We start from the raw sequence: 115343 nt of genomic DNA on the forward strand, positions 1-115343 counted from the left end.
GCCCATTTGTTCGGCCAGTTTCAGGCGATACGGGTTTACATCGGTGATCACCACATGACGTGCGCCAACGTGGCGGGCGACCGCGGCAGCCATAATGCCAATCGGGCCGGCGCCGGTGATCAACACATCCTCACCCACCAGATCAAACGAAAGCGCGGTGTGTACAGCGTTACCAAAGGGGTCGAAGATAGAGGCCAGGTCGTCACTGATATTATCCGGGATCTTAAAGGCGTTAAACGCGGGGATCACCAGGTATTCGGCAAAGGCGCCAGCGCGATTTACGCCCACGCCTTCGGTATTGCGGCACAGGTGGCGGCGGCCCGCACGGCAGTTCCGGCAGTGGCCGCAGGTGATATGGCCTTCGCCAGATACCCTGTCGCCCACTTTGAAGCCCTGCACTTCCTGCCCCATGTCGACCACTTCGCCAACATATTCGTGGCCCACTACCATGGGTACCGGAATGGTTTTCTGCGCCCAGTCGTCCCACTGATAAATATGCATGTCGGTGCCGCAAATGGCGGTTTTACGAATTTTAATCAGCAGGTCGTTATGGCCCATTACCGGTTTATCGGTATCAAGCATCCAGATACCGCGGGTTGGCTGCTGTTTTACCAACGACTTCATGCAATCACTCCCAGTTCACGACCCACTTCAATAAACGCATCCACTGCTTTATCTACGTGCTCCAGTGTATGGGCAGCCGACATCTGAGTACGAATACGCGCCTGGCCTTTAGGTACCACAGGGTAAGAGAAGCCAATCACATAAATGCCTTTCTCCAGCAGTTTCTCTGCCATCTGGTTGGCCAGTTTGGCGTCGCCGAGCATCACCGGAATGATGGCGTGGTCTTTTCCTGCCAGGGTAAAGCCGGCTTCAGTCATGCTGTGGCGGAAATGTTCGGCGTTGCGCCACAGCTGGGCACGTAAATCGTGGCCATCGGCCATCATGTCGAACACTTTCAGTGACGCTGCCACAATGGGCGGGGCCACAGAGTTTGAAAACAGGTACGGACGAGAACGCTGGCGCAGCCATTCAATGGCGGCTTTGCTACCAGACGTATAACCGCCGGATGCGCCGCCTAAAGCCTTGCCCAGGGTGCCGGTAATTAAGTCAATCCGTCCCAGCACGTCACAGTATTCGTGGCTGCCGCGGCCGTTTTCACCCAGAAAACCGGTGGCATGGCAGTCGTCTACCATCACCATAGCATCGTATTTATCGGCCAGGTCGCATACGCCTTTCAGGTTGGCAATGATACCGTCCATCGAAAACACGCCGTCGGTAGCGATTAAGATAAACCGTGCGCCGTCCTCACGTGCCTGCTTTAACTGTTCCTCCAGCGCTTGCATGTCATTGTTAGCATAGCGGTAACGCTTAGCTTTACTGAGGCGTACGCCGTCGATAATACTGGCGTGATTCAGTGCATCAGACACAATGGCATCTTCCGGCCCGAGTAACGTTTCAAACAAGCCGCCATTGGCATCGAAACAGGACGGATACAAAATGGTGTCTTCGGTACCCAGGAAGTCGCTGATTTTGGCTTCCAGGGCTTTATGAATATCCTGGGTGCCACAAATAAAGCGTACCGAGGCCATGCCGAACCCGTGGGAGTCCAATCCGTCCTTAGCCGCTTCAATCAGTGCCGGGTGATTGGCCAGGCCCAGATAATTGTTGGCACAAAAGTTAATAACGTGGTCACCGCTCTGGGTGGCGATGTCGGCTTGTTGCTGGGTGGTGATCACCCGCTCTACCTTGTACAACCCATCCTCACGGGTGGCGTTAAGCTGTTGTTCGAGATGAGAAATAAAAGATGCTGACATGCAAGCACTCCTGGCCGAAGGGGTTGGATAAAAGAGGCGTATTGTACCGAAGAGCCGGTGAGACTGCCTATGCCAGGGCGCATGGCTGCGGGTTTCTGTACGCCTAAAGTGTAAACTTTTAAGGACGCTCTGCAACGCCTCCCGGAAGTTCGCAGGTTAGAGTTGCCAGCGCCCCATATATACCTTGGTTTGTAGCACGTCCCACAAGCGATGTTCGTCGATAGGTTTACTGATGTAATACCCCTGCCCGTACTGGCAGTTCATAGTTGCCAGTTGAAATAACTGCTCGGGCTGTTCAATGCCTTCGGCGATGATCTGCTGCCCCATGCTGCGCACCATGCTTATGGTGGAGCTGACAATATTACGATCGCTTTCGGTTTCGAGCATACCGGCTATAAAAGAACGGTCAATCTTAATAATGTCGCTGGGGATCATTTTCAGATAGCTTAATGATGAGTAGCCGGTCCCAAAATCGTCTACGGCAAGTTTGCAGCCCAGGGCGCGGATCTGCTGAATAACGTCTACCGCCCGCTCTATGTCGGCCACCAGCACGGTTTCGGTGAGTTCCAGCTCGATGTTACGCGCGTCCACCTTGTGCAGCTCAATAAGCTCCATCAGGTAAGGTAGCAACGCGCTGTTAGCAAACTGCGCCGCCGACAGGTTAATAGCCATTTTTACATTACGATAGCCGTTGGTTTCCAGTCTGGACAAGAGCTCAATGGCTTTTTCCATTACCCAAAAATCAAGCTCAGACATCATTGCCGTATTTTCGAGCATAGGCAGAAAATCCCCCGGAGGCACCAGGCCTCGTTGCGGATGATTCCAGCGCAGCAGTGCTTCGAATCCGGTGAGTCGCTTGCTGGCCAATTCAATTTGCGGTTGCAGGGCAAGGAAGAATTGTTGTTCTTTTAAAGCAATACGGGCTTCATTCTCAAGCTCCACCTGCTTAACGATTTTCTGGTTCATCGACGAATTAAAGAAGCGGAAACTGGAGCCTCGTTCCAGCTTGGCTTCGTACATGGCGGTGTCGGCCTGACGCATCAGCTCCAGTGCCCGTGTTTTTGAGTTGGAAGTGTAGGCCACGCCAATACTGATGCTGATATAGAAAGTTTGTTCGCTGATGCGCATGGGCTCAACAAACTCTTCGATCAGCTTGTCGGCAACAATATTCACCTGCTCGACCTTATCGAGCCCGGTTACCAGGATCACAAACTCATCGCCACCAAACCGGGCGATCAGGTCATTTTCTCTGATCACCCTGGAAAGCCTTTCGCCGGCGAGTTTCACCACTTCGTCGCCAAAGTGATGACCGTGGCTGTCGTTAACCTTTTTAAAGTTATCCAGGTCAATAAACAATAAAGCCATACCCGCCTGCCGACGCTGCAGTGCTGCCAGCTGTTTGTTGATCTGAAAGGTCATCATATTACGATTGGGCAAGCCGGTGAGGCTGTCGAACATGGCCATCTTTTCCAGCTTGGCCGTGTTCACCGTCATTTGCTGATCCAGCGACTCCAGTTTATCGGACAGTTCTACGGCAGCCTCACCCAGGGTGTCGAGCTCATCCAGCAGCCATTTTTCACGGGTAAAGCTGCGTTTTTGCTGTATTTTGAATTCTTCAAAGCGCTTTTGAGCCAGTAACGGCAGCATGTTTGCCAACGCAGTAAGTTTTTGCGCATAGCGCCGCAACAGTACAAACATACATAACACAAAGGTCAATACCAACCCCACTCCACCGAAGAAAATAACCCGGTTCTGGCTTTTATAAGCACGTTTACGCTCATCAATGTCATGGGTAAACATCAGATAATGACCGTTAGACTTGTGCTGATAGAGTGGCAATAGCGTTATAAGGTAGGCGCGCCCGTTTACGTTAACTTCGTAGCCGCTGGTGATCAGCTTGGTTTTGCTGGCGGAAGGCGGAATGGCGGCCAGAATATCGCGCATAAAGCGCTCCTGCTTATCGCTGACCATACTGTTAATGAAGTATCGGTCGGATTGAGAGTTGGCCCCCCTGGCATGCTTCACCAGCACCAGATCTGACTGACTGGCGCCATCGGCTGCCTCACTCAGTAAGGCCAGTAATTCCTGTAATGATGTGCTCATTACTACTACATTAGCAGTCTGCCGGTTGATCATCACTGGGATGCTGACAACCTGTTCGCACATTACATGACAATGCACGCCGGCAACAGGCCTAGCCTCGGTAAGGGTTTGTTCAACCATTTCAAGCACATCGTCTGGCAACATCTCCCCCTGCTGGTATACCAGTTGTTGCTGGTTGTCGAGTATCCATATGTTATTAACATCCCACTGAAGCAACAGGAAATCTTCGGCGCGCCTGAAGGTATCTACCAGTTCGGTAGTATTACCCGGTGGGATATCGTTAATGTATTTGAGTCCTTCGACCCAAACTGATAGACGTTCATTGAGTAAAGTTGAGAACTGATGATAGCGGGTAACGTCACGCGATAATATCGTCTGATTAAGCTGTTGCTCCTGATTAGCCGCCTGATACAGTAATAGACCCACCACCAGCGAGCAAACAAACATGATCACTACCAACATGATGGTCAGGACTTTGTAACTGAGCGAGACGTTTTTTTTCATCGACTCAGAACCAGTACATCAGTTGCACAGACCATGCATTCCAGTACGGCTTTGCATAAACCAGCGCATCAGGAAATACCACGGCAGTAAGGCGACCGGCACCGTGGGTACGGGAAAACTCGCCGCTGAGCCTCAGGTTTGATCGGATATCCCAGCTCATGCCTACGGTCAGTGTGTCCATATAACCATAGTGTTCAGGAATAGCGCCAAATGGATTGAACGCCAGTTGATCGCCGTGGCGGTCCTTGCGATCCACATCGTAGGTATCAAATCGCACCAGTCCGGTTAGGTTGTTTTGCAAAAAATAGCGCCATTGGAGATAGCCGCCCTCGCCGGTTTTATCAACATCCAGCGTGATGCCCTGGGTAAAGTCTCCCTCGTACATCAGGCGGTCGCGCAGCAGCTCCATAGTGAGTTCCCAGTTCTCGCTGTCATATCGGGCGGCCAGGGTAAGGCGGTCAAGAGCAGACTGGCCATTGAGCAGAATGTCCAGTGCGGTCGGCTCATAGGTAAACTCAGACTGCAGCAAACTAAAGCCAACCTGCCAGTGCATGGACTCTGGTTGCCAGTAGGTGCTGAACTGATGCGTAAAATCCTGTTTTACCCTCCCTTGTGCCTGCGGGCTTAACAGCTTTTCGGTATCTTCTCTGGCCAGCGGTGAGCGTCCATAGCTCCAACGTACTTCCCAGGTGCCAGTGCTGCCTGTTTTAGTGCTCTGTAGGGCAATACCGTCGCTGCTGAGAGCGAGATCGCGGTTACCATCGTAGTAGATAGACTGAGGCAACGAAATGGAAGGGCGAGTATGCGGCACATCCTGGGTAGCCGAATACCACCAGTGGCGGTTTTTATAGCGCCCCAGGTGCACGTTCACCTGCCAGTCAAACAAGCGGGTTAAGCGCCAGTCTAAAAATAAATAATCAAGGCGGGCTCCCTGGCGAAAACGGTTGCCGCCGTTCAGGTAGACTAACTGGCCGGACACGCTCAAAGACGGGTTAATCACATACGAGCCATTGATTCCTATTTCGGTGAGTTCGGCAGTGATCTCATTGCCGGTGGTAATGTAATTGCTATCGGTAGAGCTGGTGATGCCCTGGGCGACAAAGCCATGCCAGGAAAAGTTGTCCTGACTAGCCTGAATATGAGTAGTAAAGAGCAGCAGTGTTAATCCTACGCTGTACACAAAATGCTTCATAACGGCTCTCCCACGGTGATCGTCCTGGTATTTTTACTCATCGACTCAGGCGCTGGCAGATAGCCAATAGCCCCGGGCGTTTGGCCAATAATGTCTTGCAGGGCCTGCGTGGTACTAATGATTTCTGGCGCTTCACCTTGCCCAGAATACACTACACGCTGCCAGATACGTTCAAGTTGGTAGGGATAAATATTGAGTAAATCACGGCAAAAACGCTGATGAACATCACTTTGAGATGACAGCACGAAGACACTGATCCGACTGCCGTCGGGCCAGAACTGGGTTCGCCCGGCAAAGATCATCCGAAGTTGTGCGGGTGTTAGCGTAGTAATATCAACGGATTGATTAACCACCACCGCGATAGGCTGTGCTGGTGTCTCGGCCCGAGCAGTTGCTGTCCAGAGTGTTCCTATCCATAACAATAGGGCACCGAAGCAGAACGCTTTTAAAATCCAAATTTTCAAAGGTACGCCTTAACTAATATGGTAGTCATTTGCGTAGGTCCCTTCCTGCCGCTTAGTGCCTTCCCTGAGTTGAAAAAGCCCAACTATAAGTTTAGAAAAGAATTGAATTTTTTAAAGTGTTTATTGCTTTAATTTTAGTGCAATAAGCGCAGATCTTTAAACGCCTTCAAGCCGGTTGAGTACAGTATCGATAGCAGTATTAACCTTTTCAACACATATCATTGCCATCAGGTCTTCGCCTTTGGCCCGTTTGCCCCAGGGCAACGCTTGCCAGGGTTTGCCCGCCTGCTGTTCAATGCACTGGTCGTAAACCGAAACCACATCGGCCAGGTTGTTATAGGGGCCGGTACGACGCGGATTGGAATGCGCGTAAAGGCCGATGACCGGCGTATTCATTGCCGTAGCCATATGAGCAGGGCCGGTGTCGGGAGCGATAACCAAACAGGCCTCAGCGAGCACACCGGCCAGTTCTTTGAGTGTGGTTTTACCAATCAGGTTATCTTTGATGGGGGCGCCGGCTGCCAGGATAGCATCGCCGATGGTTCTGTCGAGGGGCCCCGGTCCACCGCAAAGGAATACCGGAACGTTTTTATTCGCAAGATGCTTAGCGGCTGCGGCATAGCCCTCCGCAGTCCAGTTACGTTCTGCCTTAGAGGCAGCCGGGCAGATAACGGCATAGCGGCCATATTGCTGCTTTAAGGTAATCCCCTTAGCCAGATCAGACTCGCTCAAAGGCAACTGCCAGGCAAGCTTCTCAACAGGCGCAATGCCCATGGCATCGGCAAACGCCATAAAGCCCTCCAGCACATGGGGATGCTGTTGCTTTGCAATGCGTTTATTAATAAACAGGCTATGGCCTTCTTTACTGCGGGACTTATCGAAGCCTAAACGTACTTTAGCCCGGATAGCACGGGACAGCAGATTGGCGCGCAGTGCTATTTGCATTACACAGAGCACATCGAAGCGTTGTGCTTTAAATTGCTGGCGAATGGCCTGCATCCCCTGACGGCCAGTTTTCTTGTCATAGATAACAAACTCCACGCCGTCCATGCCATTAAGCAACTGGTACTCTATCTTACCGATAATCCAGGTGATCCGGATGTCAGGCCTGGCACTCCTGATACGATTAACCATGGCTGCGGCATGACACACATCGCCAATGGCTGATAATCTAAGAATACATATTCTTGCATTTTGAGGGAGTTTTAATACACCTGACAAAGAATCTTCCAACTAGCACTGATAAACCCCGCTAATTTGATTACAATCAGCATGATTTAACAAGTCTTAATACTGAGAATTATCGTTGCAAGCCATACAAACCTATACATCAGGCCGTGATACGCTGTTACTTTGCGCCGACCAGTGCGAAGCATTCGGTATTCCTGTTCCTCCTCCTGAATGGTTACAGCAGTCACACTGGAAGCAGTCTGCCACCGCCAACAGCGGGCGCGGTCAGGCGATACTGATTGATAAGCCGGCGCAAATGGTACTGAGGGATTATTGCCGTGGCGGTCTGGTCAGGCATGTGTCTGAGAGACGGTTTATTTTCGGCGGGCTAACCACTACCCGCCCTTATCGTGAGCTCAACCTGCTTAATAAAATGCACCAGGCAGGTTTACCGGTGCCCAGAGGGCTGGCCGGGCGCGTCAGCCGCTATGGTGTCTGCTACGAAGCCAGTATCTTAATGGAACGTGTTCCGCACAGTTGTGAAGTGCATGAGCACCTGCTTGCAAAGCCACTTGCCGGCCAACACTGGCAACAAATAGGATGCTTAATAAAGCAGTTACATGATAATCAGGTTTATCATCACGACCTTAACATTCACAATATTATGATCGATCGGGACGATAAGTTCTGGCTGATTGATTTTGATAAATGTGCCGAGAAGGCCGGTGACCAGTGGAAAGCCGGTAATCTGAGCCGTTTAAACCGTTCCTTAAACAAGGAACAGGGCAAGTATCCAGGTTATCATTTTACGCCGGAAAACTGGGATAGCCTGCTAAGTGGTTATAATCAGCCTGGCTAGCCGGATGGCGATTGCATCCGCCGTAAAATCTGGTTACTGTTTTCTTAACTCAAACAATACTTATCTATTATGCATACACGAGCTATTTATCCGGGGACCTTTGATCCCATCACCAATGGTCATGCCGATTTAATCGAGCGGGCTTCACGCATGTTTGATGAGGTGATTATGGGGATTGCCGCCAATCCCAGTAAAAAGCCATTATTCACTCTGGAAGAGCGCGTGTCGTTGATTTCTGCGGTCACCAGTGAACTGGACAACGTTACCGTGATTGGTTTTTCCGGTTTGCTGGCGGAGTTTGCCCGTACCGAGAACGCCACCATTCTGATCCGTGGCCTGCGTGCGGTGGCAGATTTTGAATATGAGTTTCAGTTGGCCAATATGAACCGCCGGTTAAATCCGGACCTGGAAAGTGTTTTCCTTACCCCTTCGGAGGAAAACTCGTTTATTTCCTCAACGCTGGTGAAAGAAGTAGCCCTGCATCATGGCGATGTGGGTCAGTTTTGTCATCCGGCAGTTAAAGTGGCGCTGGAAAAGCGCTTACACGGCTAATCCGCAGCGCTTAGCGCTGGCACTGCGGACAGTAAAAGGTATTACGCTGACCAATGGTCAGGCTTTTAATGGGCGTTTCACAGGTTAAGCATGGCTCACCAGAGCGCCCGTAAACGTTGAGAGACTGTTTAAAGTAGCCCGGGTTACCATCGGTCTGGGTAAAATCTTTAAGTGTGGTACCGCCCTGCTGAATGGCTTTTGCCAGTACTTCTTTAATGGCGATGGTAAGCAGTGCATAGCGTTTTGCGCTGACCTTGCCCGCTTTACGACGTGGATCGATACCGGCCATAAACAACGCTTCGTTAGCGTAGATATTACCTACTCCCACCACAACCGCGTTATCCATAATAAAGTTCTTAACGGCCACCTGTTTGTTGCGTGATAACGTCACCAGACGCTCAGCATCAAAATCGATTGTCAGCGGCTCCGGACCAAGGTGAGCCAGTTGCTGCGGAGCCGGTTCGCCGGGGGCTTGCCAGAGGCAGGCGCCAAAGCGTCTGGGATCGTTAAGCCGCAGGCACTTGCCGCTATCCAGCACAATGTCGATATGGTCATGTTTGACCGGAGCTACGCTCGCCTCGAGAACCCGTAGTTTGCCAGACATGCCCAGGTGCAGAATTATCCGCCCGCCACCCGCCAATTCAATAAGCAGGTATTTGGCCCGGCGGTTAACGGCCGTAACCTGTTGACCAATCGCATCAGCGAGTGATTCTGGCACCGGCCAGCGCAAACGGCGATCGCGAACAATAATATTGCGGATTACCTGCCCTTCAAGAAAAGGGGCAACGCCAAGGCGACTGACTTCTACTTCTGGTAACTCAGGCATTACATTTCCTGCTCATCGGCCCGCCAGGGTAGCAGTTGTGACAAACGCACCTCATCGAGGGTATACCACTGCTGATCAAACTGTACCCAGAGGTTCTGATCCTTAGCCACAAAGGCATAAACCAGCCCCTGCGAGGCACCGGCTACCCAGACAACAGCTATCAGTGGTTCGGTTTGAGTGATTTCCCGCGGCGGCTTGGCGGGTTGCATTACGGCGTTACGCCACTGGCTGATTTGCGCTTCAGGCGTGCTGCTGAGGGTTTTATTGACGCCGTTCCAGCGCCACAGCTGACCAACCCGTTCGAGTTTAAAGCCGCTTTGCTCAATTTTGAGCACATGGGCGTTTTCCGGCAACAGCGGTAAGCTGACAGGCTGCTTACTTTCCGGCACAAAACGGTCCAGATTAAACAGGAAAATCATGCCTAACATGGCGAATATCACCACATTATTGAATCCTCGTTTGGACAGTCTTGACATAGTTTAGTTACCTGTTGAGATATACTGCTGACATTCACGCAAAAAACCCGGCAACGGCCGGGTTTTCGTGGAGACAAAAGCAAGTTTTATTACTTGATTTTGGCCTCTTTAAACATAACGTGCTTACGAACAACGGGATCATACTTTTTGATCTCCATTTTGCCCGGCATGTTACGCTTGTTTTTGTCAGTGGTGTAGAAGAAACCAGTACCAGCTGAAGAAACTAATTTAATTTTATCACGCATGATTTGGCTTCCTTAGATCTTTTCGCCACGGGCACGGATGTCTGTTAATACAGCATCAATACCTTTTTTATCGATAATACGCATGCCTTTAGCAGACAGACGCAGTTTAACGAAGCGGTTTTCGCTCTCAACCCAAAAACGGTGAGATTGAAGGTTTGGTAAAAAGCGACGGCGAGTCGCGTTTCTAGCGTGAGAGCGGTTGTTACCTACCGCAGGACGCTTACCTGTTACTTGACATACTCTTGACATTATTTGTCTCCAGAACAACGAATTTTGTCTCGCCAATCGGTCCCACCAGCAATTTGGGTGTCGGGTCTGATGACGTCTTAACCTTTAAATAAGAGGGCGCATTTTATACAGCAAATCTGCGCCGAATTCAACACTAATGCAGAAAAACCTGCGATCCTGAGCAAAAAACCGCCAACCGGATCCTTCAGATCGGCATTTATACCCTGTTTCAGCGCCTAATCCAAGAATGGCGATCGCATTTCTGTTACACCGATCAGCTGCACCGGACGGTTCAGCATCTGGCCGCCATCCCGGGCAATAGGTACCCATGGGAACTGGCCGCGCCCCGTAGCCGGCTGCAGAATAAACAGATCCAGCGGCACCGATACATAAAAGCCTTTAGTAAAGCTGCCTTCACCGTATTCTTCTGAGGAGACATTGGTAAATGAGGCAAATGCGCCTACCACAATGCCACTGTCGAAGCGTTTGGCGAAGTCGATATTGATACCGCGATCCTTAGCAAGGAACTGCCCTACGCTGGCTCTGATACGCGTATCCGGCAGAAAATCAGGCTGATAATAAGCCGAGGCAAAACCGGTGACCGCCGAATAATCCATAAAGGCCGTTGTGCTATCCGGGTCGCGCTGTTTCACGTAGTTGATATCCACACCGAAGGCAAAGTTACTGTCGATGGGGCGATACATAATTTCGCCGCCTACACCGCCGAACATGGTTTCCAGATAGCCGCCATAGCCCTGGTAATACCAATTATCCGCCAGTCTGTCGGACCACTGCATAAACACCGTATCAAGGGTTATCATTGGCCCGGTAACATACTCACGAACCCGGGTTCTTACCCGCGGCAAAAAGGCTTCTTCGGCATCTACGGTAAAGTTAAATTTATCGAAGTTATCCAGCAACGTGGTACGGATCCCACCATAGATCCCCAGATGCTCATTAAACTTATAGCCCACACTGCTCAGCAGCCCGATTTGGTATAAATAAAAATCTTCCGGGTTACCGAAGGTCTGCGTCCAGAAAAACTTGGTAGAGAAAAAAGCACCCGTAGCGCGATGTGGCTCGTAGGCATCAACCTGTTGCTGGGTGGGTGAAACACGCCGATAGGTATCTTCTACACTACTCTCTGGTACGCTATACGTTGCATGTTCACGGAACGTATCCGCATCAATAACGGTATCCACCATCGGGACATTATTGCTTTGTTCAACCAGGTGATATTGCTGAATAGATTCTGGCAGCTCTGAGGCCAGAATACGGCCAACCCGCTCAACGCCCTCATTGCGGTCGCGATATCTCGTTTGCAGGCCATAAAAAGTGGCCTGCTCATCGTCGATTTCCAGGTCGGTGATCACATAACCCCCGTGACGGCGCAGATCGTTATAGAGCTTCTGGCGATTCACTGCGGCAGCGTTTTCTGGCGGTTTAATGCCTTGAATTTCACGCGGTGGATTATCAATTTTGACCTGACTAACAGTATGCATATTCAGCTTATAGCTCACGCCAAAGCCGATAGTATTGCCGCGCTGATAATTAAGTGAAAAATCAAAGTTATTCCAGCGGTAGACAGCACCAAAGTTCCAGCGGGAGTCCTGCTCCAGGGCACCGGCGCGGTCCTGCTGGTAATTATTCCCTTCAAACTCTGCTTTGAAACTCAGGCCTTCCAGCGGAGTCTGATACTCTACCCCGCCAAATACCGCCATAGGCCCTTTAAAGAAGTTCTGGTAATCAACCTTACCGCCGCGGCCAGAAAAGCCGTCCGGGCGCTCGCAGAAGCTGTCTCTGAGCTCACAAAAAGGGTTAGTGATATCGTTCTGATAACCTAAGTGCCCCCAGCCTAAACCAAGGTGAAAATCGAATGGCCCTACCGCTTTACTGGCATTAACAAACTCGCTTTCAAAAAAGCCGGTGCCGCCGAAATCTCTGAAACCCACCGAGATATCCGGTAAATAATAGCTTTCTTCCCACAGGCGGAATTTTACGTCGAGGCCTTTATCTTTCAGGGTTTGGTCACCACTAAAGTCGTCGACATTGCTGTATAGCCGGGTACGCACGTCGGTGTACCGGGCGGTAGCTTCCATCCAGGGGAACAACTGCAGACTGACCGACATAAAGCGGTATTCCTGGTTGTCGGTGTAACTCATCGACAGGGCGCCTTCCGGCATCATCCGGGCGGTTGGCGTTTGCCAGAGTCCTACACCACCCTGCACCATCTGACTGGGGGTTACTGAGTAAGTCGTTGGCTGATCGGATTCGTCAGCCCGGGTCTGCGGCACGGCTGTCATGCAGGCCAGCGCCAGAGTCGACAAAGAGAAAGAAAAACGCGGAGCAGCCAAGGTTACATCCTATGCATCATAAGTTGGGCGATTTTGTCATTGAGCGGACCAATACGGTCGAAAAACAGCTCATCCTGAAGCGGTATAAATATTTCACTGCCGGGCATCGGTTTAACAAACTGGCGATTCCAGTAGGCGATACCAAGCTTTTTCACGTCACCATCGGGTTCGAGCAAATAGGCAATATCCCGATGGGCATTGGCCGCCAAATCGACGCTGTCGATATAATCTGTAACTGTTAGCCCGGTTTTAAACGGTAACGCCGTGGCCTGTTGCACCATGCCAGTGAGCCGAACCATCTGTGAGCGTTGCTTAAAACGAATATAGTACTCACCGGTATTGAACTGCGGGTTAAGGGCAGGATTAAGCCGTGCCTGATCATAATCAACAATCACGTTGAGACGGCGCATCAACTGCCAGCTGCCTATTTCCTGGTATAACGCAGAGAGCTGTCGATATTCAGAACTGCCCTTAGACTGCTCACGGATCAGCGCTGCCAGTTGTTGCAGAATATCTGCCCGTTGCTGCTCTATTTCAGGTGCATTTAACTGGTAAACCGCCGCATTAGCCCAGTACTGAGTAGGCTTTTGTTCAACGATAGACAATACCGTGGCCAGGCGCACCGGGCGGTCGAAGGTATAAATCTGGCCGGCCACATTGAAAGTCACTGCGATGTCTGCAGTGGCTGAATAAGAAAGCAAACCGAGCATCATACAAAGTACACGTAACATCAATTTGCCTCCCTGGCGTTAATCAGGCGGGCGATACGGCTCACAAATGTCATTTTCATCAGATCGGAATTCGGCGTGGCTTTCTGTTCGCTGTAAATAATCTGCCCGCTGGTCTGTTCCAGCCAGTAGACGTTTTGCCAGGAGGTCTCATGAGTCCAGTAGGGTTTATCAATATCGATGGAAACCGTTTCGGTGACCGGAATTACGGTGAATGCTTTATCGTAAAACGTGACCTGTTGTGGGGCGCCGCGCTGCCACTGAGAATCCACTGGCAGGCCATAGTGGTGTTCTTCCACATCGATATGATACTGCCAGTTAGCCTGCGATAACTTATCTGCGGCTCTAAGCGGATTGTTTTCGACATTGTCCGTATACTGCAGGTCAACATCCAGACCGGCGATACGAATGATTTTATCCCGATCCATGGCTACCACAACGTGGTCTGCAGACACCCATTTATCCTGCCCGTCTTCAATATAGGCCAGGGCCATGTATACGGGTAAACGCTCGCCGTGCAGGACTTTAAGGAAATCAACTTTACTTTCCCTGACCTGCTCAAATGATAATGAAGGCCCATCTTCAAAAAATGCCAGACGGAGGGTTTCCAGGTACAACCTGTTAACATTAGAACAACCAACCAGCAAGACGCTGACGGCTACCATGATGAAAAATCGAAGAAATGTTGCAACAGACATGAAAGACTCGGTTCAGCCTAATGTAATTCCATAACCAATAAAAAAGCCGCCCAACAGGCGGCTTTCTAAAACTGTTTTCGCTTACTGAGGTACAGTAGGCAAATAAGTAGTAGTTACCGGAACGGTGATAGTAGTAGTTACGCCGTTGGTATTGGTAGTAGTTAAGGTATTTGTTACGTTGTAACAAATGCCGTCTACCAGGTCGTCACCAGCAGAACACTCTGGGTCAGGGTTTTCACCGCCGCCACCAGTACCAGTGTCAGTATTAGTGTCGTTACTCGCGATAACAGAGCCAACTACTGCCGCGGCGATTACACCACCAGCAATACCAGCAGCACCTAAGCCACCTAAAGCGCCACCGACACCACCAGCGCCGCCAGCACCAGCACCCGCACCAGCTTCACCGGTTTGTTGTGCATTCGCAGACATTGCCATAGCGGCAGTGATCAGCGTAATAAGCAATGATTTTTTCATGTTTAGTCCTTTCTATGGGATATCCGCCAAGTGATCATACTAAAGCATTTTTACCGGCAGATCACTAGGGTTGGCGTAAAAAAGTACAACTTAAGATAAAATATACCGGTATAAAAAAACAAACTAAAGTATAAATTTTCAAACCTTTATACCCCTTCGGTAACTCAGATGATCACATTAAGCCCTGCTGGGCCAGAGAACACACCTGATTATCGGCCACAATAAAATGGTCGAGCACCTCAACATCCACCAGCGCCATGGCATGTTTTATATCCCGGGTTAAGCGGATATCTGCTTCGCTGGGAGTGGGATTGCCCGAGGGATGATTATGCACCAGAATAATCGCTGCCGCGTGGTCGGCAATCACCTGCCTGACGATTTCCCGGGGGTAAACAGCAGCGGCATTTATAGTACCGGAAAACAGCTTTCTGAACATAATTAACTGATGCTGGCTATCGAGCATTAATACGCCAAACACTTCCTGTTTTAAGTCGCGCAGCTCAGCCCGCAGGTAAAATTTAGCATCTTCGGCGCAATGAAATACCGAGCGTTTATATAATGGCTCAGCCAGTTGGCGGCGGCAGATTTCCATGGCCGCCTGGAGCTCGCAATAGCGGGCTTTACCAATGCCAGGCAGCGCACAGAGTTCGTGACTGGAGGCGGAGATAACTCCGCGTAAACTACTAAAATGGGCCAGTAACGTTCCCGCCAACTCCAGTACGGTAAGACCCCGGGTGCCGCTACGCAGAATAATCGCCAGCAGTTCGGTATCAGATAATTGCTGAGGCCCATATTTTAGCAGTCTCTCGCGGGGCCGCTCCTGTAGCGGCCAGTGATGAAGTGTCAGCGTCATAACATCTCTCGGTAATGTAACGTTGATAACCTCAACAGACTAAGTGAAAAGTTGCCGGCCAACTACTGCACCTGAGCCGGGTTTTCGCTACACACCAGGTGCCGTGCATGCTAATCTTTGACTGTTTAGCTGGTCGGACATAGACACATGACGTTACAAGGTAAAAAAATAGTACTGGGGATTAGCGGCGGCATAGCGGCCTATAAAACCCCTGATTTAGTGCGTAAATTGGTCGCTCAGGGTGCGCAGGTTCGCGTGATCCTCAACCAGTCCGGCGGGCATTTTGTCAGCGAACTGTCGCTGCAGGCCGTGTCGGGTTTTCCGGTTAGCACGGATTTACTGGACCCCAGCGCAGAAGCCGCCATGGGCCATATTGAGCTGGCTAAATGGGCCGATATTCTGCTGATAGCGCCAGCCACTGCCAACACCATGGCTAAACTTGCTCACGGCATTGCCGACGACTTACTGACCACGGTATATCTGGCAACTTCGGCAACGGTGTGTATTGCCCCGGCCATGAACCAACAAATGTGGAAAGCTAAACCAACTCAACACAACCTGCGATTATTACGGAGCTATGAAACGCACATTCTCGGCCCTGCTGACGGCGCCCAGGCCTGTGGCGATATCGGCCCAGGCCGGATGCTGGAACCAGAAAAAATCGTTGAATGTTTAAGCTCAATACTCAATAAGCCGCAGCCATTGCGGGGTAAACGCCTGTTGATCACCGCTGGCCCCACCCGGGAAAGCCTCGACCCGGTGCGTTTTTTGTCTAATCACAGCTCGGGCAAGATGGGTTTTGCCATTGCAGAACAGGCCCGAAGCCTTGGTGCCGAGGTAACCCTGATAGCCGGCCCGGTTGCTTTGCCCACGCCAGCTGGGGTAACGCGAATAAATGTAGAAAGCGCCGGACAGATGCTCGAAACTGTTATGGCCAAGGTAAACAGTCAGGATATTTTTATCGCAACCGCTGCCGTCGCCGATTACCGGGCAGAAAATGTAGCGGACAATAAAATCAAAAAAAATGCCGATGAGTTAACACTTACTTTTGTAAAAAACCCTGATATCCTAAAAACAGTAGCAGGTTTGCCTAAGCCACCATTTTGCGTTGGTTTTGCTGCAGAGAGCCAGGATGTTGAAGCTTATGCAAAACGGAAACTGGCCGATAAGAAACTCGATATGATTGCGGCGAATGATATTACGGTTGCCGGATTAGGGTTTAACAGTGACGCCAATGCGTTACAGGTGTTCTGGCCGGAGGGGCACTGTGATTTACCCGCCCAGCCTAAAACTGAGCTCGCACTGGCGCTGTTGAACGTAGTCATTGAACGATATCAAGAAAAAAACGACACACTGTCATTATAATTCACAATAAAGTGGAAACTGTTGTCACTCAATAATATGGTGGAGGAAGCACTTTTATTATGCCTGCTGCAAAACGAACTAACCGTAGAGCGCAAATTCTACAGGCGCTCGCCGGAATGCTGGAAACCAGCCCCGGTCAGCGTATAACCACGGCGAAGCTTGCTGAAAAAGTAGGCGTATCGGAAGCCGCGCTGTATCGTCACTTTCCCAGCAAAGCCCGGATGTTTGAAGGCTTAATTGAGTTTATTGAGGAAACCCTGTTTTCGCGCATCAATAAAATTATCAATGAAGAGAAAGACACGGCAGCCCGTTGTCAGCTCATCCTGCACCTCATTCTTGGCTTTGCCGAAAAGAATCCCGGCATTACCCGCATTTTGAACGGTGATGCGCTGATGGGCGAGCAGGAACGATTGCGTCTTCGCATTGCCAAACTGTTCGAACGTCTGGAGACTCAGTTGAAGCAAGTGTTACGGGAGCGCCGTTTGCGCGAAGGCAAAGAGCTTGCCGCCGATGAAGGACTGATTGCTAACACGCTTATCTGTTTTACAGATGGCCGGATCAACCAGTTTATCCGCAGTGGTTTTCAGCGTAAACCTACCGAGCATTTCAATGAACACTGGGCCTGCTTTAAGCAGTCCTTTTTCATCTAACAGACGCTGACGATTGCAGACTGAGACCAACCGTTTATTTGCATTCCATGCGAGGCAAACTACAGTTAACTTAGATTAAACCACTGACTTTATTATGCCTCGCACCTCGCTTTACAACCTGGATGATATTCTCTGCGAAGCGGAAGATATCTTTATTGAACACAGTTACAACGGCGCCGTAATGGATGAAATTATCGCCCGTACTGAGTTTAATCGCCGGGGGTTTTATCTTGAGTTTGGCAGCAAACTAAAGTTTCTTTACGCCGCCCTCGAGTATTACGATACCCACAAGCTATCGCCCATTCTTGCGCACCTTGAGGATCATCAGGGCCTGGCGTCTATTGAACGCTTCTTTGCTGCTTACATTGAACATATTTATGGCCGCGGCTGCCTGCTGATTAACATGGTAACGGAGTTAGGCAGCGAAGATGATCATATCCGCTCTTTGGGCCGCCACTACCTCGACAAACTGCAGTTGGCGTTTATCGGCTGCCTGGAACAGGCGCAGCGCCAACAAACCGTGCAACCCCATATCAACGTTGAGGCGGTAGCCTTACAGCTCACCAGTTTCGTGCAGGGATTTGCTATCAACAGTATTCTGGCGGAAAGCGAAGAAGAGTTACATATCGCTACCCGCGCTCTGCTACAGCCCATTTCGCAGTAACAATTGTGCTTTCTCCTCTTGGAGAGGCTACCCTTCTCCCCTTATAATCTTCGCACTTGATATACCTTTTCAGCAGTAATAAAGAGAACATAAATGGCCGACAATAAAATGCTCTACCGGGTACAGTTTGTGAGTAATGGTGAACATTATGAGCTATATGTGCGAGAAGTCTCCCAGGGCGGATTATTCGGGTTTGTAGAAATTGGCGATTTTGTCTGGGATAACCACAGCCACATTGTGGTGGATCCCTCCCATGAAAAACTCAAAACCGAGTTTGCCGATGTCACCAGCACTTTTATTCCTATGCATAATGTGCTTAGAATCGACCAGGTAAAAAAACAAGGTAGTGCCAAAATCACCGAGTTATCGGATAAGGTAACGGCGTTCCCCGGTCCTATTTATACCCCAAAGAAAGATTAACCCTGCGGGCCTGTACTGACACAAGGATTATTCTGACATGCTGATATTTGCAAGCTTTGCTGCGCTGATTCTGTTGTTGATTTTTTTTGGTCTGAAAGTTCAGAACTTACAAAAGCAACTGCAGCTTTGCCAGAACAGCCTGAAAGCCACGTCAAGACGTATTAGCGATGCTAACGGCAGTATGGTGGTGCTCTCGCAACAAATACAGAGCTTTCTGGCTGAACGTCTCGACGCCTCACACAAACGGGGTTTAGTGAACGCTAAGCACTATGAAACACTGCAACCGATGTTTGAAAAAATCAGCGCCGTGGCAGTGTATTGCATGGAAAAAGGCATGTCGGTTGAAGAAGCCCTTAATGCCGCTTTACAGGATGGGGAAGTGACCCTGGAGCAACTTCGTGAAGTGATTAAGGTTCAGCCCAGTGATATCCGCATGGCCTGGAGTAAAAACACCCTCGATGGTTTTATTATCGCCTGCCGCGGCCTTAGCTTTCCGCCTACCAAAACCGAAAACAGTAAAGCAGAATAATTAAACAAATCCCACGCGCCTCTTGCAGAGGCGTTTTTTTTGACTAAAATACTGTATAAATAAACAGTATTTTATTATGTCAGCATCTATCAGTTCGCTTATTAAACATCCCCTGGTTTTTCGGGGCCGGGACCATCGTCACACTGCCGATGGCGAAGAAGCACGGCTGCCGTTCGGCCAGGCTAATCTGGATAAAGCCTGCGCCGGCGGTGTGCCAGCCGCTGGCGCAATGAGTATCAGAGCGCTTGCCGGGCAAGGTGAGCTGCAACTGCTGAATAACGTGCTGTTGCAAAAAGCCGCTACGCAAAAGCGCATTATCTGGTTGCCTAACCGGATGCACTTAAACCCAAACTGGATGTCGCAAACGCCATATCAACAACAATCCTGGGTAGTCAACACCACTAACGAAGCGGATGCCCTGTGGGCCTGCGAACAGGCAATCCGTAGCCAGGCCTGTTGTTGTGTAGTGATGTACCTGGCTCAGATAGAACCGAAGGCTGCCCGACGCCTGCAGGTACTGGCGAGGCAATACGACTGCCTGGTGGTACTGGTTCATCCCGGTCACAGGAGTCCGGGTGCGTTGCCGGTGAACATTGATATGGAGCTGATGTTCAATTCGCGGCAATGGTTTGTTCATTTACACCGGGTAAGCGGTGCCTGGCCGCAACAGCATATTGCCATTGAACACCCCCTTCCGGCCTCTAACAGTGCCATTGTTAACGCGTTCAGGCAGTACAGTAACAGCGCTGCAACGGCTATACACGAAGTCAGTTAATCTGATGCACTGGCTCTATCTGCATTTTCCACGGTTGCAGCTCGATCAATTTGAGCAGCTTCATCCTGAGCAAACCGCGCCAACGGTAGTGATTGACGGAACCGACAATACGGTTTGTCAGTTATCAGCAGCGGCCATCACTGTTGGCATTAAACCGGGTATGGGCTTAGCAGAAGTAACCGCTATGCATGCGCAAACCTGGATTATTGAATATTCCGCCAATAGCGAAAGCAGCCAGCTAGAGCAACTGGCTACTACCCTTTATGCAATTGCCTCCGATATTGTCTGTGTTGCCAGCAATGGTATTGCCATTAATCTGAGTCCGCTGGTGCGTTATTATCAGGGGCTGGATAATTTTATGGCGCTATGTGAGCGAACGTTAACCGCCCAGCGAGTGCACTTTCATTTTGGCTCTGGCACCACGATCGAAATTGCCCGGGTGCTGGCTCGCAGTCGCGTTAACCGGGTAGAGACGGAACCTGAACTGGCCGATTATCACCTTAAAAACTGTTCTTTGCAGGCCACTGAACTCCCCGCCAGAGAAATGGAACAGCTAAACCGAATTGGTATTCGCAAGCTCGGGCAGCTTATTGCGTTACCGCTGGAGGAAATTGGTAAACGCTTTAGTAACCGGATCATTACTTACCTGTTGGCTATAAAGGGCGTCAAGCAGCCGCCTTACAGCTTATTTCACCCGCGAAAGCTATTCAGCCAGTACCTGGAACTGCCTTATGCGGTGGAGTCTGCACCTGGATTAAGCCGCTATATTGCTGTAGTGCTTGGCAATAATTGTACCTATCTGCAAAAGCGCAACCTGGCCACAGACACCCTGCAATTTGAACTTCAGCAACGGGAGCACGATAACCTGGTGTTTGTGGTTAACGCCGGTACCGCCCATCATCATTTAAGTGAATGGCAAATGCTGGTCGACCTTAAGCTTGAGCAACTTACGCTCGACTCACCGGTAACCTCGCTAACCCTAACCTGTGATCAACTGGTTGAGTTTGATCCGGAAAACCTGTCGTTACTGCAAAGCACCTACTCAAGACACGCAGAAAACATGCTGTTGGGTAAACTGCTGGCCAGGCTCGGCAACGATAGCGTGAAAACAGTTCAACAGATTAATGAGCACCGCCAGGATTATACTTTACAACAAACTAGTCCACTCCATAATTCACCGGCCAGTTCAGAAGCTAACGGCCAGCAACCGGCATGGCTGATGGTTCAGCCTCAGCCGCTAACCGAGCAGACTCAAATTCTCTATGGTCCGGAGCGGATTCACACTGGCTGGTGGGATGAAAACCCGGTAAAGCGGGATTATTTTTTAGCCGTTACAGGCAAAGGCCAGCGCCTCTGGGTGTATCGGGATGAGCAACAACACTGGTATGTACACGGGTACTTTGGCTGATGATGTTTGCAGAACTGTTGTGCCAGAGTAACTTCTCATTTTTAGAAGGGGCCTCTCATCCCGAAGAGCTGGTTAATACTGCCGCCTTTCTGGGCTATGAAGCCATTACCATTAGCGATGAATGTTCGGTAGCCGGGGTTGTAAGAGCCCACGCAGAAATCAAGGCAAATGGCTTACCTATTAAGCTGATTGTTGGCAGTGTGTTTCGGCTGGCGCCGGATTTGAAAGTGTGTTTACTGTGCCCCGACAAAACCGCTTATGCTGAGCTCTGCCGTATTATTACCAATGCACGGCGGCGCAGTGAAAAAGGCCATTACGCCTTATCAGAATGGGATCTAAAATCGGTAAAGTCGTGCCTGGCTATCTGGTTACCGGCCTATAACGATAACGACAGGCAATGGGCAGAGTTTTTCACTAAGTTTTTCAGTGAGCGCTGCTGGATTGGCGTATCCCGTTTATTAAATGGCAGTGATAATGCTCACTTCGCTGCGGCGATGTCGCTGAGTGAAAAGTATTGTTTCCCTTTGGTGGCCACCAACCAGGCGCTGTTTCATCACCCCGACCGTCAGCCTACCCAACATGTTCTGCACGCCATCCGCACACGCAGTACGGTGGCCGATTTAGGCCGTAATGGCTTACCCAACCAGGAACGCAGCCTCAAAACACTGACCAAACTCGCCCGCCTGTATCCTAAGGCATGGTTAAGCGAAAGTGTGAGTATTGCCAGTCTTTGTCAGTTTAGTCTGGATGAACTTAAGTATCAGTACCCCAGCGAGTTGGTGCCCAACGGCTATACAGCAACCAGCTATCTTCGCCACTGCGTTGAAGCAGGGATTAAAAAACGATTTAAACAAGGTGTGCCTCAATCTATCAGAGAGACCATCGAAAAGGAACTGGCGCTGATCCATTCAGAGCAATTTGAATACTTTTTCCTAACCATTTACGACATTGTGCAATTTGCCAAAAGCCGCGGCATTCTGTATCAGGGCCGGGGCTCGGCGGCGAATTCCATTGTATGTTATTGCCTTGAAATAACCGCCGTGGATCCGCGCCAGATAAACGTGTTGTTTGAACGCTTTATTTCTAAGGAGCGTAACGAGCCGCCGGATATTGATGTGGACTTTGAGCATGAACGCCGGGAAGAGGTTATCCAGTATATTTATGCCAAGTATGGTCGGGAGCGGACTGCACTGGCGGCGAGTGTAACTACTTTCCGCTTTAAAAGTGCGTTTCGGGAAGTCGGTAAGGCATTAGGGTTACCCGAGTCGCTTCTGAGTTACTGGCTGAAACAATTTAACCTTCGCGATCGAACCCTTGGCTGGCAAAGCCAGTTGCAGGAGCTGGGCATTGATCAGGATGGCCGTACCGTTAAGCAGTTAATTAGCTTAACGGAGGAGCTCATTGGCTTTCCCCGGCATTTATCTCAGCATGTAGGAGGCTTTGTGATTTCTGCGGGCCCGCTATACGAGCTGGTGCCGGTTGAAAATGCTGCCATGGCAGAACGCAGTGTAATTCAGTGGGATAAAGACGATCTGGAGTCTTTGGGGCTGCTAAAAGTGGATGTGTTGGCGTTGGGTATGCTCACCGCAATACGTAAAGCCTTTTCATTGATCAAACAGCGTTACCAACAGGATTTATCTATTCCCTTTATCTCAGCTCATGGCAGTGATAAGCAGGTATTTAAGGCCATTTGCAAGGCCGATACCGTGGGAGTTTTTCAGATTGAATCGCGTGCGCAGATGACCATGCTGCCTCGATTAAAACCCGTTTCTTACTATGATCTGGTAGTCCAGATAGCGATTGTCAGGCCCGGTCCGATCCAGGGTGACATGGTACATCCTTATTTACTAAGAAGACACGGTAAGGCGCCGGTCAGCTACCCTTCTGATGAAGTGAAGTCGGTACTGAGCCGAACGATGGGTGTGCCTATTTTTCAGGAGCAGGTGATCCAGTTAGCCATGGTTGCGGCAGGTTTCACCGGCGGCGAAGCCGATCAGCTCAGAAGAGCCATGGCTAGCTGGAAGAAAAACGGTAAGCTACGCCAGTTCAGAAACAAATTGATCGACGGCATGACACAGAGAGGCTATAAGCCGCAATTTGCCGAGCAGCTGTTTGAACAAATCTGTGGCTTTGGCGAATACGGTTTTCCGGAGTCTCACTCTGCTTCATTTGCCGTACTGGCTTATGCCTCAGCCTGGCTTAAGTATTATTATCCGGTGGAGTTTTATGTTGGCTTGCTTAACAGCTGGCCGATGGGCTTTTACTCACCGGCGCAACTTATTCAGGATGCTGCCCGACATCAGGTTTATGCGTTGCCGGTTGATATTAATGAAAGCAGTATTGATCATACCGTTATTGATAACCACCACTTCAGACTCGGCCTGAGACAAGTGAACGGCTTATCAGACAAAGCTATGAATACACTGATATCACAACGCCCTGATAAAGGTTTTGCCAGCCTGACTGAGATTAAATCCCTTGGCCTTAGTCGAAGTGAACTGTCTGCACTGGCCAGTGCAAACGCTTTAAAAACGCTGGCTAAAGACCGCTTTAATACCCGCTGGCAGCTGATGGACTCGCAGTTGACACTGCCTTTATTAAAAGACCAGAGTGAAAGCACGTCACAGATGTTGGCGCCAACGGCGGTTGAAGACCTGATTGAAGATTACGCGTCGCTTAATCTTTCTTTGTCGCAGCATCCGGTAAAGCTACTCTTAGAACAACATCCCCTTCCCCACCTGACACTGGCCAATGAGGTCCTAAACAGAGCCCATAAGTCTCCCATACGAGTAGTAGGCTGCGTAGTGGGCCGACAAGCGCCTGGCACCGCGGGCGGCGTAACTTTTATGACGCTTGAGGATTATACCGGTAATCTGAATGTGGTGGTTTGGCAGAGTACCGCAAGGTTACAGAAAAAGGCCTTCATCAGCAGTAAGATCCTTGAAGTCAGGGGAATACTAGAACGATCAGAAGAAGGCGTAACCCATATCATTGCCGGTAAACTTATCGATCACAGTGACAAATTGGAACAGTTGCTGATGCATTCCAGGGACTTTCATTAGTGATAGTTTGCAATTCACATAAGAAAATACGTATATATCGACAAAAACGTATATAAAATACACAAACTTTACCGTAATCTAGTGTTATTGATGTTTGGAAGTAAACTTTGTTATGAACAGCTTTAAGGGTATCGCTTCTATTGTAAGCCGCCTGGCAATAGTATTTTTTATCGTCGCAGGAAGCTATAGCCGCGCCGACACAGTGGTTATCGGTACGCAGAATTTTCATTATTATCCTCATTACGATTTCACCTCAGATAATGATAAGGGCCTTGCCTGGGCGATTTTCGAAGCGTTTAGAGCTACTACCGACATTCCGCATCAAATTCAGGAATAAATCTCTTGGTATAATGTGCCAAGTACATCAATGATCACCTGCTGGCGCTCCTGTTTGTCTGTGATTACGGGGGGAGAGTCACCAATGCTGACTTCGTGGATCCCACTAAAACACAGAAATACCCATCGTGCCGTTGGCTTCTGGGACGGTTTCTTTTTCATGTCAGGGAAGTATTGTTGTCTTTCTTTTAATGACGTTCGGATCCGGTGTTCAAGGGCGGCGTATATCATCAGACTGCACGTCATCACCATGAGCAGCGCTTCAATCCTTTCCGGTTTCTTTAGAAACAGTGAGGATGTCAAAAATTCCGGACTTTTGAGAAAACGAAATCCCCGCTCAACATGTTGCTGGGATTTGTAGGTATCTAACACTGTCTGCATACTGAGTTCCCCGCTACAATCATTGGTTGCGAGGATAAACATCCCGGTTTGCGCCTGAGCTATTCCAACTTTATCCAAACAGGTGGCTATCAGCCCATCGAGTTGGTATTCATAGTATGCTGGCTGTTGTCCTTTTTTGGGGCGACCTTTACCTAAGAACACGGGGTGGGCTATACAGTCAAACTCACTGATGCGGGTTGTTTTTAACGTCTTGCTAAAGACTTTCATTGCCGTCTCGGCATCGGTCTGGCAGGCAAAGCGTTGCTTACACAATTTAATAAATTGCTTGTGCTCTTTTTCACTGCTTTTAAGTAAATTGCGGGCCAGTGTCTGCTGCTCCCGTTTAGTCGCCTGCTCACTGCGCAGAATCAACCATTTCTGTTTCACTCCGGCATAGTCTGCATCCACCCAACAACCGTGGTAACCGTTACCCATGGCAGTGAGACTGGCTTCCGTCACGTTGCTTACGTGCTGCCTGGCGTCTTTGATGGTCATGGGGACTCGTGAGATAAACAATTGGTTCTGTGTTGCCAGGGCAGTGATAGATTCTTCGGTATAAAGCGCCGCATCGGCAACAAAATATCGGCATTGTTGTGCGGCCTTTAAACACTGAATATGGTGACGGGTGACTTCTGCAAAAGCTTTCTGGTCATTCGTATTGCCACTTAAAGCCTGCATATAGACAGGGATACCGGCTTGATTTTCACAAATCAGCTCCAGTATCACCTGGTTTAATTCTGGCCGGTGGTCCCGGCTGTAACCTTTAACCAGCTCAATGCGTTTAGTCTCGCTATCTTGTTCATCAACAGCGTATTCACCATCGACATGAAAACTGGTGATATCCAGGTGCACAGCGTTACTGGCTAACCCCAGCGTGTCGACCACTCGCTCAGCCATGACTTGATATAGCGACGACACGTCTGCTTCATAGAGGGCATCAAGACACCGACCAAGTACATCATCATTCAGGTGCTTGGCCTGTACACCCGGACCAATCAGGCGTTCAGTGGGTTTGTCAGCGAAAAAATCTGCAAACATGTGTAGGGTGCGACTGTGAAAACCCAAACCATTGAGAAGCATGGCGACAAAGGCTTCTCCATGAGTCACCTTATGCTCATTGCTTTTTGGGATAACCGCATCAATCATCTTAGCGATACCAAGCTCCCGACACATACCGGATACTAAACCAAGATGGTCCATGCGTTTGATAGTTAACCCTGATAGGGAGGTAGTAGAAATAGCCATTTTGCTGCACCCAAAGATGAGTAATAGATCAAAATGGGGGATCGGTGTCAAGAAAAATAAATCAGTTAATTAGGTGCGGAATGACGGCTACTACCAACCATGAGTTTGTTTATATTTCTATGCCAGTTCTGCGACTCCAAAAAGAGCTGGCTAAAGGAAGTGTAGATTTTATCTACCCGGATAACCCCAAGTGGTATAACCCGATTATCAGTAATACCCTGAAAACCTTTAGTCGGCCAGTAACAAAGGCGCTGGGAGGGACGATTCTACGCCCCGAGAAAGTGGGTGCCGGAATTAACGAAATTCGCCGACTGGCAATGCCGTTGGGCTTTACACCGGTTAACTGGCAGGAAAGAGTGGATAACCAGCTTACTCATCTGATCCGGGTTAACGATACCCTCAATGCGTTGGAACTGATCGCTAAGAACAAGGCCGATGCAGCTAACCTCGAATACCATGTCACCCAGCATATCGCTTCTCAACAACCCACTCTTGGCAAGTTTACACTGGACCCAAAGTTACCTCACGATGGTGTGGCTTTTATGTTAGCAACAATCAACCATACCGAGTTGCTGGCAGAATTTAACACCTTCCTTGTTTCACACCAGGCATTAATTAAACGACTTCATCAGCAGTACCAAATTAAATCACCGGAGATTATTCTTAATAACTTGAGTGACCAATACTACTGATTTTGATGTGTAATTTTTTCCTTAGCAGTTAAAAACTTAACATTACTGCCTTTTCCTCCCCGCAAACAAACTATACATATCAGTAGGTTATGATTGGCTAACTATTTGCTTCGTTGATTTCAAAGGAGTGAATATCATGCTTAAACCTTATTTTCTTTGTATTTTTCTGTTTTCTTTTTCCAGTTTTTCTTTTGCTAATGATCAGGCCGTTTCTGTTGGTTACCTTAATGGGTTTGATGATATCCAGGGCGTTAGGGTCGCCTGGCGACCAACAACTCTGGATATTGATACTACCTGGCTGGGCGATGTAGACGTCTACCTGGAAGGTAGTGTCAACTTTTGGCGTTACTCGCAAAACGGTAACAGTGAAACGGATACCAACTTTACCGTAGCACTTACACCGGTAATTATTAAGCGCCTTGGTACAATCAGCGACCAGTATCCCGTTTACCTTGAGGCCGGCATCGGGTTAAGTGTGGTTAGCGATCAGCACTTTGCCGGTAAAGATATCGGCTCCCATTATCAGTTTGAGGATAAGCTTGGCCTTATTATCGACTTGGATGAAAGTGAAAAGCTCACTCAACAAGTCGCTGTGAGGTTTATTCATTATTCAAATGGTGGGCTGAATAATGATAATCCCGGTCTGGATTTTCTTAACCTGGCCTATATCGCTCATTTTTAATAGCTTTGGCGACGCTCTGCTGTTGCCTGACGGCAGAGTGTACTGCAGTTATATATAGGCACCGCAACAAAGACGAATTTGATTGTTTGACGGCTCCTACGCCTTAATTGGAAATGTCTTTGGTATGTGTGTTTGTCTATGTACTATAGTTAATCTATTACTCATGGTATTAAGTAATGATGATGCACTCTCTTTTCCGCAAATATACAGGTTCCTTCTCTTTGCTGCTTTCCTCTGCTCTGGCATTTAGCTCTGCATGCGCCGAAACCTATGTAGTAGCATCACAAAATATCGCCTATTACCCGCATTATGAATTCTCGGCTGTAAAAGACAGAGGGTACGCCTGGGCTTTGCTTGAAGCCTTTGCAGCTGACCAGGGTATTAAATTTGAATATGTAAGCATGCCTGTACTGCGACTGCAGATTGAGCTTGAGAAAGGTAACGTGGACTTTGTTTACCCTGATCATCCAACCTGGACGAATCCTGTAAATGATAACGCTACCAAGCACTTTAGCGCCCCTTTAACAGAAAGTCTGGTAGGTACCTTTGTAAAACCAGAACGCTTTGGACAGGGTATTTCATCTATCAGAAAAGTGTCTATCGTATTGGGTTTTTCCCCTTTGTACTGGCAGGACCGTATCGATAGCGGGCAAACCAAGCTTATTTCGGTGGCAGACAATAAGTCTGCTATCTATATGGCGCAGTGGGACAGAGCTGACGCCTTTGACATGGATTATTATGTTGCTCAGTATCTGATGCAGAAACTTGATGATGTGGACGATTTTAAACTCGATCCTGACCTGCCGGTTACTGTAGTCGAATTCTGTTTATCAACGGTTAAAAACCCACTGCTATTATTAGAGCTTAATGAATTTATAGCCAGCAACCCAGGCTTGGTCGCCATGCTTAAAGCCCGGTATAACATCGGTAACGCCCGTTACCGGCTTGAGTCTATTCAGGCAGGCCTACAGTAGTTTTTTTGTTGGTGTTTATTATACCAATTGCATTAATTAATTGACCAAATTTGTCCACTCTCTCCAACAGAGATTTTTGACTCGCTCAACATCCGCAATGAATGTATTCCAGGCACGAGAGACCTGTTCTACTATTTCTTCGTAACCTCGAAATACCCGGTTTGATAAGCAACGCTGCCGTAGCCATTGCCATACCTGTTCCATCGGGTTCAGCTCCGGAGAATAGGCTGGGAGTTTTACGAGACTGACGTTGGTAAATGGGCTGGCCGTGTCGAATGTATGCCAGCCAGCGCCATCCATCACAACAACGGCATGACGCCCAGTCTCTGTCGCTTCGCTGATCAATTTCAGATGCTGCTTCATCACCTCTTTATTGACAAGAGGGCTGATAAGCGCCTGGGTATTGCCATTGCTCGGACACACCGCACCAAAGATATAGCCATAATCGAATTGCTGTTGCTTTACCACTCTTGGTCTGCTGCCCTTCGCAGCCCATATTCTGGACGTCTGATTTTGCTGACCGAATCGTGCTTCGTCTTGGAACCAGACGTCAACGCGATCCAGAGGGAGATGACCTGGAGTGTGAAGGATCGTTTCCAACTGGAAGTTTTTTAAAAGTATCTTGGGTTTGCTGTGATTGTTTAGGGTGTTTAGAGCGGCTGGTTATCCAACTGAAACCGACCGTATCCATGATGCGGTATACGTTTCGCAACTGATAGTCGATTTGGAAGGTGTCGCTAATGTATTGTCGTACATCCTGTGCAATCAAACGACCTCCCTCCTTTTTAACCGCGTTTTCTTCAATAAAATGTGCGACCTGTTCTCGCTGAGAGACGGAGAGCTGGCAGGGTCTACCCGGACTAGGTTTGGATTGCAGGCCTTCAAGTCCGTGAGCCAGATAGTTGGATACCCATGTATTAACACTGCCTCTGGCAACCCCAAGGTAAGCGGCTATCTGAGTACGTGTTTCTCCTTTCTTGAAATGATACAAAGCTAAATAGCGGGTCCGTAATTGGCCGTTGGATGTCTGCTTTGCTAATTGTTTAAAGTCGTCGGCGGTATGCATATGAAAATCACTCGAATATGAATACTGCCATTAGATCAAACTTTTAAGGCAATTGGTATAAGCACTGCGTGCTTTCCGATGTATGGACTCCTCCCTCCGAGGGAGGTAAGTTATTTCTTGCACAAATAAACAGGAGTCCATACATGTATCAAGATAACGTAATTGCCCTGGATTTAGCAAAGAATGTTATTCAGGTTTGTATTTTAGATAAGCAAAACCAGATTAAATCGAATCGAGAGTTACGCCGTCAGCAGGTGCTTGGCTGGTTAGCCAAACAATCCCCTTCTGTTGTTGCCATGGAGGCCTGCGGCAGTGCTCATTACTGGGCGAAGCAGGCGCGGGCATTGGGCCATCAGCCTGTGTTGTTATCAGCCCGCTTCGTGAAGAAGTTCGTAGAAGGCCATAAAACAGATAAAAATGATGCGATAGCGATTGGCATTGCGGTACGACAACCTAGCGTAAAACCGGTGGCCATAAAAAGTAATGACCAGTTGGCCCTGCAAGCACTCGAGAAGATGCGTCAGCACTATCAGGATGTGGCGATTGCCACCAGTAACATGGTTCGTGCCATCGTGTATGAGTTTGGCATGGTGATACCACAAGGAGAGAAAGCCTTCCGGGAACGTATCCCCGATATTCTGGAAGATGCTGAGAATGGTTTACCGATGATGCTTCGAGTGCCGCTTCATCAACAATATCAGTTCTGGATAAGTTTAAAGCAACAAGTCAGGGAGGCTGAAAAGCAGCTCCGCGCTCAACTAAAAACACATGAGCAATGTAACGAATTACAGAAGCTCGATGGCGTGGGGCCGGTCAATGCCCTGAACCTGTACCTCGCACTCGGGACGCGCGGTGAAGCCTTCAAGAACGGCCGTGAGGCAGCCGCCTGTATTGGCCTGACACCCAAACAACATAGTAGCGGAGGAAAAGTCGTGATGCTGGGTATCAGTCAGCGCATTGCCAAAAAGCAACTCAGGGCCAACCTTATTCAGGGCGCCCTGGCCAAAATAAAAGTCGTCGCCAAACGAGCGCCACGAAATACCCGCGAAGTCTGGATGAAGCAATTAATTGAACGGCGAGGAATACGGCGAGCCGCCGTGGCATTAGCCAATAAAACCGTCAGGATGGCCTGGGCCATGGTGCACTACCAACAGCCCTATCAAGCCCCTGAGTCTGTAGCAAGTTAACCAGGTTCTGCAATACCAGTAATGCGACGTTAATCAGGTCAGACCGTCCCCCAAGCGCCTGTTCATCCCGGCGGTTGGTAAAACCTTGATTCCGTAAAAGGCATGGGGGAGCGAGCACATCAATGGACAAGGCTAGCTACCTGATAAGAGTCCGAATATACGCACGCATCTCACACCTGACAGCATCGCAAAATAGGTATTGCATGACAAGAGGAGTCCATATACGGGATGACGGTGATGTGGTGTTCCGATGACGATTCTTTCTTTTATCTGCGTTATATCGGTGTGCAGAAACGAAAAAAGCCCACTCAAATGAGTGGGCTTTTTTCTTAATTGGGAGCCCCGTAGCCGGCGCGGGCGGTGTTCTACTCTCACATGGGGGCGGAGAACGGTTTCAAGCAAGCAAACCGTTTTGCTTGCTCCGTTCGGAGCGGCTTCGCCTCTGGCGAAGACTGGGGGCCCCCTTCGGGAACGGACGACCGCGAAGTAGAACTTTCAGTTTTACTTAAACGAAAAAAGGCCGACCTTCATGGTCGACCTTTTTCGTTTCAATTAGGAGCCTGGCGGTGTTCTACTCTCACATGGGGAGACCCCACACTACCATCGACGCTAACGTGTTTCACTTCTGAGTTCGGAATGGATTCAGGTGGGACCACGTCGCTATTGCCGCCAGGCAAAGTCGTGCAAAATTGAGTGCTTTTCTCGACTTTTGCGCAAGGAGGACAAACAGTACTCTCAGGTGCCTGTTCATCAGCCTTATTTAAACTTTTAATTGTTTTAACAATTCTGGAAATACTGATATGTATTCAATCTATCGAGTAACTACTACTCTCTCTGACTTAATTAGTCAGCCATTCCATCAACATCTAAATGTAAAGCCATTTAGGCGTTGTATGGTTAAGCCTCTCGGGCAATTAGTACAGGTTAGCTTAACGCCTTGCAACGCTTCCACACCCTGCCTATCAACGTCGTAGTCTACAACAACCCTTCCAGAACTTAAGTTCAGGGATGACTCATCTTGGGGCTCGCTTCCCGCTTAGATGCTTTCAGCGGTTATCGATTCCGAACTTGGCTACCGGGCAATGCCTTTGGCAAAACAACCCGAACACCAGCGGTTCGTCCACTCCGGTCCTCTCGTACTAGGAGCAGCTCCCCTCAATCATCCAACGCCCACACCAGATAGGGACCGAACTGTCTCACGACGTTCTAAACCCAGCTCGCGTACCACTTTAAATGGCGAACAGCCATACCCTTGGGACCGACTTCAGCCCCAGGATGTGATGAGCCGACATCGAGGTGCCAAACACCGCCGTCGATATGAACTCTTGGGCGGTATCAGCCTGTTATCCCCGGAGTACCTTTTATCCGTTGAGCGATGGCCCTTCCATACAGAACCACCGGATCACTATGACCTACTTTCGTACCTGCTCGACGTGTCTGTCTCGCAGTTAAGCTAGCTTATGCCATTGCACTAACCTCACGATGTCCGACCGTGATTAGCTAACCTTCGTGCTCCTCCGTTACTATTTGGGAGGAGACCGCCCCAGTCAAACTACCCACCAGACACTGTCCGCAATCCCGATAAGGGACCTACGTTAGAACATCAAACATACCAGGGTGGTATTTCAAGGACGGCTCCACAGAAACTAGCGTCTCTGCTTCGAAGCCTCCCACCTATCCTACACAAGTAGGTTCAATGTTCAGTGCCAAGCTGTAGTAAAGGTTCACGGGGTCTTTCCGTCTAGGTGCGGGTACACAGCATCTTCACTGCGATTTCAATTTCACTGAGTCTCGGGTGGAGACAGCGTGGCCATGGTTACACCATTCGTGCAGGTCGGAACTTACCCGACAAGGAATTTCGCTACCTTAGGACCGTTATAGTTACGGCCGCCGTTTACCGGGGCTTCGATCAAGAGCTTCGCTTACGCTAACCCCATCAATTAACCTTCCGGCACCGGGCAGGTGTCACACCCTATACGTCCTCTTTCGAGTTTGCAGAGTGCTGTGTTTTTAATAAACAGTCCCAGCCACCTGGTCACTGCGACCCCCGACTGCTTAAGGAGCAAGTCCTATCACAATCAGGGGCGTACCTTCTCCCGAAGTTACGGTACAATTTTGCCGAGTTCCTTCACCCGAGTTCTCTCAAGCGCCTTAGTATTCTCTACCTGACCACCTGTGTCGGTTTGGGGTACGGTTTACATAATCATAAGTTTAGAAGCTTTTCCTGGAAGCAGGGCATCAACAACTTCACCACCTTGGTGGCTCGTCTCACGTCTCAGCCTTAAGAAACCGGATTTACCTAATTTCTCAGCCTACTCGCTTTCACTTGGACAACCAACGCCAAGCTTGCTTAGCCTTCTCCGTCCCTCCATCACTGATTATATAAGTACGGGAATATTAACCCGTTTCCCATCGACTACGCATTTCTGCCTCGCCTTAGGGGCCGACTTACCCTGCCCTGATTAGCATGGGACAGGAAACCTTGGTCTTCCGGCGTGCGGGTTTTTCACCCGCATTATCGTTACTCATGTCAGCATTCGCACTTCTGATACCTCCAGCAAACTTCACAGTTCACCTTCAGCGGCTTACAGAACGCTCCCCTACCCAGAGGACATCCTTAACCCCACTCCACTGTGATGAAACGCTTTAACAGCAGGTCGCTTCGCGACGTTGCTGTTAGCTTACATCGAAGTAGTGTTAAGTGATGTCCTCTGCCGCAGCTTCGGTATATTGCTTAGCCCCGTTACATCTTCCGCGCAGGCCGACTCGACTAGTGAGCTATTACGCTTTCTTTAAAGGGTGGCTGCTTCTAAGCCAACCTCCTAGCTGTCTGGGCCTTCCCACATCGTTTCCCACTTAGCAATATTTTGGGACCTTAGCTGGCGGTCTGGGTTGTTTCCCTCTTCACGACGGACGTTAGCACCCGCCGTGTGTCTCCCGGATAGTTCTCTTTGGTATTCGGAGTTTGCAAAGGGTTGGTAAGTCGGGATGACCCCCTAGCCTTAACAGTGCTCTACCCCCAAAGGAATTCGTCCGAGGCTCTACCTAAATAGATTTCGGGGAGAACCAGCTATCTCCCGGTTTGATTGGCCTTTCACCCCCAGCCACAAGTCATCCCCTAACTTTTCAACGTTAGTGGGTTCGGTCCTCCAGTTGATGTTACTCAACCTTCAACCTGCCCATGGCTAGATCACCGGGTTTCGGGTCTATACCTAGCAACTAGACGCGCAGTTAACACTCGCTTTCGCTACGGCTCCCCTAAACGGTTAACCTTGCTACTAAATATAAGTCGCTGACCCATTATACAAAAGGTACGCAGTCACCCCTAAAGGCTCCCACTGCTTGTACGTATACGGTTTCAGGTTCTATTTCACTCCCCTCACAGGGGTTCTTTTCGCCTTTCCCTCACGGTACTGGTTCACTATCGGTCAAATAGGAGTATTTAGCCTTGGAGGATGGTCCCCCCATCTTCAGTCAAGATAACACGTGTCCCGACCTACTTAATATGTAAACAAAGCAGCTTCATGTACGGGGCTATCACCCTGTTTCGCCCAACTTTCCAGAAGGTTCCACTACTACTTTGCTTATCGGCTGCTCCCCGTTCGCTCGCCGCTACTAAGGGAATCTCGGTTGATTTCTTTTCCTAAGGGTACTTAGATGTTTCAGTTCCCCTCGTTCGCCTCTACACCCTATGAATTCAGGTGCAGATACACATAAATGTGTGGGTTTCCCCATTCGGACATCTGTGGCTCAAATGCATTTTGTCAGCTCACCACAGCTTTTCGCAGACTTACACGTCCTTCATCGCCTCTATTTGCCAAGGCATCCACCGTATACGCTTAGTCACTTAACCATACAACCCTAAATAGCTTCCCAGGTTACCCTGTTCGTCGTAGCCACTGCTTATTCACATGAGTGAGGAATAAGGTGAACTACCGTACAACACTATCCAAAGGATGCGACATCCTAAAAGGATGGATAACGTTGTGCCTTACCTCCGCCTTTTTATCCGGAGTCAGGTGTGCATCTAAGCACCGTTGTATGCATGACTGTCTAATCAAATTACATTGCTGTTTTCACAGCGCCGTATGTCAAGTAGAGAGTAGTCTTGAAAGAACATCTTTCGATATTCTCAGTTACTCAATATTGATTGATTACTAATATCAGCTTTCCAAATTGTTAAAGAACGGTTTGCCAAAAAACATTGCGAAGCAATTTCTTTTGGTATTCGTTACTCCCCTTCATACATCGTATGATGGCGAAATAACAAAACAATCTGTGTAGGCACTGCATCAAGTCGTCCAACGACTTTACGTAAGGAGGTGATCCAACCCCAGGTTCCCCTAGGGTTACCTTGTTACGACTTCACCCCAGTCATGAAACACAAAGTGGTAATCGTCCTCCCGAAGGTTAGACTAACTACTTCTTTTGCATCCCACTCCCATGGTGTGACGGGCGGTGTGTACAAGGCCCGGGAACGTATTCACCGCAGTATGCTGACCTGCGATTACTAGCGATTCCGACTTCATGGAGTCGAGTTGCAGACTCCAATCCGGACTACGACAAGCTTTAAGGGGTCCGCTCCACATCACTGTCTCGCTTCCCTCTGTACTTGCCATTGTAGCACGTGTGTAGCCCTACACGTAAGGGCCATGATGACTTGACGTCGTCCCCACCTTCCTCCGGTTTGTCACCGGCAGTCTCCTTAGAGTGCCCAACTAAATGCTGGCAACTAAGGACAAGGGTTGCGCTCGTTGCGGGACTTAACCCAACATCTCACGACACGAGCTGACGACAGCCATGCAGCACCTGTGTCTGAGTTCCCGAAGGCACGAAACTATCTCTAGTAACTTCTCAGCATGTCAAGTGTAGGTAAGGTTCTTCGCGTTGCATCGAATTAAACCACATGCTCCACCGCTTGTGCGGGCCCCCGTCAATTCATTTGAGTTTTAACCTTGCGGCCGTACTCCCCAGGCGGTCTACTTAGCGCGTTAGCTTCGCTACTCACGAATTAAATTCACAAACAGCTAGTAGACAGCGTTTACGGTGTGGACTACCAGGGTATCTAATCCTGTTCGCTACCCACACTTTCGCACATGAGCGTCAGTCTTTGGCCAGGGGGCCGCCTTCGCCACTGATGTTCCTCCAGATATCTACGCATTTCACCGCTACACCTGGAATTCCACCCCCCTCTCCAAGACTCTAGTCTGCCAGTTCTAAATGACCATCCCAGGTTGAGCCCGGGGCTTTCACATCTAGCTTAACAAACCGCCTGCGTGCGCTTTACGCCCAGTAATTCCGATTAACGCTCGCACCCTCCGTATTACCGCGGCTGCTGGCACGGAGTTAGCCGGTGCTTCTTCTGTTGTTAACGTCACAGCTGGCAGGTATTAACTACCAACCTTTCCTCACAACTGAAAGTGCTTTACAACCCGAAGGCCTTCTTCACACACGCGGCATGGCTGCATCAGGGTTTCCCCCATTGTGCAATATTCCCCACTGCTGCCTCCCGTAGGAGTCTGGGCCGTGTCTCAGTCCCAGTGTGGCTGATCTTCCTCTCAGAACAGCTAGAGATCGTTGCCTTGGTAAGCCTTTACCTTACCAACTAGCTAATCTCACTTGGGCCTCTCTTCAGGTGCGAGCTAAAAGCCCGCTTTGGTCCGTAGACGTTATGCGGTATTAGCAGTCGTTTCCAACTGTTATCCCCCTCCCGAAGGCAAGTTCCCAAGCATTACTCACCCGTCCGCCACTCGTCATCTTCTAGCAAGCTAGAAATGTTACCGTTCGACTTGCATGTGTTAGGCCTGCCGCCAGCGTTCAATCTGAGCCATGATCAAACTCTTCAATTAAATATCGAAATTTTGAATTGTCGTTGTTGACACTCTTAATGAGTGCCCACACAGATTGTCTTGTTATAAATTGTTAAAGAACAGTGCGAAACCCTTGACATCTTTACGATAATTTTAGCTTTCGCTGCTTCAGGCTTTAATGTTTAGCCCCGAAGCGGGATGCGTATATTACGCTCTTTATTTTCAGTGTCAACAACTTTTTGAAATTTAATTTCGAAGGCTGTCACTCAAAACCACTTCAACTTTGTTTACTCAACCTCGCTGAAGTGAGGCGCGCATTCTACGCTGATGGCTTTCTGTGTCAATGCTTTTTTTGAACTTTTTCAAACATCGCATTTGGCTGAAAGCCGCTTCCAATAAGGCCTTAGGCGTTATTGCCGGGTTAGCGTTTTAGCGCGTTCCCCGTCGAAGTGGGGCGCATTATAGAGAGTTGAGGTTACACGTCAACGGTTATTTTCAAAAAACTGTAATATTTGTTTTAATAGGTTATTTATGCAGCAAAATGGGGTTATTTCCAGTACCCGTGCTTCTTTCTTAACTGAAATTTGCGCCATATTCCGGGCTTATGGGGCTTAAGCTTTCCTTTATAATGCAGAATGAAGTCATCAATAGCGTCTAAAACCCGTTCACAGTTATGCCCGTCCCGGTATCTTTCATGATGATCAACATATTTATTGATAGCTGCCATTAATTCCGGCGGTCTTTTTAATGCGGTATCAACACCCTGCTCTATTTGGTCGGTATTGTTCACATCAATCAAATGAGGCCCCGGATTAGTGTTACGGTAGGTGACAACCGGTTTGTCCTGCATCATAAATTCGAGAATGATAGATGAGCTGTCACATAACAATACACTCGCTTCATTGACACTTTCCAAATCAACATTATGCAGGTATCTGACGTTCTCTAACGAATTCGCTAATTGCTTATAACGTTTAACGATTTCAGAACCATGTAATTTAGGATGAAACGTGAGTACCCAGTTCCACTCCCGTTCTTTGGCTAATCTCTCGATAGTTAAATACACAGCCTCAGCAGAGCTAATACCTTTAGTAAACGTTGTGCCATATAAAATAGTAGGCGGGTTGGTGGCCGGCGCCTGCTTACCATTAATATAGGTATCCACTTTACACCAGCCGGTTTCATAAGCCTTAAAGCTTCCATGTTGTTGTTCCAGAAGCTTATACGGTTTTGTACTGCTCGGTCCCTGCGTACAAATAACATCAAGGCTATGTTCTGCTAAATTGTTGCTATACTGTATATGGATACAGTTATTGAGGGTTAATCATGATCCCAGCACAATTTAGAAAGCTTATAGCCGAGTTAGAACACTTAACAGATAGCCAAACCCGTTATGTTGAGAAGCTGCTGAAAGGCACTGATAGCGTCTCACAGTTGATAACAGAGCTTGAGGAGCGGATGGTTGAAAACCCTGAGTGCCCGCACTGTCATAGCTCACTGATCAATCGGCACGGCAAGGTAAACAAGATGCAGCGTTATCGCTGCAAGAACTGCGGCAAAACCTTTGTAGCGACAACGGCGACACCGCTAGCTCGACTAAGATACAAAGAGCTGTGGTTAGAATATATTCGCTGTATGCTGGACAGTAAGCCATTGCGTAAATGTGCCGAAGAATGTGGTCTCCACCTTGAAACATCGTTCAGGTGGCGGCATCGATTCTTGGCGCTACCATCAGCACTGAAGGCGAGCAAACTAGAAGGTATTATCGAGGCTGACGAAACACTTTTTCCCTACTCAGAGAAAGGCTCAAAACGGATGACTCGTCAGCCCCGCAAAAGAGGGATGAAAGCGAAAAAACGAGGGCGTTCAAAAGATGACTGGGTGCCCGTTTTAACGGTCAGAGACAGAGCCAAGAATACGTATGAGGCCGTAGTGCCAAGTGTTACATCGGCAACTCTGCATCAGGAGCTAGCAGGAAAATTAGAGAAAGACAGTGTGTTATGTAGTGATGGATATAAGCCCTACATAGCTCTTTCTGAGAAAAATGATTTAATACACAAGCGCTTAGACGTGGCGGGAGGTGTTAAGGTGATAGATAAAGTCTTTCATATTCAGAATGTTAACGCCTATCACAGTCGTCTGAAAGCGTGGATAAAACGGTTTCACGGAGTCGCCACAAAATACCTAGAACATTACCTTGGTTGGTTCAGGTTTATGGATAACCCAGAAAACCTTAACGGAAACAGGCTCTTTTCGATTCAACAACAGTTAATCCGAACATAGCCATCATCAAACCAGCCCCTGATCCGAAAGTGTGAGTCTTCCTGGTAGGTTTTCTCCCCACGTTTACCAATAAAGTAACCATGAAATACGCCTACTTTAATCCCTGGGATAAAATGATAGATGTAATTACCAGGAGTAAGCGTGGCATCGGGATTATAGGCAACAAGCTCCTCAACCGTTGCCAGTCTTTTTTCATCGGGACGTAATAGATCTTCACATTCCGGTTCTAAATACCATGCAACTTCGCCACCGCGCTCTTTAATCTCAGACTGGATTGGTCGTAATATAGAATAAGCGTAAGGTAATGCGGCAAACAGAACATAGCGCTTTGACATGGACTCTCCGTAGTAATAACTAAGACTTAATACGATATTGTATCAGTATTCATTTTTTATCGAGTTTCAATCTGACCACACATCGATAAGAATGTTCTTTATAAACGTTGTGATTCGAATATTTGCGCAGTAAATGCTTATAATGGATCTCTTCCCCTACAACACATCATCTCAAAGAGAATTAAATGCAACAAACAATTAGCAGCTTTAGAGGAATGACACCTGATATTGGTCAGGGAGTGTATATTGCAGACTCAGCACGCTTAGTGGGTGAGATAACTATTGGTGAAGACAGTAGCGTCTGGCATATGGTCGCCGCAAGGGGCGATGTTAACTATATAAAAATAGGCGTACGTAGCAATATACAGGACGGCACTATTCTTCATGTTACCCGTAAATCAGCCGGCAATCCTGAGGGTAATCCTCTTATTATTGGTGATGATGTTACGGTAGGACATAAATGTATGTTGCATGGCTGTATATTAGGAAATCGTATTCTGGTAGGAATGGGCGCTATTATAATGGACGGTGCCGTTGTAGAGGATGATGTGTTTATCGGCGCTGGTACACTGGTTCCGCCGAATAAACGCCTGGAAAGTGGTTATTTGTATGTTGGTAATCCTATGGTACAAAAGAGGCCGTTAAAAGAGGCAGAAATAGCCTTCTTAAAACAATCTGCCATTAACTATGTTGAGCTAAAAGACGACTACCTTGCTGAAGGTGCGTAGCCCCCTAGCGGTTACGCAGGTGTTCAATAACACTGCCCGTTGACGGCTGTTTGCCAGTCCAGATATAAAACGCCGCGGCAGCTTGCTCGACAAGCATACCCAGACCATCCAGTTGCTTTGCGGCACCCAGTTGCTCAGCATGGGCCATAAATACCGTCGAAACATTATCCTTTGAGTACACCATATCGTAAGCGAGCTTGCAGTTAGCCAGCACTTCATCAGGTACGCTGGGTAGCGTTCCGGATAAACTGGCAGAGGTAGAGTTAATCACCACATCGTAATTTGCCAACAGTTGTTTAGGGTTAACTGCTGTTACCTTTGGGTTATTGGCATCTTCAGCAATGGCCTGAGCTTTTTCTAAAGTTCGATTAAGAATGTGCAGGTTTTCAACGCCGGCATTTAGCAGCGGATGGACAACACCACGGGCAGCGCCACCGGCGCCTAACAGCAACACTTTGGTACCTTGCAGATTTAAGCCGTTATTGGTGAGGTCTGCCACCAGACCAATACCATCTGTATTGAAAGCACATAACTCGCCCTCTGCGTTACGCATCAGCGTATTCGCGGACCTGGCCATTACTACCGCATCATCTTTATGCTTCGCCATGGCGCAGGCTCTTTCTTTAAAAGGGACGGTAACGTTGCAACCTGCCGCTTGTGGTATAGCGAAAAAATTGCCGATGGAGGCTTCAAAGCCCTCTAATGGGGCCTCTATTTTCTCGTAGCTGATATCCTCAGCACAGGATTTAGCAAACATTTGATGAATGGTTGGTGATAAACTCTGAGCAATTGGATTTCCAAATACGGCAAACTTTTTCATGGGACTATTATCGAAACTGGGTATGGGAAAGAAAACTTCGGACAACAATACTGGTGTTACTACCCCCTATCAAGCAATAGGTGGAGAAAATACCGTCATGCAACTGGCGAATCGGTTTTATGACATTATGGAAACTGACCCTATGGCGGCGGAACTTTTAGCCATTCACCCGCAACCACTGGATCGTATCCGTCATGTTTTCTTCCTTTACCTTACCATGTGGCTGGGTGGCCCTAACCAATACGAACAGGAACGTGGCCATCCCCGGTTAAGGGCCAGGCACCTGCCCTTTACCGTTACTCCAAAGCTAAAAGCACAATGGATGTATTGCATGCGCAAGGCTATGTATGAATGCGTTAACGATATGAATATAGCCGATCAGTTGCTAAAGGCATTGGATCAACTCGCCGACCATATGGTTAACCGTGAAGACGAAGCCGTATAAAAAAAGGCCCTTCAATGAAGGGCCAACAGGCAGTGCAAAAACACAAGGTGAAACTGATAAAACTATTTTTTAGAACTTATAACCCGCAGAAATAGTAAATACATAAGGGTCAATATCCACGTCTACGCTGCCTTTTACATCAGCAACGGTGAACTCTGCAGTGGTGTCGATTTTGATATAACGGGCAGAGGCATTCAGAGACCAGTTTTCATCGATTTGATAATCAAAACCTACCTGCGCGGCTAAACCAAAAGAGTTATCCAGGTCCAGATCCGTAAAAGTTTGATCTTCGCGGGCACCGGTGAATTCTTCGTCGAAGAAAATGGTGTAGTTAACCCCCACGCCAACGTATGGCGTAAAGGCACTGTTAGTATCAAAGAAGTAAACCGCGCTAAGAGTGGGTGGCAGTTGTGTAACTTCTGCCAGTTTGCCGTCACCTAATCCCAGACCATTGTCTGCAGTATCGATAAGGGTAACGTCATGGCTAAATGGTGTGGCAGCCAGTACTTCAAGGCCCCAGTTAGAATCCAGCATGTAAACCAGGTTCAGGCCAAGCTGAGTGTTAGAATCGACTTCTACGCCCATTCCTACGTTGCCACCCAGGGCATCTACATTAACGTTGCTTGAATCGTCGTTTGGTGAAACAGAAGTTAAACCTGCACGAACAATGATGTCGCCGGCTTCATAGGCAAATGCTGAAGGCGCAGATACTAGTGCGGCTAGAACTAGTGTAGCTAATGCTGATTTTTTCATTGTGTATTTTCTCATTCGTTTAAGTTGATGGAGGCTAATGTACGCCTCCTGACAAATAAAAATTTGATCTAAAACAAGTTTGAAAATACGTTTAAAAATCTGCGGATTAAGGTTGATCTACGTCAAAAGATACTGGCGCAAAAGCTCGCTTTTACCATTGATGAGGAGTAAGCCAGTCCTGCAGTTTGGCTTCCGGTGACCCCGCAGGCGCGGCAAAACCATACTCCCAGCGCGCAAGTGGCGGCATAGACATAAGGATTGACTCGGTTCGTCCGCCTGTTTGTAAACCAAACAAAGTACCGCGGTCATATACCAGATTAAATTCTACATAACGTCCGCGCCGGTAAAGCTGGAACTGGCGTTCACGCTCACCATAAGTATTGTTCTTACGTTTTTCTATAATCGGCACATAGGCATCCAGGTACCCATTGCCCACAGCCTGAATGTAAGCAAAGCACTGCTCAAAATCCCACTGGTTGAGGTCATCAAAGAATAACCCGCCAACCCCACGGGTTTCGTTACGATGTTTAAGATAGAAATACTCATCACACCACGCCTTGTGCTCGGCATAAACGGTGTCGCCGAATGGCTTACAGATCTTCTTCGCGGTGTTATGCCAGTGCTGCACATCTTCTTTAAAGGGGTAAAAAGGGGTTAAGTCGAAACCACCACCAAACCACCAGATTGGCGTCTCTCCCTCTTTTTCGGCAATAAAGAAACGCACGTTAGCGTGCGAGGTAGGAACATAAGGGTTATGGGGGTGAATCACTAAAGACACACCCATGGCCTGAAAACTACGACCAGCCAGTTCAGGGCGCGAAGCCGTTGCTGAGGCAGGCATTTGGTTGCCATGCACGTGAGAAAAGTTTACTCCCCCCTGCTCTATTACCGCGCCGTTCTTAATCACCCGCGAGCGACCACCACCCCCTTCTTGCCGCTCCCAGGCATCTTCTACAAAGTGTCCCTTGCCATCGGCCAGTTCCAGGGTGTGACAGATATTGTCTTGCAAAGCCAGTAAAAACGCTTTAACCGACTCAATCGCCTGAGGCGTATCCTTTAAGGGGGTAATACTCATGTTTAATTCCGAATGGTGGTACCGGTTAAGGCATCTTTAATAGTTGACGGTTGAGCGGCTCCGCCTACCAAACCTTCCACATAGTGAACACTGTTAGCAAAATAACTGCGGGCTTCTTCTGTGGTTCTGGCTGGTTCCTGCCCGGTCAGGTTAGCGCTGGTCGACACAATAGGACGGCCGAGTTTGTTACACAGCGCCCGTGCCCCTTCGTGAGCGGTAACCCTGACGGCGATAGCATTGTGCTCGCCGGTCAGCCATTTTGGTGCCGTAGCAGACTTAGGCAATAACCAGGTTACCGGGCCAGGCCAACAGGAAAAAATACTGAAGCGTTTATCCTGGGGAATGGCATTATCGTTTACATAAGGCAGCAGTTGTGAATAGTTGGCAGCGAGCAGAATAAGGCCTTTTTCTACCGGGCGCTGTTTTAGCGCCAGCAACGACATAACAGCCGCCTCGTTATCGGGGTCACAACCAATGCCCATCACCGCTTCAGTGGGATATACCATGAGTTGGCCACTTTCAAACGCTGCTACATCAGCATCCTGATGAACGGAATCAACGCTCATTTGTTACCTCTTATTCTGCTTCTTGTTCGCTTTGTGCTTCTTTATAGCCACATAATGGCTGCGGGCACACTAAACGCCCCTTCTTTTCGACCAGTATAGCCCATCCGCAATCCGGACAGGACTTCTCAACCGGCGCGAAATTTACCACATAACGGCATTCAGGATAACGATTACAGGCAAAAAAGCGCTTACCGTATTTATTGGTGCGATCGAGCAGGTGTCCTTGTTGGCATTTAGGACAGGTAACAGAGGTATCGGTTTGCGGTTTAGCATTTTCGATATGATGACAGGCAGGAAAGTTAGTACAGCCGATAAACATACCGTAACGGCCTTTTTTGATGGCCATGGACGAGCCACATTCAGGGCAATGGCTGTCTTCTATCACTTTTAATGTGGTTGTTTGATTATCATGTAAAGGCTTGGCGTAGTGGCAATCGGGATAGCCACTACAACCGATAAACGGGCCTGACTTGCTGTTTCTGATGCGCAACTCTTTCCCACAGTCCGGGCATGGCCCGTACTGATGTTCTAAAGCGTGCTCATGCGCTTCGAACAGTGAATGATCAATCTTCGACACAGCCCTACACTTCGTAATCTTTATGATTAGTGCAGTATACCGTCATGCTCTTCGAATAACAGATCTTCCATCTGCGCGTAGGCATTTTCTTTGCCCGGCACATTAAACAACACCATCAAAACCACCCACTTAAGGTCTTCTAAACAGAATTCAGGCGAATCTATCTCCATGACTCTGTCGATGACCATTTCCCGTGTGGACGCATCCAATACGCCAACCTGCTCAAGGAACAATAAGAAACCCTGACATTCAACATCCAGGCGCATTTGTTCCTGCTGCGTATAAATACGGCTCAGGCTGCTGGAGATGCCTTTACAGAAGTAGGGGTTAATATCAGTTTCTTGCAGCGCGGCGAGTTTTTCCAACCAGGCGAGCGCTTTGTATATCTCATCGTGATGAAATCCTGCGCGGACCAGCTCTTCGGTTAGTTCATCCTGATCGACGCGAATTTCGGTTTCACTATGGATGAAGTTTTCGAAGAGATACATGAGGATATCGAACATAGCATTTTCCCCCTCAATTTGAAGTAACCACTAAAAGGTGATTACCTAACCTCGCAAACTCTATTGTAGTGGTCTGGTCTTTTTTCAAGTCTCAAGACCAGTTTTGCGTACGGTGTCGATGCAAAAAAGCAAAGCATCTAAGTTCAACTTATCTAAAAATACGGATAATGCCAAGCTTTGGGTCGACTTTTTTTCGATTAACTAAAGCATTACCCTGCAAGCGGTTGACTCTCATACAAAATAAGGCTTGCCGCTAACTAGTCCGAAAGCTGAGACCTTAACTACCAACAGGCCCCATAGCTCGGGTATAACCGCCGGGCACTGCCACTATCCGGCCCTGAAGCTCAAGTTCCACCAGCCTGGGCATTAAGCGATTAACTGACAGACCGGTCTTCTCAACCAGGTAGTCTATATTTATCGGCTCACCGGCAAATTCTTTTAGTATTGGTTCATCATCGTCATCTTGCTGATGATTGCCACCTTCTCTCTCTGAGTCTTTTACCACCCAACCCAACTCCTCGCAAATATCGCCGCTGCTGGTGACCAGCCTGGCGCCTTGCTGAATAAGGTAATGAGGTCCCTCGCTGAGTGGATTGTTTATGTTGCCGGGCGTAGCAAATACATCGATACCCATGTCTGCGGCCAGATTGGCGGTAATCATGGAGCCACTTTTAATGCGCGCCTCAATCAACAGTACCCCGCTCGACAGCGCGGCAATTAAGCGGTTTCGCCGAGGAAAATGGTATGGCTTAACCGTTTCCCACGGCGGAAACTCCGACACCAGACATCCACCGTGTTCAACCAGGCTCAAGGCCAGGGCCTGATGGCTGCGCGGGTAAATGCAGCCCAGCCCGCCACCAAGAATGGCTACGGTGCGCCCTGAGGTAGGATAGGCGCCCTGATGAGCCGCGCCATCAATACCGAGCGCCAGACCGCTGGTAACCGTTATGCCTGCGTCGCCCAGCTCCTTTGCCAGGCGACGCGCTGTATTTAAACCGTTGATGGTTGCCTTGCGGCTTCCCACAATAGCCAGCTGCGGCGCTTTCAGCAACCCCGCATTGCCGTGGCAGAAGAGTAGTAAAGGAGGAGAATCAAGCTGCTTTAAGCGCTCCGGGTAAGCTGCATCACAAATGGCGATAATCTGATTGAGCGGGTGTTGGCAAAGCCATTGTTTAATCCGTTCAATCTCATCGCCGGGACTGTTGATAAGGGCTATTTCATTAGGCTTGAGGCCACACTGACTAAGTTCTCTAACCGGCAGACTGAATAGTTGCTCAATGGTTAATTCGAAATGGGCCAGTAGCGCAAGCCAGAATGCGGGCGATCGTTTTTTAATTAAGCTCAGACGTAGCCAGTGCTGACTAAATGGTGATAGTTGGTTTTGCATTCACACTCCCGTTCTCGGTACTGAGACGGGAGTGTCAGTACCGGTTATGGCTGGGCGACAATGTTGCCGGTTCGAACCATGTCACTGGCCCGGGTGATAATGCCGTAGCTGGCATTAGTGAAGGTACTGAAGATAATCAGCTCACCCACTTTTAAAGCAGGCTGATGAACCGTACTGCCATCATCGAAAACACTTACTACTACCTTGCTTTCGGTTGAGTATTTTGGCTCATCACCATCAATGATCACCGGCCCCTGCTGATAAATGCCCATCACAGTGCCCGGCGCAATCTCATCTTCACCCAAGTCCACGATGACCACATCATATTTACCCAGCAGCTCGTACTGGTGCAGGTTACCTACAATAAACGCACGCTGAGACTCATCCGCTGGTTGCAACGCCATGTCGCCGGCGGTTTTCGGCTCACCAAAGAGTAACTTGTCACCACGCTTGGCTTCTGAGTTAGACCCGTCAATTTTCACCAGCCACTCGCCTTCGGCGCGATCTTCCACCATGCTCGCGTCGGCGATATGGTGAATTTGTACACCCAGCTCGTTGCCATCAAGGTCTTCAATTGTAGATTGCTTGCGGATCACGCGATACTGATCTCTGGCACGGCCGCTGCGACGACTCATTACCAGGTCTTCGTTAACAAAACGAATAGAGGCGTTCTTGTTGCCCAGTAAATGCGGCAGGATTTCGTACTTGCCGGAATCGAGAATTTCATGATGCTGAATATAAGGTTCGATAACCGACCAGGGTAACAGATTAATCGGTTCGCCCTGCTTCACCGTACGGTTGGCATTGGGAGATAGGGTGACCTGCGTTTTTTGCCTGACTACGTCGAGTACCGGTTCACCGTCGACGATGCGTAAAATCAGCACATCACCAGGGTAAATAAGATGAGGATTCAGAATTTGCGTATTGTTGCGCCACAGTTCCGGCCACAACCAGGGCTTATCCAGAAAGATACCGGCGATATCCCACAGTGTATCGTTCTTCTTAACCGTATAACGGGTTGGCGCATCGGGTTTGACCTCCAGCGCCAGCGCACAACTCGCACCGACCCAAAGCATCAGTCCAGCCAGTATGGCCGCCCATTTTTTTGCAATTTTTAACATCATATCCCCTCGCCAGTAACGTCTCGCAGCCAGCCCTATGCTTGTATTATTAGATCACAATCCCCAATAATTCAGTATAGAAGCGATTAATACTGCATGAAAACGTGCTTTAAGCTAGAATACTGCCTGTTAAGGCAGGATAAATAGCATCATCGGCCTTAGCGTATAATTCTTAATACAGAAAGAGTGTAAATATCGACAGATGGCAATATTAGACGTATTACAATTCCCCGACGAGCGCCTTCGTACAGTGGCTAAGCCCATTGATGAAGTCAACAGCGAAATTAAACAACTCGTCGCTGACATGTTTGAAACCATGCGCGAAGAAAAAGGCATCGGCCTGGCTGCAACGCAGGTTAACAGACACGTACGCCTGGTAGTCATGGACGTCTCCGAAGAGCAGAAAGAACCGCGGGTATTTATTAACCCCGAAATCGTTAACAAAGAAGGCTCAACCATCAGCGAAGAAGGCTGTTTGTCGGTACCGGGTAACTACGCCAAGGTAGATCGTGCCGAGAAAGTCACGGTAAAAGCCCTCGACGGCGAAGGCGAGCCTTTCGAGCTGGAAGCAGATGGCCTGCTGGCAATTTGTATTCAACACGAACTGGATCATCTCGATGGTAAGTTATTTGTAGATTACTTATCGCCCCTCAAGCGCCAGCGTATTCGCAAGAAACTCGAGAAAGAAGCCCGTCTGGCCGCTAAAGCCTGAGAGAAAGCCCTGTGACCAAGCCACTGAATATTGTTTTTGCCGGTACGCCGGACTTTGCGGCTACCCATTTAACTGGCTTGCTCAACAGCCAGCATAATGTGATAGCGGTATACACCCAACCAGATCGTCCCGCCGGACGTGGCAAAAAGCTTACCCCAAGCGCCACCAAACAGGTGGCCGAGGCGCACAATATCCCTGTGTACCAACCTGTTTCGTTAAAAAATGAAGAAGCTCAACAAGAACTCGTCGCGCTGAAGCCCGATATTATGGTAGTGGTCGCCTACGGATTACTGCTGCCCAAAGCGGTACTGGATATACCGACGCGCGGCTGTATTAATGTGCATGGCTCTATTTTGCCACGCTGGCGTGGTGCAGCGCCTATTCAGCGCAGCATCTGGGCTGGCGATAAAGAAACCGGCGTAACCATTATGCAAATGGATGAAGGGCTGGATACCGGCGCTATGTTACACATTGCCAGATTGCCAATTACTGATTCAGATACCAGTGCCACGCTGTATTCCAAACTGGCAGAAATTGGCCCGCGGGCCCTGGTAGATGTGCTGGATAATTTTGATTCCCTGAATGCCGAACCGCAACAGGAAGACAGCGCCACCTACGCTAAGAAGCTCAGCAAAGAAGAAGCGTTTCTTAACTGGCAGGAGCCGGCCGAACAATTAAGCCGCAACGTACGGGCATTTAATCCCTGGCCGGTTTGCTGGAGCCAGGTTAACGGCAAGAATATTAAAGTCTGGCAGGCGTCTGTTAGCGAACACGCCGTTGCCAGTAAAACGCCCGGCACCATTCTGGCTGCGGATAAATCAGGCATAGTGGTAGCCACCGGCGATAAAGCGCTGTGTATTGAGCAGTTGCAGTTGCCCGGAAAAAAGCCCATGGCCATTCAGGACGTGCTCAATGGTTATCAGGAATGGTTTGCGGTAGGCAGCGTCTTGCCGCGTGAGCCTGGGCAAGCACAATGAAACTGCCGGCTAAGGTCGACCTTCGCGCCGATACCGCCTGGGTTATCTTTCAGGTACTTGAACAGGGAAAATCCTCCCGCGAAGCCTTAGCCATGGCACAGGCCAGACACAGCAAACAAGATGCCGCCTGGCTACAGGAAATGGCAATGGGCGTATTTCGTCATTTGCCACAGTTACAGATTTGGCTTCGAGAGCTACTTGAGCAGCCTCTTAAGGGCAGTAAGAAGATCCTTGAACATGTGATTTTGCTGGGTTTTTATCAGCAGGCTTACAGCCGCGTGTCTGACCATGCCGCCGTTGCGGCAACGGTTAACGCCGCGGAAGTGCTCGGCGGTAAAGGTCTTAAAGGACTCATTAACGCCATACTGCGAAACTTTCAGCGTCAGCAACTGGCCGAACAGGTTAGCGACAACCCCATTATTCGGTCAGGTTTGCCTAAGTGGCTCTACAAACGCCTTGCTAATGCCTACCCGCAGAAGTTGGAAAGCCTGTTGAGTGGTATGAATCAGCCTGCGCCTGTCTGGCTCAGAGTAAACCAGCTGCAATGTACGCAACCAGATTACTGTAATGCCTTAACAGAAGCTGGCATTCGCTTTGCACTCTCTGAAGAACATCCGGATGCCGTGCTCCTGCTCGACAGAACGCCAATAACTACCCTGCCAGGCTTTGCCGAAGGCTGGTTCAGCGTACAGGACGGTGCAGCACAGCTGGCAGCGCCACTTCTGGATGCTCAGCCAGGCGAACGTATACTGGATTGTTGTGCCGCCCCTGGTGGTAAGAGTGCCCATATTCTGGAGCGCACCGCCGGGCTGGCGGAGCTGATTGCTTTAGACAGTGAAGCATCCCGCCTTAAACGGATGACCGAAAATTTACAGCGTCTGCAGATACACGCAAACTTAGTCTGCGCCGACGCGGCAGAGGTAAATAGCTGGTGGGACGGCAAACCCTTCGACCGCATCCTGTTAGATGCGCCCTGCTCTGCTACGGGCGTTATTCGCCGCCATCCGGACATACGCTGGCTCCGTAAATCAGCCGATATTGAGGCGCTACAAACGCTGCAGTATAAAATTCTGGCCAACCTGTGGCGTACGCTCAAACCCGGCGGTACGTTACTTTATGCTACCTGCTCTGTGCTGCCGGTTGAAAACACAGCGCAGATTAGCCGCTTCCTGCAAGAGCACAGTGATGCGCAGTTACTGCCAATCCAACCGGGGGAAACCATTGAGCAGCCAGGGCGGCAAATTTTGCCCGGCGAGCAACAAATGGATGGTTTCTATTATGCTAGGCTGCTAAAGTCTTAATAACCAAGATTAAAAACACCTTACAACGACGATGAAAATTATCATCCTTGGCGCAGGACAGGTTGGCGGTACACTGGCTGAAAACCTGGTAGGCGAAAAAAACGAAATCACGGTGATCGATTCCGATCCCGTTATCCTGCGTGCCTTGCAGGACCGCCTCGATCTGCAGGTTGTAACCGGTGTTGGTTCCCACCCTGATGTACTGCGTAAAGCTGGTGCCGAAGACGCCGACATGCTGATTGCTGTGACCAACAGTGACGAAAGTAACATGCTGGCTTGCCAGGTAGCTTACAGTCTGTTTAAAACCCCTACCAAAATTGCCCGGGTCCGCTCCGAGCAATACATCATTTACCAGGAACAACTGTACAAGCAACAGGATATTCCGGTTGACCATATTATTGCCCCGGAACAATTGGTGACTCAGGCCATTAAACGCCTGATTGACTACCCCGGCGCCCTGCAGGTAGTAGAATTTGCTGAAGGCAAAGCCAGCCTGGTTGCGGTAAAAGCCTATTACGGAGGTTTGCTGGTAGGCCATGCCTTATCTGCTTTGAAAGATCATATGCCCAATGTGGAAACCCGGGTAGCGGCCATTTACCGCCGCGGCAAACCAATCCGGCCGCTGGGTACCACCGTCATTGAAGCTGATGACGAAGTGTTTTTTATTGCCGCCACCAAACACATTCGCGCGGTAATGAGCGAGCTGCAAAAGCTGGAGTCAAGCTATAAACGCATCATGATTGCCGGTGGTGGCTTAATTGGTGCCGGTCTGGCCAAGCGCCTGGAACACAATCACAACGTTAAGCTTATTGAGTACAGCCCGCAACGAGCGCAGTATTTGTCTGCCCATCTGGATAAAACCATTGTCTTCAGCGGCGATGCCTCCGACTCCACGCTGCTAAGTGAGGAAGGCGTAGAACAGGTGGATGCGTTTATTGCGGTAACCAACGACGATGAAGCGAATATTATGTCGGCCATGCTGGCTAAGCGCATGGGTGCACAAAAAGCCATGGTGCTGATCCAACGCAGCGCCTATGTGGATCTGGTTCAGGGCGGCGAGATCGATATCGCCTTTTCCCCTCAACAAGCCACCATCTCCGCTTTGCTTACTCATGTTCGCCGAGGGGATATAGTTAATGTGTACTCACTTCGCCGCGGTGCCGCAGAAGCTATAGAAGCCATCGCACATGGTGATAAAAATACGTCAAAGGTGGTAGGCCGCGAAATTGGCAGTATTAAATTACCCCCCGGCACCACCATTGGTGCCATTGTACGCGAAGAGCAGGTTATTATTGCCCACAGTGATACTGTGATAGAAGCCAACGACCACGTCATTTTGTTTTTGGTTGATAAAAAGTATATCAATGATGTGGAGCGTTTGTTCCAGCCAAGCGCATTCTTTTTTGGCTAAAGATCGTTCAGTTTGCTTGCAAAACACGTCTAAACTGATAGATTTTACTGTGTTGTGAAGTTAATCAGGATGTTGAATTTTCGCTAGGGAGTATTGCGAATTACAGCGGTTTTCCTTGTTTATACAACGCCGTTGCCGGTGAGGTTAAGTACATAATCACTCGAACGTTTTTACTGAAACGTGATACCCCATCGGTTTCCTTAATTGTTAGTATTGTATGAGAGGGATCCGTGAAAACTATCAACTCAAAGGTTGTAAAACCGTTCAAGCAACCCCGAATTAAATCACTGAAACTATTAACTATTGCCTGCGCTTTAGCTGTGCAAACGGCGTGTATGTCAACCAACCCGATGATGGGCGGCAGTGACAGCACCGTTACCGGCGCCGCTGGTGGTGCCAATGCGTCGGAAAACAATACCGCGCTGGAAAAATGCGATACGCCATTGGGCACCGCTTCAATATTTGAAGACACCAGCTTACCCTGGTGGCAGGATTACCGCAGAACCTACCCGAAAGTCGGTAGTACTGTTCCCATACTTCGCCTGATGATTCAGCAATCAAACTGCTTTGTTATTGTAGAACGTGGCCGGGCTATGAATGCGATGAATAGAGAGCGTCAATTGATGCAATCCGGCCAGCTTCGCAATACCAGTAATATTGGCGCCGGTCAGATGGTAGCGGCTGATTACACGGTAAGCCCGGAGATCATGTTTGCCGAGAAAACAGCCTCTGGAAAAGCTATTGGTGGCGCTTTACTCGGCGGCCTGGGTTCCCTGGTGGGTGGTGCTTTTGACAAAAACGAAGCTGCTACCACGCTAATGTTAATCGATAACCGCTCGGGTGTACAGCTATCATCCTCGTACGGTTCATCGTCGAACTATGATTTTGGCATGTTTGCCGGCATGTTTGGTGGCGGCGTTGGCGGTGCAGGTGGCGCTTATTCGAAGACACCTGAAGGTAAAATGCTGACAACCGCATTCGCCGACTCGTTTAATAACATGGTGAAAGCTCTGAGAAACTACAAAGCTCAGGAAGTCGAAGGTGGCCTTGGCAACGGTGGCTCTCTATCGGTTAGTGGAGCACAGGACGCTAAACCACAAACCCAGCCAATTCCTCAGGAGCCCAGCCCGCCGCTGGTATCAACAGCGGTTTATGTGGAGCCCACGCCAGCATCGACTTCTGTGAATAGAAGTAAAAGCTATAACTTTGATATAGACGAATATGACGAAGATGCTTTTAATCAGTATTTTGAATGGCTTAAAAACACTGGCCCGTTAGTAACAGCATTTGCTAGCTTTGACCCTGAAAATAACAGCAATGCATTTGGCGGTATGTCCATTTCTTCGGTTGCAACAATGCTTCTTGGTCAACTGGATACTTATCGTATTGAGTTAGAGGCGTGGCCGTATGAAGCTAGAGCTGAAGCCTGGCGTGTTATGGGTAAACGTATCGAGAGCCACAGCAAAATATTCGAACGGAACCGTCAAATGGCGTTGAAAAACGAACGGTTATCAGAAGACGTTCGTTATATGATTTCTGATATCCAGCTTGTTACCAAGGAAAACTTATTTCCTGAAGGTATCTAGCCCCGCCAGAACGTAGGCGAGAACAATACCAGTAAGGAAAAGACTTCCAGTCGACCAAACAGCATGGCGGTAACCAATAACCACTTACCGCCATCGCTGACATCGGCAAAGGTACCTGCAACCGAACCCAGCCCCGGGCCAAGGTTGTTTAAGGTAGCGGCTGTCGCAGTGAAAGCAGTAATATTATCCAGCCCGGTAGCAATCAGACCTATCATAATCACCACAAACACTATCGCGTAAGCAGAGAAAAAGCCCCATACCGCTTCGACTACCCTGTCTGGCATCGCCCGCTCCCCCAGTTTAACGGAGTAAACGGCCTTTGGATGAATCAGCCGGTCTATTTCCCGTTTGCCTTGTAGGAACAACAAGTAGACCCGGATCACTTTTAACCCGCCACCGGTAGAGCCGGCGCAGCCACCAATGAAGCTGGAAAAAATCAGCAGAATGGGCAGAAATGATGGCCAGTTTGCAAAGTCGGTGGTGGCGAATCCCGCCGTAGTACTGATCGATATGGCCTGAATGACCGCCTGATCCAGGGCCTCCTCGGCGTCGCTGAAGTGATTGTGAAAGACCAGCACCATAAAACACACACTGATCAATGCCGCCTGAATAAACAGAAAGGCTTTTAATTCCGGGTCGTGCCAGTAGCCTTTTAATGACCGGCCGCTGGCCGCAGCGTAATGCAGCGAAAAATTAAAGGCGGCGATAATCAAAAAAACAGCACATATGGCGTTAACCACCGGACTATCAAAATATCCGAGGCTGGCATCGTGAGTAGAAAACCCGCCAATGGCAATGGTCGAAAAAGAATGGCAGATGGCGTCGAACCAGTCCATGCCGGCAAACCAGTAAGCCAGTGTGCACGCGGTGGTCAGCGATAAGTAAATATACCAGAGATGCTTGGCGGTATCCGCTATCCGCGGAGTCATTTTAGAGTCTTTTACTGGCCCGGGGGTTTCGGCCCGGTACAGCTGCATTCCCCCCACACCAAGGATTGGCAGAATAGCCACCGCCAGAACGATGATCCCCATACCGCCCAGCCATTGCAGTTGTTGCCGGTAAAACTGTACGGAATGGGGTAGAAAGTCTATCCCTTCGATAACCGTTGCACCGGTAGTGGTTAAGCCCGAAAACGACTCGAAAAACGCATCGGTTACGGTCATAGAAGGTTGTTCGAGAAGAATAAACGGGATAGCACCGAAACTGGCCAGTACTGACCAGAATAACACCACAATCAAAAAGCCTTCACGGGCCCTTAAGTCCTGGCGATGACTGCGATTGGGATACCAAAACACACAACCGGTCAGGATACATAGTATGAAAGCCAGGAAAAATGGCAAGCCACTACCATCTTGGTAAATCAGAGAAACGATCGCTGGCGGGATCATGGTGACTGAAAACAGTGCAACCAGTAACCCTAAAATACGGATGATAGCGCGATAATGCATTATAGTATGTTGGCTATTTTTTATGTTATTGAATTGATGCAGCTCTCACTATATAGCGAAAGCCACATACAACCAAGAGACACTTCAGTATTACGACTGCATGGCAAACACTGCCTGCACCATCTTATCGAGCCCTTCCCCTACTTCCAGCAGGTTCTGGCCAAGCATATAAGCAGGTGTAGTAACCAGTTTAGCTTCGCTATCAATAATTACCTCAGTTACTGCACAGTTTTGATGTTTAATGCCAAATTGCTCCAGCGCCTCTGCGGTACCAGCATCGTTGCCAATGGTCAGGTTTATGCTGTTGCCATACACCTTTGCTGCCAGCGCCGGAGCAATACAGGCATAGGCAGCCGGTTTACCAGCCTCGGCAAAAGCTTTACAAACGGTCAGAACATCAGCGTCAAATTCACATTGAGCACCATCTACCGCGAAGGTGCACAGATTTTTAGCTGCGCCAAAGCCGCCCGGTAAAATTAATAAATCAAACTCATCAACATTGCACTCTGTTACGGCCTTAACCTCGCCCCGGGTTATTCGGGCAGACTCCACCAGGACGTTACGCGACTCCCCTTCTGCCACTTCCCCTGTCAGGTGATTTATAACATGCAATTGCGGCTTGTCCGGAGCAAAACACTGATAACTGCCGCCGTGTTTCAGAATACTTTGCAGCGTTAACACGGATTCATGAATTTCGGCGCCGTCATAAACGCCACACCCACTCAGAATTACTGCTACTTTTTTCATGATCTTGCCTCCATACTGTGTTTTTTCTGGCTTATGCAATTTCATTTTATAAATTGCCTTTAAACAATAAAAATTTTATCAACCAAAACTGGGATTTCTACTGGTATATGCTAAATTATCCTTTGTACCAGCGCCTGACTAAATAATAGACAGTTTGGTTATCCACAATAATATATGGAAATAATAAAGCAGGGTAGAGTCTGCAACTTTTTTATTTTTCCCTTACTTTTCATAAAGATCTGCTACCAATATCGTAGCGATCGGATCGCGCCATTTTCACGTTGATCACATTAGATCACAAAGTTATCCACAGTCACTGGGATCGCAGTAGTAGCCATCGACAAAGGTGTATGGCATGCTTCGCCACAGACCATAGCAAGAGAAGATTTTAATCATGTCATCCCCTTCAAAGCCCCCGTTTATCCTCGTCGATGGGTCTTCATACCTGTTCAGAGCTTTTCATGGATTGCCACCACTGACCAACACCAAAGGTCAGGACACTGGTGCGATCTACGGCGTGATCAACATGCTCAAAAGCTTGATCAAACAGTACAGTCCAACGCATATTGGCGTGGTATTCGACGCCAAGGGAAAAACCTTTCGGGATGATATCTATCCGGAGTACAAGGCTAACCGCCCTCCCATGCCGGATGAATTGCGCTCGCAAATAGCCCCGCTGCACGAAATGATTAAAGCCATGGGCTTACCACTGATTATTGAAGACGGCGTAGAAGCCGATGACGTAATCGGCACCCTTGCCCGACAGGCTGGTGAACAGGGTATCGACACCCTTATCAGCACCGGTGATAAAGATATGGCTCAGTTAGTCAATGAGCATGTCACGTTAATTAATACCATGAACAACCAGTTAATGGATGTTCAGGGTGTGCAGGATAAGTTTGGGATCCCACCAGAACTGGTCATCGACTTCCTCGCACTTAAAGGAGATAAGGTCGATAACATTCCAGGTGTACCGGGTGTTGGCGATAAGAGCGCCCAGGGATTGCTAAACGGTATTGGTGGCATTGAAGCCATCTATCAAAACCTCGACAAAATCGCTGAACTGGGTTTTCGCGGTGCCAAAACGCTGGGCAAGAAAATGGTCGAGTATGAGGAACAGGCCCGTTTATCCTACAAACTGGCAACCATTGATGTAGACCTTAACCTCGACTATTCGCCACAAACCCTTACCCCGGAACAAGCCGATAACGACAAACTGGCTGATCTGTACAGCGAATACGAATTTAAGCGCTGGTACACCGAAGTCACCAGCAGTCAGGCCACACCGGCCGCAACAGATTCAGACAGTCAAAGTAAAGAGACCGATGAAGAAGATTCCGCCGCTGCTGATATCGAGACTGACTACACAACGATCCTCGACGAAGCCACATTCAAGCAGTGGTTTGAAAGAATCCAACTGGCCGATATTGTTGCTTTTGATACCGAAACCACCAGCCTGGACTATATGGAAGCGGAGCTGGTTGGTATGTCTTTTTGTATGGAGCCTGGTGTTGCCGCGTACCTGCCGGTTGCACATGACTACCCGGATGCACCGGAACAGCTATCCAGAGACTGGGTACTTCAGCAGTTAAAACCCTGGCTGGAGGATGCTTCCCGGATCAAGGTAGGCCAGCATCTTAAGTACGACAAAAATGTACTCGCTAATTACGACATTACACTCGATGGCATTGGTTTCGATACCATGCTCGAGTCTTATGTATTAAACAGTACCGGTAGTCGACACGATATGGATACCCTGGCACAAAACTATCTGAACCATCGTACCGTTCATTATGAAGAGATCGCGGGTAAAGGGGCTAAACAGCTCACCTTTAATCAGATCGAGCTGGAACAAGCCGCCTTTTATGCGGCAGAAGATGCCGACATCACCCTGCGTTTACACGAAGTGCTGTGGCCAAAGGTAGCGGCCGAAGACACCCTGAAGAAAATTCTGCAGGAAATTGAAGTACCACTGGCCTCTATTCTGGCCCGCATGGAACAACAGGGTGTACTGATAGACAGTCAGCAATTAAGTCAGCAAAGTCAGCAACTGGCTACCCGCATCATGGAGCTTGAAAAAGAAGTGCATGAGATGGCCGGGGAAGCATTTAATTTGGGCTCCACCAAACAACTGCAGCACATTCTGTTTGAGAAGATGGAGCTGCCGGTGGTTAAAAAGACCCCTAAAGGCGCACCTTCAACCTCTGAAGAAGTGTTGCAGGAACTGGCACTGGACTACCCTCTGCCGGCGCTGATTATGGAATACCGCGGTCTGACCAAGCTTAAGAATACCTACACGGATAAACTGCCGAAGATGATTAATCATCGCACCGGTCGTGTTCATACCTCTTATCATCAGGCAGTGACCGCTACCGGCCGGCTATCATCAACGGATCCTAACTTACAGAACATCCCTATTCGTAACGAAGAAGGCCGCCGGGTGCGTAAAGCCTTTATCGCCCGCGAAGGATACAAGATTGTGGCGGCCGACTACTCGCAAATCGAGTTGCGGATTATGGCTCACTTGTCCGGCGATCAGGGCCTGCTCGACGCCTTTGCCCATGGCAAGGATATTCACCGGGCCACCGCATCCGAGGTGTTTAATGTTGCTGAGGATGACGTTACCGCTAACCAACGCCGCAGCGCCAAAGCAATTAACTTTGGTTTGATCTACGGAATGTCTGCTTTTGGTCTGGCTAAACAGTTACATGTTAGCCGTCAGGAAGCCCAGGAATATATGGATCTGTATTTCAAGCGTTACCCCGGCGTGCTCGATTATATGGATCGTACCCGTGAGTTTGCCAAACAACATGGTTATGTCGAGACCGTATTTGGTCGCCGGCTGTATTTGCCGGAAATCAAATCGAGCAATGGTGCGCGACGTAAAGGTGCCGAACGGGCGGCAATCAATGCGCCCATGCAGGGCACGGCTGCCGACGTAATAAAAATGGCTATGATCCAGGTGGATGACTGGATCCGCAGCATCGATAGCGACGACGTAGTGATGATCATGCAGGTGCACGATGAACTGGTATTTGAAATCAAACAGGACACCCTGGATACCAACGTGGCAACCATTGTAGAACTGATGGAACAGGCAGCAACGCTGTCGGTACCACTGAAAGTAGAAGCCGGAAATGGCGAAAACTGGGAAGAAGCACACTAAAAGGTAATTAGCTTTCAGAAAAAACGTAACAATTGCTGAATATTACGGCAAGTCACCGGTTACATAAGTAATAAAATTACATTTTTGACTTGCCGTTTTCGATTAGCTTAGGTAGTCTTACCACTGTAGGGTACAGAGGTGAGAAATCATTTTTCAAACCTTTGATTTGAGCTCCGGTGTTTACCGGAGCTTTTTTTATGTCTGAAATAAAACTGCAGGCGGGCCTGTTCAAGCTGTCCGTAAAGTATTTCTACCTTCCTCAACGCTCCTGAACAACGTTTTTTTAACGCTTAAAATACTGATAAATAAAAAGAATAAAATTAATTTAAAAATAAATGAATTATTTCTGAACTTTCGGTGTGATTACGTACTCTTACAATCGGTTTTTTTATGTGTTTTCTCTCAGTCCTTAACCCCATTCTATGAATGGGGTTATTTTTTTGGGCGCTACTAATCAGCGCTACCTTCCTCATCCGCCGGCTCATCTTTGATCAGACCAAACCATTGGTTCAGCACTGCTTCAAATTCAGGTAAACCGTGTTTATTTAAAGCTGAAAAAGTCTGCACAGTGACGTCACCGCAAAATGCCAGCGCGGCTTCCCTGGCCATCAGTAATTGCGCTTTGCGTTTACCTGATTTTAATTTGTCGGCTTTGGTTAATAACGCCAGAACCGGGATCCCGGCCTCCACTGCCCAATGGATAAGATCCTGGTCGATGTCTTTATAAGGATGACGAATATCCATCAGTACAACCAGGCCCTTCAGGCTTTTGCGCTGTTGTAAGTACTCACCAAGGGAACGCTGCCATTTTTGCTTCATGGCCAGCGGTACTTTGGCATAACCGTATCCGGGCAAATCCACCAAGCGCTTATCGGCTTCCAGCTCAAACACGTTAATAAGCTGAGTGCGGCCTGGGGTTTTACTGGTTCTGGCCAGATTTTTCTGCCGGGTTAATGTGTTTAAAGCGCTGGACTTACCGGCATTTGACCGTCCGGCGAAGGCGACCTCAATACCGCTATCATCTTTAAGGTGCTTAATGTCGGGGGCACTGGTAAAAAATTTTGCTTTGCTGTAATAACTCATGGGGTACTCATAATGTCAGAACGTCTGCTACATTAGTCGTAGTTCAATATTAAACCGATGTTATTCCATAGTTTTAGCATGGAATAGGTTTTTCTGACGCGTTAAATGTGTAAAATACGCATGATATCACGTATATCACATCAGCCGTTGGATCCTTGTAAGAGAAAAATTATGAAAAAACTGTGTTTGTTGGTTTGTTTAACCCTTGGGTTTACCACTTCTGTTACTGCCGAAGGAGACCCTGAAGCTGGTAAAGCAAAATCAGCTGTCTGTGCTGCCTGTCACGGACCTGATGGAAACAGTATGATCGATATCAATCCCAAGATTGCCGGTCAGCACCAGAACTATCTGGTAAAACAATTAACCGAATTCCGCTTAGCCTCTTCTACCGGTGGCGAAGAAGGTCGTAATAATGCCGTGATGAACGGTATGGCTGCCCCGCTGAGCGATCAGGATATTGCCGATTTGGCGGCTTACTTCTCAAGCCAGGAAGCAACGCCGGGCTCTACTCCGGAAAACTTTGTTGAGCCGGGAGAAGCTCTGTACCGCGGTGGTGATGCAGAACGTGGCGTAACAGCTTGTATTGCGTGTCACGGCCCAAGTGGTAACGGCATGCAATTAGCAGGTTTCCCGGATATCAGTGGTCAGCATGCAGCCTATACTACTGCTCAGTTAAAAGCCTTCCGCGCCGGCGAACGTCACAACGACATGAACGGTATGATGCGCGACGTAGCCTCTAAACTGACTGACGAAGACATCGAAATCCTGGCGAATTATATCGCGGGTTTACACTAAAATTTACCGTGCTGACTAATGCTTACACGCCATTGTTAATAAAATGTAACACGCAGTGTTGTAATTTATTACAGTTAGTGTAAGCTAGTTTGCGTCGTGAAACCTGTTGTGAAACAGCCCGACAATAACAACAAAAATAAAAAGTCAGTCCACGGATGAATTTATAAAGTGTCAGGAAGACCCAGAACAAAAAATGCTCTGTGAAAAAGAACAATAAGGGGAGCACTGCAGGAAAGCCAGCCGCACAGAGAAGTGCACTAACGGGAGAGGTGTCATCTGACACTCAATTAACAAGGTGATGGTGTGATACCATCACCTTTTTTATTGCGGTAAATCATGTTTAATTGCCCACTTTGCCAGTCTAAACAATACGTTCAGTTTCATCAGGATAAAAAACGTACCTACTTTCGCTGCAATCAGTGTCTGTTGGTGTTTGTCGATCCGCAATGCTTACCAGAGCCGAAACAGGAACTGGCTGAGTACCGCCTGCATCAGAACAGCCTCGAAGACGAAGGCTACCTACGCTACCTAAATCGTTTAGTAGACTGTGTTACGCCGCATCTGAATACGGATGCTAAAGTGTTGGATTACGGCTCAGGCCCCTGCCCGGCATTGGCGCACTTACTTAACAAAGCGGGCTTTAATACCGATTGTTTCGACCCCTTTTTCGGCCCGCACGAAATTCCCGGCACCAGCTATGATTTGATCACGGCGACAGAATCTATTGAACATTTCCACACACCGGCAACAGAATGGCGGCGCTGGATGGCGCTACTCGCGCCCGAGGGCTGGCTGGCCATCATGACCAAGCGGGTACTAAGTGCCGAAAAATTTGCCAACTGGCATTATAAAAATGACCCCACGCACGTCAGCTTTTTTTCTGTTGAAACCTTTACCTGGCTGGCTCGGGAGTATCAGTTAAATGTGATCTTTCCCGACCGCGATATTGTATTGATGCAGAAGCTCGCGTAATAACACGTTATAATGGTAGCTATTAAACACTGCACCAGAGCGCAGGAGCTCGACAAAATACTATGGCAAAAAAGAAAAAATCCAGAAAGGTAGGTTTGATTGGCGTTCGTAAGAACCCGGATCATGTTAATACCAAGTCTTCTGAACGGCCTAAAAAGCATAAAGGCAAAGCCCCGGGTAGCCGACATAATGTTGAACAGAAGAAAGCTGATAAAGCCACTTCCAATACCAACAAAGACCCGCGCTTAGGCAGTAAGAAACCGGTGCCACTGATCAAATCAGTACCGGCTAAGATTGAAAAGCGCAAGTTTGCTACCCCGGCTGAAGAGTTAGCGGCCATTGAGGCTGATGATCGTCTGGCCAGCTTACTGGATAAACTCGATGACGGTGAGAAGATAACCAAAGAGCAGCAGCACTACGTGGATACCACTATGGCTCGCCATAAAGTGTTGTGTGACCTGATGGGTATCAGTGATGAAGAAGATGAGGAAGACGAAATCGACGATTTAGATGCACTCGATGCATTGAAACTGGACGACTACGAGAAATAACTATGCTTTGGATAATTCTGGTTAGCATTGGTCTGCTGATCATCGCCGGGCTGGGTGTTTACGCCGGCAAACTGGTTTTTCAGTTACAGCAGCAAAACGCTCGCCAAAAGGATGCCCGTGAAAAGCGCCTGGTAGTGATGTTTGAAAGTATTCACACCATTGCCAGAGCGATGCAGCAGCAACAGTGTAATGTATCAGAAGGTACTATACGTATCTGCCGGCTACTCAGAGCACTGCCGGAAGAAGCCCGCGACTATGCTGGTGAATATCCGGCTATTCACACGCTGTTTACTGAAGTCAGCGGCTTCGCCATTTTAGAAGACCGTAAGGCATTATCCAAACAGCAGCGCTTCAATGAAGACAAAGCCCGCGAAGCTATCGAAGAGCAACACGAAACGCCGGTTTTAAAAGAGCTGCCGGCTATTATCGCCTACTGTGAAGAGCGCTATCCGCAGTTAGCCAATTCCCGCACACTTTCGTAACAATGACAGTCTGTGGTGTGGTCGTTGACCATGCCCACAGCCTGCATAAAGGCATAGCAAATCGTCTCGCCAACAAATTTAAAACCCGCTTTTTTGAGTGCCTTTGCCATCGCCTTAGACTCTTCGGTACTGGTAGGCGCATCCCGGTAGTCCTGCCACTGATTTACCACGGTTTTATGGTTGGTGAACTGCCAGATAAAATCACTGAATTCCCTATTTTCGGTAAGTGTCAGATAGGCTCTGGCGTTAGTAATAATGGCATTAATTTTTGCCCGGCTACGAATAATCTGTGGGTTTTGTAGCAGTCGCTCAACGTCCTGGTCGTTCATGGCGGCAATTTTGACCGGGTCGAATTGATGAAAGGCCGCTTCAAACCCCGCCTGTTTTTTTAAAATCGTTATCCAGCTCAGGCCAGCCTGCTGCCCATCCAGACACAATTTTGCAAACAGCTGCTGTGAGTCATATTCAGGCCGCCCCCACACTTCATCATGGTATTGCTGATAAATAGGGTCGTCCGACACCCAGCCACACCGAATAACACTTTCGCTCATTTTTCTCTCCTGTGATAGGTCAACCGTAATACTCGTCGCATAGCGACGCCAGTTTTGTTGGAATAAACCGGACTTTTTAGTCAACAAGCGGGTAATTAAGCCGCCCTAGGCCTACATTCATGGCCTGACAAAATGTATACTAACCCACCTCTTTAAGTCATCAGTCAGTTATAGTCGTTAATGTATGCCTAAGTACGATATTAAAACATTTCAGGGCTTGATCCTTGCCTTACAGGATTACTGGGCCAGACAAGGTTGTGTGATTATTCAACCACTGGATATGGAAGTTGGAGCAGGTACCTTTCACCCTATGACGTTCCTGCGTTCTTTGGGCCCGGAGCCTATTAGCAGTGCTTACGTGCAACCAAGCCGACGCCCTACTGACGGTCGCTACGGTGAAAACCCTAATCGTCTGCAGCATTACTATCAGTTTCAGGTCATGCTCAAGCCTTCACCGGATAACTTCCAGGAGCTTTATTTAGGCTCGTTAAAAGAGCTTGGCTTCGACCCACTGGTGCACGACATTCGCTTTGTAGAAGATAACTGGGAATCACCTACCCTGGGTGCCTGGGGTCTTGGCTGGGAAATCTGGCTTAACGGTATGGAAGTGACCCAGTTTACCTACTTCCAGCAAGTGGGAGGCCTTGAGTGTAAGCCCGTTACCGGTGAGATCACTTATGGTCTTGAGCGTCTGGCCATGTATATCCAGGGTGTAGACAGTATTTACGATCTGGTTTGGACAGACGGCCCAATGGGTAAAGTTACCTATGGCGATGTGTTCCACCAGAACGAAGTGGAGCAATCCATCTATAACTTTGACTATGCCAACGTTGATGTCATGTTCAGAACCTTTGATGAGTGCGAAACAGCTTGTCAGTTGCTGATAGAAAAGAATCTGCCGTTACCGGCTTATGAGCAGGTAATGAAAGCATCCCACGCATTTAACCTGCTGGATGCCCGCCACGCGATATCTGTTACGGAGAGACAACGTTACATCTTACGCGTTAGAACCCTTGCCAAAGCCGTTGCACAAGCTTATTACAATGCCCGTGAAGAGCTTGGTTTCCCGCTGTGTAAGAAGGAGCAGTAAAAGGTGCGCACCGAAAATTTATTAGTTGAACTGGGTAGTGAAGAGCTCCCACCAAAAGCCCTTATCCAACTTGGCTCAAGCTTTGCCGATAACATCAAAGATGCGTTAAGTGCAGCCGATCTGGGCTACAGCGATGTGCAGTGGTTTGCCGCGCCGCGCCGCTTGGCGGTGTACGTCACCGCCCTGGCAGAATCACAGCAAGATAGAGTCGTCGAAAAACGTGGTCCGGCGGTTTCTGCCGCTTTTGATGCCGAAGGTAATCCAACCAAAGCCGCCATGGGCTGGGCCCGAGGTAATGGTATTAATGTTGAAGATGCCGACCGTCTGGTTACCGACAAAGGCGAATGGCTGATGTACAAGGCCGAAGTAAAAGGCAAGAAGATCAGTGAGCTGCTGAAAGACATCGTCAGCCAGGCAATTGCCAAACTGCCTATCCCTAAACCAATGAAATGGGGTGACTACACCACTCAGTTTATTCGTCCGGTACACACGCTGTGTGCACTTTATGGTGATGAACTGATTGATATCGCAGCTTTGGGCTTAAGCAGCGCCAGAACCATTCAGGGCCACCGTTTCCACGGTGAACAGACCTTCGAACTGGATCACGCTGATAATTACCAGAGTGCGTTGAAAGCCCATTATGTTGTAGCCGATTTCGCCAGCCGCGCAACCAGCATTGCTGAATCACTGAATGCTAAAGCCGACGAACTGGGCCTGATTGCCGATTACGATGAAAGCCTGTTAAATGAAATCGCCGCATTGGTCGAGTGGCCGGTGGTGTTGCAGGCAGGTTTCGAAGAAGCCTTCCTGGATGTGCCAAAAGAAGCCCTGATTCACACCATGAAAGGCGATCAGAAATACGTGCCTTTACTGAATAAAGACGGCACTTTATCCAATAAATTCTTGTTTGTGACCAATATCGAGAGTCACGATCCGATTCAGATTATTCATGGTAACGAAAAAGTCATCCGCCCGCGCCTTGCAGATGCCGAGTTTTTCTTTAATACCGACAAAAAGCAGTCTCTCGAGTCACGTTTAGCTTCTCTTGAGTCTGTGCTGTTTCAGAAGCAGTTAGGGACTTTAAAAGAAAAGTCTGATCGCATTGCGGCGTTATCGGGTTACATTGCCGATATCATTGGTGCTGATAGCGCCCACGCGCAACGAGCAGGCCTGTTATCCAAAACCGATCTTATGACTGACATGGTCATGGAGTTTCCGGATGTTCAGGGCGTAATGGGTAAATACTATGCGCTGCACGATGGTGAACCAGCACCGGTAGCCAATGCGTTATACGAGCAGTACTTACCGCGCTTTGCCGGCGACGTGTTACCTGAAGCGCCGGAAAGTGCTGCGGTGGCATTGGCCGATAAGTTCGATACGCTGGTGGGTATTTTTGGCATTGGTCAGTTACCTAAAGGTGATAAAGATCCGTTTGCGTTGCGTCGTGCTGCCATCGGCGTGTTGCGGATTATCACCGAGAAATCATTACTGATCGATCTGCAGGATGTGGTAGTTAAAGCCGCTGAAATCTACGGTGATAAGCTTACCAATCAGGACGTCATCGAGCAGGTAGTCGATTTTGTATTAGGCCGCTTTAATGCCTTACTGCACGATCAGGATGTTGAGACTGATGTTATTCAGGCGGTTTCTGCCCGCCGTCCAACGCAACCAACCGATTTCTTAGCGCGCATTAATGCCGTTGCCGGCTTTAAGCAAAATGAAGCTGCTGAGGCGCTGGCTGCCGCGAATAAGCGGGTAGCGAATATTCTTGCCAAGAATAAAGTTGAAGGCGATCAGAAAGTTGATGAGGCACTGCTCTCAGAAGATGCAGAGATCGCCTTGTATAACGATATAAAAGCGATTCAGGCCAGTATTCACAGCCATGCGGCTAATCGTGAATATACTGAAGTACTGGCTCAGCTGGCAACGTTACGTCCGAGTATCGATGCCTTCTTTGATAACGTAATGGTTATGGCTGACGACCCGGCAATAAAAGCAAACCGCCTGGCGCTGCTATTATTACTGCGCAGTCTGTTTATCACCACCGCAGATATTTCGTTATTAGCCAAATAACATTGAAGTACATTAAAGGGCACCAGGCGTGCCCTTTTTTATTTTCTTTAGTTTGGAGTCAATCATGCAAAAACGTTGGTTAGCTCTGCCGTTATCCCTGTTGATGACAGCCTGTACGCAAACCGGTCAGTACCCGGTCTTTCAGGAAAAGCAGCCAGAAATTGTATTTTCAGACTGGTACCTGCGTGGTGTATTTAACTGGTGGGAAGCCAAACCGGCTTATCAATTACAGCGCGGCAGTAACGGCTGGTACGTGGATGTTGAACTGATTGCTGATGAGCAGCCCTACGACTTTAAGTTTTCCAATGCCAACTGGACGACCGGTCAAACCTGTGGCGCCAGTTACAAAGGCCTGGCGATTGCACTTAAACAGTCCATGTCGCTAACCTGCGGCGAAGACGCTGCTAACATGCGCTTCACACCTCCTCACACTGCAACCTACAGATTCACGGTAAAAGGCAGCCCGAATACGAGTTTAATGCTAAATATCACCGCCCTTTAATCAGGGAATCAATATAAAAAAACGGCGACTCAATATTCAATTGATGTCGCCGTTTTTGTTTATGTCAGACAACTATAAAACGTTATCGCAGCGGATAAGCATGGGCTGAGGCGCGGAATATGCTGTTCATGAACATCACATTTAAGCCATCAAGATAAGCTCGGACTGTTGGCTCCTGGGTATATGCGATGACCATTCCCCGACCCATAGGCTGGTGGATCAGGAACGGCTTATACGCGCTCTGCGTTTTAAACTCATCCCAGATATAGCCACTGGCTACCACCTCATCCTGGCCCTTAAACCAGGCTACATTTTTACCGGAATCCAGTTTGATTGGGCTGTAAATATCGTTTCCGGTAACCATGGCAAACACTTCGGGATTCACCCCTGCGGTAAGCCAGTGCTCCTGGTCAACTTCAACCCGGGTAAGAATACCCGCTACATAATCTGGTAGTTCCTGCTCGTTTTCTATCGCGTTAAGGAAACCTTCGCGATTTTCGATGGTGGTGCCCTCAACAATGTTTCCATCGCCCTGTGCAGTTACGTCTTCGTCTTTTAAGGCATACTCGCGTTTTACATCCAACAGACCAACATTCTCGCTGGCTGCCCACTGAGTCGCATTAGCTATGGTAATTAATACACCACCTTTGCTTACCCAGTCTTTGAGGTTTTCTGCACCGCCCGCCCCCAGATGTCTGGCGTAGTTACCTGAAGGCAGGATAATAACCTGATAGTCACTAAGGTTAGCCCAGCTCATATTGCCGGCGCGGATTGCCGTTACCGGATAATTGAACTGTCGCTCAATCACAAAACGCAGACTGCCAGCACTTAGTGAGCTGGTAGGTTCATCCCAGGCCATGGCGATTTTCGGTGCGCTCATGCCTGCCGTGTTTTCACTACCAAAGCTTGGACCTTCAATCACCCAACTGGTATCCACTCCCACTACTCTGGCGCCGGTCTCGGTGGCAATCCGTTCGATTTCCCCGGCCAGGTTTTTATCGTTCTGAGCAACCTCTACGATCAGCGTACCGGCAGGATAGCTGCCCGATTCCATTTTAAAAGCCTGGTCTGCACTCTTAACCCGGATGCCTGCACGCAGTGCGGCTGTTAAGAACCGCCCCGCGGACATATCACCCCAGGGCACAAGGTACGCCACCTTAGCATCTGCGTTTACCAGTTCTGCTCCCAGGGGCATATCGGCACTGATCATCTTGCCATTTACTTTTACTGCATCGTCACAGCTATCGGTATCCACGTTAAACATCAGCGGTAATGACCAGCCGGTGACATCATAGATCTGATCGCGTAGTTTATTAGCCCGGCGACGCTCCTGTTCAGCCACAAAGTTTTTATCCATATCCACCTGTTGGGTAAAGGTGGTCTTGGCAAACAGTCCTCTGGGCTGGGCGGTATCAATAATAAATGCGCCAGCCTTGTAGCGTTCACCGCACGCTCTGAAGCTCTCTGAGGCCCGTTTAACCTGGACACCATGCTCAGCCATTAATGTGGCTAAACGATGCGTCGCAGCCCTGTCTCTGACGTTTGGCAGAATAAAGGTTCGCTCATCATCATCCTTGCCTGCTTCAATGGCTTTTTGTTGATAAAGATAAAAGTCGCTGAGGATTTTTTCGCGATGTTCAGCAGTAGTTTCGGCCGTTGCCATGGATGCTACGAAGTGGCGCTGTACCGTGTCGCGGTAGTGCAAAATACTGCCGTCCAGTTTTTCAAACTGCTCACCCCGGGCCGATGCTACTTCATAAGTTGCCGCGGACGCACCATAGAAAGTTGGCCAGCTGTCACCATAGCCTGGATAGAAAGCATCAAATACTTCACGGGTGTAGTAGCTGAAACCAAACTGGTCGAAGTATTTTGCGTTGTTTTTACCGATGGTGACATTATTATCTAACTGCTCTTTCTGCATATGGGGGTTAATAGGCTGTGCAGCAGGGACAAAAAAGTAGCTCGAGTCGCCGCCCATTTCATGCAGATCTATGACCACGGTAGGTTTGTATTGGTTAATGACGCGAATACGCGCTTTTGTTTCAGGCTGGGTGATTGCCAGCCAGTCTCGGTTCATATCAAACAGATAGTGATTAGAACGTCCCCGCGGCCAGGGTTCGTTGTGCTCAACGCTCAGGCGGTCGGTACTGTGCTCCAGCCCTACCGTTGCGTAATACTGGTTGATAAACCGCATACGTCCATCCGGATTTTGCATAGGGTCGATAAACACCAGCGTATTATCCAGGATCTTTTTTACCATGGGTTGATTAGTAGCGGCCAGTAAATGATAGGCCGTTACCATTGATGCATCCGTACTGGAAATTTCGTTGCCGTGAACACCGTGCTCCAGCCAAACCGACGACGGCAAAGAAGCAATGAGTTGTTTAGCTTCGCTTTCAGAAGTTGTTCCTGGGTCAGCCAGCCGGTTCATGTTTTTAGCGAATTGCTCAAGATTAGCGAGATTTTCTTTAGAACCGATTACCGCGTAGATTAGCTTGCGCCCTTCCCAGGTTTCGCCGAACTCAACTACCCTGATATTGTCAGGTGCAGCAGCCTGTAACGCATAATAGTATTTTAACGTGTCTGCATGGCTGGTGATGCGTTCACCTAGTTCGTAACCGAGTACTTCCTGGCTGGTAGGAATACTGGCGTTGTATTGTGCAGCTGGCCACATTTCAAAGCTATCTTGCTCGGCTAAAACCGGCGAGGTAAAACCTAGTGATGCAGAAATAGCAGCTGCAAGTAATAGTCGTCTTTTCATTATTATCAATTCCGCAGTCGGCTTGTTTGGTTAATTATCCAATGTAACTGTGTTTGTTGCAGCTGTCATGATCATCAGTCATGTTTAGCTGCCTGTTATCGAAAAGCAAAAAAAACCCGGCGTGTTTAGCCTAATGCCGATCAGTTAAGAAATTTATACTGATCGGTTGACCGATCTTTCTACGGGTTCACAATCCGATATCAGTCTCTGGTATCGGATTTTTTTATGTCTTTACTTACACACCTCGATGATACATTTGGTCATGCAGAAGATTTGAATGCTATCGATAAACTGATGTCTTTCGTTGACCCCGAACTTCTCCAGCAAGCTTATGAATTATCGGGTGTAGCGACCGTCAGGCGTCGACGATTACCTCTGGATTCGGTTGTTTTTACCATTGTTGGTATGAGTCTTTTCCGTAACGACCCTGTCTGGGACATTGCGAATAAACTCGATGTTTCACTACCGGGTAAAAATCGTTTTGTTGCGCCTAGTGCGGTGGTACAAGCGCGCCAACGACTGGGGGAAGATGCCGTCGGGCACACTTTTAAACTGATGGCACAGCGGGCATTTGGTGAGTACGCTTTTGAGCAGTGGTGTGGTTTAAATGTACTGGCGGTTGATGGCGTGATGTTTCGTACTCAGGATACTACGGAGAACCTTAATGCATTTGGTTGTGACCGGAATGCCAAGGGTGATAATCCGTACCCGCAGGTACGCATGTGCAGCCTGATGGAAACGTCCAGCCACCTTCTTTTGGCCAGTGAATTTGATAGTCGTAATGTAGGAGAGATGTCCCTCGCTGAACGGCTTATCCCTTCGGTGCCTGATAACTCTCTGACCCTGTTCGACAGAGGCTATTACTCGCTGGGATTACTCTACTTGTGGATGACTAAAGGGGTCAACACGCACTGGATGCTCCCTGCACGTAAAGATTTACAATACACAGTAAAACATCAACTAAGTGAAGATGATGCTATTGTCACACTGAAAACTTCTCCTCAGGCTAGGAAGAAGTTCGATGGTTTACCGGAAACCATCGAAGCGAGACTGACCAGCTACGAAATCGACGGAAAGACCTATCGGGTGCTTAGTTCAATGGTTGATGCGATGCAGTTTCCCTATGAAGACGTTGTTGATGTGTATGTTCAGCGCTGGGAAATAGAGTTGGGCTTCAGGGAAATGAAACAGACTCTGCATCAGGCAAAACTAACGCTTCGTAGTAAGAAACCTGAGATGGTGCGTCAGGAACTGTGGGGACTATTGCTCGCCTACAACCTGATTAGGATGATGATGCTAGATGCAGTAAAAGACATACCGGATTTATCTCCCTCTCGACTTAGCTTCGGACTCTGCATGAGACATATCATTGTGTTCTTCCTGACCACTATCCCAGACACAGTGACTAAACTGCCAGTTCACTATGAATACCTGATGGAATCGTTGAGGATGATGAGGTTACCGGACAAACGACCTGACAGGTATTATCCACGAGTGGTAAGGAATAGACCGGCTAAATACCCCTCAAAGAAAAATGCCAGTCAGCTTAACTGACTGGCATTAGGCGTGTTTAGCCGGGCTTTTATCTTTATTCGGGTTGTGGGATCTCATAATCCTTGCAAAAAAGAATACCTGTTTTTAAAGGCGTTGCGCGAATTATGAGAATTTTTCAGAATCTGAAATTCTCATAATCTCTTCTAAATTCCGCAAAGATTCTCATAATTGCTTCTAAATTCCTTATCAGATACTTGTCGCCAAAGGTGTTGTCAGAAAAATCAGAGGGACAACATACTCGGATGTACTAGCTCAGAGTGCTTTTATCCGAGCACTCCCATTACAAATAACTATCTCTGCCGCCTGCCACTCTCGCGATTTACCGTTATGCGTCGGCGGAAATTTCAACAATACCTGCTCATCACCAACGTTGATTTTGCAGCTCAATGAAGTCGGTGTCATTACACCAACTTCTGAATAATTCGTTACTAACACCCTATAAACGTCAAATGACCATCTGCTGATATCAATACGCTCCTTTCCTGGTCCAGTTCTCACATCATTTTTTAAACGAGCAAAAGGTGCACTATCTAATGAGCCATGGTTACGAAAGTCGACTGTATCTAAAATATCCCCACTTAAATTTTGTACTTGTAATGAGAGGTCTATGTCAGAAAGAGTATCATCCCAATCAATCTCTATATAACCACCTGAATTTGTACTACCAGCTACGTCTAAATTATTGTCTGATACTTGATCTACCTCTGGTATTTGTGAGGGTAGTTCAGGGAAAAGAACTTTTTTAATTGAGTCAGTGACAACTTTTTTTGAACACTCTCGTAGTGGCGTTGCATCTCCTATGAAACTAGCACGTTGTTGAAGTTCGTCAGGTAACTTCTCTTTCAGCGCACTTTCATCTGCTGGGCCATGATTGATAAGCTGGACATTTGCTTGTGGGCAACTAGTTGCATAATCTTTTACTGCTTGTGTAAAGTTCTTTTTGTTTACACTCAGGTAGTGTTTGCATTCAAGAACATATATTGTTTGTGAAGCGATCGACTGAGAGATATCGACTTGTAATATCCTAAAATCGGGCTGTATACCTTTCTTTCGCTTCGGGCTCTTGCCAACTAATGAAGAACGCAATTCAGCCCATACATCATACTGTTTGTCGTTCCAATTAAATGTAGCCAGACGACTCCCACCAAATGCGAATGAGAGGACATCATTTACTGTGTGGTAACGTATTTCAGGAGCTACACTTTGCACAACAACCAGCAACCGCGTACCAATCCAGACCGAATAAAGTTCATGCCGGCGCTTCCATGCTGGTAAATTTAAAATATCGAGAAGTTCATCAAATGTGCGAGAGACCCAATTATATGACCACTCAACTCTGCTGAGTTGATTGTCTAATATTGCGAAAATTTCTTCATGATCTTGTTGCCCAGAATTTAGTTGCGCTGATATCGCCTGAACTCCTTGCAAAACACCTATGTCCCAAAAGTCCGTTGCATCGCGGCATAGACTTAAAAGTTCGTCTCGGAAATCACTCTTGCGGGCTGTTTCAAATACTTGTGAACGTGTTTCCCCATGTTTACCCCAAATTCCCCTCACCGCAGATACCAGTTCCACAATGGTATCTAACTGAGCGTCGATACCTTGATGCCCAGTCTTATTTATTGACTCCACTGGAGGGAAGCCTTTTGGTCGCTCACCACTGAAATCATTGGGAATATAGTTTCTTAATGTCTCGAAAAGTGACCAGCGTAGATCGGAACCTGGAAGTTTTGGGCGCTTTTCTAGGACATTTCTAGTTCGAAGTACTGTTGCTCGAAATTGCTCGAGTGTAGCTTTTAAAGGATCGCTGACATCATCAAATTTAAATTCAACACTAAGTTGATTTGATGCACTAACAGCGTTTGCTTCAATCAATACGTCAAGAATATCCTGCATCATTTGCGCAAATCCATTCTGACTTTTTAGTATCTCAACAAGAATTGTCTCAGTACTAATAGACGGTTTTGGTGAAAGAGCGTCCTCTTCCAACCATACCTCGAGGGACAAAGCACTATCCGGCACATCTAACGCAAGTCTCAAAGACTCTTCAATATCGGCGTCCCTACCAGGCTTTCCTTTACTCAGCCTCAACTCCAAGCCAGCACTGGAGCACAAACTTTTCCATAGTTCAGCGGGCGAAGTGATCATATTAAGCTCTCCATGTCCAAAAATATGTTTATCTGTATTTAGCGTGGGTATAGATTATGAAAATAAAGTGAAACGTACAATGCAGCTCGATGTTTAGAACGTCAAGTATCTTAACACAGTGGGGAAACGGCCGATCGGATTCACCGAAATACGCAGCAGATTTTTTTGTTCAAAACGCTATCGCATACTTTTCTGGAGGTTTGTGTTTTAGATCGGCTATAGTTAACTCCAATGGATAAAAGTTAATGCTAAAGCAATAATGAATTACTAACATTACGCTAATAACCGCACCTGCGACACCAAGGGCTCTACAGAGCTCCTTCAATGTATTAGTTAAAGCCCCTATCAATGAACTGTCTTCCATATTTATTACCGTGTTAGTTTTTGAGATGTGAACGCCTATAGCATTGAACGAAAAACAGAACGAGACGGCGTTTTTTACACCTGATTGGCTTTATCAAGCATGTTGCTCGATACCGAGAAGATTCTTCATATCAGTAATATATTTTGAGTAGTTGTTCCACTCCAAGATTGACCGAATATTTGATGAATATGAAATGATTGATTCGTTATCGAGATCAAATGGCGGGTCGAGAAAATCACCATATTCGTGGTTCGTAGCCAATGCATTAAAGACATTGATGTTTACAATATTTTTTAGACCATCTTGAGTATCAAAATGGTTGTACTGGTTACGCCCCGCATAAATGATAAGGCCTATAGGGACGCTTCTAACCTTTCTGCCAATAGCAAACTTTACTAACCTTGCTTTTAATTTTGACTTGCAGCCCTCGAAAAGGTACGCAAATGAGTCGTCGCATTCAAGGTTATTTGAATAAAGTTCTATTGCTTTACAAGCTATCTGCAAAATCGAACCTGAGATGACATGCCTAGAAAAAAGGCTGGCTCGGTATTCCTCACGAGCATACTCGGCAATTTCAAATTCTTGCTGAATTTCAGGCCTAGACCTCCAAGCCTCATATTTCTTTTCAAACTCTCCGTCGCGGCCATTATGACGAATTACCTGTACCGGAGGGAAGCTCATTTTTACATTCAGAATAGTGATTAAGAAGGTCAAACATGCCTTCAACTGCATGCTCAGACTGGAATATGTATTGTTCGGGGCTAATCATCTTATAGTTCGCTTAACGCCCGCAGCACTCGAAACTCTGATGCGCAGCGGAAGTTTTGTTTCAGAGTTGTGCTTGCTAAGTGTTTGGTTGGAAATAGTACAACCCTTTCGCCAAAAGTTCCTCGCAAACATAGTGAGGTATGCGCATGTAATCTAATCCGTTCTTAACCTTGTAATTCATTAACTGCCTTGAATGATTAGGAACTGCATTGACGAACTCCCAAATTATTTCTTTTTTATTCTGTTGTCTCAGAGGGTTAGAAAATACAAGATTAAACGATTTTGAGAAGTCCCAATGATTCTCAACTTTATCCTTGCGCTGATAGTCATGGTGACGGTGATACAAATTTGTCAGCATAACTACGTCAACATTCTTATAATCTACAAATGAATAGAATGACTCATTGGTAAACAACCCCTTATGACCATAAAGGTAGAAAAACCACTTCTGCATATCAGTCAAATCAGCACAGCAAACTACAAGGTAAGCGATCAATATAGACCCGGATCACCCCATTTTATCTAAATCGCTCGTCAATTTTTTGTCCGCGAATTTCTCTTTCCAGACTCTTGGCGTCAGGTCGAGTACATCTTTGGCCGGGTGCAGTGCTACACGCTGCAATACATCCACCAGATAATGGTAGGGATTGACGCCTTGCAGGCGGCAAGTCACCATCAGGCTTTGTAATATGCCCAGTTGTTCAGCCCCGAGTTCGGACCAACAGAACAAATAGTTTTTTCTGCCCATGGGGATTACCCGCAGTGCCCGCTCAAGATGATTGGTGTCCATGGGTAACGCGGGGTTACTCAGGAACACCTTGAGTTGGCTCTCTCGCTCAGCGGTGTAATGAAGCGCCTTGGCGAAGGGGGATTTGGGTAGTAAATCAGTGCGCTGGCGTTGTTGGTAGACCCACCGGAAGAAGTCAGTCACGAGTGGTTCGCTGTGTTGTTGGCGGTAGGTATGGATATCGGCCAGGTCTGATTGCTTATCCCGGATGTGTTTTTCATGCCGGTAGAGTGTGGCGATAATATCCAATGCCTGTTGTGCGGTGTGAGGCTCACTGTCGAGGGCTTTTTCAAAGCCTCTGCGCATGTGTACCCAACAGGCAGCGTGCACAATCTGCCGTTCGTGTTGATTTAATTGTTCAACCGTTTTGGTGTAAGCGGCATAGCCATCTGTGAGCAAGGTACCGGTAAAGTCCTGTAACTGTGCTTTGGCGTGCAACATGCCCCGGCTGTGACTCCAGGTAAACGCCACCTCATCACTGTCACCGTACATCGGCCAGAAGTAGGTTTGTTTCATTTGCCCCGGTTTTCGGCCAGCCCCTTTGGTACGCCCGGCTTTAATGGGCACTTCATCCATGGTCAGTATGTTGCTTTGCAGAATGTGCTGCCACTGGGCCTTGGCGATGGGCCGAAGCAGCTCAATGCCTTGTTGTATCCAGTTGATTAAGGTAGCCCGGCTAAGGGTGATACCGCTATCGAGCATCCGTTGATGTTGGCGGTGAAGCGGTAAGTGATATACCGCTTTATCCACCATCAGCCCAGCGAGTAGTGAGACATCGCAGTAACAGCCTTCCAGTACATTGATGGGGGCTGGGGTATCCTTAAGGGTTTGCGTGGTTTTATGACGCACGACCTGACGACGATACACCAGTACCACATAACTGCCGGGCTGTTGTGCTAAGCGACGGGTTTCTTTGATATCAACGACATCATACTGGTCGGCATTCGCCCCCTGTAACTCAGGCGCAGGCACATCAATAATCAGCTGAGGCACCGTCTCATCAAAACGCAGGCCTTCATCATTCACATCCGAGTCGCGACGTTGCTTTTGTGAGGAACGGGTATGGGCCTTCACCGGTTTGGTGTCTGCCGGTAAGGCGTGTGTCTCACCCTCATCAAACAAACTGCTCTGCGCCGGATTATCCACTAACACTTTTTCAGACTTACGCCCGAACAACTGGCGTTTAAGCCAGTCCAGTTGATGCTTGAGTTGCGCAATCTCCTCAGCTTGATGAGCAAAGGCAGCCTCAATTTCAGACGGTGAAAGGTGACTAATAGAATGTGTTTTCATGGCGTAAATTATAACAAAATCAGTCAATTAAATCGCCTGTTTTGTTTGTCTTTTTGCCAGTAAATGCCATCAATCAAACACTGTAACTGAGCACTGTTTAATGGTGTTTTTGCTGTACCGTCAGTGACTTTGGCGAAGGTGCCTTTTTCTAACCGTTTACTCCACAAACAATAACCGCCCTGGTAGTAATACAACACCTTTAGCTGGGTGCGGCGCTTATTGATAAACACAAACCAGTCACCACAATGCGCTTGCATCCCCAGTTTGCCCTGTACCAGTGCCGCCAGCCCATCAAACTGTTTGCGCATATCGGTATTACCGGTATACAGCCAAATACGCCCATTGGATAAGGGTAACATCAGGCAGCCCGGTTCATCCGCAGCACCACACCACCGGGTAATGCCAGTTCAATCTCCCAGGCAGAGCCTGCGCTCTGGTTCGCACTTGCTGGCATATCAAAGGCAAGCCAGTTATCCTGCGGCGCAAGCGATTGGCTATCATCGCTCAGTTTTTTACGCCACAGATAGAAGTTTGATACTGTTAACGCATGCTGTGCACAAAATTCACTGACCGACAGTTCGCTTGCTGCTTGCTTATCAACCAATACCTGCCATTGCTCGCGTGTACGTCTTTTTGTTGCCATCGATTAAGTCTCCGTGAGTAAAATCTACGGGGACTATTTTACGGGGTAGTTCAATGAGGAAAAGACGGTCTAAATTGATCGCTTACACTACAAGAACATTCAATTCGCTTGGCCCAGTCGATTCTTTAAACTTGCTGTGAGCAGATACAAGGTAATCTTTTAACTTGTTATCCATGTGCTGCTGTATCACAAGTGGCTTATCAGGGTCTGCTGCCGGATTATTTTCAGGATCAAACACATCTTTTAGATTTGATACCACATCCTCAAAATCAATAATTCTTCCAAACGCGCCTATCTTGAAGGTATTTGAACTATCGATTTCATTCTTTTTTGAAAAGTCTGGACATTTAACTTCAATATTGTAGGTTTTTCCGTTCAGCTCAAAACCACAATCAACATCTTTTGGAGGATTTATTTTTGGTTCATAGACAAAACTATCGGGATATGTTCGCGCCAAGTAGGCTGCAATTGATGTTTCACATGCAGCTTGGAGATACTTTGCCTCATCAAAAGTTGAACCTTCAACTTGAAGATCTTTAAACAAACGTATTTTCTGTTTCTTTGTTAGATGCGTTTCTAAAAAACCTAATGCTTCCACTAGTCCAGCAAGATAAGCACTCTCCGAACCTGAAAATAAATATTCGTTTTTCTGATTGGTTACCTCTAAGTCCATAATATCTCCTTGGACACTTAGATCCCCTGACTAGGGGCAATAACGTGTGCTAGCGTAAGGAACTAAGTGTCGGAAGTCCTGGCCTAGCATCCTGCCTATTTGGATTCTTTGTTTTCACCTGCGCTGTATTTTTGCCGCAGCACCATTAATCGATTTAACTAAATCTGTTGTTGCCTTTGCATGTTTCTCTGATGCTTGAATTAGTTTTTTAGATAACTCGTTGGATGCTTTTGTATACATGGCAAGAGATTTATCGTGACCAACAGATTGTTCTGTAGCTTTCGCTAATGACCTCATTGCATCTGCTTGAGCCTTAGCAAAAATAGCGAGCTCTTTGGTTTGTTTTGCTTGCTCTTGCAACTGCGCTTCTTGCTGTTTTAAAGCTATTGTGTTTTCTTTGAGCTCCTGCCCTTGTTGAAAATACCCAAATATCAACCAGAAAAGAGCCAATATTGAGCCTATACCCGCAATTAAATCACCAACTTCGTTCGGTTGTAAGGAGACGAGCTGTTTAAAATTAGTAAAGCAATATACGCCTACAGCCGTCAAAAATAAAAAAGTTATGATAAAAGCAAATATGGTCCGCTTATCCATCCATTCCTCCGAGAAAGGCCTACTCTGCAAGCAGCGGTCGAAAAACCGAGCAACAGGTTTGAGGGCCAGCCCACGAAGCAGGCATAGCTGACTGACCTTGTCATATGCGCTCTGTTGACAACCATAACAAATGAAATCTAATCCTTTTCAAAAGTTATATACTGACTTTTTCCATCAACAAAAATTGGGGTACCTCCCGCTACACCTCGGTCTGCAAGACAAATCTTGATCGGAGCGCCATTTTGATGCGGAGGAAATATTGCAATCACAGTTGGTTTAGCTTCTTTGTAATACTGATTGATGTCCTCGCCAACGGTTGCAACCATACTAATATTATTATGTACATAATGAACCGTATATATCATTTCGCTGGTTTTAGGCACCGGATTTCCAATAAATTCCGCGGTTGCAGCTAATACACTTAATGCTTCGTTGTTATCTCTGGCGTATGGAAGAAAAAACTTCATCGAATCACACTCCTTTGTTGTCTAAAAATCGAGCCCATAACATCTTGCTCTCAAGTTGTCATACTAACACTCGTTTCCGATGAAAAGCTATGTCCTATATTTTCATGGGAATGGACTCAAAAAATCTGCTTTGAATAATGGCCGGTATTTTTTGACCATCCTCATAGAGAGTAAACGGACTCTGAAACAGCAGGTTGCGGCTAAACTCATACTTAAGAACAAGTGCAGTTGCCGTTTACTTATCGTCTTGCCACGCCTAGCATGATTCTTTTTATCAGCGAGGCGGGCAAGACCCAGAGCTCTTCAAACGTTTCAATCTTAGACACGCATCATAGCCAAATGAAATACTCGGGATGTGTGATGCGTTAGTGGTTGGGGAAACACCGACATCGCAGCCGTACGATTTACAAATCAGCTATACCCCTGCATTTTCCCAATCAAGGTGGTCTCTAACGTAGGTGTATATCATCGGTATATTCACAAACTGATACCTCTGATACATCTTACTCCTAAGCTTATAGTTTTTATCATGGTCAAAGGGCATGATACCGAGTTCTGCCAAGTGTCGATACAAATGCCTGGGGCTTATCTCAAGGACTCCGGCCAGTTTCGCCCCTATAACAAATCGCGCCTTAAACTTGTGGGCAAACTCTATCGGGATCACTCTCTCGTTAGAGTTGTTGTCAGTCTCGCAGCTCTTTATGAGCTTATGCTTTACTAACTGCGACATGAACTCAGGATGTAATTGCAATTTTACCGCCATTTTCGTGGCTGAAACGTGGTGGGCTGGGGTTATCCTTTTAATGAGACTGATTAACTCACGATGACAAAGTGCCAGGCCTCTTATACCTAATGCCTCATCGTCTAAATGAGACAATAGGTTGCCAGCTCTGCATTCTTGCAGAATAGTTAAAAATAAATCGGGTATATCACCACCGTATTTTTTCATGGCAACAGGTAGCAGAATCGACTTAGGCATCAACTTAACTTTCTTTGGCGTAAGACTTTTCAAGTATTCGATTATTTCACTTTTTGCAATCCGCCAATGTGCGCACCGTCCAGGCTCTGGCGGAACAGCGGATAAGAGCACTCCGCTGTTACACATTAGCTGCATTTGTGATTTCGTCACACCCAGTAAAATTGCCGCTTCTGTGGCATTGAGTTGTTGCATTAAAAAGCTGAGACGCGCTTCTAAATGGGGACGGTATATCAGTGAAAAGGTTCTTCCGCCTTTTTTCTGTCTGTTACAAGCGATTAATCCCTCTTTTGTCGCAAGCCGGAGTTTGGATGTTGCAACCGAATACTCTTTAGATGCGACCTTCAAAGGGAGCCAAACGTTGCCATTGATTGTCTTCTCACTAAACAAGCTATTTCTTTTCGTCGCATAGACACTACGTTCCGTAATTGCTGCTTCTAAAACGTCTTTATACCGCTGAAAACACGCCTTTTTTGCTTCCTTATAGAACGACCGGTAAAAGATGGTGAGTTGGTCAACTCGGTGACCTTTGCCGCCCATCTTTTGCAAAACATCAAGCAATGCAATAAACATTGCCTTGCCCCCAAGCAAACCACGAGCGACATCCTGGAGGGCATCGAGTGCTTGTTGCATACTATTTAACTTTGTACTGGTACCTGTTTTTTTAACATCGTGGTTTGGTGTAAGCCGCGAGAACAAGCTTACTAGCGATACTCGTTCCTCAAGAGTTAACCCATGGTCAGCCGGCATAAGCTGCTCTCTGTTTTGTTCAGGTACAGCACCGTCCTCAATAAACCGCTGAAGTTCTAGTAGCTGTTTCGATGCCCTAACAATACTTTGCTCACCGTACGATGCACCACAAACACACTCGTGAAGTTTAGCTTTGAAGAGGTCTGTGTCTGCACCACATGTTGTGCAAACATCCACCAAATTAACCTCATGTTTTACACATGTTACCGATGCTTTAAGGTGCCAAGTGGCTCTCCATTTTTTATCTTCGCTGACACAAATAGGACATAACCTGGCATTTTTAACTAAATGGAAATTCTCTAACTGGAAGATGCGAAGTGCTGATTCATCCTGCTCAGCCTGTTTTGTCCAATCCTCTTCGGCAAGGTAATTGACGAGCTGACTCAAATTTCTTGAAACCCTATCTTCAGCATTTTTGTACAGCCACGTATGTGAATCATAGTGGTTTAACAAAGCAAGCCGCATAAGATAAAACAGTGGGGATTCGCCAGCCTCTATCGGCGGGTGTATAGGGGGCTTTTTCAACATCATTTGAAGCCCCCCTTGGTTTGTCGCACGGAATCACGTTCTACCGCATCGTAGAAAGGCATGTTCGGTTTATCCAGCAATTCCCAATTAAATTTGGCTATGTTCTGCTAAATTGTTGCTATACTGTATATGGATACAGTTATTGAGGGTTGATTATGCTCCCAGCACAATTTAGAAAGCTTATAGCCGAGTTAGAACACTTAACAGATAGCCAAACCCGTTATGTTGAGAAGCTGCTGAAAGGCACTGATAGCGTCTCACAGTTGATAACAGAGCTTGAGGAGCGGATGGTTGAAAACCCTGAGTGCCCGCACTGTCATAGCTCACTGATCAATCGGCACGGCAAGGTAAACAAGATGCAGCGTTATCGCTGCAAGAACTGCGGCAAAACCTTTGTAGCGACAACGGCGACACCGCTAGCTCGACTAAGATACAAAGAGCTGTGGTTAGAATATATTCGCTGTATGCTGGACAGTAAGCCATTGCGTAAATGTGCCGAAGAATGTGGTCTCCACCTTGAAACATCGTTCAGGTGGCGGCATCGATTCTTGGCGCTACCATCAGCACTGAAGGCGAGCAAACTAGAAGGTATTATCGAGGCTGACGAAACACTTTTTCCCTACTCAGAGAAAGGCTCAAAACGGATGACTCGTCAGCCCCGCAAAAGAGGGATGAAAGCGAAAAAACGAGGGCGTTCAAAAGATGACTGGGTGCCCGTTTTAACGGTCAGAGACAGAGCCAAGAATACATATGAGGCCGTTGTGCCAAGTGTTACATCGGCAACTCTGCATCAGGAGCTAGCAGGAAAATTAGAGAAAGACAGTGTGTTATGTAGTGATGGATATAAGCCCTACATAGCTCTTTCTGAGAAAAATGATTTAATACACAAGCGCTTAGACGTGGCGGGAGGTGTTAAGGTGATAGATAAAGTCTTTCATATTCAAAATGTTAACGCCTATCACAGTCGTCTGAAAGCGTGGATAAAACGGTTTCACGGAGTAGCCACAAAATACCTAGAACATTACCTTGGTTGGTTCAGGTTTATGGATAACCCAGAAAACCTTAACGGAAACAGGCTCTTTTCGATTCAACAACAGTTAATCCGAACATAGCCTTAAATTTATTACTAAAGGGATTTTTAGAATGTTCGCATTCTTGCCAAATGGCTTCGTTGAAAGCTAACTCCAGGGTATCTCTCGATAGCCCTTCATACCCCTTTTCCATTGCGATTTCATACGCCGTGATCAATATCTTGGTGACGTAGTCAATAATCCCCATCGTCGCAAAATAAAATCGTTTTACTAAGTCCTGAGATAACTCAAGCGGGCTTGCGGTCGCCAAGCTTTGTTCTAACTGCAAAATCACACCACCAAAAATTTTGGTGCTTTCTGGATCAGTGATTGAAAATGGAGGTAGGTACACCTTTTGGCTAAACCGCCGTTGCAGCTGCGTGTTTATCGAAAGTAGCGTTATGCTTCTTTTCAGCCCCATCAAAACGAAGCAGACTTTTGAATCCTCCATAAGCGATTTAAGCCAATCTGAGACCTCTTTTGCTGTAGACGGCCCGCAGTGATCAACAAAATGTTGAAGCTCATCCACAATAAGCATCATCACTTTCTTTTCTTTAAACAGCTCTTTTATCCTATTGGTTTTTTGTGTTGCAGTGCCACGATAGAAATTGGGGTCGTCAAGCTCTACTAAAATCGTTTCGGCCATGCTTTTTACAGTGGGTTTGGACGGAGTTTCTACGCACACAAGAGGCTGCGTGATGCACACAGAATCATTTATCGGTGGGTATTTGGCCTTCAGGTGATTTTTGAGTGTCGTTTTACCTGTGCCCGGATCGCCAAGGCACAAAATATTTTTACTCACGTTCACAGCAATTTTCGCCCGCAACGCTTTTTCAATTTGTTCAGAAGCCTTTTGATAAGACGGATGAACGACAATAGTGTTTTTGGTTTTGGCAATATGCTTAAAAATGATCGCTTCGCTGGGTTTCATTACGCTTCCTCCAAGGTAGCCGAAGCGAGTTGAAAGACATCAAATGACTCAAAACTGTCAAACACAATGTCTTCGAGTGGTGCGGATTGCTGGTCCTCTTGGCGAGGGCTATTTTGATTAGTTTGCGTAAGTTGAGCCGCCTTTCTGCGTTTCCTTTGCAACCGGTTCGATTTGAGCGACTTAATATCTTCGTTCAGTCTGTAAATATGCTCTAAGACTGCTTTTTTGTTCTGTTCACCCAGTCCCTTGTCGATAAGATGCTTTCTTATATGCTTGTGTTGTCTGAGGGATAACCCCGTTGCGTACTCGGGCGTGATGCTGGGAACACAAATGTAGTCTCCATTTTGATCGTCGAAGACCCATATTCGGCCTAAATCTTCAGGATCGGCACGCACAATGACATCATAATTATCGTGTCTTCTGCATCTCAAAGCTCGCAAGTCTGCCGAATTGTAAAACATACTAAAAATCTCTATGCCTTTGTGAGTCAAACATCTTGTTTCCTCATGTGTCATACAAAACGCCAGTGCGGTTTCACTTTCGGGTAATATCGGGGACACAGACTCAAGTCCCTCGTTCCACATTGCAAGAGGGGTCCTTTTTGTCTTTGTATGGACTCGGTTGTGGTAGATATCAATAATCCAACGGCATACAAAATTTTTGAGTTCCTTTTCAGTCACACAGGCATATTCTTCAGATTTATAGTCCCCTCTTTGCTGTATCGAGCCAAACGTCGTTCCTGGTAATCGGTGGCATACTTCTCGATTAATGGTTCCCACTAGTCTTTCCACCGTGCCTTTGTACCCGGGCTCAGCCTTTGGGCAAAACTGAAGATTGATATCCAATTCTGCACACAGTCGTTTAAGTGTCTCTGCATGGAATTCTGAACCATTGTCACAAATAAGGTTCATTGGAATACCGAACGCTGGCCACTCTCCTGCCACGTCCTGTAAGTAGGAAGCAGCGTTTTCTTTTGGCAGGATTGCATGTCGCAAAGCCCTCATCACAGCCACGAGAGAGGGCGGCTCAAATCCTATGTAAATCCCAAGTATCATTCGAGAGTACACATCAATCAGCAATGTGAGCGTAGGCCGCCCTAACACAACGCCGGTTACGTCATCAACTAATAAAGCATCGATAGGCGAATGATCTACTTCTACTCGCTCCAAAATCATACTTACTGATGGGCCTGCTCCCGTTAGGCGAAAATGCTTGTCGGCGGCTTTTTTACCTTGTCGATGTAACATCGTTTCGTATTGATCAAGTCCTTTTATTATTCTGTAAAATTGCGCCCTCGACGGGAATTTAAGTGGCGTCGGTCTCAGCCTGTTGAGAAGTTCTACTTTATGTTCGAGTAGCCGATATACGTGAGATGGTGGGGGTTTATTGTTCGAGAGGTATTCCTCTTCAATAATTGTTTGAATTTCATCCGTGATTATTGAACTAAAGCGACGTATACCCTCTTTTCCTGGCTTCCTTTTCTGCAGTGACATAATATCGCCACCGGAGCGGTGATATTTTTTCCACCATTTATACACTGAATCTATGCTTGGGAGCCTTTTTAAGTCGAGGGCTTGACCTACCTCAGAAACCACATTCTGAAGGCCAACTGTCGTAGGCTGTTTCCCAAGCACGTTGATTGCTTTGCTTATAAAACTCAGTCGGTAATAGACGATTTCTCTGTGCTCTGGATCCAAAGATTGCAAATCTTTGCTGAACCTAGCGCCATGAAAACGACGAGTATTGACACCTATCAGGCTCAATTCTCCCTTAGCGTGTCGTTGCAATAATTCTTCAACGGGTTGAGCAATCACGCTCAAGTCATCGGTGTTCTCCAAGAAAATCTTGTTTTGTACCTTGCGAATGATTTTGAAAGTTTTGCTATTTAAAGTCAGGTGCGTACCGGCATGAAAAGATGATACTTTCATCGCTGTTCTCCTCATTAGTAAATGTTATTGACGTTTCAGACAGGGGTTGAGTTAGGTCGACTTGAGCATGGCCATGTGCAATGAATGCAAAAGCTTTAAGCGATGAGCCAAGCATCTTTGAAAGGGCAAAAATTGGTGCTTTGCGCTTTTCTTTTAGCCATTCCTTCATGCCATTAATTTCGACATTACTGAGCGTTAATTTGCTGTAGTGCTTTAATATGGTGAGATTAGTTTGGAAGTTAGATACGCGAATCTCTTTCTCGGTAAGAATGAAGAAATCGGCTTTTTTCTCATCTCGGAAGAACACTGAGCACTTCGCTAACTTACTTTTTAAACCAGTATCATTTAACTTCTCTTCCGGCTTGATTTCGACGTATGCCTCTCCTCCGCACCTGAAACTAAGCTTAAAGTCTGGTGTATACCTGAATGAGTTTCCTTCATCTTGTATTTCAAATTCTTCAGGTTGTTCAAAATAGGCCACTATTCCTTTTGAAAACTCAAACAGTGCACAGGCATCTCTTTCTAGCTGTGATTCCCAAGCAATAGGCTTTTTGTTCTTCCAAGAGGCGTAGTAGCCGACAACGCGACCCTTAGAGCGAGTAACAGGTTCTCTCGCTCTAAGGTACGTGCCCTTTCTTGCGTGCACTCTCGACGCAAGCTGTAACGTTGCCGTCACCGCAAAATCATTATTTTTTTGCATGCTTATCCCTTACCAAATAAGGCAATGATTAATTACTGGTTAATGTGATGCTGGAAACAGGGATTTGACGACGAGAGAAAGGCGGTACATAATCTTGCTTGTCGAAGGTAAGTATTATGTACTTGCTAGCTCTAGTCGGGCCGGCTTCCAGTCGGTCCTGCTAGTTCTTCATCGAATACCTCTCTCTGATTTGATTTCGTCTTGTATTTTCAATGCTATTTTCATTAGCTGTATTTGGCTCGACGTGAGATTGCCAACGTAGTCTTTCATCATATACAACAGTTCAAACTCTTCCCTTGATGCATTAATAGGCGCTTTTAGGCTAAAACGGCTAAGTTCAAGGTCGTTTTTCAGTCGTTCAGTGTCGTTTTGATTTAAGCGAAGACAATCAATAATTTTTTCCAAGAGCGCTTCGGAAGGTAACTTGCGGCTATTTTCAAGCGTGCTTATGTAGTTTGCACGAACCCCCACCATCGAAGCCAAATCTGTTTGACTAAAGCCCTTATCGCGTCGGAGTGTTTCAAGTGTTCTGGAAAAAGGGGTCAAGAGTGCGTCTTCAACTGATGGCGTATTTTAATTGAAGTTATTATATTGGTAATGATCGTCACCTCAACATAAATTTTTATAACCTGTTGAATTATAAGAACAATGTGTATATTAACATACACACCTAAATTCACTCGGTGAGACTCAAACTTAGGAATGATTTGGGTGGTATCTGAAAGGGGCATAGGAGTTGTCGCAGTTAGTACAGAATTGATTACAGACCGCGCAGCTACTGCCATGCATTCGAAAGCGAGATAAAAGGACAACAGTACAGATTTTTTTAAACACGTTACCGGTCAAGCTAAAGAATGACATTTCGTTAGCAATAAAAATATACACACTAATTTTTTTTCTAGCAGATGATATCTTTGTTATGGAACATCGAGGTTATTCTGATAGCCAACCATGCATAATGTAACTTCAACTTACAAGTCACTAATCAACTGTTAAATCGTGTTAAGGGGTGCTACGGTTAGCGTTTACTTGGGAGCAGAGCAAATCTCCTAACAATGACTCTCGTGTGGCCAGATATTGCCTAGTCGCGAATTTATTTAAACCTACAACATTGAGTCATCAATTTGCGATAACATAAGCCATCCCATCCAGCCGTTCTTTCGTCTTTTCCCACTTTGGCATTACCTGGCTCATTAGCCGGTAAAATCGCTCACTATGGTTATGTTCGGCGATGTGGCAAAGCTCATGCAAAATAACGTAATCAACGCACTCACGAGGCGCTTTAACCAGATGCGGGTTCAGGGTAATTCGGCCATTAGGTGAGCAACTTCCCCATTGGGTTTGCATCGTAAGTATGCGCAGCTGTGGCCGCTCTTCGACCCATAGGGCGTGTTCCAACATTGCATCGAGTCGCTTGACGAAGATTTGCTTGGCCCGCGCTCTATACCAGTCATTCAGCAACTCTTTGACCTTGTCGGTAGATTTCACACGTACTGATACTTCCAGTTTGCCCCGTAGCAGTTTTACGCTTTGTACCCGCTCAGGCGCTTCAATCACTTTTAGCAGGTACTGCTTGCCCAGATAGTAATGGCTCTCACCGCTGATGTATTGCCGAGGGGTTATGAATTCAAGCTGCTTGCGGAAGTCCCTAAGCTGCTCGTATATCCAGCGCCCTCGCTTTTTCACAGCCGATAACACGGTTTCGCTTTCTGCCCCCTCAGGAGCCGATGCGATTACCCGACAATCGGGATGAACCTTGATTAATACCTTACCTGTGGCTTGCGGGCGCTTAACTCGCTCAAACGTAATCTGCTCGTCACCGTAGCGAAAGCTCATGGTCTGCCCCGATTTTGAGGGTTGGGGGTTAATCGGCACATTCATCTGGTTATACCCATTCAAGCGCCGTTCAACCCGACCCGCGTGATCTGAACAATCATCTCAACAATCTTCTTGGCCTGATCCATACCGCCACCAATGACTTTGCACTCCTGGAACATACGCGGCAGCAGCTTTTTACGAATGTCGGCTTCGATGTTCTGTGGGTTGATGGAATTCTCTGAAACGGAGGTTTCTACCGCCTGGTCAATTTCAAAGGCAACGTTGACCCACTTATCCTGAACTTGCTGATCCAACACAGCCAAAGCTTCAGGCAGCACTTTCTTGAACACACCAAAGTAAGCCTGAGCATGACGATTACCGGCAAATACGTCGGGGATGTCATTCAAGCGTCTATCTTGCACTTGCTCCTCGAATTCACGGAACAGCATGTATTGCTTTAATGGGTGGTCGAATAGTTTTTCGACCTCTTCAATGGCTTGGCGCAGCAGCTTGGAAAACGCTTCCTGAGCATAGGGGTCATCCCGTAGCTCCTGTTCAATCATGCGGGTTACACGGGTTTTGATGATGTCGGTTTCGTTGCGGGTTTTATCTTCGCTCCAGTCTTCCGGCTGTTGCTTTTGTCCCATCTTACCCACTTCATACACACCTCCGGGCTCTTTAACTTCGACGCCCACCACATGCTTATCCAACAGCTTTTTCACTTGCTCGGCGTATTCGTCGTAGTCAATCCTCTCACCGGCATCTTGCTGCACAAGTTGGCGCAGGCTGGAAAATTGCTTCACGGTTTCTTTGTAGTGTCGACGGTCTTGGTCGCTAAAGCTCTTGTCTTCAAAGAAGGTGGCCGATTGTAGCGCAACCTTAAGGCAGCTTGCGAAAGCCGTCAGGGCTTCGTAGAAGTCCTCACGTACCTTGAGATGCACATCGACCAACTCTCCGCTCTCTCCCGGCGCTAAAGGCTTTTGCTCTTCAATTTTCGGTACCAGTACCTGTCGCAACTGCTCGATGTCGTTCTTGTTTTCCACGCCATCGAATATGGCCCATAGCTGCTTATACAGCTGTGGCAAGCGCTTGTACTCGGTACTCATCTGGTTGTAGAGGCCAGCAATATCATTAACGTCATAACCGCCTTGAGTGCGGGAGGCCAAATCCTGATATTTCTGAATGGTCGTATCCAGTTCAGACAGAATGCCACGATAGTCGATAAGCAGACCAAACCTCTTCTTCGGATGCAGGCGGTTTACCCGTGCAATCGCCTGGATAAGGCTGTGCTCTTTAAGCGGCTTGTCGATATACAGCACCGCATTTTTCGGCTCATCAAAGCCGGTGAGCAGCTTATCAACCACAATGAGTATCTTCAGTGAATCGTCTTTGTCGAAGCGTTCGATAAGGTGTTTGGTGTAAGCCTGTTCATCCTGACTGCCAATATTGTCTTTCCACCACTGGGTCACTTCGGGCGTGGTGGCCTCATCGACAGCGGTGTTGCCTTCTCGGCTATCTGGCGGGCTCATCACCACGGCAGATTCAAACAAGCCAGCTTCATCCAGATATTTTTTGTACTTGATAGCAGAGGCCTTGCTGTCGCAGGCTAACTGGCCTTTTAATCCTTCGTCGATGTTCTTTACGAAATGGTTGGCAATATCCAGAGCAATCAAACGAATGCGGTCATCCGCACCGTAAACGGGACCTTTTTTAGCAAACTTGTGCTTTAGGTCGGCCCTCTGCTCATCTGACAGCCCTTCGGTAATGCGCTCAAACCAACTGTCGATAGCGCGTTCATTCACATCCAGGTCGGGAATGCGCTCTTCATACAGCAGCGGCGTCACCGTCTGGTCTTCAACCGCACGCTGCATGGTGTAAGCATGCACAATGGGGCCAAACTTATTAGTGGTCTTGTCGTCTTTTAACAGTGGCGTGCCGGTGAAGGCGACAAAAGCGGCATTCGGCAACGCCTGCTTCATTCGAATATGGTTTTCACCGCCCTGGCTGCGGTGGCCTTCGTCAATCAGCACAATGATGTCAGAGCTGTGGTTTACACACTCTGGCATTTTTGTAGCAGTATTAAATTTCTGGATGAGCGAGAAGATGATCCGCTCAGTGCCTTTGCCAATCTGCTCGGCCAGGCGTTTACCAGAGGTGGCCATGGCGGCTTCTTTGTCTTTTTTACCGGCCAGTTCACCGCCCGAGGCAAAGGTTTTGCTCAGCTGAGTTTCCAAATCTACCCGGTCAGTCACCACTACAATACGGCATTGCTTCAGGCTTTCGTGCAGGATCAGCGCCTTGCTTAAAAACACCATAGTGAATGACTTGCCCGACCCCGTGGTATGCCAAATCACACCGCCTTCACGGCCATCTGTGCTGCTTCGGGTATTGATGCGTTCAATCAGTCGCTTAATACCAAACACCTGCTGATAACGGGCAACGATTTTGCCAGCCTTTTTATCGAACAAGGTGAAGTAACGGGTCATCTCCAACAACCGAACTGGCGTTAACAAGCTAATCAGTAATTGATCCTGACCAGTCACAGCAAGCTCCCCGGCAGCGGTTAAACGCTTGTACCAATTCAGGTCTTTTGTTGGGCGGTGGCTGAATAATGTTGTCAGTTGTTCGTCTTTGAGTGTTTTGTTTTTTATGGCATACATCTCGGCATCGGTGATGTCTTCTTCACGCCAGGCAGCCCAGAACTTTGAAGGCGTGCCACAGGTACCATAACGACCCTCGTTGCCGTTTATAGAAAGCAGTATCTGGCTATAGGCGAACAGTAACGGAATTTCATCATGGCGCTGATTACGCAGGCATTGCGAAATGCCTTCGTCAATGGTGGGACCTCCCCCTTTTCCAGATCGGGCCTTCCCATCTGGGCGCTTTGCTTCAATCACCACCAGTGGAATGCCGTTCACGAAGCAAACAATATCCGGCCTGCGGCTTTCCACGCCACCAGAGCGGATAACGGTAAATTCCTCAGTAAATACAAAGCTGTTATTGGCTGGCTTCTGCCAATCAATGAGCGCAACCGTCGGGTTGGCTTTTTTGCCATCGACAAACGCAGTGACCGAAATGCCATATAGCAAGTGGTTGTAAAGGCGCTCATTAGCAGTTAACAGACCCTCGTTAAGTGCGGGGCTGCATACCTCGGCAATCAGGTTGTCGATAGCCTTTTCAGACAACGGATAGCTTTTGCCGGCAAAGGTGAAGGTGCGCTTCTTAAGTTCACTGCGCAGCACATGTCGCAAAACCACCTCGTCGGCTTTACCACCACGGGCGGCTAATGCGAGTTCAGGAGAGAGAAACGACCACCCTAGGTTGATCAACAACGTCAGCGCTGGTAACTTAGCGCTGTATTCTTCCTGAAATTTTGGGGCCGCTTGAATGGTCATTTCTTATCCCTTCGCTTTTGTTCCAGTCGTTCTTGCAGCTTTTCCAGTTCCTCTAGCTCTGCTTTATCTGTCGCTTGTGCATCGGCTAATTTACGCTGTTGATCAAATTGCTCATAGCGCTGGTTAACGAGTTGCTCCATTTGTTTACGGCTAATTTGCCCCGCATTACTAAGGAGTGGCTGTTCGTTAAAATCCATGAACTTATCGACGTATTCGCGCCAATCTTGCAAACGAAGATGTGTTTTGTTTTTGGCCCTAAACTCAGCAAACTCGAAAAACATGCTGACCAAGCGATTCAGACTTTCCAGCTCATCCGCTTGCAGGTAATTTTTAGCTATCACCACATCTGCCTTATGAACCTTATTCCCTGCGAAACTGGTTAGGTTCATGTTTGGCTTGGCAGGGTCAGAACGCGCCACAACCAGTTCAGAGGCAGTGTGACCTGTGACAGCAAAGAAAAGTTTGTTCTGCACCTCAGCGAACAATAATCCAGTTTCCTTTTCATTTGCTCGGTAGTCTTCAGACAACGCCAGTAGATCGCGGACTTTCTGATAGAAACGCTTTTCGGACGACCGTATATCGCGAATGCGTTCAAGCAGCTCATCAAAATAATCCCATTTAGGATCTTTGAGGCGCTCATCATCCATGGCGAAGCCTTTGGTCAAGTACTCTGCTAACGTTCGAGTTGCCCATTGCCTGAATTCAGTGCCACGGGTCGAGCGCACTCGGTAGCCAACGGCAATAATCATCGGTAGTGCATAAAGCTGAGTCAGGTACTCTTTACCATCAGCTGCAGTTGTAAACTTTGAGTTTACAACTGCCCCCTCAGCCAGCTCCCCGTCTGAAAATACGGCCTTCACGTGCTTACCGATGTTTTGCTTGCTGGTTTGGTAAAGCTCAGCCATTTCCAGCTGGGTCAGCCAAACCTGACCACCCAGCTCGCGCAGGACAAGCTGGGATTGTCCATCGTCAGTGGTATAGAGGATAAGATCATTGTCCATGTGCATGTCCTACCTTTCCCCATTCATCGACTCTACCACCAAGGGCCGCTAACGCGCTTTCAGGAGAGAGGAACAGCCTCAGCGCCGTTAACTTGGCACTGTATTCTTCCTGAAATTTGGGTGTGTATTGTGTCATTCGTTATCTCTCTTCAACCCCTGATAACCGAGGTGCAGTTTCGGGTTATGGCTTTGTTCTGTTTTGTCTGCGCATGTTTTCTACAGCCAACGCAAAATCGGCATTGGTAACGTCTTCTTGCCAACGAGACCAGAAATCTATTGTAGCGCTCAATGGTTTTTCAGCAGGAGGATCAATTTTTATTCTACTCGGCAGCAGTACCGAGTCGCCTACCACCATTGCTTCCCCAACATCCATGATGGGTAATGCTTCTAAGAGGCTTTCTAGGCTTTCTGGAAGTAATTTTCGAACAGTTGCTTGGTCATCCGCGTTTGTCAAACGCAATGAAATGATGTTGTTACACTGGCTTAGAATGGTGGCACTTACATCAGAAGGTCGTTGGCTCACAATCATGAGTGCAACGCCGTATTTTCGACCTTCCTTAGCTATCTTCTCAAATGCTTCAACCGCTCTGCGCTCAACTGGGTTGCCTTCTTTTCTTGGCAGATACAGATGAGCCTCATCACAGACAAAAGCAACTGGTCTGCGACTATTCGGTTCAGTCCAGAACTGAACTTGATAGATAATACGAGCAACCAGGCCAATGATGACTGGCAGTATGTCAGCGGGAACCTCTGAGAAGTCGATTACTTTAATACTTTGTTTTTGATTGCCAAAGCCCATTAGTTTTTCAGCAATCATACTCAACGAATCGAATTGGTTATATTTGTCTGGGCTGTTGAACAGGAAGCCATAACGTCGGTCGTTTAAGCGACTGGCCATACGAACCAATAGCCTAGAGAATTCGCCGTTAAAAGGACCGTTTTTTAGGCCTTTTGCTCCCTGAACCTTTTCTTCATTCAGATATTGAAGCTTCCCAATAACTTCATTTAGGGAATATGGAATTGGACTGTCTAGAGTAAAAGACTGCAATAGATCCGCTCGACTATTCGCTTGTAGGAATGCTTTCTTTTGCTCTGTTATGGCATCTTGCACAACCACAACTTGGTTATGTGCGCTGAACTCGCTGCGATCAACAAATAATGATTGAATCTCTTCGGAATTGAGCAGCCAATACGGCAGGAAGAGCAATGAGTCATCATCTACGTCAACCTCATCCGGCCCTGGAACTCTCAGTTGCTTAGCATAAGAAAGCTCCTTGTACTCACCATGCAGGTCGAATACAACAAGGTTTGAAGAAGGTAGCTGCGAGCTTCTTTCCAAAATAGAGGCAACCGTCCATGATTTACCAGAGCCGGTACTGCCAAGCAAAGCGGCATGCCGCTGGAAAAGCTTATTGCCATCGACATAAGCGCGTGCGTTTTCATTAAGCTTATAAGAGCCCAGTTCCAGTGAGTGTTCTCCATCGCCACACTCAGAAATCACACGCATAAATTCTTCTAATTGAGCGTCTTTAAGTACGTAACAGGTTGAGTCGATTTCTGGGACGTGATCAAGTGATCGTGAAAACTTATATTTTTGAGCGACTGCATCCCAGCGGGCTGCGCCCATCAAGGTGATCTTAACTGTATTGACTACGCTATCTTCAAAAGCATCTATCTCGTCAGCATCATCTTCCGCTATTTCCGGTGTAAGTGGCTGGGTGACCACCGCTTTAATGACTTTATCAATCATGCCAATCAGCCAACATTCAGTTGCACCGCTGAGTTGCACGGTTACAAGCTGTCCAACTCTGGCTTTACGTAGATCTTTGTCACTGTTAACCAGAATAGTTACTTTTCGGGTGTCAACTTCACGGATGTTGCCAAGCGTGTAGCTGTCATCATTGAAAGTAAAAAGTGCCATGTTACCCTCCTAAAAATTCGTTGGTAAAAGCGTCAAAACGCCACAATTCCTTGTCATCAATATGTAGCCAGTTTTCAAATTTTGAGTTGTAGATCCTGCTTTTGTCTGAGTCAGCCTGTTTGCAGACGAGCCACATGTTCGGACACTTGCCTAGCCACTCTTCAATTCTTGGGTTCGAATCCCGAGTAATCACCAACGCACGGCATTGGTCTTGTTCAAGCTTTTGCCTAAATGCGTTGTTAACAAGCTGGGAATCGTTAAAGCCAAACCCTAAAAACAGGAAGCTAGTATGGTTTCCGACAGCTGTGTCGTATTCGGCTAACTGTGCTCTGTCCTTGTGTAATCGTTGATATTTGGACGTGCCAGGAGTGATCATGGCCCGTACAACGCCGTCAGGTTTGCTGAATATCCAGCTGTTACATTCAATAAGCTGGGCTTCCCATTCAAATGTATTCAACGAACCGTGCGGCTTGTGTAGTCGGATATGTTTGCATTCAACAATTCTTAATGGCGGCCTTGTCTTACCAAGACCTTTCTGAATGGATTGAACAGACTTTTTTGCCTCAGCCCAGTCGTAGCGACGAAGGAAACCACCGTGAAACCCTGTAATGTAAGGGATGTTGTGCCGGACAAAAGCGTATTCAGCCAGCAAATCGTAATTTGGTGTGGCGACGTGAAGTCGTTTATCTGCCTGCGGCAAAGCTTCAACCAGCTTTTTCAATAGCGAGCCAGCGGGCCAATCGCATAAGCCAGACATGATTGAATGAGCGTGGGTATTATCGTGGTGCGCAACAAAGCTGGCAGTAAGTTCGACTATTCGATTGGTCAGCGCCTCATCTTTGATGAAGTCCATTGCAGATTCAAAATCATGACTACCGACATCAAGAGCAGAGACCACTTGCTGCCATTGCTGTGCTTGTGCTTCGGTCATTCCATAAGCAAGCTCAGCTCGAAGGTGGCGCTCAAGAGCTGGCATCCCAAAACTCAGATCAAGTGCACATGAAGTTCCTGTGCCAAATAACACAAACGGCTTGTCTGCAAAAAACTCAGCAATCGCTTGATATGCAACGTCCTTTGTTAGCTCCACGTGGTCCCCCCTTAGCTCACCAAAACTCTTCGTTTACCCGTCAATAACTGCTGCATCAGGGCCTTTTTCTCTTGCTTTAAGGCATCGAGCTTTTGTTGCAGAGCGGAGATTTCCTGGTCGGCGGCGCACAGTACGGTGGCGATTTTTTGTTGTTCTGCGAAACAGGGTAAAAGCACCTTGAAATTCTGAAGAAGGCCGAGCTTAATATACGGCATCGCGCCATGCTGCTTTTCTCGTTCTATATCTCGCATCAACCAATAGAGGATATACTGATGAAGAAAAGGGACATCAATCCCATTAAATTCCGAAAGAATATATGTTCTCTGGTAAGCCTCGAATTTGCCGTTGAAATAATGAGTTTTTCCAAGCATCCCATTACCAGCGATCAAAAGCGCTTCGCAATCATAGGAGTAGCTATCACTTCTAGTCGGCTCGCTCGCACAAGTGAAGAAAGGGTAATTCCCTTCTGGATTACCTTCGTTTACGTCCTTCTTGCCGGTTTTTATTGTGCAAAGTGATGCTAATCCTTGGTGTTTCCACTCCCCGCTAAACCTAATCCCATTCTTATTCAGCAGGCGCTTCTTGCCAGAGAGCAGTTGTTGCATCAGGGCTTTTTTCTGCTGCTGGCTGTTGGCGAGCAATTGTTCGGTGTTGGTAATGGCCTTATCCCAAGAGGAGAGAATTTGGGCGATTTTCTTTTGTTCGGGAAGTGGTGGAAAAACACATTTCACACCATGAACATTGTTTCTGTTTAAGGTTGGAACTGATGAAGCCTCGTCAAACCTTTCAAGTCGTAGAAATCTCAGGAAATATTCGATGTACTTAATGTCATTACCTTTAAAATCCTTTACCCACAAGGTCGTATCATGAGGCCAAAAATCTTCGTTGATGAGGTATACCGGACCTACGCTTCCTTTACGACCAGTTACAATTCCAGGACCTCGAACTTTTGATTCGTTATGGAAGTAGGCTAAACCAGAAGACGAATAGACAGGAATATTGCCATCAACTGCTTGTTTTGCAGTCAAGTCGAAGCCTCTTTGAAGTAACAGGAAGTCCTGAACTTGTCCTTCACTCCATCCCTTAGGCACCATAACCCAATTCCTCCAGATACTTGGCCATCTCGGTTTCCAGGTTGGTCAGTTGCGCTTTTAACTGCTCACGCTCTGTTCGCACCGCTATCAGGTCAATTTCTTCCTCTTCTTTAGAGGTATCGACATAGCGCGGGATGTTCAGGTTGTAATCATTCTGTTTGATCTCTTCGATACTGGCGAGGTAGGCGTATTTATCCACGCTTACACCCGTTTTATAGGTAGCGACGATCTTGGCGATATTCTCTTCTGTCAGCAGGTTCTGGTTTTTGCCGGCTTTGAAGTCGCGGCTGGCGTCGATAAACATGACGTTATCGTCGCCCTTATTTTTCTTAAAGAGCAGGATTGCCGCAGGAATGCCCGTGCCGTAAAACAACTTCTCTGGCAGACCAATCACTGCATCGAGCAAGTTTTCGTCAATTAGTTGCCGGCGAATTTTGCCCTCAGACGAGCCACGGAACAACACGCCGTGTGGCACCACCACACCCATTCGGCCTGTTTTTGGCTTCAGACTTTCAATCATGTGCAGGATAAAGGCGTAGTCACCTTTGGTTTTCGGCGGCATACCGCGGCGGAAACGGCTGAATTTGTCGTGTTCGGCTTCGTCATGGCCCCATTTATCCAAGCTGAAAGGTGGGTTTGCGGTCACAATATCAAACAACATTAAGTCGCCGTTTTTGTCGAGCAGCTTGGGGTTACGAATAGTGTCGCCCCATTCAATTTTGTGGTTGTCTTCACCGTGCAGGAACATGTTCATTTTGGCCAGCGACCAGGTAGAACCAATGGCTTCTTGGCCGTACAGCGCGTATTGCTTGCTGCCGTGGTTGGCCACGACCTTGCGTCCACACTTCATAAGTAGCGAGCCAGAGCCACAAGCCGGGTCACAGATGCTGTCGCCCGATTGCGGGTCTAACAACTCGGCGATGAGTTCCGAGATTTCTGGCGGGGTATAAAACTCACCGGCTTTCTGGCCTCCGCTGGCCGCGAAGTTTTTAATCAGGTATTCATAGGCGTTCCCTATCACATCCAAGGTGCCAACACGGCTGGGTTTTAGATTCAACTCGTGCTTAGCGAAGTCTTCCAGCAGGTGACGCAAAATAGTATTTTTTTGCTTTTCTTCACCCAATTTGTCGGTATTAAAGCTGATATCCTGGAACACGCTTTTACCAGCGTCTTTCAGTTTGGTGCCGTTGGCTTCTTCGATGGCGTGCAGCGCCTGGTCAATACGCTCACCATTACCGGGTTCATGACGGCGTTCGTACAGAGCGTAGAAACTGGCCGCCTTATGCAAAACAAAACGCTCGTTTTTCATCATCTCTTCGATGAGTTCAGGCTCGTCCCCGAACTCAGCCTTATAGCCGTCGTAGTGGTCCTGCCATACATCGGAGATGTACTTGAGGAATAACATGGTCAGGATGAAGTCTTTATAGGTATCGGCGCTTATGGTGCCACGAAAGGTATCGCACGCGTTCCACAGCGCTTTATTAATGCTGTCTTGATTAATTTTGTCTTTACCGCTCATAGCCGTATCGTTCATCCATTGCTTCCTTTTATTAGGGGCCAATCAATGGCTGTCCCGGTTCAAGTCTTAAATTCGTTTTTCTGACTATTTAGTGACCATACGCCTGGTACAAGTCGTTGGCGATTGCGCCCATCATGCGCTCACCGTTGGTTACTAGCCTCTGTATCAACCTTTGTTCTTCACCCAACGTGTTCGCCATCGCAATGATTGTTCTCTGCTTAGCAAGTGGCGGAACAACGACAGGGGCATCTTCCAGCACACTGCGGCGAATACTCTTTGTTAAGGTTCCCTCAGCATTTTGGTCAAAATAACGCTGAGTCGGTGCCTGATTCAGTAACCACACCATAAACTCGGGCAGAATATTTTCCTTCTTCAGATTATCTCTTTTTAAACGAACGAGGAAAAAATGCGGCGCAGCAACGGCCTGCTTTCCCGTAGAAGCCAGTAACTGATTTACCTGTACGGCGTAGTTATGGCTGCCACGAGCAGCCACTAAAATATCACCCGTGGTGAGGTAATCGGCTTCGCGCTTCCCACTTAGCTCTGTTTCCAAGCACTTTGACCAGCGAATACCTTCCGTTAACGAGACATCCTTCATCTGAACCGCGACCACGGCAGAACCTGACACTTCAGGGATTCTGCCCCGGAACGGATACCCTGCATTGATGGTTGCGACCTGTTTAAGCTTCACGTAATGGGCTTTTCATTGTCAATGATGCAAAAATAATCTTCTTTTACTGGTTAAATGTCAACCTCGTGCTGTTCTTTAACTTTTGATGCAAATATAGTTGCGGAATGTAAGAACGTTAATTTTTAAGGCGTGGTTGGCACTCTCTGTTTATGGAAATACTATTGTATAAGAGCCATGTAATTCAGCAGTCAAGCATCTACTTTTTAGATTGTGTAAAACGCTCATAAGCGTGAACTTAGAGGCAGCTTGAGACAAGGTACGGACATTCAACATAACACCGTGTCACAGGCCGAGCTCCTGCCTGCGCGCATTTTAGCAGGCGATTGTGATTGGCTCTGTTATACAAGCTGCCCCCACTGAGATTGGTCAATGTAAATCATAGAAGTAGACAATTTAGCATCCCTTGGTATTCCATTGGTGTCAAAGTATGAAAGCCAACACCTTATAGCTTGGAAAATGAACTCCCAAAGGGCTAATACATCTCCATTGACGAATGTAATCTGATAACTAGGGGCCTCATTTTCTAATGAAGCCCTATATTCTTGATCGGTTTTAGCCCGCTCTATGGCTTCAGCAATATTTTGATTAGAGCGAAACTCAAGAGTTTTGCCCACAGACTCGTCGGCTGAATTTACAGTTGGTTTATAGCGAGAAATACCAAAATGTTTGGTTGAGTTTGCAATATCTTTTGCAGCCTGCAAACTTTTTTCTTGATTCCATGCCGTATGAAGCAGATCTTGGATGGACTCTTTTCCTTGATATTTTATACACCAATCTCTGAGGGAGTGGCATGTAACAGAGAAGTTAAAAACGAGATCTGACAGCCTGTCTGGTTCATCTTCAAAGTTGATTGAATTACCATCTCGGATAAGCTTCTTCAATAAATCTCCCGGCTCTTTGATTGAATTAATTAAAGACACTGGCCTCTCCTAGTTTGTATCCGTCATTCCGCACCTAATTAACTGATTTATTTTTCTTGACACCGATCCCCTATTTTGATCTATTACTCATCTTTGGGTGCAGCAAAATGGCAATTTCTACTACCTCCCTATCAGGGTTAACTATCAAACGCATGGACCATCTTGGTTTAGTATCCGGTATGTGTCGGGAGCTTGGTATCGCTAAGATGATTGACGCGGTTATCCCAAAAAACAATGAGCATAAGGTGACTCATGGAGAAGCCTTTGTCGCCATGCTTCTCAATGGTTTGGGTTTTCACAGTCGCACCCTACACATGTTTGCAGATTTTTTCGCTGACAAACCCACTGAACGCCTGATTGGTCCGGGTGTACAGGCCAAGCACCTGAATGATGATGTACTTGGTCGGTGTCTTGATGCCCTCTATGAAGCAGACGTGTCGTCGCTATATCAAGTCATGGCTGAGCGAGTGGTCGACACGCTGGGGTTAGCCAGTAACGCTGTGCACCTGGATATCACCAGTTTTCATGTCGATGGTGAATACGCTGTTGATGAACAAGATAGCGAGACTAAACGCATTGAGCTGGTTAAAGGTTACAGCCGGGACCACCGGCCAGAATTAAACCAGGTGATACTGGAGCTGATTTGTGAAAATCAAGCCGGTATCCCTGTCTATATGCAGGCTTTAAGTGGCAATACGAATGACCAGAAAGCTTTTGCAGAAGTCACCCGTCACCATATTCAGTGTTTAAAGGCCGCACAACAATGCCGATATTTTGTTGCCGATGCGGCGCTTTATACTGAAGAATCTATCACTGCCCTGGCAACACAGAACCAATTGTTTATCTCACGAGTCCCCATGACCATCAAAGACGCCAGGCAGCACGTAAGCAACGTGACGGAAGCCAGTCTCACTGCCATGGGTAACGGTTACCACGGTTGTTGGGTGGATGCAGACTATGCCGGAGTGAAACAGAAATGGTTGATTCTGCGCAGTGAGCAGGCGACTAAACGGGAGCAGCAGACACTGGCCCGCAATTTACTTAAAAGCAGTGAAAAAGAGCACAAGCAATTTATTAAATTGTGTAAGCAACGCTTTGCCTGCCAGACCGATGCCGAGACGGCAATGAAAGTCTTTAGCAAGACGTTAAAAACAACCCGCATCAGTGAGTTTGACTGTATAGCCCACCCCGTGTTCTTAGGTAAAGGTCGCCCCAAAAAAGGACAACAGCCAGCATACTATGAATACCAACTCGATGGGCTGATAGCCACCTGTTTGGATAAAGTTGGAATAGCTCAGGCGCAAACCGGGATGTTTATCCTCGCAACCAATGATTGTAGCGGGGAACTCAGTATGCAGACAGTGTTAGATACCTACAAATCCCAGCAACATGTTGAGCGGGGATTTCGTTTTCTCAAAAGTCCGGAATTTCTGACATCCTCACTGTTTCTAAAGAAACCGGAAAGGATTGAAGCGCTGCTCATGGTGATGACGTGCAGTCTGATGATATACGCCGCCCTTGAACACCGGATCCGAACGTCATTAAAAGAAAGACAACAATACTTCCCTGACATGAAAAAGAAACCGTCCCAGAAGCCAACGGCACGATGGGTATTTCTGTGCTTTAGTGGGATCCACGAAGTCAGCATTGGTGACTCTCCCCCCGTAATCACAGACAAACAGGAGCGCCAGCAGGTGATCATTGATGTACTTGGCACATTATACCAAGAGATTTATTCCTGAATTTGATGCGGAATGTCGGTTGTATAACAACTCATTGCTGAGACTTGATAGTAACACCAGTGTTCCATTAAAAAACTATACTTTGTGTTTTTATAGGAAGTGTTCAATGTCTGCTATTACGACATTTGAGCCCTTACAGTATGTGGTTTTCGTACTGTATTTCCTTCCAGTCATTATATTCGAACCAACAAGTATGATTTTCTTTTGTTGAACAACATACTTTACGAAAGATTATTTTGTTCAGATTCGACTACACCGTCAGTGATTAGCCAAGTAAATAAGTTAACCGATGTTTAAAGCTGATCAGACTAAATTTACAATTTTCATTATCAGATTAATAAAAAAACCGGCAAATGAGCCTAATGCCAGTCAGTTAAGCTGACTGGCATTTTTCTTTGAGGGGTATTTAGCCGGTCTATTCCTTACCACTCGTGGATAATACCTGTCAGGTCGTTTGTCCGGTAACCTCATCATCCTCAACGATTCCATCAGGTATTCATAGTGAACTGGCAGTTTAGTCACTGTGTCTGGGATAGTGGTCAGGAAGAACACAATGATATGTCTCATGCAGAGTCCGAAGCTAAGTCGAGAGGGAGATAAATCCGGTATGTCTTTTACTGCATCTAGCATCATCATCCTAATCAGGTTGTAGGCGAGCAATAGTCCCCACAGTTCCTGACGCACCATCTCAGGTTTCTTACTACGAAGCGTTAGTTTTGCCTGATGCAGAGTCTGTTTCATTTCCCTGAAGCCCAACTCTATTTCCCAGCGCTGAACATACACATCAACAACGTCTTCATAGGGAAACTGCATCGCATCAACCATTGAACTAAGCACCCGATAGGTCTTTCCGTCGATTTCGTAGCTGGTCAGTCTCGCTTCGATGGTTTCCGGTAAACCATCGAACTTCTTCCTAGCCTGAGGAGAAGTTTTCAGTGTGACAATAGCATCATCTTCACTTAGTTGATGTTTTACTGTGTATTGTAAATCTTTACGTGCAGGGAGCATCCAGTGCGTGTTGACCCCTTTAGTCATCCACAAGTAGAGTAATCCCAGCGAGTAATAGCCTCTGTCGAACAGGGTCAGAGAGTTATCAGGCACCGAAGGGATAAGCCGTTCAGCGAGGGACATCTCTCCTACATTACGACTATCAAATTCACTGGCCAAAAGAAGGTGGCTGGACGTTTCCATCAGGCTGCACATGCGTACCTGCGGGTACGGATTATCACCCTTGGCATTCCGGTCACAACCAAATGCATTAAGGTTCTCCGTAGTATCCTGAGTACGAAACATCACGCCATCAACCGCCAGTACATTTAAACCACACCACTGCTCAAAAGCGTACTCACCAAATGCCCGCTGTGCCATCAGTTTAAAAGTGTGCCCGACGGCATCTTCCCCCAGTCGTTGGCGCGCTTGTACCACCGCACTAGGCGCAACAAAACGATTTTTACCCGGTAGTGAAACATCGAGTTTATTCGCAATGTCCCAGACAGGGTCGTTACGGAAAAGACTCATACCAACAATGGTAAAAACAACCGAATCCAGAGGTAATCGTCGACGCCTGACGGTCGCTACACCCGATAATTCATAAGCTTGCTGGAGAAGTTCGGGGTCAACGAAAGACATCAGTTTATCGATAGCATTCAAATCTTCTGCATGACCAAATGTATCATCGAGGTGTGTAAGTAAAGACATAAAAAAATCCGATACCAGAGACTGATATCGGATTGTGAACCCGTAGAAAGATCGGTCAACCGATCAGTATAAATTTCTTAACTGATCGGCATTAGGCAAATGAGCCGGCCTTTTTTCCCTATATTCAGGAGTCTCAATGCTGCGCGTGAAAGTAGGGTTAGTTGTTATGCTGAGTATGCAGCACCTACTTCGTTATTTCAATGTTTTGCGACTACAGAGGCTATGTTTATCTCTCTTTCCTTTGTCATGCTTCTCAAAAATGGCGCATCGCAATGAGGCGTCTTTTGCGTATATTATGAGAATTCAAGGAAGTAATGTGAGGCAAATTAGCAAAAATCCGTGTAACTTCTCTTATTATCTAGGGCTCAAATCTATATTTTGCAACTACTTGTTTTCAAGAACAATTAAGTTAAACCGTGTGGAAAATTTTGCATTGTTCCTAGCTCTGTGACCCAACTAAGTTTAGATTCACAATAGATATTTTTTGTTGGTGATGACTTTATTGGTGTATCAAGTGAGCCTAGATATAAGATTTTCAGACCTGTAAACTTGATACTTTGATTATATATTGGAGTTCCACAGTCTTGACAAAAGCTTTTAGTCGCTCTCTTTGAAAGCGGTATCTTTTTCAAGGTACCAGTTTTCAAAACGAAGTCATCATCCGGTACCACAACGTACGTGGAAAAAGCACTACCATTCACTTTGCGACACAATTGGCAGTGGCAATTCACTATTGCTGTTATGCTATCTGAAGAGTGGAAGCGAATGCTTCCGCAATTACAACTTCCTTCCATAAAAAACCTCTTTGCCTTCGGCGTGCTATTGATTTTGCATTACTTTAGATTTATAGTTTGTGTTAATGCAGACATAACAACATCGGGTTCAGAATCAACGATTAAGTGTTCACTTTTTTTTGCGATAACTCTTGAGGTGTTAAATGTCAGAGTAAGTTGCGCTCGCTGATATTTGTCGTGGAGCTCGTTGTATATGGTAATACCTTGTTCAGATATACCCGCTTGTCGAATTCTTTGATATGGTTGGCCACGAGATACTATTTTTACCCTCATACTCTGGGGTAGTACTGCCTCAGCCATCTCAAATTGGCTAGCCCAATAATTATGTCCCAGTGTTGTTTGAAACCAGTCAAGGATACTTTGCATCTTATTCCAGTCGCTGTCTGACATCAGGCTTTTCATTTCAACCAGCCAATTTTCGTGCGCAGCATCAATTAATACTATACCCTTAACTCGCTGTGGATGCTTCGCAGCATAGTAACGAGCAATAAAGCCGCCGAATGAGTAACCAACCAGAACAATTTCCTGACTGTCAGATTGGCTTTTTATCAGCGCGTCTAATTCTTCAGCGTAGTCTTTCACTGTCTGATCTAAACCATCAGGTACTGGGTCGCTTCGTCCAAAGCCAAGACGCTCACAAAAACATACTTTATTCGATTTTGCTATTTCGTTAATATTCTATGAAATGCATCGCGAGCGCTTATGCCAGAAGGTGCTTCTAAAAACACGTTAGGCGCTCCTTTACCTGCACATTCAAATTCAAGTTGATAGTTTGTAATGCGAATATGCCCGCTCTTCGAGGTAGACAATGAATCATCTGCGTTTACACCCATCGAAATTGCAAGGAGCAAGAAATACAAAGTCGACGATACTTTTTTTTGCTTCGTCTATTATGGACATTATTCACAATTGGTTTCACCATTCAGAAGCCTTTGTCCAAGTCGCAGCTCCATTAACCTAATTTCCTTGGCAATATAGTTTTTATTGTTTTGTGAAAATATCCACAGCTTAGTAGCCACTTGTGCATTAAAACTTAAAATCAGACATACGCCCCAAAATAGTCCATCGGCCGGGGCCGATATATAAAAACGATATGCAGCATACATTAACAATGCCGTCAGAATAATCGCCATGACATAGGCTATCCTGACAAGTGAACCTGTCGAAGAACGAAAGCCAAGTTTTAAATAGGACTGGATGTCGTTTTTTTCAGTAATAAGTTCATCAATTTCTTTTGTAGCTTCTAATAGTCTTTGTTTTATCAACTCGTCATTTTTCATCGTTTTCACTCCGGTAACTCAAATAAATTTGCAAGAACTTTACGTGCTTTTGAGAGCCTCGACTTGACTGTGCCTTCTGGTACTGCCAACGTTAGTGCTGTCTCATGAACTGACAAGTCGCACAAGTAATATAGTTCTACAACTGTCCTTTCCTTTTCCTCTAACTGACACAACACTTTGGGTATATCTATCATTTCAACTTGAAAAACATATGCAGCATCTTCAGCGTCTCTATATTCCAGTTTTGTTTGTGCACGTTGCCAGTCAAGCAATTCCCAGCGCAGCGCCCTATATAACCAACTTCTGAATAAAGAGACGTCTTCCAGTTTATGGATGCGTTTCGTGACCTTTACCCAAACGTTTTGAACTAGATCCTCTGCGACCATTGTGTTTCCTGTTCTCCTGATAACGAATCTACGCATAGCTGGATGGAGTTCTCTATACAACTTTGAAAATGCATGGTCACTACCTTCCATTACCTCAAGGACAAGCAACGCTACTGTCTCTTGGTTCAAAATAAGTGGCTCCAAAACGTTATCAAGTTACCTAAATTCTCAATCATGAAACCATAAAGAAGGCCTAAACTCTTAAAAAAAAGCATGTTGAATACAAAGATTAAAATGAATTCCCAACAATTTGAGAAAATGGCAGCAAGCATATCGATGTGGGCGACCAACAATGTTCCACCGAAAACACTTAAGATGCTGAAATAAAAGAGTTTTATCCATTACTCATTCATACTAGAACCTACTGTTAATCGTCATATAGTTTAAAGACGAACCAGTAACGAATGCGGTTCATGAAAAAATGAAAATACTTACAATATGGCGCAATCTTATGTCCTCCTGTGACGAACAAACGCTTCGGCTTGTTATATCTTTCTGCTTCCGGCTTAGCCTTTCTAAAGTACCAATATAATTTTGACTTGCACAAATTTAATCTTTGGAATTTTTGCCGTCACAGGGAAATGAAAAGATACGAGTTATCCTTCTTTTAGCCGATAATTTATGTACGTTTTAGGTTTTCGATAAGATTTAAACTTGTAATTACTATTCTGTTTTTGAACTTGAATTAAAAAAAGGCGCATCGCAATGAGGCGCCTTTTGCATTAATTATGAGAACTCATGGAAACAATGTGAGACAAATTGGGAACAATTATGAGATCCCACACGGGTAACAGTAACCTATACGTCGAGGTTTTCCACGTTCAATGCGTTGGCTTCAATGAAGGCACGTCTAGGTTCAACCTGGTCGCCCATTAGCGTTGTGAACAACTGGTCACAGGCAATGGCATCTTCGATGGTGACCTGTAGCATACGACGGCTTTCCGGATCCATAGTGGTTTCCCAAAGCTGTTCAGGGTTCATCTCACCCAGTCCTTTATAGCGCTGGATATACTGACCACGCTTCGCTTCACCCATTAGCCATTCCAGTGCGTCTACAAAGTAGGTTACCGGCTCTTTACGCTCATTACGCTTAACATAGGCTCCCTCTTCCATCATGCCATTAATGGCTTCATTAAGGCCTTTAATGCGCTGATATTCAGCAGACTCGATAAAGTCTCTGCCAAGGTTATACTCGTAGTCGATACCGTGCATACGCATGATAATAGCAATGTAGTATTCGCTACGCTCTGCGTCATGTTTAATTTCGTACTTGTATAACGCACCGTCGGTTTCCTGTGTTTCCAGTGCGCTGGTAAACTCAGAGGCAAATGCGGCTAACGCATCTTTATCAGTCAGGTCGTCGGTAGACAGTGTTTTGGTATAAATAAGTTTGTACCACAGACTCACCGGCATAACCCGATACATGCGCGCAATCATCTTCTCTACGCCCTGATACTGCTGTACCAGGTTTTCCAGTGCTACACCTTTGATAGGCAGCGCATCTTCACTGGTATATAACTCAGCGCCGTCCATTGCGATAGAAGTGAGGTGCTTGGTCAGTGAATCATCGTCTTTCAGATACTGTTCCTGCTTACCCTTTTTCACTTTATACAGTGGTGGCTGGGCAATATACACATAGCCGCGCTCGATAATTTCTGGCATTTGGCGGTAGAAGAACGTCAGCAGCAAGGTACGGATGTGTGAGCCATCCACGTCTGCATCCGTCATGATGATAATGCTGTGATAGCGCAGTTTTTCCGGGTCATATTCGTCACGGCCAATTCCACAACCCAGAGCAGTAATTAAGGTAGCGACTTCCTGAGAAGACAGCATCTTGTCGAAGCGAGCTTTCTCAACGTTAAGGATCTTACCTTTCAATGGCAGGATAGCCTGGTTTTTACGGTTACGACCCTGCTTGGCTGAACCACCTGCAGAGTCACCCTCCACTATATACAGTTCGCTAAGAGCCGGATCTTTTTCCTGACAGTCTGCCAGTTTGCCTGGTAAGCCGGCGAGGTCTAATGCCCCTTTACGACGGGTCATTTCGCGGGCTTTACGCGCTGCCTCACGAGCGCGTGCTGCATCAATAATCTTGCTGGCAATGATTTTACTTTCTGTTGGGTTTTCCAGTAAGTAGTCAGCCAGTTTTTCGTTCATGGCAGACTCAACGGCCGGACGCACTTCAGAAGAAACCAGTTTGTCTTTAGTCTGTGACGAGAATTTTGGATCGGGTACTTTTACGGACACAACCGCTGTTAACCCTTCACGTGCATCATCACCACTGGTAGAGGTTTTGGCTTTTTTGTTGAGGCCTTCCTTTTCCATGTAGTTATTCAGGGTGCGAGTTAGTGCCCCACGGAAACCGGCTAAGTGAGTTCCACCATCACGCTGTGGAATGTTGTTGGTAAAGCAGTAAATATTTTCCTGAAAGCCATCGTTCCATTGCATGGATATTTCAACAGAGATGCCATCTTCCCTTTCGCTGGAGAAGTAAAATACCTTTTGGTGGATAGGTGTTTTGTTACGATTGAGGTATTCAACAAACGCCTGAATACCGCCTTCATAATGGAAGTGGTCTTCTTTACCGTCGCGCTCATCTTTCAGTTTAATTGATACACCTGAGTTCAGGAATGACAGTTCGCGTAAACGTTTGGCCAGAATTTCATAGTGGAATTCAACATCCGAGAAAGTACCAGTACTTGGCCAGAAACGTACTGCAGTACCTGAGCTTTCAGTATCGCCAATTACGGCTAGTGGCTGTTGTGGCACACCGTGCTGGTATTCCTGCTCGTGAGTTTTGCCTCCGCGACGGATTGTCAGCTTGAGTTTGCTGGACAGTGCATTTACTACCGATACACCAACGCCGTGTAAGCCACCTGATACTTTGTAAGAGTTATCATCAAATTTACCGCCTGCGTGAAGTACCGTCATGATAACTTCAGCCGCTGATACGCCCTCTTCCGGGTGCAGTTCAGTAGGAATACCTCGACCATTGTCAGAAACAGAAACAGAGCCATCAGTATGAATTTGCACTTTGATTTCAGAACAGTGTCCAGCTAACGCTTCGTCAATGGAGTTATCTACAACCTCAAATACCATGTGATGTAAGCCTGTTCCATCATCGGTATCACCTATGTACATGCCGGGACGCTTCCGTACTGCGTCCAACCCTTTCAGAACTTTAATACTGGAAGAATCGTAATTATGCTGTTCTTCTGACATTCAGTTTTACTCCTCGTTCACGTTGCAATGTTCCACGTGAAACAATTTTTTGTCTTTATATTTATTCACAAATTCAAGTTGTTCTTGTTCTATGGCAGTAACAAAAACCTGGGTCTGAGTTTCTAATAACCCATCGATGAACCGTTCTCTTTTTTCTGCATCCAGTTCGGCACCAATATCATCGAGCAAAAAGATACTGTGCCTGCTGGTTTCCAGCGTAAATAGCTTTGTCTGAGCTAACTGTAATGCAGCAACTGCCATTCTTAACTGTCCGCGTGATAGCACTTCCTGGGCCTGGGTCTTGTTTACCCTAAAGCGTAAATCCGCTTTATGAGGACCAACGGAGGTGTATCCCACCTTTCTATCGTAAGGCAGCTTTTTATTTAAAGCCTGCGATAAATCGCTATCTTTTTCCCAGCCCCTATAATACGAAATTTCGACGGAAAACTCAGGTAGAAATTGCGTGCATGTGCTTTCGAATACAGGAATCAATCTATTGACGTATTCGCCACGTAATGCATCTATACGCTCCCCTAGCACGATAATCTGCTGATCCCAATATCCCGTATCATTTTGGGCGGATTGTCCATTATAGTCCTTTAACAGCGCATTGCGATGCTTAAGTACCTTTCCATAGTTTTTTATCAGTTCTGAATAGGATTGTTCCACGTGGAACAATCCCCAATCGCAGAATCGTCTTCTTTCTGAAGGTGACCCGATTACCAAATCGGTACTTTGAGGGGTAAACAATTGGATAGGCAGCAGACTCACCAAATCACTAAGACGCTTAAAATGCTCGCCATTAACGCTACACTTAAACTGTTCTGCATTGCCCCGAGACAAACCAATCTTGAATTGTTTACCGTCGTCATTCTGGCAGCTGGCGAAAATAGTGAATGCATCTTTATCATGTTTGATAACCGATTGGTGTTTGGAAGTTCTGAATGAACGGCCGTATCCCAGGTAATGAAGCGCTTCGAGAAGCGAGGATTTACCACTACCGTTTCTACCTGTAATGATATTCAGTGATGGAGACGGACTGAATTGCACAGACTCGAAGTTTCTAAACTTTGTGAGCTGCACCTTATCCAAAATCATAAAACAATACTTATGCTCTGAGTGAAGTAAAAACCGGGGATTAAATACAACAAAGCCGAATATCGAGATTCGGCAATGTATTCAAAGATTACAAAAATGACGGGCCCACTGCACCTACAGGCGCATGGGCATAATAACGTAAAGCGCGGCACCATCATCGGCGTCTTCAATAAGCGCACTGGAATTGGCATCCATCAGATTAATCTTAACGTTATTTGAGTTAATAGAATTCAGTACATCAATTAAGTAAGCAACGTTAAACCCTATCTCAAGGGAATCGCCCTGATAATCGATATCTACGATTTCCTCGGCTTCTTCCTGCTCCGGGTTATTAGCCGTAATCTTTAATTCACCGGAAGAGATGTTTAAACGAACACCGCGGAACTTCTCATTCGATAAAATAGCAGCACGAGAGAACGCATCTTTTAATACGTCCTTACTAGCCAGAATAATCTTGTCACCATCCTTAGGTAGTACACGACGATAATCAGGGAAGCGACCATCAACCAACTTACTGGTAAAGATGAACTCAGTAGAAAACATGCGAATATGATTCGCGCCAATCTGAATTTTTAACAACTTGTCATCGTCTTCAATCAGGCGGGAAATTTCCAGCACGCCTTTACGCGGAATAATAACCTGACGAGCTGGCAAGGTAGCCGCCGTGTAATCAAGTCGACAAAGTGCTAAACGGTGACCATCGGTAGCAACAGTTCTTACCAGGTTTTCTTCAGTTTCAAGGGACATCCCATTGAGGTAGTAACGTACGTCCTGCTGTGCCATGGAAAAATGAACACTGTCGATTAAGCGTTTTAGATTTGCACCAGATACTTCAAACTCAACCTCTCCTTCCCAGTCTTCGAGATTCGGGTAATCGCTGGCTGACAACGTTGATAGTGTATAACGACCGCGACCAGCACGTATAACGGCTTTATTGCCATCGAGTGAAAAGTTGATTTCTGTACCATCAGACAAACCACGACAAATATCAAAAAGCTTTTTGGCAGGTACGGTGATCTCACCTTCGGCAAAGTCCCCTTTCAGTTGTGTACTGGAAATTAACTCCACCTCTAAATCTGTACCCGTTAACCAAAGTGCGCCTTCACTAACTTTTATTAAAACGTTAGATAGAATCGGCAGAGTGTGGCGTCTCTCTACTGCCCCGGATACTAGTTGTAATGGTTGTAAAAAGTTTTCCCGGCTGATGGTAAAGTTCATCGAATTCTTTTCTCACCTGTGTTGGTTTCTGTTAAGAAGACAGTGTTCTTATCAAGTTCTTATAGTCTTCTTTTATATCATGACTTTCTTCTTTTAGCTGCTCTATTTTACGGCAGGCATGCAACACCGTAGTGTGGTCTCTGCCACCAAACAGATTACCCAACTCGGGCAAGCTATGATTCGTCAATTCCTTTGATAACGCCATGGCGACTTGTCTTGGCCTGGCAACACTGCGGCTGCGACGTTTTGACAGAATATCAGATACTTTTATTTTATAATAATCCGCGACCGTTTTTTGAATATTATCCACCGTCACCAGCTTTTCCTGTAACGCGAGTAAGTCTCTCAATGCCTCGCGCACAAAATCTATGGTGATTGGTCTGCCAGTAAAGTTTGCGTTGGCAATAACGCGGTTTAATGCGCCTTCTAATTCCCGAACATTTGAGCGCAGCCGCTTGGCAATAAAGAAAGCAACCTCGTTAGGCAGCTGGATATTATTCTCAGCCGCTTTACGCATCAGAATTGCCACCCGGGTTTCAAGTTCCGGTGGTTCGATTGCTATGGTTAATCCCCAGCCAAACCGCGACTTAAGCCGGTCTTCTACCCCGTCAATCTCCTTGGGATAACGGTCGGAGGTTAGAATGATTTGCTGATTACCTTCCAACAACGCATTAAACGTATGGAAAAACTCTTCCTGGGAACGTTCTTTATTAGCAAAGAACTGAATGTCATCGATAAGTAACGCATCCACCGAACGATAGAAACGCTTAAAGTCTTCGATGGCATTATTCTGCAGCGCTTTAACCATATCCTGCACAAAACGTTCAGAATGCATATAAATGATTTTTGCATCCTGCTTAGTATTGAGGATGCCGTTACCTACTGCATGAAGTAAGTGAGTTTTACCCAAACCGGTGCCGCCATATATAAACAACGGATTATAAGAACCACCTGGATTATTAGCTACCTGGCTCGCCGCTGCCCTGGCCAACTGGTTAGACTTACCCTCAACAAAGTTATCAAACTGATAAGTAGGATTGATATTGCTCTTGTGACTCACTCCTTCCGGAATAGGGATGACCCTATTGACTGTCTGCCCTGCCGGTGATGGAGGATTAACCCTGGCACTTACCGGTGCCGGTGCAGCAGGTGGACTTTGCATCGCTGCGCTGTTGTCATTAGTGAAAGCAGTTGTTTGCTGAGGAGGCTGACTATAATTATTAGCAGATGCAGGAAACGACGATCCCCTTGCAGATCCGCGGATCGGATCGCTGTCGGTAGAAGTTGGCACCGGATTAGACGCAGCCGGAGCAGTACGACGTTGAACTACCTCGAAACGCAGCTGTGGCGCCTGTTGGCCGCCGCTGAACTCAACAAATAACTGATTGATCTTGTCGCGGTATTTCTCGCGAACCCAATCCAGAATAAACCGATTCGGAGCATAAAGCGTTACAGCATCATGATTTTGTTCTGATGTTAGTGGTCTTATCCACATAACAAACTGCTGTGTAGGGAGTTCCTGACGCAAACGCTCCAGGCACTGATTCCATAAAGACATATTATTATTATGCTCCGTTCTGGCGCTAGGCCTTATTTTTATTGTTATTATCGTTATTTAATGTTGTGTATAAATGCTGCGGGTCGCATCGACTAACAAACAGGTGAATTGTGAGTAAACTGATGAAGTCACGCTGATCGATCAACTAGCTTGTGGATTATCTTACTTATTCGATCCAAAGTAAATCCGGATCAGCAAAAAACACCGACGAGAAACATTTAATTTCATGTTTATTAAAGGAAAATCTTTAAAAAATGATCAGATCGCAATATTGTGATCGAGGATCCTGTATAGGCGATCAGTAGCCGATCGTGTGCTTGACAAGACCTTATATTGCTGGATCGCCACTAAAACTGTGGATAAATTGTATTGACAAAAATAATTATTCACAGTCCGCTTGATTTCTATTCGTGATACGGCAACAAAATTAGGATTATTAAGTGGATTAACCGGCTTTTCCATTGACAATGGCCCCGGAGATCTCTAGAATTCAGCGTCCTTTTGTAGCACGCCTATTATTTGGGCAGTTACAATAAGTATGTTTAACCACGTAAAAGTGAGACTTTGGTCATGAAAAGAACGTTTCAACCGAGTAACCTAAAGCGTAAACGCTCTCACGGTTTCCGTGCTCGTATGGCGACTAAAAACGGTCGTAAAGTACTAGCCGCTCGCCGTGCAAAGGGTCGTGCTCGCCTTTCTGCTTAATGGTATTTACCAAAAGTGGGCGAAAACCAGTTTTCCCGGGAGTTAAGGCTTCTTACTCCCTCCCACTTTACCTATGTTTTCGATAAAGCAATTCCTGCAGTATCACCGTGTTTTACGGTTCTAGCCAGACATAATCAATTAACTCATCCCCGTATTGGCATCACCTTAGCCAAAAAACGTATTCGCAAAGCTAATCAGCGCAATCGCATTAAACGCTTAATTCGCGAGAGCTTTCGTCATCGCGCGCAGCAACTCCCCGGAATCGATATTATTGTGGTCGGCAAAACCGGCGCCGATGCATTGTCGAATGAAGAAGTGTTTATCACGTTGGAAAAGTTATGGAAAAAGCTCGAAAAGCGCTGCACTACGGGCTAATCGCGCTGCCGCTGGGACTCATTTACTTTTACCGGTTATTTATTTCACCGGTGCTTGGACAGCGCTGTCGCTTTCATCCAAGCTGCTCAGTTTATGCCTTAAATGCATTTAAATCGCACGGATTGTTAATTGGCGGTTGGTTATCTATCAAACGCATATTAAAATGCCACCCTTTGCACTCTGGCGGATACGATCCGGTACCCGAAAACAAACAAGACAATAAACACTCAAATTAAAAGAGACCAGTATGGAATCGCAACGAAGTATTCTGATTATTGCCATCGCATTTATCAGCTTTTTACTCTGGCAAAAGTGGCATGAGGCCTACGGACCGCAGCCAGTTCAACCAGTAACCCAGGAAGCGGCAGACAGTGTACCGGCCGGTGTACCCTCAGCTTCATCAGTCCCAGCCAGCAATGGCACTGACGAAGATGTCCCTGTTGCAGTGAGTGAAACTTTGCCGCAGGCAACAGCCAGCAACAATACTAAGCAAACGATTTCAGTAGTAACCGATACACTGAATCTGACTATCAGCTTAGTGGGTGGTGACGTTATTCACGCCGACCTGGTTAAGTTTCCGGTTACTCAGGGCTCAGACGAACCTTACAGCTTACTGCGCGCTGGTAACGGATTGTACGTGGCGCAAAGCGGACTGGTAGGTGCAAATGGCCCCGATGGCAGCTCACAGGGCAGACCCTTATATCAGGCACAAGCAGATTCATACGAGCTAAACGGTGACACACTGAGTGTGCCGCTTACCTGGTCGAGCAATGACGGGATCAGCATTACTAAAACCTTCACATTCACCCGTGGACACAACGATGTGGATGTAAGCTATGCGATTACCAATAATTCAGGTCAGACTGCTCAGTTCCAACAATATGCCCAGCTTAAGCAAACCACCGCTGAACAGGAAGGCGGTAACATGTTTATGCCGACCTATCGCGGCGCCGCTTACGGCACAGCCGACGATCGTTACAACAAGTACACGTTCGGCGATATCGAAGACGAGCCACTGCGTATCAGCACCACGGGTGGTTGGGTAAGTATGCTGGAGCACTACTTTATTTCGGCCTGGGTACCGTCTCAAACCGAGACTAATTCGCTTTACAGCCGTCTGGTAGCTAATCAGTACGCGATTGTTGGCTACACCGGCGAACCGACAACAGTAGAAACCGGACAAGCCATTGAGTTAAAGAGCACTCTTTATCTTGGCCCCAAGGATCAGGATAAGCTGGCTACGCTGGCGAAAGGCTTAGATCTGACCGTAGACTACGGTATTCTATGGTGGATTTCACAGCCATTATTTACCCTGCTTAAATTCCTGCATAGCCTGGTGGGCAACTGGGGTGTGGCGATTATTCTTATCACCATTATCGTTAAAGGTGGTATGTACTGGCTGACCAAGAAACAGTACGAGTCCATGGCCAAGATGCGTAATCTGGCACCGAAGATGCAGCAACTGAAAGACCGTTACGGCGATGACCGTCAAAAGATGTCTCAGGCCATGATGGAGCTGTACAAGAAGGAAAAAGTTAACCCTATGGGTGGCTGCTTCCCACTGTTACTGCAAATGCCTATCTTCCTGGCGCTTTACTGGGTACTGCTGGAAAGTGTGGAATTACGCCATGCTGACTTTATTCTGTGGATTACCGATTTGTCGGTAATGGACCCTTACTTTGTTCTGCCGGTATTAACCGGTGCCAGCATGTGGATGCTGCAGAAGCTGCAACCCACTACGATGACCGATCCGATGCAACAAAAGATTATGCAGTGGATGCCGGTTGCCATGAGTGTATTCTTCATCTGGTTCCCGGCCGGTCTGGTACTCTACTGGTTTATCAGTAACGTGATTACCCTTATCCAGGCAAAAATTATTTACGCCTCCATGGAAAAGCGTGGCATTAAGTAAATAATTAATCCCAATAAACTACTTAAAGCCCGCATTCTTGCGGGCTTTTGTTAACAGGAGAGCAGTCACCATGCCTTCATTTGATATTGTGTCAGAAATAAACATGGAAGAAGTCCGCAATGCCACGGAAAACGCTAACCGTGAATTG

102 protein-coding genes and 3 rRNA genes (2 of these 105 cut by a window edge) are annotated in these 115343 nt (G+C 47.2%); 39 read left to right on the forward strand and 66 right to left on the reverse strand.

The window, feature by feature from the left end:
* From tdh to AC566Q_RS24180, 6 genes are all read right to left on the reverse strand, one after another.
* Positions 1-624, reverse strand: partial view of an L-threonine 3-dehydrogenase gene (gene tdh, locus AC566Q_RS24155; protein WP_499612053.1) — the 5' portion only. It extends 402 nt beyond the left edge of the window; only the first 624 of its 1026 coding nucleotides appear in the window; it begins with the start codon at positions 622-624; its stop codon lies beyond the left edge, outside the window.
* Positions 621-1817 carry a glycine C-acetyltransferase gene (locus AC566Q_RS24160; protein WP_499612055.1) on the reverse strand — a complete coding sequence of 399 codons (1197 nt, stop codon included), beginning with the start codon at positions 1815-1817 and terminating at the stop codon, positions 621-623. Before AC566Q_RS24160 ends, tdh begins: the two co-directional genes overlap by 4 nt.
* 156 nt (positions 1818-1973) lie before the next feature.
* Positions 1974-4424 (reverse strand): putative bifunctional diguanylate cyclase/phosphodiesterase, encoded by a 2451-nt coding sequence (locus AC566Q_RS24165; RefSeq protein ID WP_499612057.1) that lies wholly within the window; start codon positions 4422-4424, stop codon positions 1974-1976.
* A 4-nt stretch (positions 4425-4428) separates the two neighbouring features.
* Entirely contained in the window at positions 4429-5616 is a 1188-nt protein-coding gene (locus tag AC566Q_RS24170; RefSeq protein ID WP_499612059.1) for a hypothetical protein, read from the reverse strand.
* The gene (locus AC566Q_RS24175) at positions 5613-6080 is read right to left on the reverse strand and encodes a type 2 periplasmic-binding domain-containing protein (protein ID WP_499612060.1); all 468 of its coding nucleotides are present in this window, start codon (positions 6078-6080) and stop codon (positions 5613-5615) included. Before AC566Q_RS24175 ends, AC566Q_RS24170 begins: the two co-directional genes overlap by 4 nt.
* A gap of 156 nt (positions 6081-6236) precedes the next feature.
* A complete protein-coding gene (locus tag AC566Q_RS24180; protein ID WP_499612063.1) occupies positions 6237-7301 on the reverse strand; it encodes a glycosyltransferase family 9 protein in 1065 nt (354 codons plus the stop codon).
* Positions 7302-7386: 85 nt separating this feature from the next.
* Here AC566Q_RS24180 and AC566Q_RS24185 point away from each other — a divergent pair, with 85 nt between their 5' ends.
* Positions 7387-8109 (forward strand): 3-deoxy-D-manno-octulosonic acid kinase, encoded by a 723-nt coding sequence (locus AC566Q_RS24185; protein ID WP_499612065.1) that lies wholly within the window; start codon positions 7387-7389, stop codon positions 8107-8109.
* 69 nt (positions 8110-8178) lie between these two features.
* Positions 8179-8661, forward strand: a complete 483-nt coding sequence (gene coaD, locus AC566Q_RS24190; RefSeq protein WP_499612067.1) for a pantetheine-phosphate adenylyltransferase — start codon at positions 8179-8181, stop codon at positions 8659-8661.
* A 10-nt stretch (positions 8662-8671) separates the two neighbouring features.
* On the opposite strand, the gene mutM is transcribed toward coaD, so the two are convergent.
* The 9 genes from mutM to radC form a co-directional block, all read right to left on the reverse strand.
* On the reverse strand, positions 8672-9487 hold the full coding sequence (gene mutM / locus AC566Q_RS24195) for a bifunctional DNA-formamidopyrimidine glycosylase/DNA-(apurinic or apyrimidinic site) lyase (RefSeq protein WP_499612069.1): 816 nt from the start codon (positions 9485-9487) through the stop codon (positions 8672-8674).
* The gene (locus AC566Q_RS24200) at positions 9487-9963 is read right to left on the reverse strand and encodes a hypothetical protein (RefSeq protein WP_499612071.1); all 477 of its coding nucleotides are present in this window, start codon (positions 9961-9963) and stop codon (positions 9487-9489) included. Before AC566Q_RS24200 ends, mutM begins: the two co-directional genes overlap by 1 nt.
* Positions 9964-10052: 89 nt before the next feature.
* Positions 10053-10208, reverse strand: a complete 156-nt coding sequence (gene rpmG, locus AC566Q_RS24205; RefSeq protein WP_012516577.1) for a 50S ribosomal protein L33 — start codon at positions 10206-10208, stop codon at positions 10053-10055.
* Between the two features lie 12 nt (positions 10209-10220).
* The gene (rpmB, locus tag AC566Q_RS24210) at positions 10221-10457 is read right to left on the reverse strand and encodes a 50S ribosomal protein L28 (RefSeq protein WP_105933571.1); all 237 of its coding nucleotides are present in this window, start codon (positions 10455-10457) and stop codon (positions 10221-10223) included.
* A gap of 215 nt (positions 10458-10672) precedes the next feature.
* Complete coding sequence (locus tag AC566Q_RS24215; RefSeq protein WP_499612073.1) at positions 10673-12790, reverse strand: YjbH domain-containing protein; 2118 nt, start codon at positions 12788-12790, stop codon at positions 10673-10675.
* A 2-nt stretch (positions 12791-12792) separates the two neighbouring features.
* Positions 12793-13521, reverse strand: a complete 729-nt coding sequence (locus tag AC566Q_RS24220; protein WP_499612075.1) for a capsule biosynthesis GfcC family protein — start codon at positions 13519-13521, stop codon at positions 12793-12795.
* Positions 13521-14216, reverse strand: a complete 696-nt coding sequence (locus AC566Q_RS24225; protein WP_499612077.1) for a YjbF family lipoprotein — start codon at positions 14214-14216, stop codon at positions 13521-13523. Before AC566Q_RS24225 ends, AC566Q_RS24220 begins: the two co-directional genes overlap by 1 nt.
* 81 nt (positions 14217-14297) lie before the next feature.
* Entirely contained in the window at positions 14298-14690 is a 393-nt protein-coding gene (locus tag AC566Q_RS24230; protein WP_146129496.1) for a hypothetical protein, read from the reverse strand.
* Positions 14691-14862: 172 nt separating this feature from the next.
* On the reverse strand, positions 14863-15537 hold the full coding sequence (radC, locus tag AC566Q_RS24235) for a RadC family protein (protein ID WP_105934575.1): 675 nt from the start codon (positions 15535-15537) through the stop codon (positions 14863-14865).
* Between the two features lie 153 nt (positions 15538-15690).
* Between radC and coaBC the strand changes: the two genes are divergently transcribed.
* The 9 genes from coaBC to AC566Q_RS24280 all read left to right on the forward strand — a co-directional run bounded on the left by coaBC (position 15691) and on the right by AC566Q_RS24280 (position 24753).
* Positions 15691-16908 carry a bifunctional phosphopantothenoylcysteine decarboxylase/phosphopantothenate--cysteine ligase CoaBC gene (coaBC, locus tag AC566Q_RS24240; protein ID WP_105934574.1) on the forward strand — a complete coding sequence of 406 codons (1218 nt, stop codon included), beginning with the start codon at positions 15691-15693 and terminating at the stop codon, positions 16906-16908.
* Positions 16909-16967: 59 nt separating this feature from the next.
* Complete coding sequence (slmA, locus tag AC566Q_RS24245) at positions 16968-17558, forward strand: nucleoid occlusion factor SlmA (protein ID WP_105934573.1); 591 nt, start codon at positions 16968-16970, stop codon at positions 17556-17558.
* Positions 17559-17652: 94 nt separating this feature from the next.
* Entirely contained in the window at positions 17653-18222 is a 570-nt protein-coding gene (locus AC566Q_RS24250) for a TetR/AcrR family transcriptional regulator (protein WP_105934572.1), read from the forward strand.
* Between the two features lie 93 nt (positions 18223-18315).
* Positions 18316-18642, forward strand: coding sequence for a DUF1820 family protein (locus AC566Q_RS24255; RefSeq protein ID WP_105934571.1), 327 nt, complete (start codon positions 18316-18318; stop codon positions 18640-18642).
* Between the two features lie 37 nt (positions 18643-18679).
* Positions 18680-19171: a hypothetical protein gene (locus AC566Q_RS24260; RefSeq protein ID WP_105934570.1), complete on the forward strand. Its 492-nt coding sequence runs from the start codon at positions 18680-18682 to the stop codon at positions 19169-19171.
* A gap of 76 nt (positions 19172-19247) precedes the next feature.
* The gene (locus tag AC566Q_RS24265) at positions 19248-19946 is read left to right on the forward strand and encodes a hypothetical protein (protein WP_105934569.1); all 699 of its coding nucleotides are present in this window, start codon (positions 19248-19250) and stop codon (positions 19944-19946) included.
* Positions 19947-19950: 4 nt separating this feature from the next.
* Entirely contained in the window at positions 19951-21354 is a 1404-nt protein-coding gene (locus AC566Q_RS24270; RefSeq protein WP_499612080.1) for a Y-family DNA polymerase, read from the forward strand.
* Positions 21354-24416 (forward strand): error-prone DNA polymerase, encoded by a 3063-nt coding sequence (locus AC566Q_RS24275; protein ID WP_499612082.1) that lies wholly within the window; start codon positions 21354-21356, stop codon positions 24414-24416. Before AC566Q_RS24270 ends, AC566Q_RS24275 begins: the two co-directional genes overlap by 1 nt.
* Before the next feature lie 112 nt (positions 24417-24528).
* A complete protein-coding gene (locus tag AC566Q_RS24280) occupies positions 24529-24753 on the forward strand; it encodes a hypothetical protein (RefSeq protein WP_499612084.1) in 225 nt (74 codons plus the stop codon).
* Here AC566Q_RS24280 and AC566Q_RS24285 read toward each other — a convergent pair.
* Positions 24744-26378 carry an IS1634 family transposase gene (locus tag AC566Q_RS24285; RefSeq protein WP_499612086.1) on the reverse strand — a complete coding sequence of 545 codons (1635 nt, stop codon included), beginning with the start codon at positions 26376-26378 and terminating at the stop codon, positions 24744-24746. The two genes, AC566Q_RS24280 and AC566Q_RS24285, sit on opposite strands and share 10 nt — an antisense overlap.
* An 80-nt stretch (positions 26379-26458) precedes the next feature.
* Here AC566Q_RS24285 and AC566Q_RS24290 point away from each other — a divergent pair, with 80 nt between their 5' ends.
* The 3 genes from AC566Q_RS24290 (at position 26459) to AC566Q_RS24300 (ending at position 28726) form a co-directional block, all read left to right on the forward strand.
* Positions 26459-27070: a type 2 periplasmic-binding domain-containing protein gene (locus tag AC566Q_RS24290; protein ID WP_499612088.1), complete on the forward strand. Its 612-nt coding sequence runs from the start codon at positions 26459-26461 to the stop codon at positions 27068-27070.
* A 136-nt stretch (positions 27071-27206) separates the two neighbouring features.
* Positions 27207-27752 carry an acyloxyacyl hydrolase gene (locus AC566Q_RS24295; RefSeq protein WP_499612090.1) on the forward strand — a complete coding sequence of 182 codons (546 nt, stop codon included), beginning with the start codon at positions 27207-27209 and terminating at the stop codon, positions 27750-27752.
* A 176-nt stretch (positions 27753-27928) separates the two neighbouring features.
* Complete coding sequence (locus tag AC566Q_RS24300) at positions 27929-28726, forward strand: transporter substrate-binding domain-containing protein (RefSeq protein ID WP_499612092.1); 798 nt, start codon at positions 27929-27931, stop codon at positions 28724-28726.
* Between the two features lie 36 nt (positions 28727-28762).
* Here the strand turns inward: AC566Q_RS24300 and AC566Q_RS24305 are convergent.
* Positions 28763-29792 (reverse strand): IS630 family transposase gene (locus tag AC566Q_RS24305; protein WP_499612094.1). Its coding sequence is split into 2 segments (ribosomal slippage): positions 28763-29339 and positions 29338-29792, totalling 1032 coding nucleotides; the frame shifts between segments, so codons are not numbered across the junction.
* A 143-nt stretch (positions 29793-29935) separates the two neighbouring features.
* On the opposite strand from AC566Q_RS24305, the gene AC566Q_RS24310 reads away from it, so the two are divergent.
* Positions 29936-30979, forward strand: a complete 1044-nt coding sequence (locus AC566Q_RS24310; RefSeq protein ID WP_499612096.1) for an IS110 family RNA-guided transposase — start codon at positions 29936-29938, stop codon at positions 30977-30979.
* A 558-nt stretch (positions 30980-31537) separates the two neighbouring features.
* Here the strand turns inward: AC566Q_RS24310 and rrf are convergent.
* From rrf to AC566Q_RS24330, 4 genes are all read right to left on the reverse strand, one after another.
* Positions 31538-31653 (reverse strand): 5S ribosomal RNA (rrf, locus tag AC566Q_RS24315).
* Positions 31654-31872: 219 nt separating this feature from the next.
* Positions 31873-34832, reverse strand: a 23S ribosomal RNA gene (locus AC566Q_RS24320).
* Positions 34833-35294: 462 nt separating this feature from the next.
* Positions 35295-36828, reverse strand: a 16S ribosomal RNA gene (locus AC566Q_RS24325).
* The 16S, 23S and 5S rRNA genes sit together here, the layout of an rRNA operon.
* Before the next feature lie 508 nt (positions 36829-37336).
* Positions 37337-37954 carry a UDP-N-acetylglucosamine 2-epimerase gene (locus tag AC566Q_RS24330; RefSeq protein WP_499612098.1) on the reverse strand — a complete coding sequence of 206 codons (618 nt, stop codon included), beginning with the start codon at positions 37952-37954 and terminating at the stop codon, positions 37337-37339.
* 161 nt (positions 37955-38115) lie between these two features.
* Here AC566Q_RS24330 and AC566Q_RS24335 point away from each other — a divergent pair, with 161 nt between their 5' ends.
* Positions 38116-39072 carry an IS1595-like element ISAma5 family transposase gene (locus AC566Q_RS24335; RefSeq protein WP_499612099.1) on the forward strand — a complete coding sequence of 319 codons (957 nt, stop codon included), beginning with the start codon at positions 38116-38118 and terminating at the stop codon, positions 39070-39072.
* Here AC566Q_RS24335 and AC566Q_RS24340 read toward each other — a convergent pair.
* A complete protein-coding gene (locus AC566Q_RS24340) occupies positions 39048-39407 on the reverse strand; it encodes a hypothetical protein (protein WP_499612100.1) in 360 nt (119 codons plus the stop codon). The genes AC566Q_RS24335 and AC566Q_RS24340 overlap by 25 nt on opposite strands.
* Before the next feature lie 185 nt (positions 39408-39592).
* On the opposite strand from AC566Q_RS24340, the gene AC566Q_RS24345 reads away from it, so the two are divergent.
* Positions 39593-40135 carry a gamma carbonic anhydrase family protein gene (locus AC566Q_RS24345; RefSeq protein WP_499612102.1) on the forward strand — a complete coding sequence of 181 codons (543 nt, stop codon included), beginning with the start codon at positions 39593-39595 and terminating at the stop codon, positions 40133-40135.
* A 4-nt stretch (positions 40136-40139) separates the two neighbouring features.
* On the opposite strand, the gene aroE is transcribed toward AC566Q_RS24345, so the two are convergent.
* Positions 40140-40955: a shikimate dehydrogenase gene (gene aroE, locus AC566Q_RS24350; protein ID WP_499612103.1), complete on the reverse strand. Its 816-nt coding sequence runs from the start codon at positions 40953-40955 to the stop codon at positions 40140-40142.
* On the opposite strand from aroE, the gene AC566Q_RS24355 reads away from it, so the two are divergent.
* Complete coding sequence (locus tag AC566Q_RS24355; RefSeq protein ID WP_499612105.1) at positions 40954-41400, forward strand: group II truncated hemoglobin; 447 nt, start codon at positions 40954-40956, stop codon at positions 41398-41400. The two genes, aroE and AC566Q_RS24355, sit on opposite strands and share 2 nt — an antisense overlap.
* Before the next feature lie 69 nt (positions 41401-41469).
* Here the strand turns inward: AC566Q_RS24355 and AC566Q_RS24360 are convergent, their stop codons facing one another.
* The 7 genes from AC566Q_RS24360 to AC566Q_RS24390 form a co-directional block, all read right to left on the reverse strand.
* Positions 41470-42153 (reverse strand): OmpW/AlkL family protein, encoded by a 684-nt coding sequence (locus AC566Q_RS24360; RefSeq protein ID WP_499612107.1) that lies wholly within the window; start codon positions 42151-42153, stop codon positions 41470-41472.
* Between the two features lie 151 nt (positions 42154-42304).
* Positions 42305-43228 carry an oxygen-dependent coproporphyrinogen oxidase gene (gene hemF / locus AC566Q_RS24365; protein WP_499612109.1) on the reverse strand — a complete coding sequence of 308 codons (924 nt, stop codon included), beginning with the start codon at positions 43226-43228 and terminating at the stop codon, positions 42305-42307.
* A gap of 2 nt (positions 43229-43230) precedes the next feature.
* A complete protein-coding gene (tsaC, locus tag AC566Q_RS24370; RefSeq protein WP_499612111.1) occupies positions 43231-43794 on the reverse strand; it encodes an L-threonylcarbamoyladenylate synthase type 1 TsaC in 564 nt (187 codons plus the stop codon).
* Between the two features lie 10 nt (positions 43795-43804).
* The gene (locus tag AC566Q_RS24375) at positions 43805-44371 is read right to left on the reverse strand and encodes a DNA topoisomerase family protein (RefSeq protein WP_499612113.1); all 567 of its coding nucleotides are present in this window, start codon (positions 44369-44371) and stop codon (positions 43805-43807) included.
* Positions 44372-44397: 26 nt separating this feature from the next.
* On the reverse strand, positions 44398-44874 hold the full coding sequence (locus AC566Q_RS24380; RefSeq protein ID WP_105935458.1) for a DUF494 family protein: 477 nt from the start codon (positions 44872-44874) through the stop codon (positions 44398-44400).
* Between the two features lie 277 nt (positions 44875-45151).
* Positions 45152-46261, reverse strand: coding sequence for a DNA-processing protein DprA (gene dprA, locus AC566Q_RS24385; protein ID WP_499612115.1), 1110 nt, complete (start codon positions 46259-46261; stop codon positions 45152-45154).
* A gap of 44 nt (positions 46262-46305) precedes the next feature.
* Positions 46306-47385, reverse strand: coding sequence for a LysM peptidoglycan-binding domain-containing protein (locus AC566Q_RS24390; protein ID WP_499612117.1), 1080 nt, complete (start codon positions 47383-47385; stop codon positions 46306-46308).
* A 199-nt stretch (positions 47386-47584) separates the two neighbouring features.
* Here AC566Q_RS24390 and def point away from each other — a divergent pair, with 199 nt between their 5' ends.
* The 5 genes from def (at position 47585) to AC566Q_RS24415 (ending at position 53369) form a co-directional block, all read left to right on the forward strand.
* Complete coding sequence (def, locus tag AC566Q_RS24395) at positions 47585-48094, forward strand: peptide deformylase (RefSeq protein ID WP_105935456.1); 510 nt, start codon at positions 47585-47587, stop codon at positions 48092-48094.
* Between the two features lie 11 nt (positions 48095-48105).
* Positions 48106-49071 carry a methionyl-tRNA formyltransferase gene (gene fmt, locus AC566Q_RS24400; protein ID WP_105935455.1) on the forward strand — a complete coding sequence of 322 codons (966 nt, stop codon included), beginning with the start codon at positions 48106-48108 and terminating at the stop codon, positions 49069-49071.
* Positions 49068-50372, forward strand: coding sequence for a 16S rRNA (cytosine(967)-C(5))-methyltransferase RsmB (rsmB, locus tag AC566Q_RS24405; protein ID WP_105935454.1), 1305 nt, complete (start codon positions 49068-49070; stop codon positions 50370-50372). Before fmt ends, rsmB begins: the two co-directional genes overlap by 4 nt.
* A 31-nt stretch (positions 50373-50403) precedes the next feature.
* On the forward strand, positions 50404-51783 hold the full coding sequence (trkA, locus tag AC566Q_RS24410; RefSeq protein WP_499612119.1) for a Trk system potassium transporter TrkA: 1380 nt from the start codon (positions 50404-50406) through the stop codon (positions 51781-51783).
* Between the two features lie 335 nt (positions 51784-52118).
* Positions 52119-53369 (forward strand): CsgG/HfaB family protein, encoded by a 1251-nt coding sequence (locus AC566Q_RS24415; protein WP_499612122.1) that lies wholly within the window; start codon positions 52119-52121, stop codon positions 53367-53369.
* On the opposite strand, the gene AC566Q_RS24420 is transcribed toward AC566Q_RS24415, so the two are convergent.
* Positions 53366-54817: a TrkH family potassium uptake protein gene (locus AC566Q_RS24420; protein WP_499612124.1), complete on the reverse strand. Its 1452-nt coding sequence runs from the start codon at positions 54815-54817 to the stop codon at positions 53366-53368. The two genes, AC566Q_RS24415 and AC566Q_RS24420, sit on opposite strands and share 4 nt — an antisense overlap.
* 90 nt (positions 54818-54907) lie before the next feature.
* The gene (gene elbB / locus AC566Q_RS24425) at positions 54908-55564 is read right to left on the reverse strand and encodes an isoprenoid biosynthesis glyoxalase ElbB (RefSeq protein WP_499612126.1); all 657 of its coding nucleotides are present in this window, start codon (positions 55562-55564) and stop codon (positions 54908-54910) included.
* 394 nt (positions 55565-55958) lie between these two features.
* Between elbB and polA the strand changes: the two genes are divergently transcribed.
* Positions 55959-58730, forward strand: coding sequence for a DNA polymerase I (gene polA / locus AC566Q_RS24430; protein WP_499612128.1), 2772 nt, complete (start codon positions 55959-55961; stop codon positions 58728-58730).
* A gap of 450 nt (positions 58731-59180) precedes the next feature.
* Here polA and yihA read toward each other — a convergent pair whose 3' ends face one another.
* A complete protein-coding gene (yihA, locus tag AC566Q_RS24435) occupies positions 59181-59813 on the reverse strand; it encodes a ribosome biogenesis GTP-binding protein YihA/YsxC (RefSeq protein WP_105935449.1) in 633 nt (210 codons plus the stop codon).
* A gap of 171 nt (positions 59814-59984) precedes the next feature.
* On the opposite strand from yihA, the gene AC566Q_RS24440 reads away from it, so the two are divergent.
* The 4 genes from AC566Q_RS24440 (at position 59985) to AC566Q_RS24455 (ending at position 62613) form a co-directional block, all read left to right on the forward strand.
* Positions 59985-60608: a c-type cytochrome gene (locus AC566Q_RS24440; protein WP_105935448.1), complete on the forward strand. Its 624-nt coding sequence runs from the start codon at positions 59985-59987 to the stop codon at positions 60606-60608.
* Positions 60609-60944: 336 nt separating this feature from the next.
* Complete coding sequence (locus AC566Q_RS24445; RefSeq protein WP_205664789.1) at positions 60945-61580, forward strand: class I SAM-dependent methyltransferase; 636 nt, start codon at positions 60945-60947, stop codon at positions 61578-61580.
* 62 nt (positions 61581-61642) lie between these two features.
* Positions 61643-62131 carry a Der GTPase-activating protein YihI gene (yihI, locus tag AC566Q_RS24450; RefSeq protein ID WP_105935446.1) on the forward strand — a complete coding sequence of 163 codons (489 nt, stop codon included), beginning with the start codon at positions 61643-61645 and terminating at the stop codon, positions 62129-62131.
* 2 nt (positions 62132-62133) lie between these two features.
* On the forward strand, positions 62134-62613 hold the full coding sequence (locus tag AC566Q_RS24455; RefSeq protein WP_105935445.1) for a DUF2489 domain-containing protein: 480 nt from the start codon (positions 62134-62136) through the stop codon (positions 62611-62613).
* Here AC566Q_RS24455 and AC566Q_RS24460 read toward each other — a convergent pair.
* Positions 62577-63164 carry a DNA-3-methyladenine glycosylase I gene (locus AC566Q_RS24460; RefSeq protein ID WP_105935444.1) on the reverse strand — a complete coding sequence of 196 codons (588 nt, stop codon included), beginning with the start codon at positions 63162-63164 and terminating at the stop codon, positions 62577-62579. The two genes, AC566Q_RS24455 and AC566Q_RS24460, sit on opposite strands and share 37 nt — an antisense overlap.
* Positions 63165-63348: 184 nt before the next feature.
* On the opposite strand from AC566Q_RS24460, the gene glyQ reads away from it, so the two are divergent.
* The 3 genes from glyQ (at position 63349) to AC566Q_RS24475 (ending at position 66829) form a co-directional block, all read left to right on the forward strand.
* Positions 63349-64254 (forward strand): glycine--tRNA ligase subunit alpha, encoded by a 906-nt coding sequence (glyQ, locus tag AC566Q_RS24465; RefSeq protein WP_499612132.1) that lies wholly within the window; start codon positions 63349-63351, stop codon positions 64252-64254.
* Positions 64255-64257: 3 nt separating this feature from the next.
* On the forward strand, positions 64258-66327 hold the full coding sequence (gene glyS / locus AC566Q_RS24470; protein ID WP_499612133.1) for a glycine--tRNA ligase subunit beta: 2070 nt from the start codon (positions 64258-64260) through the stop codon (positions 66325-66327).
* Between the two features lie 64 nt (positions 66328-66391).
* Complete coding sequence (locus AC566Q_RS24475; RefSeq protein ID WP_499612135.1) at positions 66392-66829, forward strand: early set domain-containing protein; 438 nt, start codon at positions 66392-66394, stop codon at positions 66827-66829.
* Positions 66830-66911: 82 nt separating this feature from the next.
* Here the strand turns inward: AC566Q_RS24475 and AC566Q_RS24480 are convergent, their stop codons facing one another.
* Positions 66912-69590 carry a M14 family metallopeptidase gene (locus AC566Q_RS24480; protein WP_499612137.1) on the reverse strand — a complete coding sequence of 893 codons (2679 nt, stop codon included), beginning with the start codon at positions 69588-69590 and terminating at the stop codon, positions 66912-66914.
* A gap of 225 nt (positions 69591-69815) precedes the next feature.
* Between AC566Q_RS24480 and AC566Q_RS24485 the strand changes: the two genes are divergently transcribed.
* Positions 69816-71144 carry an IS4 family transposase gene (locus tag AC566Q_RS24485; RefSeq protein ID WP_499612139.1) on the forward strand — a complete coding sequence of 443 codons (1329 nt, stop codon included), beginning with the start codon at positions 69816-69818 and terminating at the stop codon, positions 71142-71144.
* Positions 71145-71396: 252 nt separating this feature from the next.
* On the opposite strand, the gene AC566Q_RS24490 is transcribed toward AC566Q_RS24485, so the two are convergent.
* The 9 genes from AC566Q_RS24490 to AC566Q_RS24530 all read right to left on the reverse strand — a co-directional run bounded on the left by AC566Q_RS24490 (position 71397) and on the right by AC566Q_RS24530 (position 81135).
* Entirely contained in the window at positions 71397-73292 is a 1896-nt protein-coding gene (locus tag AC566Q_RS24490) for a hypothetical protein (protein ID WP_499612141.1), read from the reverse strand.
* Between the two features lie 457 nt (positions 73293-73749).
* On the reverse strand, positions 73750-74370 hold the full coding sequence (locus AC566Q_RS24495) for a hypothetical protein (RefSeq protein ID WP_499612143.1): 621 nt from the start codon (positions 74368-74370) through the stop codon (positions 73750-73752).
* A gap of 562 nt (positions 74371-74932) precedes the next feature.
* Positions 74933-76501, reverse strand: coding sequence for an IS66 family transposase (gene tnpC, locus AC566Q_RS24500; protein ID WP_499617612.1), 1569 nt, complete (start codon positions 76499-76501; stop codon positions 74933-74935).
* A 23-nt stretch (positions 76502-76524) separates the two neighbouring features.
* Positions 76525-76860 carry an IS66 family insertion sequence element accessory protein TnpB gene (gene tnpB, locus AC566Q_RS24505; protein ID WP_126874057.1) on the reverse strand — a complete coding sequence of 112 codons (336 nt, stop codon included), beginning with the start codon at positions 76858-76860 and terminating at the stop codon, positions 76525-76527.
* On the reverse strand, positions 76860-77144 hold the full coding sequence (gene tnpA, locus AC566Q_RS24510; RefSeq protein WP_499612145.1) for an IS66 family insertion sequence element accessory protein TnpA: 285 nt from the start codon (positions 77142-77144) through the stop codon (positions 76860-76862). The genes tnpB and tnpA overlap by 1 nt, the downstream gene beginning before the upstream one ends.
* A gap of 82 nt (positions 77145-77226) precedes the next feature.
* Positions 77227-77817 carry a hypothetical protein gene (locus AC566Q_RS24515; RefSeq protein ID WP_499612147.1) on the reverse strand — a complete coding sequence of 197 codons (591 nt, stop codon included), beginning with the start codon at positions 77815-77817 and terminating at the stop codon, positions 77227-77229.
* 114 nt (positions 77818-77931) lie between these two features.
* Positions 77932-78411 (reverse strand): hypothetical protein, encoded by a 480-nt coding sequence (locus AC566Q_RS24520; protein ID WP_420934424.1) that lies wholly within the window; start codon positions 78409-78411, stop codon positions 77932-77934.
* Between the two features lie 137 nt (positions 78412-78548).
* The gene (locus AC566Q_RS24525; RefSeq protein ID WP_499612149.1) at positions 78549-78878 is read right to left on the reverse strand and encodes a hypothetical protein; all 330 of its coding nucleotides are present in this window, start codon (positions 78876-78878) and stop codon (positions 78549-78551) included.
* 415 nt (positions 78879-79293) lie between these two features.
* Positions 79294-81135, reverse strand: a complete 1842-nt coding sequence (locus tag AC566Q_RS24530; protein WP_499612151.1) for a TniQ family protein — start codon at positions 81133-81135, stop codon at positions 79294-79296.
* Positions 81136-81287: 152 nt separating this feature from the next.
* Here AC566Q_RS24530 and AC566Q_RS24535 point away from each other — a divergent pair, with 152 nt between their 5' ends.
* Complete coding sequence (locus tag AC566Q_RS24535; RefSeq protein ID WP_499608136.1) at positions 81288-82244, forward strand: IS1595-like element ISAma5 family transposase; 957 nt, start codon at positions 81288-81290, stop codon at positions 82242-82244.
* On the opposite strand, the gene AC566Q_RS24540 is transcribed toward AC566Q_RS24535, so the two are convergent.
* From AC566Q_RS24540 to AC566Q_RS24600, 13 genes are all read right to left on the reverse strand, one after another.
* Positions 82195-83133, reverse strand: coding sequence for a TniB family NTP-binding protein (locus tag AC566Q_RS24540; protein WP_499612153.1), 939 nt, complete (start codon positions 83131-83133; stop codon positions 82195-82197). The genes AC566Q_RS24535 and AC566Q_RS24540 overlap by 50 nt on opposite strands.
* Complete coding sequence (locus AC566Q_RS24545) at positions 83133-85061, reverse strand: transposase (protein ID WP_499612155.1); 1929 nt, start codon at positions 85059-85061, stop codon at positions 83133-83135. The genes AC566Q_RS24540 and AC566Q_RS24545 overlap by 1 nt, the downstream gene beginning before the upstream one ends.
* Positions 85015-85761 (reverse strand): TnsA endonuclease N-terminal domain-containing protein, encoded by a 747-nt coding sequence (locus AC566Q_RS24550; protein WP_499612157.1) that lies wholly within the window; start codon positions 85759-85761, stop codon positions 85015-85017. Before AC566Q_RS24550 ends, AC566Q_RS24545 begins: the two co-directional genes overlap by 47 nt.
* Positions 85762-85929: 168 nt before the next feature.
* Positions 85930-86307, reverse strand: coding sequence for a helix-turn-helix domain-containing protein (locus AC566Q_RS24555; RefSeq protein WP_499612159.1), 378 nt, complete (start codon positions 86305-86307; stop codon positions 85930-85932).
* A gap of 573 nt (positions 86308-86880) precedes the next feature.
* On the reverse strand, positions 86881-87597 hold the full coding sequence (locus tag AC566Q_RS24560) for a M48 family metallopeptidase (RefSeq protein ID WP_499612161.1): 717 nt from the start codon (positions 87595-87597) through the stop codon (positions 86881-86883).
* 59 nt (positions 87598-87656) lie between these two features.
* Positions 87657-90974, reverse strand: coding sequence for a type I restriction endonuclease subunit R (locus tag AC566Q_RS24565; RefSeq protein ID WP_499612163.1), 3318 nt, complete (start codon positions 90972-90974; stop codon positions 87657-87659).
* Complete coding sequence (locus tag AC566Q_RS24570; protein WP_499612165.1) at positions 90971-91975, reverse strand: virulence RhuM family protein; 1005 nt, start codon at positions 91973-91975, stop codon at positions 90971-90973. The genes AC566Q_RS24565 and AC566Q_RS24570 overlap by 4 nt, the downstream gene beginning before the upstream one ends.
* Before the next feature lie 181 nt (positions 91976-92156).
* A complete protein-coding gene (locus tag AC566Q_RS24575) occupies positions 92157-93896 on the reverse strand; it encodes an ATP-binding protein (RefSeq protein WP_499612166.1) in 1740 nt (579 codons plus the stop codon).
* A 1-nt stretch (position 93897) separates the two neighbouring features.
* Positions 93898-94983 (reverse strand): SIR2 family protein, encoded by a 1086-nt coding sequence (locus AC566Q_RS24580; RefSeq protein ID WP_499612168.1) that lies wholly within the window; start codon positions 94981-94983, stop codon positions 93898-93900.
* 11 nt (positions 94984-94994) lie between these two features.
* Positions 94995-96077: a restriction endonuclease subunit S gene (locus AC566Q_RS24585; protein ID WP_499612170.1), complete on the reverse strand. Its 1083-nt coding sequence runs from the start codon at positions 96075-96077 to the stop codon at positions 94995-94997.
* Positions 96067-97611, reverse strand: a complete 1545-nt coding sequence (locus AC566Q_RS24590; protein WP_499612171.1) for a type I restriction-modification system subunit M — start codon at positions 97609-97611, stop codon at positions 96067-96069. The genes AC566Q_RS24585 and AC566Q_RS24590 overlap by 11 nt, the downstream gene beginning before the upstream one ends.
* Before the next feature lie 73 nt (positions 97612-97684).
* Positions 97685-98287, reverse strand: a complete 603-nt coding sequence (locus AC566Q_RS24595) for a restriction endonuclease subunit S (RefSeq protein WP_499612173.1) — start codon at positions 98285-98287, stop codon at positions 97685-97687.
* A 338-nt stretch (positions 98288-98625) separates the two neighbouring features.
* Complete coding sequence (locus tag AC566Q_RS24600) at positions 98626-99207, reverse strand: hypothetical protein (protein WP_499612175.1); 582 nt, start codon at positions 99205-99207, stop codon at positions 98626-98628.
* 107 nt (positions 99208-99314) lie between these two features.
* On the opposite strand from AC566Q_RS24600, the gene AC566Q_RS24605 reads away from it, so the two are divergent.
* Entirely contained in the window at positions 99315-100949 is a 1635-nt protein-coding gene (locus AC566Q_RS24605; RefSeq protein WP_499612177.1) for an IS1634 family transposase, read from the forward strand.
* A 369-nt stretch (positions 100950-101318) separates the two neighbouring features.
* Here AC566Q_RS24605 and AC566Q_RS24610 read toward each other — a convergent pair whose 3' ends face one another.
* The 9 genes from AC566Q_RS24610 to dnaA all read right to left on the reverse strand — a co-directional run bounded on the left by AC566Q_RS24610 (position 101319) and on the right by dnaA (position 112203).
* Complete coding sequence (locus tag AC566Q_RS24610) at positions 101319-102647, reverse strand: IS4 family transposase (RefSeq protein WP_499612139.1); 1329 nt, start codon at positions 102645-102647, stop codon at positions 101319-101321.
* A 404-nt stretch (positions 102648-103051) separates the two neighbouring features.
* Entirely contained in the window at positions 103052-103441 is a 390-nt protein-coding gene (locus tag AC566Q_RS24615) for a GFA family protein (protein WP_499612179.1), read from the reverse strand.
* 39 nt (positions 103442-103480) lie between these two features.
* Positions 103481-104116 carry an alpha/beta fold hydrolase gene (locus AC566Q_RS24620; RefSeq protein ID WP_499617614.1) on the reverse strand — a complete coding sequence of 212 codons (636 nt, stop codon included), beginning with the start codon at positions 104114-104116 and terminating at the stop codon, positions 103481-103483.
* 224 nt (positions 104117-104340) lie between these two features.
* A complete protein-coding gene (locus AC566Q_RS24625; protein WP_499612180.1) occupies positions 104341-104721 on the reverse strand; it encodes a DUF6768 family protein in 381 nt (126 codons plus the stop codon).
* 5 nt (positions 104722-104726) lie between these two features.
* Positions 104727-105197 carry an RNA polymerase sigma factor gene (locus tag AC566Q_RS24630; protein WP_499617616.1) on the reverse strand — a complete coding sequence of 157 codons (471 nt, stop codon included), beginning with the start codon at positions 105195-105197 and terminating at the stop codon, positions 104727-104729.
* A gap of 708 nt (positions 105198-105905) precedes the next feature.
* Entirely contained in the window at positions 105906-108329 is a 2424-nt protein-coding gene (gyrB, locus tag AC566Q_RS24635) for a DNA topoisomerase (ATP-hydrolyzing) subunit B (protein ID WP_499612182.1), read from the reverse strand.
* A gap of 6 nt (positions 108330-108335) precedes the next feature.
* Complete coding sequence (recF, locus tag AC566Q_RS24640; protein ID WP_499612184.1) at positions 108336-109427, reverse strand: DNA replication/repair protein RecF; 1092 nt, start codon at positions 109425-109427, stop codon at positions 108336-108338.
* Positions 109428-109541: 114 nt separating this feature from the next.
* Positions 109542-110645 (reverse strand): DNA polymerase III subunit beta, encoded by a 1104-nt coding sequence (gene dnaN / locus AC566Q_RS24645; RefSeq protein ID WP_499612186.1) that lies wholly within the window; start codon positions 110643-110645, stop codon positions 109542-109544.
* 31 nt (positions 110646-110676) lie between these two features.
* The gene (gene dnaA, locus AC566Q_RS24650) at positions 110677-112203 is read right to left on the reverse strand and encodes a chromosomal replication initiator protein DnaA (RefSeq protein WP_499612188.1); all 1527 of its coding nucleotides are present in this window, start codon (positions 112201-112203) and stop codon (positions 110677-110679) included.
* 570 nt (positions 112204-112773) lie between these two features.
* Here dnaA and rpmH point away from each other — a divergent pair.
* The 5 genes from rpmH to AC566Q_RS24675 all read left to right on the forward strand — a co-directional run.
* Positions 112774-112908 carry a 50S ribosomal protein L34 gene (gene rpmH, locus AC566Q_RS24655; protein WP_014290886.1) on the forward strand — a complete coding sequence of 45 codons (135 nt, stop codon included), beginning with the start codon at positions 112774-112776 and terminating at the stop codon, positions 112906-112908.
* Between the two features lie 15 nt (positions 112909-112923).
* Positions 112924-113283, forward strand: a complete 360-nt coding sequence (gene rnpA, locus AC566Q_RS24660) for a ribonuclease P protein component (protein ID WP_499612190.1) — start codon at positions 112924-112926, stop codon at positions 113281-113283.
* Entirely contained in the window at positions 113247-113519 is a 273-nt protein-coding gene (gene yidD, locus AC566Q_RS24665) for a membrane protein insertion efficiency factor YidD (protein ID WP_170308518.1), read from the forward strand. The genes rnpA and yidD overlap by 37 nt, the downstream gene beginning before the upstream one ends.
* A gap of 11 nt (positions 113520-113530) precedes the next feature.
* Positions 113531-115195, forward strand: coding sequence for a membrane protein insertase YidC (gene yidC / locus AC566Q_RS24670; protein ID WP_499612192.1), 1665 nt, complete (start codon positions 113531-113533; stop codon positions 115193-115195).
* Positions 115196-115265: 70 nt separating this feature from the next.
* Positions 115266-115343: the beginning of a YajQ family cyclic di-GMP-binding protein gene (locus tag AC566Q_RS24675; protein WP_499612194.1), read on the forward strand. Its footprint extends 405 nt past the window's final position; 78 of the gene's 483 nt are visible here — the first part of the coding sequence; it begins with the start codon at positions 115266-115268; its stop codon lies off the right edge, out of view.

The sequence above is a fragment of the Alteromonas sp. H02 genome, assembly GCF_059682525.1.

Bases quoted from the DNA above. Each gene is read 5' to 3' on its own strand.
- AC566Q_RS24160 (WP_499612055.1), bottom strand. From the start codon at position 1,817: ATGTCAGCATCTTTTATTTCTCATCTCGAACAACAGCTTAACGCCACC.
- AC566Q_RS24165 (WP_499612057.1), bottom strand. From the start codon at position 4,424: ATGAAAAAAAACGTCTCGCTCAGTTACAAAGTCCTGACCATCATGTTG.
- AC566Q_RS24170 (WP_499612059.1), bottom strand. From the start codon at position 5,616: ATGAAGCATTTTGTGTACAGCGTAGGATTAACACTGCTGCTCTTTACT.
- coaD (WP_499612067.1), top strand. From the start codon at position 8,179: ATGCATACACGAGCTATTTATCCGGGGACCTTTGATCCCATCACCAAT.
- mutM (WP_499612069.1), bottom strand. From the start codon at position 9,487: ATGCCTGAGTTACCAGAAGTAGAAGTCAGTCGCCTTGGCGTTGCCCCT.
- AC566Q_RS24200 (WP_499612071.1), bottom strand. From the start codon at position 9,963: ATGTCAAGACTGTCCAAACGAGGATTCAATAATGTGGTGATATTCGCC.
- rpmG (WP_012516577.1), bottom strand. From the start codon at position 10,208: ATGCGTGATAAAATTAAATTAGTTTCTTCAGCTGGTACTGGTTTCTTC.
- rpmB (WP_105933571.1), bottom strand. From the start codon at position 10,457: ATGTCAAGAGTATGTCAAGTAACAGGTAAGCGTCCTGCGGTAGGTAAC.
- AC566Q_RS24220 (WP_499612075.1), bottom strand. From the start codon at position 13,521: ATGTTACGTGTACTTTGTATGATGCTCGGTTTGCTTTCTTATTCAGCC.
- AC566Q_RS24225 (WP_499612077.1), bottom strand. From the start codon at position 14,216: ATGTCTGTTGCAACATTTCTTCGATTTTTCATCATGGTAGCCGTCAGC.
- AC566Q_RS24230 (WP_146129496.1), bottom strand. From the start codon at position 14,690: ATGAAAAAATCATTGCTTATTACGCTGATCACTGCCGCTATGGCAATG.
- coaBC (WP_105934574.1), top strand. From the start codon at position 15,691: ATGACGTTACAAGGTAAAAAAATAGTACTGGGGATTAGCGGCGGCATA.
- slmA (WP_105934573.1), top strand. From the start codon at position 16,968: ATGCCTGCTGCAAAACGAACTAACCGTAGAGCGCAAATTCTACAGGCG.
- AC566Q_RS24250 (WP_105934572.1), top strand. From the start codon at position 17,653: ATGCCTCGCACCTCGCTTTACAACCTGGATGATATTCTCTGCGAAGCG.
- AC566Q_RS24255 (WP_105934571.1), top strand. From the start codon at position 18,316: ATGGCCGACAATAAAATGCTCTACCGGGTACAGTTTGTGAGTAATGGT.
- AC566Q_RS24260 (WP_105934570.1), top strand. From the start codon at position 18,680: ATGCTGATATTTGCAAGCTTTGCTGCGCTGATTCTGTTGTTGATTTTT.
- AC566Q_RS24265 (WP_105934569.1), top strand. From the start codon at position 19,248: ATGTCAGCATCTATCAGTTCGCTTATTAAACATCCCCTGGTTTTTCGG.
- AC566Q_RS24270 (WP_499612080.1), top strand. From the start codon at position 19,951: ATGCACTGGCTCTATCTGCATTTTCCACGGTTGCAGCTCGATCAATTT.
- AC566Q_RS24275 (WP_499612082.1), top strand. From the start codon at position 21,354: ATGATGTTTGCAGAACTGTTGTGCCAGAGTAACTTCTCATTTTTAGAA.
- AC566Q_RS24280 (WP_499612084.1), top strand. From the start codon at position 24,529: ATGAACAGCTTTAAGGGTATCGCTTCTATTGTAAGCCGCCTGGCAATA.
- AC566Q_RS24285 (WP_499612086.1), bottom strand. From the start codon at position 26,378: ATGGCTATTTCTACTACCTCCCTATCAGGGTTAACTATCAAACGCATG.
- AC566Q_RS24290 (WP_499612088.1), top strand. From the start codon at position 26,459: ATGACGGCTACTACCAACCATGAGTTTGTTTATATTTCTATGCCAGTT.
- AC566Q_RS24295 (WP_499612090.1), top strand. From the start codon at position 27,207: ATGCTTAAACCTTATTTTCTTTGTATTTTTCTGTTTTCTTTTTCCAGT.
- AC566Q_RS24300 (WP_499612092.1), top strand. From the start codon at position 27,929: ATGATGATGCACTCTCTTTTCCGCAAATATACAGGTTCCTTCTCTTTG.
- AC566Q_RS24310 (WP_499612096.1), top strand. From the start codon at position 29,936: ATGTATCAAGATAACGTAATTGCCCTGGATTTAGCAAAGAATGTTATT.
- AC566Q_RS24335 (WP_499612099.1), top strand. From the start codon at position 38,116: ATGATCCCAGCACAATTTAGAAAGCTTATAGCCGAGTTAGAACACTTA.
- AC566Q_RS24340 (WP_499612100.1), bottom strand. From the start codon at position 39,407: ATGTCAAAGCGCTATGTTCTGTTTGCCGCATTACCTTACGCTTATTCT.
- AC566Q_RS24345 (WP_499612102.1), top strand. From the start codon at position 39,593: ATGCAACAAACAATTAGCAGCTTTAGAGGAATGACACCTGATATTGGT.
- AC566Q_RS24355 (WP_499612105.1), top strand. From the start codon at position 40,954: ATGGGACTATTATCGAAACTGGGTATGGGAAAGAAAACTTCGGACAAC.
- aroE (WP_499612103.1), bottom strand. From the start codon at position 40,955: ATGAAAAAGTTTGCCGTATTTGGAAATCCAATTGCTCAGAGTTTATCA.
- AC566Q_RS24360 (WP_499612107.1), bottom strand. From the start codon at position 42,153: ATGAAAAAATCAGCATTAGCTACACTAGTTCTAGCCGCACTAGTATCT.
- hemF (WP_499612109.1), bottom strand. From the start codon at position 43,228: ATGAGTATTACCCCCTTAAAGGATACGCCTCAGGCGATTGAGTCGGTT.
- tsaC (WP_499612111.1), bottom strand. From the start codon at position 43,794: ATGAGCGTTGATTCCGTTCATCAGGATGCTGATGTAGCAGCGTTTGAA.
- AC566Q_RS24380 (WP_105935458.1), bottom strand. From the start codon at position 44,874: ATGTTCGATATCCTCATGTATCTCTTCGAAAACTTCATCCATAGTGAA.
- dprA (WP_499612115.1), bottom strand. From the start codon at position 46,261: ATGCAAAACCAACTATCACCATTTAGTCAGCACTGGCTACGTCTGAGC.
- AC566Q_RS24390 (WP_499612117.1), bottom strand. From the start codon at position 47,385: ATGATGTTAAAAATTGCAAAAAAATGGGCGGCCATACTGGCTGGACTG.
- def (WP_105935456.1), top strand. From the start codon at position 47,585: ATGGCAATATTAGACGTATTACAATTCCCCGACGAGCGCCTTCGTACA.
- rsmB (WP_105935454.1), top strand. From the start codon at position 49,068: ATGAAACTGCCGGCTAAGGTCGACCTTCGCGCCGATACCGCCTGGGTT.
- trkA (WP_499612119.1), top strand. From the start codon at position 50,404: ATGAAAATTATCATCCTTGGCGCAGGACAGGTTGGCGGTACACTGGCT.
- AC566Q_RS24415 (WP_499612122.1), top strand. From the start codon at position 52,119: ATGTCAACCAACCCGATGATGGGCGGCAGTGACAGCACCGTTACCGGC.
- AC566Q_RS24420 (WP_499612124.1), bottom strand. From the start codon at position 54,817: ATGCATTATCGCGCTATCATCCGTATTTTAGGGTTACTGGTTGCACTG.
- elbB (WP_499612126.1), bottom strand. From the start codon at position 55,564: ATGAAAAAAGTAGCAGTAATTCTGAGTGGGTGTGGCGTTTATGACGGC.
- polA (WP_499612128.1), top strand. From the start codon at position 55,959: ATGTCATCCCCTTCAAAGCCCCCGTTTATCCTCGTCGATGGGTCTTCA.
- yihA (WP_105935449.1), bottom strand. From the start codon at position 59,813: ATGAGTTATTACAGCAAAGCAAAATTTTTTACCAGTGCCCCCGACATT.
- AC566Q_RS24440 (WP_105935448.1), top strand. From the start codon at position 59,985: ATGAAAAAACTGTGTTTGTTGGTTTGTTTAACCCTTGGGTTTACCACT.
- AC566Q_RS24445 (WP_205664789.1), top strand. From the start codon at position 60,945: ATGTTTAATTGCCCACTTTGCCAGTCTAAACAATACGTTCAGTTTCAT.
- yihI (WP_105935446.1), top strand. From the start codon at position 61,643: ATGGCAAAAAAGAAAAAATCCAGAAAGGTAGGTTTGATTGGCGTTCGT.
- AC566Q_RS24455 (WP_105935445.1), top strand. From the start codon at position 62,134: ATGCTTTGGATAATTCTGGTTAGCATTGGTCTGCTGATCATCGCCGGG.
- AC566Q_RS24460 (WP_105935444.1), bottom strand. From the start codon at position 63,164: ATGAGCGAAAGTGTTATTCGGTGTGGCTGGGTGTCGGACGACCCTATT.
- glyQ (WP_499612132.1), top strand. From the start codon at position 63,349: ATGCCTAAGTACGATATTAAAACATTTCAGGGCTTGATCCTTGCCTTA.
- AC566Q_RS24475 (WP_499612135.1), top strand. From the start codon at position 66,392: ATGCAAAAACGTTGGTTAGCTCTGCCGTTATCCCTGTTGATGACAGCC.
- AC566Q_RS24480 (WP_499612137.1), bottom strand. From the start codon at position 69,590: ATGAAAAGACGACTATTACTTGCAGCTGCTATTTCTGCATCACTAGGT.
- AC566Q_RS24485 (WP_499612139.1), top strand. From the start codon at position 69,816: ATGTCTTTACTTACACACCTCGATGATACATTTGGTCATGCAGAAGAT.
- AC566Q_RS24490 (WP_499612141.1), bottom strand. From the start codon at position 73,292: ATGATCACTTCGCCCGCTGAACTATGGAAAAGTTTGTGCTCCAGTGCT.
- tnpC (WP_499617612.1), bottom strand. From the start codon at position 76,501: ATGAAAACACATTCTATTAGTCACCTTTCACCGTCTGAAATTGAGGCT.
- tnpB (WP_126874057.1), bottom strand. From the start codon at position 76,860: ATGTTACCCTTATCCAATGGGCGTATTTGGCTGTATACCGGTAATACC.
- tnpA (WP_499612145.1), bottom strand. From the start codon at position 77,144: ATGGCAACAAAAAGACGTACACGCGAGCAATGGCAGGTATTGGTTGAT.
- AC566Q_RS24515 (WP_499612147.1), bottom strand. From the start codon at position 77,817: ATGGACTTAGAGGTAACCAATCAGAAAAACGAATATTTATTTTCAGGT.
- AC566Q_RS24520 (WP_420934424.1), bottom strand. From the start codon at position 78,411: ATGGATAAGCGGACCATATTTGCTTTTATCATAACTTTTTTATTTTTG.
- AC566Q_RS24525 (WP_499612149.1), bottom strand. From the start codon at position 78,878: ATGAAGTTTTTTCTTCCATACGCCAGAGATAACAACGAAGCATTAAGT.
- AC566Q_RS24530 (WP_499612151.1), bottom strand. From the start codon at position 81,135: ATGATGTTGAAAAAGCCCCCTATACACCCGCCGATAGAGGCTGGCGAA.
- AC566Q_RS24535 (WP_499608136.1), top strand. From the start codon at position 81,288: ATGCTCCCAGCACAATTTAGAAAGCTTATAGCCGAGTTAGAACACTTA.
- AC566Q_RS24540 (WP_499612153.1), bottom strand. From the start codon at position 83,133: ATGAAACCCAGCGAAGCGATCATTTTTAAGCATATTGCCAAAACCAAA.
- AC566Q_RS24545 (WP_499612155.1), bottom strand. From the start codon at position 85,061: ATGAAAGTATCATCTTTTCATGCCGGTACGCACCTGACTTTAAATAGC.
- AC566Q_RS24550 (WP_499612157.1), bottom strand. From the start codon at position 85,761: ATGCAAAAAAATAATGATTTTGCGGTGACGGCAACGTTACAGCTTGCG.
- AC566Q_RS24560 (WP_499612161.1), bottom strand. From the start codon at position 87,597: ATGAGCTTTCGCTACGGTGACGAGCAGATTACGTTTGAGCGAGTTAAG.
- AC566Q_RS24565 (WP_499612163.1), bottom strand. From the start codon at position 90,974: ATGACCATTCAAGCGGCCCCAAAATTTCAGGAAGAATACAGCGCTAAG.
- AC566Q_RS24570 (WP_499612165.1), bottom strand. From the start codon at position 91,975: ATGGACAATGATCTTATCCTCTATACCACTGACGATGGACAATCCCAG.
- AC566Q_RS24575 (WP_499612166.1), bottom strand. From the start codon at position 93,896: ATGGCACTTTTTACTTTCAATGATGACAGCTACACGCTTGGCAACATC.
- AC566Q_RS24585 (WP_499612170.1), bottom strand. From the start codon at position 96,077: ATGGTGCCTAAGGGATGGAGTGAAGGACAAGTTCAGGACTTCCTGTTA.
- AC566Q_RS24590 (WP_499612171.1), bottom strand. From the start codon at position 97,611: ATGAACGATACGGCTATGAGCGGTAAAGACAAAATTAATCAAGACAGC.
- AC566Q_RS24605 (WP_499612177.1), top strand. From the start codon at position 99,315: ATGGCAATTTCTACTACCTCCCTATCAGGGTTAACTATCAAACGCATG.
- AC566Q_RS24610 (WP_499612139.1), bottom strand. From the start codon at position 102,647: ATGTCTTTACTTACACACCTCGATGATACATTTGGTCATGCAGAAGAT.
- AC566Q_RS24615 (WP_499612179.1), bottom strand. From the start codon at position 103,441: ATGGAAGGAAGTTGTAATTGCGGAAGCATTCGCTTCCACTCTTCAGAT.
- AC566Q_RS24625 (WP_499612180.1), bottom strand. From the start codon at position 104,721: ATGAAAAATGACGAGTTGATAAAACAAAGACTATTAGAAGCTACAAAA.
- AC566Q_RS24630 (WP_499617616.1), bottom strand. From the start codon at position 105,197: ATGGAAGGTAGTGACCATGCATTTTCAAAGTTGTATAGAGAACTCCAT.
- gyrB (WP_499612182.1), bottom strand. From the start codon at position 108,329: ATGTCAGAAGAACAGCATAATTACGATTCTTCCAGTATTAAAGTTCTG.
- recF (WP_499612184.1), bottom strand. From the start codon at position 109,427: ATGATTTTGGATAAGGTGCAGCTCACAAAGTTTAGAAACTTCGAGTCT.
- dnaN (WP_499612186.1), bottom strand. From the start codon at position 110,645: ATGAACTTTACCATCAGCCGGGAAAACTTTTTACAACCATTACAACTA.
- dnaA (WP_499612188.1), bottom strand. From the start codon at position 112,203: ATGTCTTTATGGAATCAGTGCCTGGAGCGTTTGCGTCAGGAACTCCCT.
- rpmH (WP_014290886.1), top strand. From the start codon at position 112,774: ATGAAAAGAACGTTTCAACCGAGTAACCTAAAGCGTAAACGCTCTCAC.
- yidD (WP_170308518.1), top strand. From the start codon at position 113,247: ATGGAAAAAGCTCGAAAAGCGCTGCACTACGGGCTAATCGCGCTGCCG.
- yidC (WP_499612192.1), top strand. From the start codon at position 113,531: ATGGAATCGCAACGAAGTATTCTGATTATTGCCATCGCATTTATCAGC.